The following is an 87,498-nucleotide window of genomic DNA, read 5'->3' on the forward strand; positions in this document are numbered from 1 at the left end:
AATACGTATCAACTTATCGCTTGTAAATGTTTTAGGCTGGGACTTTACCGGAACATAGTTTTCAAGAAGCTCCTGTGCAATCTGCTTTGGAGAGCCAAGTGAAGAAGAAATATCAATATCGGTTTTCCCATCCTCTCGTGCATTAGAGAAATACTCTCGAATATCCGATACTATTTCGTTACGCTCGTCAGCTGTCATTTGATGTAATGCAAGTTCCAATTCCTTAATAAATTGTTGCTCATTCATTTTTTACACCCTCTTCGATTAGATTATTCACACCATCCGTAAAGCTTTTCCATTCCTTTAATTGCTCGTGAAGATATGTTCTACCGAGATCCGTCAGCTTATAATATTTACGTGGGGGACCTTCCGTTGATTCCTGTAAATAAGTTGTGAAGTAGCCTTCCTTTGTTAATCGTCTAAGGAGTGGATAAACTGAGCCCTCAGAAATCGAGATTTGATCTGATATTTTTTGTACAAGTTCGTAGCCATATCGATCCTGCTTATCCAATAAGACAAGCACGCACAGATTTAGTACACCCTTTTTAAATTGTATGTTCATTTTTCTTCACTCCCTTCGCTACTATTTAATAAACAGTACCGTTGGAAGTAATATACCATATACTATTATACAATGCAAGGTACTGGATAAAATAATGTGTGGTAGGGTACATTTTTTGATTTATGGGCGATTCTGAGACCGTAATGGGACACTTTCTATAAGCTTATGGGCGATTCTGGCCGGTTAATGGGTCACTTTCACCAAGGTAATGGGCGAATACGCTAGGAGAAGGGGCGAATTAACGATTTATGGATGTATATATAGATTTACTGGCAAATTTGGCGGATTAATAGATCACTCTCTCCATGGTAGTTAATAGGCGCGGATGCACTACAAGTAGGGTAGCTTCTATAATTTAGTAATGCTACCCAGCAGTACGGTATAATAGAAGAATAATATTTTATAGCTTAGGAAGGGCAGTGGAAAGAATGTTTAAATGGCAAGGGGCGGCTGGTATTTGTTTCAATGAGCGAAATGAAGTGTTAATGGTTTTACAGGCAGCACCGGGAGAGGATAAGCTGTGGACAGTTCCTTCAGGGACGGTGGAGGAAGGGGAAACCTTTGAAGAATGCTGTGTCCGAGAATTTTGGGAGGAGACAGGCTTAACTGTTCGTCCAATTGAAATGATACATAAAAAAAGTGGAGTATTAAGTGATTATGGTATCTCGTATTATGTAGAGTACTTTATAGTAGAATTTATAAGTGGAGAATTAACGATTCATGATCCAGATGAATTTATCCATGAGATTGCTTGGAAGTCATTTGACGAAATGAAGAACTTGCCACTAGCTTATCCGGATGATATCCACATAATAGAAAAACTTTTAAAAAACTAGAAGGCTAGCCTTCTAGTTTTTAGTATATTCTACAATAGCATCACGTAAAAATTGCGCCGCACCTGGTTGCACCTTATCGTAATAAGCTTTAAAGCGTTCGTCTGCTACATACATTTCAGCTAGGCCTGCATGCGCTTCCGTTGAATATTTTGGCCAATGAAAACTTATCCACTGTTTATGCAGTTCTGCTGTCTTTTGCCCGGGTTTACTTGTTGGGTCACCAGCAGCAATCGCTTCTTTTAAGCTATCTAATACCTCTTGCTCTAATTTTACAACCTCCTCATATTGTTCTTTGGTCATGTTTTTTAGCCTAGCATAGGATTGGTCTACAGCATCATTCCCATAATTGTTTCGAATTTCCTCACCATACATATCCTCATTGTTGTCCACAAGCTCTTGTTTAAATCCTTCAAATTTTTCTTTGTCTGTCATTTTAATACCCCTTTCATATTCTTGAATCGATTTATCCACATTATTTATTAACAAATCTAGCTGAGCTCTTTTTTGAATTAGTTTTTCCTTATGCTCCTTTAAAGCAACAGTACTGTCGAATCCTGGTGAAATGAGGATTTCTTTTATTTGTCCCAAGCTTATCCCCAACTCTCGGTAAAACAATATTTGTTGAAGGCGATTTACCTCCGCTGATCCGTACATTCTATAACCTGCTTCGCTTAGGCTTGCTGGTTTTAATAAATCAATTTCATCGTAGTAGCGAATAGTTCGAGTACTAATTCCAGCAAGTTCTCCAAGCTTCTGAATTGTATATATCATTACTTCACCTCCTGATATATGTAGTGTAAAGGTTTACGTAGCGTGAAGGTCAAGACTTAATAAGAACTTTTTTTCATAAACCTTCTTGACCGCACTTTACGAAAAGTATTTTCTATCTTATCTTTGAACAAAGGGGGGTTATTATAAATGACTACAATAGCGTTTATTAGACACGGTGTGACAGCTTGGAATAAAGAAGGACGAGCGCAGGGTAAAACGGATGTGCCGTTAGATGAAGAAGGAATTTTAATGGCAGAGCGAGTTGCCGAGCGGATGGGAAAAGAGCAGTGGGATGTAATGTATACTAGTCCACTAATTAGAGCAAAGCGTACAGCTGAGATTATAGCAAAAAAGCAACCTGAGACAAATGTTAATATAGATATCCGTTTAGGAGAAATTGGAGGAGGTCTTGTAGAGGGAACTACTGAGCAAGAACGAGTAGATAAGTGGGGTCTAAATTGGAGAGAGCAGGATATGGGCTTCGAGAAGGAAGAAGTCATTATCGCTAGAGGGATGTCCTTTATCGAGGATATACAAAAGGCGCATCCAGGTAAGAAAATCATAGTTGTTAGTCATGGGGGCTTTCTTGCTAGAGTTTTAAATGCACTTATACCATGTGGAGATTTCTCAAATGATATTGGAAATACCTCAGTTACCATCGTTGAGTTAAAAGACGAGAAAAACCATTGCCACCTATTTAACTGCATGAAGCATTTAGAAATGAGGGAGGTATGATGGAAAAGGACGCTTCCTATTATATTGAGCATTTAGGCTTAGAGCCACATGCAGAGGGTGGATACTTTCATTCAACCTTTTCCTCTGACAATACAATAAGTGCAAATGGATCAGATAGAAAGCTATACACAAGTATATACTTTTTACTTGGGGAAAAAGATATCTCTCATTTACATCGTTTGAAATCAGATGAACTTTGGTATTTTCATGGGGGCGATCCTTTAACCGTCCATGTAATTGATCAAGAAGGAAGTTACCATGAATACAAGCTTGGATTAGATATAGTGAATGGTGAAGTCCCACAATTAATTGTGCCTGGAAAATCCATCTTTGGTTCATCGGTTTCAGAAGGGGGAGCATTTTCTTTAGTTGGGTGTATGGTTGCACCGGGCTTTGAATATGAAGACTTTGAACTATTCACACAGGATGAGCTGCTAAAGAAATATCCTGAGCATGCTTCAGTCATTTATAAGCTTGCATACAAAAGTATTCCAAATACGTATTAGTTATGAAACGTAATGAACTATTAGAGAAATGAAATATAAAACAAGCTTAAACCGTATTTTTAAGCTTGTTTTATCTTCAAAACGTTGCACCTACTGTCACCATAGAGAGTTTTTGCTTATTGACGCACAATGGGCATGGAACAACATCTGAATGACCCGCCTGACTTAATAATTTCGGAAAAGTCTACCTCCAACACTTCGTATCCGTGTTTTCTCATTTGGTCGTTCACGCCACGGTTTACAGGTAAACTCAGTACTCGATTTTGACCAATCGACAATACATTGGTCCCCATAGAGAACTGTTCCTGTTCGCTCACTTCTATCAAATGATACATGCTTGATAAATGCTCCACCGTTTCCTGATCGAGCGCATCTGGAAATATTAATGCATCTTTTGAGGAAAGAATATTGAATACACAATCTAAGTGCAAATACTTTGGGTTAAAAGGGATGGGGATAATTTCAAAATCAGGTAATTCACTTTGGAGATTTTGAATAGCATTCTGACTTGTGCGATGACTAATCCCTATAAATACACGTTTTCCGTCAACAATTACATCGCCACCTTCAATCGAATGATTGGAGAGTTTCTTATATGTTATATCATGTTCCTTCATCCACTCGGCAAGCACCTTCTCTTCACCTTGACGAATGGGATTCGCCATTTCAGAAATAAAGAGATGATTGCCCAAAGTAAAACCAATATCTCTAGTGAAGACTTGTTCAGGATGGTCTTTACTTGGTTTTAGTTTAATTACCTCGATTCCTGCATCCCTTAAAGTTTGTTCAAATTGCTTATGCTGGGACAGGGCAAGAGATCGGTCAATATTATCATTTATATATTGTTTTTGAACATCATTAATCACTTCTTTAATTTCCATATATTGAGGTTCACATAAGAATACCTTTTTTAGTGAGCCATATTCACTTTGACAATTTATTTGTGTTATATCTTCTATCATCTTCACTATAATTCATCCTCCAGTTTATTCATTCACCCTTTATATTCCCCAAATCAGTATTTTATAACCTATTGGTAAAATTTATTTGTTGTTTCAGGAAATCGAGTAAGGGGTAAAGACCCATAAAGATTTGTGCGAACAAGATAGTGGAGGAGATTATATGATTACGAAGGAACAAGCGTTATTAACAAAGGAAGACTTTAAAACTAGAACAGACTTGCCGAGTTGGCTGTATAAGGAATACGAAACATTTCACAATACGGTAACTGATAAAACATTCCCGTGTTTTTTTGGAATGAGTGGCGAACTGAAAGGCGAGCTCCGCTATGCTTATATTAGTCAAGATGACTGGAGTAACTTACCTTATGCAGTAGCAGATTTTCTGGACTTATTTAAATTACCAAACTATAAGAGACATGGTCTTTTTGTATTTGTTGAGCCTTTTGAACAAGAAGGTTCTATTGATGATTACCGAAAGCAATTTTGGGATATCCTTCAGTATTTACATGAGGTCGATGAGGTGGAATGGCCGGAAGATAGTCCTCGTGACCCGGACCACTATTTATGGGATTTTCGATTTAATGGAGAGCCAATATTCGTATTCGGAAATGCACCTGCCTATAAGAAGCGCAAGACACGACACTTAGGAAACGCAATGGTGCTAGGATTCCAACCACGGAAAATATTCGAGGGGTTAGAAGGAACGGAAAAAGGTGGAATTATGTCACGTGAGAAAGTTCGTAAACGTGTAGAAGCATGGGACCAGCTCCCTAAGCATCCAGATATCGGTCACTTCGGTGATCCAACTCATAATGAATGGAAACAATCCTTTATAGGTGATGACATTGAGCCGATTCAAGGTAAATGTCCATTTCACCATAAATCGCAAGCTTAAGTCCCCTTTTTAGGGGATTTTTTTGTTGTTTAGGAAATTAAAAAGTTCTGAACCTGTGGGTAAATTGATGTCTAGCTTCATCGCCTTGCCCCTCGGGGTCAAATGGATAAAAGCTACTCCTGCGCAAGCTCGTCGCAAACAAGAGCGTTTGCGGTGGCTGAGGAACTGCCTCCTCGCTTTTCTCCATTTGCCTGTCGGGGCAGACATAGGCGCTTGCGCTTTTCTTGATTAATGAAGGACGGTAAAGGAGATATGCATATCTTCCCCTAAATATTTATAAATAATAACGAGAAAAAAGGTATAGTGCCTATACTAATTGAAATACAATAAGGTAGACGAGTGTTCGGAGGCCTTAAATATGACAAAAAAAATTGCGGTAATCTTAGTGGTAATATTTTTCTTTACTATAATAGAAGCAGTTTTAACAACGAATAAAGAGGAAGAGCCGAAAGAGTTTATAAAGAAAGAGGAAACAGCAACCGGAGGGCAGGCAGTTGTCTCTCTCGTTTTTGAGTTAGCAGAAAAAAGGCAGGTTATAAATGTTCCGTTTATCGTTGGCGAGACCGATACGGAACAATTGTACGAGCTATGGGGAGTACCTGATGAAAGCAGTAACCTCTCCAATGATATTTATGATACTTATCTAACTCGTTACGCAACGATTGGACATCATTCGGGAACAGTTTTTGACGTTAGAACTAATTCCTCATATATACAGGAAGTTCAGTTAAAGGACATCCATTCAGTTGCAGGTGAGCCAGACATGATACGAAGCTACCAGGATGAGGGGAAAGAAGAAACTATCCTAGTTTATGAAGTAGCTCCAAATATACAATTAAAGTGGATTTTACCGAAGCCAACAGAAAGTGTTCCTAATCCCAATGTTCATCATATTTCAGTATACACAGATTTAAAAGAGGCAAGCTCCCCAGTGAAAACTTCTTCAGTAGACCGAATGACCTTAGAAGAAAAAATTGGTCAAATGATTTTTGGAGGAATTGATGGAGTGGAATTATCGGAGGAAGGTAGGAGAATGGTTAGGGAGGATAAGGTTGGTGGTGTTATCCTTTTTAAAGATAACTTAGTGAATGCAAACCAAATCGTAACCTTACTGAATTCCTTAAAGGCTGAGAATCAGGAAGAAGACCCTCCACTTTTTTTAGGGGTAGATCAAGAGGGAGGACGAGTGACTAGGATTCCGGAACTTAATGATTTACCAACGAACAAACAAATTGGTCAAAAAAATAATTTAGATTTAGCAAAACAATTAGGGGTTATATTAGGTAGGCAACTAAATGCATATGGATTTAATCTAGACTTTGCTCCTGTAATGGACATAGATAGTAACCCTGACAATCCCATTATTGGCGATCGTTCTTTTGGAAGTAATCCTAAAGTGGTAAGTGAGTTTGGAATTTCAACTATGAAGGGTTTACAAAGTCAAAATGTTATCTCGGTTATTAAGCATTTCCCTGGTCATGGTGATACAGAAGTTGATTCGCATGTTGAGCTACCAATAGTAAATAAGGATTTAAAGGAACTTGAAGAGTTAGAGTTAATTCCCTTTGAAAATGCTATTAAAAGCGGAGCTGATGTTGTAATGATTGGTCATATTCTTTTGCCTAAGATAGATGAGAATATGCCTTCTTCTATCTCTAAAAAGATTATTACAGATATACTGCGTGATCATTTACAGTATGAAGGAGTCATCATGACGGATGATATGACAATGAAGGCTATTTTAAATCATCATGAAATAGGAGAGGCAGCAGTAGAAGCTATAAAGGCTGGCAATGATATTGTATTAATCGCTCATGACTATGAAAAGGTAGATAGAGCAATTGAAGCTATTCTAGAAGCAGTAGAAGATGGAGAGATAAAAGAGGAGCAGATCAATAAAAGTGTGGAACGCATTCTTTTATTAAAAGAAAGGTATGAACTGAGCAACAATCAACTTTCTTCTATTAATATAGAAGAATTAAATACGTTAACGAAAGAATTCACAAACAATATTCTGAAATAATAAAGCTACCTATTTAATAGGAAGAAAAATTTTAGAACGAATTAAAATAATAAATTATAAAACGAGAAATCAGCAATTTGATTTCTCGTTTTTCAATTTAAAGCTAGCTGATATCCTGTAAGAAATTTCTCCATTCTAGCTGTTTGAAAGAGGAGGCTGCGACACCTGGCAATCAGTTCGATCTGTACCCAGGAAGGGGAAATAGAAGCCATTCTCTAGGAAAGTACCTGCTTTAAAGCAAGCAATTGCATGTATTTGAAATGGAGCTCGAAAACTTTAGCTAGGTCGTAAAATTCGAGGGATAGTTTTGCCGAAGCTTAGAAACCGACTCGTGCATATTTCATTTACAAACCGTTATCTTTTAGGTTAATGGAAAGGGAACCATTTGTTTGTATTTGTGCAAAGTATACCTCTTTAATCGAATGAATACCTTGCTTACGAAGTTTTTTCATTACCCATTCCTCGTCCAAATTCAATTCCTTGAGATTTTTACGTACAAGTTTACCGTCTGATATAATTTCGGATGGGATATAGGTTGGTGCGGTGAGATCTGCTTTAACATCTTGTTTGGTTGCCCCTTGTTCAGCAACTTTTTTTAGAACACTTAGTTCTCCATTTGTCTCTAATACAGCATACTCAACATCATCGATAGAAAAGATGGATTGCTCTCTTAATAACATCATGACATCATCCATATTCATCCGAGATGATTTCAGAGATTTCACTGAAATATTCCCATCTTTAATAATAATAGTCGGTTCATCATCTAATAGTAGTCGTACTTTAGGGGAAAGCTGTGAAATATAAGTCATAAGTATTGTAAGTATTGCCCACCAGACTAGGGAGATGATTCCGTCCACAAAGGGGGTTTCTTTTTGAGAAGCGATTTCAGCAGCGATAGAGCCAATTGTTATTCCTGTAACATAATGAAAGAAAGTTAGTTGGCTAATCTGTTTTTTTCCCATTATTCGGGCTAAAAAAAGTAAAACAGCAAATGAGACGGTAGTTCTCCAAATCATTTCCCAAAAGCTAATGTCACCCATTGTGATCGATACTCCTTTAAATAAATATAATACTAAGTATTGTGCACCACTTCCTTCAATGTATTCTCTAAAAGATAATTTTATAAAATCTAAGGTTTTAAGATATAATAATGAAACTAACTCTGTTGATAGGGAAGTGTGCAAAATTGTCTCAAATTGCAACTCAGGATAAACAGGGAAATCCTATTTATCCAATTATGGTAGCCATGGGAATATGTCATTTATTTAATGACACGCTACAATCTATAGTTCCAGCTATGTTCCCCATTTTAAAAGATGAAGTAGGATTAACCTTTACACAGCTAGGCTTCATTTCGTTTGCGCTTAATATGGTTGCTTCTTTACTACAGCCAGTTGTAGGCTTTATAAGCGACAAAAAGCCAATGCCTTATGCACTTCCTCTAGGAATGGTAAGTTCCTTTATTGGTGTGGTCGGACTGGCTTTTGCAACGGATTATTGGATTATAATCATTGCTGTATTGTTTTTGGGTTTAGGCTCGGCGGTCTTTCATCCTGAGGGGTCGAGAGTTTCTTATATGGCAGCGGGTAATAAAAGAGGGCTTTCTCAGTCTATTTATCAGGTGGGAGGAAACTCCGGACAAGCATTGGCCCCTCTTATCAGTGCATTTATCCTAATTCCACTAGGGCAAAGGGGAGCTGCATTGTTTTTAATCGTGGCGGCGATCGGAATCTTCATGTTAAGCAAAATTTCAAGTTGGTACAAGGCACAGCTGAATGAGGTCAATTTGGCAGCTAAGAAAAAAGCATTTATATCTTCGTTGCCTGCTTTAACTAAGAAACAAGTAGGCATTGCTCTTGGACTTTTAATGGTCATTATTTTTGTGCGTTCTTTTTATGTAACGAATATTACTAGCTTTTATATATTTCATCTGACCGAGAATTACAATTTTGTTACGCAGAAAGGCCAACTTATCGTTTTCCTATTTCTTGCTGTAGGAGCAGTGGGAACATTTTTTGGAGGTCCTATGGCTGACAAAATGGGTAGAAAAAAAGTAATAGTCATCTCAACTGTTGTCCCAATTCCTTTATGTCTTATTTTACCTTATGTACCTGTTTGGGCTATTTTGTTATTGTTAGCTGCTATTGGATTTTTAATAATGCTCAGTTTTTCTGTGACAGTTGTTTATGCCCAGGAACTAGTACCCAACAAGATTGGGACAATGGCGGGTCTCACAGTAGGACTGGCCTTTGGAATGGGAGCCTTGGGATCCGTTCTTATAGGTATTTTAATGGATTACATAGGGATCTATTCCACAATGGTCGTGGTGTCGCTGCTACCCTTACTAGGAATAGTAGCATTTGCCTTGCCAAGGGATGGCAGGTCTTAAAATGTGGTAAAGTTAAAATCCTCAAAACAAAGAGACTGTAAGCCAACTTCAAAATTTTCTTCTGAGGTGGTTTACAGTCTCTTAAACAGTTCAATATATAATATGTTATCTTGCTTTTAGTGTACAATCATCTGGTACTTGAGAAGGATCTGTAACTAAATTATCTTGAATATGAACTTGCTGCATTTTGTTATTATGCATAAATTTGAAAATCCCGTTATCAAAATCTGTTCCTATTTCCTTGAAGAATATTCCTTCTTGGCACATATTTTTTGCGCATGTAAAGGAAACCTTGTAAGTTTCTCCGTCATTGACTAAATATGCTCTTACACCTTTTTCAAAGACGCCTTCTTCTTCATCTTTAATAGCACGTTCAACTGATACCACATGGAAATCAACAAAAGGGATTTCTTTTAACAAGACATTCATAAACGATCCTTTAGTAATTTCTTCCCATCTACTTTGGGCAGTTTGTCCAATGATTATTTGTGTAATATTCAGGTTATGAGCAACTTCTTTAATTACCTTAGGAGAAGGACGTTTTTCATTATCCCGAATGATAAATTCTTCTACGTCTAGTTCTTCTGCTAATGCTTTCCATTGATCTACGTAACCTGACTTTTCTGCATCGAAAGCATCGTATGGAAGTGGATCCACTGTTAATATATAAAGAGGGCAGTCCATAATACTAGCCATTTTGTGTCCTCTTCTAATAAGTCGTTCACCGTTTGGTCCATAGTATACGCAGACAAGTATACTTTCATCCATCCTACCTTTTGTGCGTTTCACGGTTGTCTACACCCCATTTATCTTAGTCTCATCTATTCTAGTGACATGTACAAAATAATGCAAATTATAAGCTATAGTAAACACTATAAGTGCAGAGAAGTGTGGTTTAGTGTATAATTTACTTAGGAAAAACAAGAATATACCTAATTTAATATCGTTAAGGAGTGAAAAAAAATCATTTTCTCCTTAATACTGCATAAAGAGATTGTAAGGCCTAGTCTCTTGTGTGCTGGCTTTACCCTCTATGATCAGGCTACCGAATATAAAATAGTTATTCTAGCTTAGCCATTTATATTAACGTAAAATCATGCCGAGAAAGTGGCTATGATTTATACCTCTTATTCTACTGACATTCATATGAGAACCCCATATGGAATCCTATTATGCAACTAGTTACCCTAATAGTCAAGTCTCTCTTTCAAATGAAATAAATCTTTCTATATAGAATTTTCATACATATATGGAAATAGGAGGTTAACAATTGTTTTCAATTAACTTTGCTATTATATTCCCATTTATAGTAGCTGCAACTATACCCATTTTTTATAGATACTTGAAAAAAATACATATAGGCTGGCTTGTCTTGTTAGTACCAACCATTTTGTTTGTAATGCTTGCAAGTTTTATTCCCTCGATTGCAAGTGGAAAAACATACTATCACACATACAATTGGATCCCCTCGTTGGATATTAATTTCACCACTTATTTAGATGGTCTAAGTATCATATTAGGTTTGCTTATTACTGGTGTAGGTAGTTTAGTTATCATTTATTCTATTTTTTATCTTTCTAGTAAGGAATCTCTCCATAATTTTTATTGTTACTTACTACTCTTTATGGGCGCAATGCTCGGAGTCGTGTTCTCTGATAATTTAATGGTTTTATATGTATTCTGGGAACTAACAAGTGTATCCTCTTTCCTTTTAATAGCATTTTGGAGCCACCGCAATGCATCTAGACAAGGTGCTCAAAAGGCAATGCTTATCACGGTGAGCGGTGGTATTGCAATGCTGGTAGGGTTCATTATGATTTATACGATGACTGGCACATTCAGTATTCGCGAAATTATTCCGATTGCCTTGGAGTTAACTAATCATGATTTATTTGTACTAGCATTAATTTTGGTCCTATTAGGTGCCTTTACAAAATCTGCACAGTTTCCTTTCCATATTTGGTTACCGGATGCGATGGAAGCACCGACCCCGGTCAGCGCGTATCTACATTCCGCAACAATGGTTAAGGCAGGAATATACTTGGTAGCTCGCTTTACACCGATTTTCGGCATGGATCAAACATGGTTTTGGACAGTAAGTACGGTTGGGATGATCACTATGTTCTGGGGATCATTCAATGCAGTAAAGCAAACCGATTTAAAGGCACTACTCGCCTTTTCTACAGTAAGTCAGCTCGGCTTAATTATGAGTCTGTTAGGTCTTGGTTCAATTGCTTTACAATACGGCTATTCTGAGGAGTCTGTCATCTATACGCAGGCCACGTTTGCAGCACTATTTCATATGATTAACCATTCTACTTTTAAAGGTGCGCTCTTCATGGTAGTTGGTATACTAGACCATGAGCTCGGAACACGTGATATCCGTCGATTAGGCGGACTAATGACCTTTATGCCAATTACCTTTACAGTTGGTACAATCGGAAGCCTATCAATGGCAGGACTGCCACCCTTTAACGGCTTTTTAAGTAAAGAAATGTTCTTTACAGCTACCATTTCTATAATGGAAGCGGATGTTTTTTCCTTGCAGTCATGGGGAGTGATTTTTCCTGTAATTGCATGGGTAGGTAGTGTGCTGACTTTCGTATATTGTATGGTTTTCATCTTTAAAACTTTCTTAGGTAAGGCACAGCCTGAAAAATTGGATAAACCAATCCATGAGGCACCGATTGGTATGCTTATTTCACCAATCATCCTTACTATTTTAGTGGTCGGTATATTTTTCTTTCCCAATATAGTTGGAAATTATTTATTGAAACCAGCAATGGCCAGTATTTATCCAACCTTTGGAGATCCTGAGAAGCTAACGCCTTCCATCTATGCTTGGCATGGTTTTAATACTGAGTTAAAGATGACATTAGCAGTTATAGTAGTAGGTTTTCTTCTTTTTAAAGTTTTAAGATATTGGAGACCAATTTATAGCATACTACCACAGAAATACTCCTTTAATGCTCTGTATATGAATTTTTTAAGCTTCTCAGAGAAGCAGTCTACAATAGCGACTAAAAGTTATATGACTGGCTATTTAAGAGATTACCTATCATATATTTATATATTCTTTATCGCAACAGTTGGTGGGTACTTAATTATGTCGGGTGCTTTTTCATTTGATACAACACCAAGTGCAAAGTTTAGAACATACGAGATTATTTTAGTATTAATTATGGTAATTGCTAGCTTAGCCATGTTATTTGCTAAATCTAGAATTACTGCAACTTTATTAAATGGAGTTTTAGGCTATACCGTAGCTATTTTCTTTGTAATATTTAGAGCTCCAGATCTAGCATTAACACAATTGGTAGTAGAATCGGTTACTACTGCACTTTTCCTTTTGGCATTTTCACATTTACCGGATTGGCAAAAAGAAAAAGTATCATCAAAAACTAAAAATATGAATGCCATTGTATCAATTGGAGTAGGACTAGTAGTAGTTTTAGTGGGATTGTCAGTGTTGAACTATGACAAGTTTGAACGGATTTCTTATCTATTTGAAGATGCGTATAACTTAGCGGGAGGAACTAATATTGTAAATGCGATATTAGGGGATTTCCGTGGATTCGATACGATGCTAGAGGTAGTTGTTCTTTTTATAGCAGGCTTAGGTATATATACCATGATTAAGCTTAGGGCGAAAAAGGAGGACACTGACAGTGAAAATCAATGATGTTATTCTTCGTAACGTTGCTAAAATAGGTGTTTTTATTATTTTAACCTTTGGAGTTTATTTATTTCTTTCGGGTCACAATACACCAGGGGGAGGCTTCATCGGAGGACTGGTTTTAGCTTCTGCCTTCGTCCTTCTTTACTTATCAAATGGTATAGAAAAGGTTCATAAAAGTCTTCCCTTAGACTTTAAATTGGTAGCTGCTGTAGGGGTGTTATTAGCTACTGGGACAGGTTTAGGTTCCTTGTTATTTGGTGTTCCATTTATGTCCCAAACATTTGCTTATTTTGACTTGCCGATCTTCGGTAAGACGGAGCTAACAACTGTCACGATTTTTGAAGCAGGAGTTGCCTTAACAGTAGTTGGGGTGCTCGTTACGATAATTTTAAGCATAAGTGAGGATGATAGCTAATGGAAACAATTATGGTTATATTAATCGGTATTTTAGTTGCCGTTGCTACTTATCTAATCCTATCTCGTAATATAATTCGAGTAATTTTAGGGACTGCAGTATTATCTCATGCAGCCCATTTACTTATATTGACTATGGGTGATTTAAAAAGAGGGAGCGTGCCCTTGTTAAAGGAGGCAAATGCACCTTATGCGGATGCGTTGCCACAAGCCTTAATATTAACTGCTATTGTAATCAGCTTTGCAGTAACAGCTTTTATACTTGTTCTTGCATACCGAGCGTATCAGGATATTGGCACAGATGACCTGGATGCATTGAGAGGAACAAATGATGAATAATATTATTGTCTTACCTTTAATCATTCCTATTATGATAGGAGTTTTACTAGTATTTTTTAACAGTCAAGTTAAACTGCAACGTGTCATTACTTTATTGACATTATTTTTGATTACCGGATTCAGCATATATATTTTAAATGCCATACAAAAAGAAGGAATTCTTCGACTGGACTTTGGCGGCTGGGAACCTCCTTTTGGAATTCTTTTTGTAGCGGATTCCTTTTCCATGTTGCTAGTTTTGACAGCGAGTATTGTAACTACGCTTTGTGTGATGTATGCTTTTTCCTCTATTGGAGAAAGACACGAGAAGATGTACTTTTATCCGTTTGTGTTGTTTCTGTTGGCTGGAGTAAACGGCTCATTTTTAACAGGAGATATGTTCAACCTATTTGTCTGTTTTGAAGTCACCCTATTGGCATCCTATGTATTAATAACCTTAGGGGGCACAAAACGCCAGCTAAGAGAATCTATTAAATACGTAGTGATTAATGTGGTTGCTTCCTGGTTCTTTTTATTGGCACTTGCTTATTTATATGGCTCTCTTGGTACGCTTAATATGGCCCATCTATCAGAGAGGGTAGCTGAAGCAGGACAAGATCCCCTTTTAACCACTATAGGTATACTGTTTTTAGTTGTTTTTAGTGTAAAAGCGGGTCTACTACTATTCTTCTGGTTACCAGGTTCGTATAGTGCACCACCTATGGCTATAGCTGCTTTATTTGGAGCTCTTCTAACAAAAGTTGGTATCTATGCCTTGTTCCGTACTTTTACGATCATTTTCTATCATGATCCTTTTATAACGCACACGCTGCTCGGTATTATGGCGGGTATTACGCTGATTGTAGGGTGTATGGGAGCAATCGCCTATAAAGATATGCGATTAATAGCCTCTTATAACGTTGTAATTGCTGTTGGATTTATGCTTGTTGGTTTAGCAATAGGAACTACTGTGGCTATTGAAGGTTCTATATATTATATCGTGCATGACATGATTGCTAAGGCAATGCTATTTTTATTAGTAGGTACAATGATTTCTCTAACAGGTAAAACAAGGATTAATGAAATAAGCGGTTTGATTAAAAACTATCCATTACTCGGTTGGATGTTCTTCATTGTGACTTGTTCCCTAGCAGGAATTCCGCCACTTAGCGGTTTTGTAGGGAAAATATTAGTAGGTCAAGGGGCAATTGAGTCAGGGGCATATATATTATTAGCCTTGGCATTTCTCTCGAGCATAGTAGTTCTGTATTCGTTGCTTCGCATATTTTTAAATTCCATATTTGGTGAAACTATTATCAGTCTAGAAGATGAAACACCCTTGAAGTTTGGTATGATTTTTCCAATATTCTTACTAGGTGTTGGAACGCTTGCACTCGGTCTGGGAGCAGAGGTGGTATCGGTGTATGTTAGTGATGCAGCAAATACGCTGACGAATCCTTCCATATATATTGATGCTATTCTAGGCAAGGAAGAGTAATGGGAGGGGTGATGTATAATGCCAGCACAGTTTCTACTTAATTTATTTATAGCATTTTTGTGGACCTTACTGATGGACACAGAGGAATTACAATTACAAACCTTTGTTAGCGGATTTTTCGTTGGTATTGGGATTGTGTTTCTCATGCATCGATTTTTTGGAACACAGTTTTATCTGAAGCGTCTATTTTCTATTATTAAATTGGTTTTTATCTTTAATAGGGAATTGGCTACTTCTAGTATAGTAATTAGTAAACAGATACTAAGTCCTAAGCTGAAGATTAAACCAGGAATCTTTACGTATAAGACTAAGCTATCGAGTGAATGGGAAATTACGACGCTTGCACTATTACTTACTTTAACTCCGGGGTCGGTCGTAATGGAGGTAAATCCAGAAGGAGATACTTTTTATATTCATGCGATGGATATGGAAACCTCAAAAGCAGACGTTTTACGATCATTAAAGAAATTTGAAAAAGCAATTATGGAGGTGACCCGTTAAATGGTAGAGAAAATACTAGTATTATCACTTTCGTTATTTGCAGTTTCCATAGGAATAGCACTTTTTCGAATTATAAAGGGTCCTTCCATGCCAGATAGAGCCGTAGCTTTAGACATGATTGGGGTAAACTTGATATCTATAATTGCTATAGTATCGATTGTACTTAAGACAAAGGCCTTTCTAGAGGCAATTCTTATATTAGGAATATTAGCATTTATAAGTACGATTGCGATTTCTCGATATATTGAGAGGGGTGTTATCATTGAGCGTAAGTCAGACAGTTGAGTTGCTTGCAGCACTGATCGTCCTTTTAGGAAGTATAATGAGTGTTATTAGTGCGATAGGAATTATTAGGCTTCCAGATGTTTACACCCGCTCACATGCTGCTACAAAAAGCTCTACAGTTGCAGTATTACTAACTCTTTCGGGGGCGTTTGTATATTTTTGGGTTCATGATGGCTTTGTGAGTATTAGATTAATATTAGGTATTTTATTTGTATTTTTAACTGCACCTGTTGCAGGGCACCTATTGACGAGGGCTGCATATAGAACAAATGTAGAATTGGCTGAAAACTCTTCTGATAATTCTTTAACAGAAATTTTATTTGAAGAAGAAGATGAAAACGCTAAAAATAGTTAGCTGATGAAGTTATTTTATTGGCTAACTATTTTTTGTTTAAATTAAACAATTATTCTATAAGTTTTTATAATATATTGCATTCTGCATAAATACATAGTATTATCATGATTATTATTAACATTTAAGTGATGATGAAAGATCATTTAACACATTTTTTCCTTACAATATGACAATATAGAAGAAATGAGTATTTCTTAAATCACAGGAGGCAATTCATTTGGACAATAAATTATCCTTTTCAAGTTATTTAGTTATTGGAATAATGTTATTTGCTTTATTTTTTGGAGCAGGTAATTTAATATTCCCGGCGAGCCTTGGACAAAATGCTGGGACAAGCTTATGGGTTGCTATAATAGGATTTTTAATAACTGGTATTGGACTCCCATTTTTAGGGACATTAGCAATGGGCTTCTCTGGAAGTAAGAATTTACAGGAACTGTCTAGTAGAGTACACCCTATTTTTGCTATTATTTTTACATCTTTACTTTATTTAACAATCGGTCCATTTTTCGCATTGCCTAGAACTGGTGCTGTTTCATATGAAATTGGAATCATGCCCTTTATAAATTCTGAATATACACAAATCGGGTTGTTCGTGTTTACAGTTATTTTCTTTGGTCTTACATTGTGGCTTTCCTTGAATCCATCGAAGATTGTAGATAATGTGGGGAAATACCTTTCTCCAGGAATACTAATAGGTCTCCTGATCTTATTGGTTCTTGTTATATTCAAGCCTATGGGAGATTTTAGTGCACCGCAGGGAAGCTACGTTGATAATGCCTTTATGACAGGTTTTACAGAAGGGTATAATACAATGGATGCTTTGGCTTCCTTAGTCTTCGGTATTATAGTCATTAATGCAGTGCGTGCAATGGGTGTAACCTCTAAAAAAGGTATCCTAGCTGCAACTGCTAAGTCTGGTGCCATTGCAATTTTCTTCTTAGGAGTAATTTATGCTGGTATTGGATATCTTGGAGCTACGTCTGTTGATATGTTTGGGATAATGGATACTGGAGGTCCTGTTTTAAGTGCAGCTTCCGAGCATTATTTTGGTTCCTTTGGAGCTATTCTATTAGCCATTGTAATAATCTTAGCTTGTTTAACAACGAGCATTGGCTTAACGACTGCTTGTGCCGAGTATTTCAATACATTGATACCTGCTGTAAGTTATAAAGTATTTGTAATTGTTTTTAGTGTATTTACATGTGTTATCGCTAACTTTGGATTAGCGAATATTATTACATACTCTGTACCAGTGCTAATGCTTTTATATCCATTGGCTATTGTTTTAATATTGCTAGCTTTTTTATCCCCATTGTTCTATCATTCAAGGCTAGTATACGTAGTAGTGATGTTCTTTACTTTCCTAATCAGTATTGTAGATGGATTGAAAGCGCTATGTGAATCTTTAGAAATAGAGTATTTTGGATGGTTACAATCCATTCTAAACTTGTATGACAATATATTACCATTTTACGGTGTAGGACTTGGCTGGGTCATTCCTTTCATTGTTATCACTGTTATAACATCTCTTATTGCTAGGGTAATTAGATAACATTAAATTTGAGAGGCTGGGACATAACTAGTCCATAAATTAAAAGACGCGAAATCAGTAATTTGATTTCACGTCTTTATTTTTTTTGTCTATGTTAAAGGTTAGGGTTGATTTAGGATGCTTTCTAAATCGGATAGTAGTATTGATTTCTGCGCCAGCCGGACGCTTTTTCGTGGGGTGAGCGTTAAGCCATCACCCGTCGCTTACGCGCGCGGTTGTGATGTCTTAACTGTCTCACTCATCCCACAGGAGTCGCTGTCTGGCGCTCCAATCAATAAATGGAGTAGGGCTGTATTTCAATAAATCCTATTTATAAATTACTCGCATAAATAATACCGGAAAACTGACTCCAACCACACGCTATAATCTAATTTTGTTCTAACTAGCCATTTAAATTGTACAGTCAGTATAAAAACGCAATGTCTATCCAAAATAAACCAATAACTTTAACAAAGCTATTTTTTTAAGGTAATTAAAATTCTTCAATCGTATAAATCCAGTTAGCGCGCATTACTTCTGTAAGCTTTGAAACTTCCTTGTCTTTAAATAACTGAATTAATTCTTGATGTTGTTTAATTGATTGCTCTCTTAAATTAATTTTTTCGTAATAATAAAGTCTTCTTACATGAGCCTGGAGCATTTCTACCATAGAGAATATGTATGGATTATTCGCACGATCCACAATCAGCTGATGGAATTCTTCATCAATTTTTAGTGCTTTTGTAAATTCTTTAGCTTGCAGCGCCGTTGCGAATTCTTTATTTTTTTCTTCGAGCATATTTAAAATTTCTTCGTCCATATTAGGAGTTGCAAGTTCAGCTGCGAGCGCTTGTAATGCTGCTAAAGGAGGGAGTAAATTATAAATGTCCTCCGGTTCCACAGGAGTAACCTGTGTTGCTCTTCCTGGTTGCATGGATACAAAGCCCTGGGATTCCAATAGCTGAAGTGATTCTCTTATTGGTGTACGACTAACACCTAAAGCTTGTGCTAGCTCTATATCGTTTAGCTTCTCATCTGGTTGAAGAGTACCATCGATAATCCATTGTTGTAGCTGATTGAACGCATGTAGCTTAGCGGTAGTACGTACTGGTTTGGTATGGTCAATTGGTATAGGCATAAAACAACCTCCTTCAAAAAGTATTAGTTGTTTCATATTATACACTATATTATGCAATATATCGCAGGTTTTATTGAAAAATTTTCCTTATTCTACTAAAATTTTTAACGTAATATTTTTAACGTCTATGACAGATTCCTCAGCAATAATATCCTGGAGCATGACTTCCTTAAAATAGGTAACACTTTCTTTAAGTGGTAAGTGTAATATCTTTCTTAATGCAGTCTCATACATCTTGATAAATTCTGGGTCAGTATTGCCGTGCTGTAGCTCTGTAAAAGCTTCATAAACCTGATCCATTTTATCTGCTAGCTCTAGCAAACGACCTTCAATTGTTTCGTCCTTACCCTCTTTCATTCGATCAAAAAATACAGGTTGGAATTCTTCAGGTATTTCATTTAGTATAAATTTTTCCATCATTTTCTCTTCCACGTGTGAAAGCATTTGTTTTAACTCAGGAGAAGCATGTTTTACTGGTGTTTTAATATCACCTATAAAAATCTCTGCAAAGTCATGGTTAATAGTTTTCTCATACAAAGATTTCCAGTTAATTGTCGCTCCATGATTTTCCTCTATAGTTCCAAAGAACATTGCATATTGAGCGACCTTCCAAGAATGGGCTGCTACATTATGCTCTTCATATTTGAACCTTCCTGGTGCTCGTATAATTCTCTCCAACTCATTCATGCTCATAAAAAAACGGTGAATTCCCATTTACAATCACTCCTTTTCTATATATTACTAACATATCCGTATTTTATGTAAGAGAAACTCTAGCGAATCGATTTAGTTTTATTTTCCCGACTTTCGGGTAATCCTATACTAACCTAAGGAGGAATTGACATGGCCAAATATGAAAAACTAAAAGAGGAATTACTTAACCGATTTAAAGAATTAGAGGAAAGTTTAAATAGCGATGAAGAATTTGAAACAACGGAGTTATCCCAATACGATAATCATCCTGCAGATAATGCAACGGATTTAACTGACCAGCATACGAGATTAGCCATACGAAAGCATAATGAAGAGGAAATAGAAGATATAAAGGCTGCGCTTCAGGCTATGGATGAGGGAACTTACGGAAAATGTATGGTATGTAACAAGCAAATCCCTATTGAACGGTTAGAAGCTAAGCCAACAGCATTAACCTGTATTGAGGACGCCCAACAGGAGATAGAAGACTTCCGTCCAGTCGAAGAAGATATATTAAAACCTGATACAGACCGTCCAGTAGAACAGGAAGAAAAAGAACTTAGAGACTACAGTAATAGCTTCGAGGATGTAGAATCCTATGGCTCATCAGATACTCCGCAAGACAAATAAACTAATTAAAAGATGCCATTTCCAAAGTTATTGGGCATCTTTTTTTTCTATTTTATGCGCTCTATTCTCTCCGTCAAAAGTATTAAGAGAATTTAGCCCCTGTCATTTAACAGTCCAAATTCTTTCTGATACACTAGAAGCAAGGGGGAAGATTAAATGGCAGCTATCGTTATGTTTGATGGAGAATGTAATTTTTGTGATTCCAGTGTTCAATTTATAATAAAACGAGACACACGTGGTTATTTTAAGTTTGCTGCACTTCAAAGTGATGCGGGAGTGAAATTGAAAGAAAAATATGGTATCTCGAATCACATCGATAGTTTCATCTTGATAGAAGATGAAAAAGTCTACAAATTTTCCGATGGAGCGTTAAGAGTGTGTAGAAATTTAAGTGGTTTATGGAGGTATCTTTATATTTTTATACTTGTTCCTAAACCAATTAGAAACAGTGTTTACAAATTCATCGCAAAAAATCGTTATCGTTGGTTTGGTAAAAAGGAGAGCTGTATGATACCCTCTCCAGAAGTACGAAGCCGTTTCTTATAAAGTAAATAATAGATTAATGAGGTGATTGTTCAACATGAAACATGAAGTGTATGACGTAACAATTATAGGGGGAGGTCCAACTGGATTGTTTGCATCCTTTTATGCGGGGCTCCGTGATTTAAAGGTGAAAATAATTGATAGCCTTCCAGAGCTAGGTGGACAGCTAATGGAGCTTTACCCAGATAAGTATATATATGATATTGGTGGCTTGCCCAAAATATTGGCAAAGGATTTGGTGGCAAATTTAGTTGAACAGGCTTCCTATAGTGATCCAACCATATGTTTAGAGGAAACCGCAAACGAGCTAGAAAAACACGATGAATATTTTATATTGAAAACTGACAAAGATACACATTACTCCAAAACAATCCTTTTGACATCTGGTGTAGGTTCATTTCAACCACGTAAATTAACTGTTCCGGGAGCTAAGGAATATGAGGGTAAAAATTTATATTATAAAGTAAAGGACTTAAATGACTTTCAAAATTCTAATGTATTAGTACTAGGCGGCGGAGATTCTGCCCTAGACTGGTCGTTAATGTTAGAGAATATTGCTTCAAAAGTAACCCTCTGCCATCGTCGTGAGCAATTCACGGCTCATGAAAAATCCGTACAACAGCTTCAAGATTCAAAAGTACATGTTAAAACTTCCTATGCGGTCAAAGAACTAGTTGGTGATGGAGAACATATCCAAGAAGTTGTTGTAGTGAGCAAGGATAAAGTAGAGGAAAGAATTCCTGTAGACCATGTGCTAGTCAACTATGGCAACGTAGCATCTCTTGGACCGCTTAAAAGCTGGGGTCTAGAAATGGAAAAGAATTCGGTAATAGTGAATGAAAAAATGGAAACAAGTATAGAAGGCATATATGCTGCTGGTGATGTGTGTACACACGCAGGTAAAGTAAAGCTAATTGCAGTTGGATTTGGTGAAGTTCCCAATGCAATTAGCCATATTAAGGCATCATTAGATCCAAAGGCAAGAGTACAGCCAAAGCACAGTACGAGTATTTTTGAAGAAACAAAATAAAAAATCCCATGCCTCGTTTAGGAGGCATGAGATATCTTACTTATAAAATACTTTATCGATATTATATTTAGCTTTTAAGGTATTAATTGCATATGTTTCATATATTTCACGATCCATAGCCTCTTCAACTATACACACGCTAATTTTGTATACTTCGTCGCGATGTTTAATCATCGGGGAAACATTATCTTCAAAATGTTTTTTAATACGTTGACGAATTTTACGCGCTTTTCCTACGAATAATAGCTCATCATTTTTGTTATAAAACATAAAGATGCCGCCTTTATCACGAGGGATTTGGTGGAAGTCGATAAATCCATAAATAGATGGGATTTCAACTTCCCCTTCTTTAAGGGCTTGCGTGCGTTGTGTAATAGTAACGGTTGGTTTTGGTAATTCAATTTTAATCATTTCTCTCACGTCCTCTTATTGTCTGTCCTTTAGTTTATCACATTTTAGCAGTAATATCTATTCGCAAGAGACGGGATTAAATTTAAAGTAAGATAAAGTGAATATAATCGATAGGAACAAGTATAGTAATTATAAGGATAATAAGGTAGAGGCCGGCTAGAATAGAAGGAGAGTTGTTTCTCCGGAACAGAATAAGAATATATTCGCCGTAGACAGTGCGGGTGTGTTAGGAGGATATAAAAAATGGGAAGCATACCTGATTGGTTTTTTGCTGTGGCAATTGCGGTTGTCATTTGTTTTATAATAGTAGCAGAGTGGTGGACACGAAGAGGATAGAATTTATGCTATAATAATAAACTAAAGATAAGAAAAGAAAGAGGAATCATATGCTAACATTTGAAGAGAAAGAAGCAATTATTCAAGAGTTTCCCGAACTAACACGTAAAGAAGTATCGATGAAGCGAGTTAACTACCATTATGAAGAAAGCTTATATGATAAAACAACTGTAATCTACCATCTACATCCTAATGGCAATGGCTTTGTGTATGTTGGAGATCTTCCACAATATGAAGCAAAAGAAAAAGGATTAGTTAATATTAGAGAAGTATCAGCGGATGAGCTACGCCAAATGATTAAAGATTCTATTGCCTATTTAGCGACTGAGGAAGAAGAATTGATTGACGAAGAAGTAGAGGAGGAGTGGACAAACAAAGAAAGCTCTAAGCTAACTCTTTTACAAGAGGATACTCTTTGGAATGTCTACCATGGTTATAACCTAGAGGAGAGCTTTGGCACCTACAATGAAGCAAAAGCATATCTTTTAGAAGAAGGCTTCCGTCTTACTGCAAAAAGATAAGGAGGTTTTTGTATGAAAGGTAAAACAACGGTAGTAATTATTATTGGGATTTTACTCATCGCAATTGGAACGACCTTTTACTTCATCATGAACTTCTTTGAGAATAATCCTACTCAAGCACAGCCAATTGGCTATATCACTGGGATTATTATAGACACGAAGGATAGTGGTATTCTTGTTGTAGAAGATTTAAGTGAAGATGAAGCGCGCACTTTATCGGTAGAAGAAGCACTAGAAGCTGGGAAAAGTGCTACTTGGTTTAATATTTCGATGGCTCAGCGCAATGAGTTAGAATTGTATGATCTAGTCAAAGTCGGATATGAATCCCTGAAGGAATCTCATCCAGCATCAGGTGAAGCTAAAACGATTGAAAAAGTAGAAGAATAATCTAAAGTTCTCCATAGCGCCAATTGCTATGGGGAATTTTTTTTATTAGTTTGTTAAAGTTATTGGTTGATTTTGACTAACAATTCTTTTTTTATAGTGACTGTAAACCATAAACCGCTTTATCAATACATTAAATATATTTCTACTTATTGCTCACCCCGAGGAAAGCGTCCGGCTGGTGCGAAAAATCAATTCTACTCTCTAATCTAAGATTTCCTTACATTATAAATCAACCCTACCCTTTTTATTTAAAAAATGAAGTGAGGTATGCAAGAGCGTTAAGGATTTTAGTAGTAAACTTTAGACAATTAAAACAAGAGGGAGGGACTAGCTAATCCATAAAACACAATAGTGGGATGTGGTCATTAAGATAGTGACGACCACGCCCTTTTATATGGAGATGATATTGAATAAGTCTGCTCAAAGCCTATAGGAAACGAGTTGACTCCTCTAGGGGAGAATGAACCTATGCCTGAATTGGAATGTGCTTGTAGGCAACTACATCAAAAAGCCCGGTATCAGTTAATTTTAGTTCAGGTATAACTGGTAAGCTTACAAATGACAAAGTTAATAATAAGTGGAAATCTAAGTTCGGATGAATGGAGATTAATGATTCATGTAAAATTTTTAACTCTTTAGCAGTTTGCGTTGCAGGTTTATCGGACATTAAACCTGCTATAGGTAAGGAGAGGGAAGCTAATACCTTTCCATCATTTATGATTACAACCCCACCCTGTATACTCTCTAAATGTTTACAGGCTGCAAGCATATCCTCATCATTTGTCCCAAGTACAACCATGTTATGTGAATCATGAGCGATAGTAGTTGCTATTGCACCCATCTTAATACCAAACCCGTGCACAATTCCAAGACCAATGTTCCCTGAGGCCTGGTGTCTCTCAATTACTGCTAGCTTAAGTAAATCATGTTCTGTACAAGGAGTGAAGAAACCTTCTATTACAGGAACCTTTAGCACTTTTTTACGAGTTGTAATTTGATTGGGCATTATTTCAATAACATTTGCGGTTCCATCATTGGTTAAGGGGATGGAAAAGTCAGCTACTGAAAGCGTTGGTAATGAAACAGTATTTGCAATATGCTGTGGTAAGTAATCTTCGGAAGCATTTACTTTTAGCATTTTGTTATCTTCAGCAATCTTTAGTCCATTCTTCCAAACGAAAATGGCACGAAAGGATTCCAGGCTATCAATCATAAAAAAGTCTGCAATGAAACCTGGAGCTATGGCACCTTTGTTATACAATTTGTAGCATTCAGCGGCATTTAATGTTGCTAATTGAATTGCTTGTAATGGCTCCATTCCTTCCTTGATAGCTAGACGTATGGCATGGTCGATGCTTCCTTCCTCTATCAATTCATCCAAATGCTTATCGTCCGTACAAAACATAAATCTACGTGCATTTTGTGTATTTACAGCGGGCAGTACATCTCTTAAATTTTTGGCTGCAGATCCTTCCCGAACTAAAACATACATACCTTGTGCTACTCGATCTAATGCTTCTTCTGCCGTTATACATTCATGATCAGTATGGATACCTGCCACTCGGTAGCCTGTAATTTGATTTGGCTTAAGTCCAGCACCGTGACCATCTATAGGAACATTAGCTTCAAGGGCCATTGCAATCTTGTCTAACATATCAGAATCTCCCGAAAGGACAGCAGGGAAGTCCATTACTTCAGCCAACCCAAGGACCTTCTCCTTAGTTAAGAAAGGTTGTAGCTCCTTAGCTTTTAGGACGGCTCCGGCATGTTCAAAAGGTGTGGCTGGGACGCTAGAGGGTAGCATAATATGAATATCCATCTCACTTTTTAAAGAATCATCTATCATAAATTGAATCCCGTCAGCTCCGGAGACATTGGCTATCTCGTGAGGATCTGTAATAACTGTTGTGACACCATGTGGAAGGAGGATTCGACTAAATGCTAATGGGGTTACCATTGAAGATTCAATATGTATATGAGCGTCAATTAGACCGGGGACGACATACTTACCTTCAGCGTCTTGCTCAGCCTTTGCTATAAATGCTCCAGTTGTATCCACTGCAACGATGTGACCGTTTGTCACAACAATGTCTGCTAATTTCCATTCTAATGAAAATACATCTGCTATCTTCGCATTGCGAAGAATGAAATCAGCTTGTTCTTTCCCTTGAGAGGCTAAAATTCTTTCTTTTAGTTGTTCTACACGAATGTTCACAAATTTGTGCTCCTTTTTTGAATATTTTATTAATTATAGTAGTGCTGGGATTATAAGGAAAGTTATAATTAAAATATAATCGTACAGGGGGGATTGAAATGGTTTATCGAAAAACACAGACTGCGAATATAGCCTTAGCTTTTTTGCTGCTAGTACTTCTTTCTAATTTTCTAGTGTATCGACCACAAGTGCAGGATTTCTTTTCACTTCAGCTTAATAGTGGAGTTGCTATTGGGTCTCTTATAGATTTAGCAATTGTTGCACCTTTACTCGTTTATGCAATCTTTAAGATTTCCTTCAAACAAGTAATAGGTCTTATGGTTGGAGGATTAGTTATTGCTAGATTTTTTATACCTTCTGAATTGTTTTCCCCGTTTAAAGGAATTCTATATCTGGGAATTGTTTTTGAAGCACTTTTGATTTTGGCAGAGTTAAGTTTAATAGTTTTAGTCATTTATAAAACCCCAAAAATTAAAGCTTCCATGACGGATATGAAAACTTCGCCATTGTTTAGCCTCATACCTTCTATTAAACAGGTAGTTACAAAAAATATTCTTATACGTATTATCGTTTCTGAATTTTTAATGTTTTATTATGCAATTTTTACATGGAAAAAGAAGGCCCCTAGTCATCCGAATATAATTACCTTACATAAAAAAACAAGCTACATTGCTTTTAATGTAATGATTATACATGCAATTATTATAGAAACAATTGGGCTTCATTGGTGGCTACACGACAAATCGATTCTGCTGTCATTCGTGTTATTGGTCTTTAATATTTATAGTGTTTTCTATTTCCTAGCTGATATCCAAGTAACACGTTTACACCCCGCAGAGATAAAAAACGGTAACCTGTATGTGACACAAGGACTTAGTGCTCGAATTGTTGTCCCGCTACATCTGATTAAGAATGTAGAATGGGATGTAGCTGTTCCGGATAAGCACACACTTCAATTTATGTATCGTGATTTTGAACCATTAGAACCTCAAGTCTTAATCCACTTGCATGAACCCATAGAGGCGACAATGTTCATGGGGAAGGAAAAAGTAGTTACGCAGTTTGCCATCCGAGTAGATGAACCACAAAGGCTGAGGGAAATATTAGAAACAACGTGAAGCGCATCATTTGACGAGAAAATATATGTTGGCTATAATTATCTCAAATTCGAGATAAAAGAGGAGCTTTTAATGATGAAGCATTTATATTTTCAAGGGGAGGATTCTTCGAGACCGACCTTATTGTTATTGCATGGTACAGGTGGTAATGAGCATGACTTAGTTGGACTAGGGAAAGAGATAGACAGCTCAGCTAATATTCTGAGTGTGCGAGGGAATGTGTTAGAAAACGGAATGCCTCGGTTTTTTAAACGTCTTGCGGAAGGGGTTTTTGATCTCGAGGACCTGCAGGCTCGTACAGAGGAATTAAAAAGCTTCCTAGATGAAGCAGCTCAAACCTATAAATTTGATCGTGATCAAGTAGTAGCGATTGGTTATTCTAATGGAGCTAACATTGCAGGGAACCTTTTATTTGAATATAAGGATGTCGTAAAAGGTGCGATTCTCCATCATCCGATGGTGCCGAGGCGTGGAGTAGAGATACCAGTCATGTCAGGTACTCCTGTATTCATTGGGGCAGGAAAGAATGACTTTATGTGCCCGGCAGCTGAATCTGAAGAACTGAAGGACTTATTGCAGAATGCAGGCGCTAGTGTGGAGATGCACTGGCATGAATACGGTCATCAGTTAACACAAAGCGAAGTACAAGCTGCAAAGGAATGGTATAAAGCAAATTTCTAGAGGAACTGACCTGTGAACTAACTATTTTATAAAATACAAAGAGGCTGGGACATAACTAGTCTCTCAATAAAAAACGTGAAACCGGAAAACTCGATTTCACGTTTTTACTTTATTATTAGGCCGATCCGTTTCCTGTATGAAAAACTTTCTACTTTAGTTGTTTGAAGAGGAAGCGGCGACTCCTGGGGGAACAGCGCGAGCTGAAAGCCCCGCAGGAGCAAAGCGACGAGGAGATTGAAGCCGTGCCCCCGGAAAGCGTCGCTGTAACGGAAAACAACTACTGATAATTCGAATAGATGGCCCCTTGTAAAATTTTTGAGGCTGTTAATTTGGAGTAGAGTTTTGTCCCGGTCTCTTTGTTGTGTTTAAGTTTTGACTTTCAATTTTAATGGAAGTTTTTCGCTTTGTAAGGTCCCTTTCTAAAAGGTAGCCACCAGTTCCATTTACCAAAAAGTTTCATCAAGCTTGGAACTAATAGTAAGCGGATAATTGAAGCATCGATAGCCACGGCTATAGCTATTCCGATACCAATTTGCTTGACTGGCATAACCTCTGTGAAGGCAAATGCACCGGTGATAACAATCATAATTAATGCTGCAGAGGTAATTATTTTACTAGTGGAGGTTAATCCATCTACAGTTGCTTTCGTATTATTGTGATGTTTCATATACTCCTCTTGAATACGGGAGATGAGGAATACCTCATAGTCCATACTTAGCCCAAAGACTAAACTGAAAACAATGACTGGAATTATTAAGGCAATGGTCGTTTCCTCTAAACCAAAATGGCCATACTGAAATATATAAACAAGTATGCCAAACGTGGAGGCTAAACCAATTACATTCATAATAATTGCTTTTAAAGGTATAAGCACGGAACGGAAGGCGATGGTTAAAATGATAAAGGTAGAGCCCAATATTATTCCTAGCAATATCCCGACCTTATCAAAAATTTCATCAAATATTTCTTGATTAAACTTAGGTTGACCACCTAATAAAATATCTGTGCCAACGTCTTTATCAGCCCATTCTCTTGCCCAATCCTGTGCTTCATCAGATGAGCCATTAAGTCCTAATGTAACTGGAATCATTAATTTGTCACCTTGGACAAAGGTATCCAATAGTGGGGTGAGCTGACCTGAAACCTCTGGAATCAACATGCTTTGCTCCCACTGTTCGACGGTAGGTATTTCACTAGCCGAAAAGACAGTATCTACTGATTTAACATCAGGATCCTTCAAAAGCTGCTCTTCTAAATTTTTCATAGTGTTTAGGCCATCTGTATTTTCCCAGCCACCTGGTCGATCAGCCACCACGTAAATCGTAGACTGGTCCCCCATATTAAACTCATCCTCCATCACTTCATAAGCTTGACGGGAATCATAGTCCTTAGGTAGAGATTCTACTGATGGGATGGTTAATGTCATTTCTTTTACCGGGATTATACCTATCCCGAGTAACACTAAAGCTACAATGATCAAGGTAACAGGTCGCTTCATTACAAAGGAGGCAAAGTTTCTCCACTTGGTAGAGGCACCAGGCTTCACACGCAAGATAGTCCATTTATTAATACGATCACCTAATACCATCAGTAAGGCTGGTAATAGGGTAATGGACCCCAATACTGCCATAGCGACAACAAGCATACCGCCAAGAGCAATATTTTGAAAAATCTCTACTTCTAATACAAACATTGCTCCAAGCCCAATAAATACACAAAGTGCAGAGAAAATAATAGAGCGACCAGCTGTTTTTATAGAGATTTGGACAGCCTCTAAAACGGACTTTTCGGCAAGCTCTTCTTTATAACGATTAATTAGTAATAAAGCAAAATCAATACTTAGCGCAAGCCCTAGCATTGGAACTATGTTGAGGACGAAAATAGATAAATCCATGGCTTCGCCAAAGAATGTCATGACTCCAAGTGCTGAAACTACTGTGACAATACCCACAGCAATTGGTACCAAAGCGGCAACTACACTTCCAAATGCAAGGAGCAGAACGACCAATGCTATTGGAAGACCGATTGCTTCTGCACTAGCCAAGTCTTTTTGGCTTGCCGTGTTAATATCTTTATTGATGGCGGCAGCCCCAGTTAAAGTGACACCCTTTTCGTTTCCGATAGATTGACGAATGTCATCAACTACCTCTGACATGTTCTCGGTATCCGTGTTAAAGTGCAACATTGCGTATGATACATTTTCCTTATAGAGAGTAGAATCCTCCAAGGGTGATTGGATATCTTTCACTATTTTTAAGTTTTCAATATCATCTAACGTATCTTGTATTGTTTGATCGGATGTTTGATCGAATACGATGAAGAGTGTCTCGGCTGGTAAATCAAAGGTTTCAGTTAGCTCATCCATTACTTGCTGGTGTTCTCCGTCCATTTTAAAGCCGTCACCCTCCAATAAAGATGGAAGACGTAATGCAAAAAAAGCAAGAGCCACAAACAGGATGATCCAAACTCCCAAAGTGACTTTATAATGGCGTGTCACCAGGTTAGCTAAAAATTTCATATATTTCCTCCTTAGATAAAGCCAAGTAGTAATATAGCTCTTATGTTAAACCTACCCGTTTCAGTGGTAGAGTTTCCTTTTTATTGTAATGGAAAGCAAGTTTAACTGCTAATATAATGCTATGATAAAAGAAAGTTTTTGAAGGAGGAATATAAGTGAAAATTACATCTCCAAAACTCAATGAGAACCCAGAACAAATTAATTTAAACGAAGCTTTACAAGAGGATTATTATATTTCCAACTCCACTGTTTGTTCGCTTGAAGGTATTGAGGAATCAGAAGGAAAGATAATCTTTGATCAAGTACTTTTCAAACAAGCTTCCTTTGTGGATTTACATTTATACCAAGTGGAATTTATAGATTGTATTTTTGAAAAATGTGATCTTTCTAATGTAGTAATGGAACAGGCAGTATTTCATCGAGTGGAATTCTTAGCGTGTAAGCTCTTTGGAGCAAATTTTGCGGATGCGAGGCTAACTGATGTGAGAGTTTGTGAAAACCATGCGAACTACCTGAATCTAAGTTTTTCTAAGTTGAAAAAGGTATCCTTTAATAACTGTACATTAAATCATGCAGACTTTATTGATGCCACCTTACAGCATATTGAATTCGAAACATGTGAAATAGATGAGGCTAACTTTACGGATACATCTTTAGATGGGGTTGACTTGAGCAGCACTACATATGAAAACCTATTAGTATCCCTTGAGGATTTAAAAGGCTGCACAGTTTCCATGGAACAAGCTATAGGATTTGCCAAATCGTTAGGAGTGATTATAAAAGAGTAAAAGAAAAAACCTCGTATTTAATTACGAGGTTTTAATTAATTAAAAGAGTAAATTTAAGACTTGGAAGATGATAGCTGCTACTATGGCAGATATCGGTAGAGTAATAATCCAAGTTAATACAATTTTTTTAGCGACTCCCCATTTTACACCCTTCACACGCTGAGCTGCTCCAACCCCCATAATAGCGGAAGAAATAACGTGTGTTGTAGAAACTGGTAAATGAATGGTTGTAGCACCAAAAATAATCATAGCAGACGATAAGTCAGCCGCTGCCCCATTAATAGGGCGGATTTTCATGATCTTACCACCAACAGTTTTAATGATTTTATAGCCACCGATAGATGTACCAAGACCCATCGCAGTTGCTGCTGCAATACGAACCCAAAGCTGGATGTCGTCTGTAGCTTGCCATTGTGCAGCAATAAGGGCCATCGTTATAATCCCCATTGCTTTTTGGGCATCATTTGTACCATGGGTAAACGATTGAAGTGCTGCTGTTCCTATTTGGAAGATACGAAATCTTTTGTTTGTCCCATAAAGGCTTCCTCGTTTAAAAATCACCTTAAATAGTGACATCATTAAAAATCCAACTGCTAAAGCAAGAAATGGTGATACGACTAAAGCTATTAAGATATTAGTGAACCCATCATAATTTAAAACTCCAAACCCTGCCGCAGAGATAGCTGCCCCTGCAATAGAACCAATTAGGGTATGAGATGAGCTAGATGGAATTCCGTAATACCAGGTAACTAAGTTCCAAATAATCGCTGAAAGTAAAGCTGCCAAAATAATTAATGATCCGTTTTGAAGTGTAAAAGGATCGACAATATCCTTCGTAATTGTTTTAGCAACCCCTGTAAAAGTTAGAGCACCTACAAAGTTCATAATAGCGGCCATGTAAACTGCAACTTTTGGTTTTAAAGCTCTTGTTGAAACAGAAGTGGCAATTGCGTTTGCGGTATCATGGAAACCATTGATAAAGTCAAAGGCAAGGGCAAAAAACACAACTAGGATCGTTAATATAAAAATAGTATCCATAATGAAAGCTCCTACGCGTTACGCATAATAATTGTTTCAAGCGTATTTGCTACGTTTTGACAATAATCTGCGATATCTTCTAATTGCTCGTAAATATCCTTAAATTGAATAATACGAATCGGATCTTTTTCGTTTAAGAAAAGCTGCTTAATGGAAGTACGAAGCACCTCATCACATTTACGTTCATAATCCTTGATTAGAATGGAATGTTCATGCATCTTAAGCAATTTCTTCTGAGCTAATAGCTCCATCGCTTTTACAATCTCGTCCGTACTTTTAACAATATAGCCTAGGAATGTACGCATTGACTCATCAATTTCAACTAATGTGAACATTTCAAGATGTGCCGTAAAATTGTCAATTCCGTCTAGAATGTCATCCATTCGGATAGCTAGTTCCAGAATATCCTCACGTTCAATTGGAGTCATAAATGATTTGTTTAACATAACAATCAACTCATGGATTAATGTATCCCCAGCTGTTTCGTAATTCTTAAGGTGTAAGCTAATTTCTTTTAAATCTGAAGCGTTATTAATACGGAAATCATCTGCATAATGAGTGGCTTCACGTACGTTTTCAGCTATCTTTAAAAGGGATAGGAAAAAAGGATCTTGTTTTTTTGAGCTAATCATAAAAGCCTCCTAGACTTTAAAATGGTGTAGTTAGTATGAATTTTCCTCAAATAGCATACCAAAAAACTTACAAAATCAACACACTTTTTACTTTAAAATCGATAAATTTACAATCCTGTAACAATTCAAGCGTCTAAAAAAGATTAAAATTTGACAATAAAAGCTACTTTATATAGAAAAAAATGATAGTGTACTAATTATTAAAAATGTTGAAACCTTCTGAATTTAGATACGTATAACTACTAAAGAAGTTATTAAATGGAAAAGTGGTGAGAAAAATAGAACAAATTTTCTTGTATGGTTTAATTGTAATTGGTCTTATTACTATTCTTTATGTGTTATTTGCAGATGCAATAGACGGCATGGAAGCAGGGATTTTTAATCCGACTACAATTCTCTCCTTTCTATTATTCATTTGTGCAGCGGGTTTTATTCTCCTTAAAGTTACTAATTGGAGTGAAACCGTTATAATTACCGTGGCTGTAGGGATATCCATCTTTTTAACCTTTTTACTGTACTTCTTTGTACTTTTACCTCTCTCCTCAGCCGAAGTCTCTACAGCCTACACAAACGAGTCATTACTAGGGCAAGTCGGAAAGGTTATTGTTCCTATACCCTCAAACGGGTATGGTGAAATCACAATTGAGACAGTAAATGGACTCATCGCTAAAAGAGCTACTGGTTTAGACAATGAAGAGATTGAATATGAAAAACAGGTCTTAATAATTGAAGTGAAAGACGGCACTTTTTTAGTAAAAGAATATGTGCCTTTTATAAAATAAAAAGGGGGATTTTAAATGGGCTTGGAAATGTTAGTTGTAATAGGGGTTGTTGTATTCGTAGTTTTAATCATGCTGGCTGTCTATATAACCAAATATAAAACGGTTGGTCCTGATGAAGCCTTAATCGTTACAGGGAGCTACTTAGGCTCTAAAAATGTTCATACAGATGACTCGGGCAATCGCATTAAGATTATTAGAGGTGGCGGTACATTCGTATTTCCTGTATTCCAGCAAAGTGAACCTCTTAGTCTATTATCAAGTAAACTAGAAGTTACAACACCTGAAGTGTATACCGAGCAGGGTGTTCCAGTTATGGCGGATGGGACCGCTATTATTAAAATCGGAGGTTCCATTTCAGAAATTGCAACTGCAGCTGAGCAGTTTTTAGGGAAATCTAAACAGGACAGAGAAAATGAAGCAAAAGAAGTATTAGAAGGTCATCTTCGCTCCATTTTAGGGTCAATGACAGTTGAGGAAATATATAAAAATAGAGATAAGTTCTCGCAAGAGGTACAACGTGTTGCGTCGCAGGATTTAGCAAAAATGGGTCTTATTATAGTTTCTTTTACAATCAAAGATGTTCGAGATAAAAATGGTTATTTAGATTCTCTAGGTAAGCCAAGAATCGCACAAGTTAAGCGTGATGCGGATATAGCTACAGCAGAAGCAGAAAAGGAAACACGTATTAAACGTGCAATGGCTTCGAAGGAAGCTCAAAAAGCTGAAATTGAACGAGCAACGGAAATCGCAGAAGCAGAAAAAGACAATCTGTTAAAGGTTGCAGAATACCGACGAGAGCAAGACATTGCTAAGGCACGTGCCGACCAAGCCTATGAGTTGGAGACGGCAAGGTCTAAGCAAGAAGTAACAGAGCAGGAAATGCAAATTCAAATTATTGAACGTCAAAAGCAAATTGAGCTTGAAGAGAAAGAGATATTGCGTCGTGAAAAGCAATATGATTCAGAGGTAAAGAAAAAGGCAGATGCAGACCGTTATGCTATTGAACAAAATGCTGCTGCATCCAAGTCTCGTGAAATGGCAGAGGCAGATGCAGAAAAATATCGCATTGAGGCAAAAGCGAAAGCAGATGCAGAAAAAGTACGTTTAGACGGTTTAGCAAAAGCTGACTCGCAACGTGCGCAAGGTGAATCAGAAGCAGATATAATTCGACTGAAGGGACTTGCAGAAGCTGAAGCTAAACAAAAAATTGCTGAAGCGTTTGATCTGTATGGGCAAGCTGCAGTTCTAGATATGGTTGTTAAAATGCTACCAGAATATGCTAAACAAATTGCTAGTCCACTTTCAAATATCGATAAGATAACTGTAGTAGATACTGGTGGAGGAGAAGGCGGAGGTGCCAATAAGGTTACCTCATACGCTACAAATCTTATGTCTACCCTACAAGAAACTCTAAAGGCTTCCTCAGGAATTGATGTGAAGAATATGCTAGAAAACTATGCTGGAAAGGGTAATATAAGACCGAGCATTGAGCAATTGACACAGGAAGTGAAAAAAGCGAACGAAGAAACAAAAGTACGCGAGGTACAAGAGGTATAACATTTAAAAAAACGGACTTTCCTAAGTTGGAAGTCCGTTTTTTATATTTCCTTTCATAAAGAACCCTATCATGATTAAACACGAACGTTATTTCTTTTATAAATTGGTAGTGACCGGCTGACACTCAAAAGTGATCTCTTACACAAATAGTTATTTCATACATACTCCATAGAGATAGGGAAGACCTATCATAAGACCCGGTAGGCAATTAATTGGAAAACTCATTTCTAATCATTTTTTAATAAAAGCATATAAATGCCTTTATTATTTTTTTGATTGTTCGTGTTTCATAAAAACTTCAGAATTATGAAATTGATTCTACTATTAACTAAATGTATAATTAAGGTTAGATTGTCGAATGTTGTAGAATTGTGGAGGGACAATGATACTTACAAAAGAACAAATTCACGATATTAGAGAAAAGCAGAGTCTACCTAGGGTAGTTACTGATAAAACAATTACAACTTATATTGGAAGCTCAGACGATATTTCTTATGCGCTTTATACACTCACCCCTGCAAGCACTACCTGGATTTATTCTAACCCATGTAATGAAAGCAATTACGTAGAAAAATATTATATTTTAGCTGGCAGTTTAAAAATAGTGTACTGGAACCAACATAAAATACTTCGGCCAGGTGATCTACTAGATTTAGTCATGCTAAATACGCTAATTACTTGTCAGGCAAAGGAAGAAGTGCACATTTTAATAGAAATGACTAAAAAATATTTTACCCAAAACTTCCTTGAGAGAGGTATTATTCATCGGGATGCTCTCCGTATTCAAGAAGTGGATGGTTATACTTATCATCATTGTGCGCGGATTAGAGACTATTCAATTGAACTTTGGAAAAGGTTGAATCCAAACAAAGTAGGAGTCCGTAGATTGTTCCTGGGCTCTTATTTCCATGATATAGGGAAACTAGCTATCCCTATTGAAATTCTTAATAAGCCAGGGAAGCTAACAGAGGATGAATGGAAAATTGTGAAAATGCATACAACGTTAGGCGCTGAAATGATGAGGAATCATGAAATTTCCTGCATCAGGGAAGCTGCTTTTATTGTCGAACAGCATCATGAAAGGTATGATGGAAAAGGATATCCTTTTGGACTTATGGGAGAGGAAATTTCCTTAGAAGCTTCTATTGTCTCTGTGGTGGATGCATTTGATGCAATGACTACTAATCGGGTTTACCGTGGGGCTATGACCTTTGAAGAAGCTATACTCGAAATAAAGAGAGGCAGAGGAACTCAATTTAATCCAAAGGTTCTAGATGAATTTCTCGAAATGTTGCAAGAAAAAAATAATCAGTGGTAAATGAAAAGGAGAGAAAAAAATGTCTTATCGTATTGAACGTGATTCTATGGGAGAAATTAAAGTTCCACAAGATAGTCTTTGGGGAGCTCAAACACAAAGATCTAAAGAAAACTTTAAAATTGGTACAGAAAAAATGCCTATTGGAGTAGTACATGGATTAGCTCTATTAAAGAAATCAGCGGCAATCGTTAGTCATTCTCTTGGTAATCTATCAGAAGTAAAAAAAGATGCTATCGCAGCTGCAGCTGATGAAATACTAGCAGGAAGGCTAGACCATCATTTTCCATTAGTTGTATGGCAAACTGGTAGTGGTACGCAGTCTAATATGAATGTTAACGAAGTCATTGCCAATAGAGGTAATCAACTATTAGAGGAAAAAGGTAGTGAAGAGAGACTTCACCCAAATGATGATGTAAACAAATCCCAAAGCTCTAACGATACTTTCCCCACTGCACTTCATATTGCTGGAGTACTCGCAGTCGAAAAAGAGTTATTGCCTGCAATTGACGTTTTAAAAGAGACGTTGGGTAAAAAATCTGAACAGTTTATGGATATCATTAAAATTGGACGTACGCATCTACAAGATGCAACGCCACTGTCTCTTGGCCAAGAATTCAGTGGGTGGCATAGAATGCTTGAAAAGTCTTCTAAAATGATTAATACAGCAGTGGAAGATATGAAAGAGCTTGCAGTTGGAGGTACAGCTGTAGGTACCGGTTTGAATGCTCCAAAAGGTTTTGGAGATTTAGTAGCAGCAGAAATTTCTAAAGAGCTAGGAATAGAATTTACTTCAGCTAAGAACAAATTCCATGCTTTGACAAGCTATGATGACGTTGTTTATGTACACGGTGCTGTGAAGGCACTTGCAGCTGATTTAATGAAGATTGCTAATGATGTACGTTTACTTGCAAGTGGTCCTCGTTCTGGTATCGGAGAGATCTCTATTCCGGAAAATGAACCAGGAAGCTCTATTATGCCTGGTAAAGTAAATCCTACTCAAAGTGAAGCAATGACGATGGTAGTAGCCCAAGTGATGGGGAATGATACTTCAATCAGTTTTGCAGCGAGTCAAGGGAACTATCAATTAAATGTCTTCAAGCCTGTAATTATTCATAACTTCTTACAATCCGTTCGCTTATTAAGTGATGCAATTATTAGCTTCAATAATAACTGTGCAGTAGGGATTGAACCAAACTTAGAAACAATTAAACATCATGTTAATAATTCTCTAATGCTTGTAACTGCTTTGAATCCATACATTGGCTATGAGAATGCTGCAAAAATTGCTAAGCATGCACACAAAAATGGTACAACTTTAAAAGAAGCAGCTATCGAATTAGAGCTGTTAACTGCTGACAAGTTTGATGAAATTGTTAGACCAGAAAAAATGATTTAAATGAGGTATATATGAAAAAAATTCTATTTTTATTATTTTGTTTAATGTTGGTGCTTGCTGCCTGTGGTCAAAAAGAAGAAAGTCACAAGACTGCAGAAGAAGTGGATCATCAGGAACATAATCACGACCATACGACTCATTTAGCTAATGGGGATATTCAGGAAACTACTTCTTCAACTGATGTGCTTCCGAAGTTTCTAGAAAAACAACCTGAAAATATGCAGCTGATTTATCAAGCTGCAGCAAAAGCTAATGAGGTACTCAAGTGGATGCCTTGTTACTGTGGTTGCGGCGATAGTGCGGGCCATAGAAGTAACTTCAACTGTTTTGTACAGGAAATTAAAGAAAATGGTGAAGTAGTATGGGATGACCATGGTACTCGCTGTGCAGCGTGCTTAGAAACTGCCGTTGCCTCTATTAACATGGTTCAAGAAGGTAAGTCACTTATAGAAATTCGCCAGGCCATAGACGAGGCTTATCAAGAAGGCTACTCTAAACCAACTGACACACCAATGCCCTCTTAAAATATAACTGCTCCTTCTCGCTTATAAGTGAGGGGAGCAGTTTTTTTATTGTTTAGGAAATTATAGAATTCTGAACCTGTGGGTAATTTGATGTCTAGCTTCATCGCCTTGCCCCTCGGGGTCAAATGGATAAAAGCTCCGGTGGCTGAGGAACTGCCTCCTAGCTTTTCTCCATTTGCCTGTCGGGGCAGACATAGGCGCTTGCGCTTTTCTTGTGCACCAAATTCATGAATTTAGTTGTCTTTCTTAAGAATTTCTTCATTTTTATCCTTCCTGAATGTTAAGAAACGTTAACTATAATGAATAGAAGGTAACAAGGAAGGGGTATTGCATGATACATGTAAAGAATGTCAATCATACATTTTTAATTGGAAAGAAAGGAAAAGAGAAGAAGGTGCCTGTACTAAAGAATCTCTCCTTTGACGTACAACAAGGAGAAATTGTGGCGGTAGTTGGGAAAAGTGGTTCGGGTAAGTCTACTTTATTGAACACGCTTGCAGGCTTTATGAGTCCAGAACAAGGGTCTATTCTTATAAATGGTCAAGAGACTGTTAAGTTAAATGAAACCGAAAGAGCAGCCTTTCGCTTAAATAATTTCGGCTTTATCTTTCAAAACTTTCAGCTGATGCCTGGTTTAACTGCTTTTGAAAATGTGGAGCTGCCATTAAAGCTGAAAGGAATTTCTGCTAAAAAACGTAAAGTAACCGTCCTTCAAATTATGAAAAAGGTAGGTCTAGATTCTGTGTCCGATCATTATCCAAATGAATTGTCTGGTGGGCAGCAACAGCGGGTTAGTATAGCTCGTGCATTAATCACGAGTCCCCCTATTTTATTAGCAGATGAGCCAACCGGTAGCCTAGACTCAGAGACAGAGCAGGACATTCTACTTCTCATTCAAGAACTCAATCAGACTATGGGGATCACGTTTGTTATTATCACTCATGATGAAGAGGTAGCTAGTATCGCACACCGCAAGTTAAAGATGCACGACGGAGAACTTAGGAAGGAGGATATGTCTCATGTTATTTAAGGATCAGCTAGAATTTGTATCCCAGCATATTAAGAAAAATAAACTCCGAGTATTTATGACAGTGCTTGCCGCAACAATGGGTTGTGCATTTTTAATCGTTCTAGCTTCTATAGGGTTTGGTGTACAAGATATGATGCGTTCTGAAATTTTAGAGGACCAAGCTATTACAGAGGTAGAAGTGTATGGTAACGAAGGCGTAATCGATTATGAGGAAATAAAAAATATAGATTCGGTCGGAGCAGTTGTTCAACGTGCTAGCATAGACGTCGAAACTGTTTTCAAATTAGAGGATAGAACAATTTTTGGAAACTCCAAGCTAACGAATTTTAAAGAAGAAACAAATTCAAACCTTTCATTATCCGAGGGTAGAATGCCTAAAGATGGTAATGAAATTATTGTTGGCTATCACTTCGCAGAAAACTTGTGGACAGAACAAGAGCGTACAACTTGGGAAGATGGAGCAGCAGAGGATGGAGAAATACCGAAAGGGTATGAAGAATCCATAATAGGTAAAGAGGTTACTCTAGCCATGAAGCCATATGGTCAAGAGGATACTTTTCCAGAACAATGGACGTTTACAATTGTAGGGGTTACTAAGCAACCAGCAAAAGACTGGATAGTCGATAAAATTGTCCTAATGGATGAATCTTGGACGGAAACATTAATGGCGTCCTATACAGCGAATGTAGCGGAGGTACCAGAAGAGGTTCTATACACAGAAACGAAAGTTTTTACTGCTAGTCTAGAGGACGTCAAGGCTGCAACAGATGAACTTAAAGAGATGGGTTACAGTGTTTACTCTGTTTCCGAGCAATTGGAGCAGTTAGATGTATTTTTTATGGCGTTTAAAATAGGACTTATATTTGTAGGCACGATTGCAGTTTTAATTTCATCTATAGGTATCTTTAATACAATGACAATGGCGGTTACAGAGAGAACAAGAGAAATTGGAGTGATGAAAGCAATTGGGGCTAGCCCAAAATTGATCAGACGACTGTTTCTCATGGAAAGTGCATGGATCGGTATTATTGGAACTGTGCTTGCAGTAATTATTTCTTATGTAGTGAGTTATTTAGCTAATCTAGTCTTGCCAATTGTTGTGGGCATGGCATTAGAGGAGGAGAGTATTGCGGGAATGAATTTAACGTTTTCGTTAATCCCTTGGCAACTTGTAGCTATTGCGTCTTGCATAAGTATTGGAGTAGCTATGATCTCTGGATGGAGACCAGCTAAGAAAGCAACTAAAATAGATGTAATTCAGGCTTTGCGACAAGAGCTATAACATAAAAGAGTGAACGGATGCGTTTAAGCATCGGTTCACTCTTTTTATGCAAAAGCTTTATTAAAGAAAAAGTTGATGCATAGCGAAATGGTATGGTGACAAGACCCTATATCTGATGGTAGCAGAACTTGCGTTAACGAATTAAAAGTGGAGATTAAGCGTTTACCATTAAATCAATTTAATGACAACATAATAGTGGGATAAGATGTGATACAATCATACATGTTCTTCAAACAAAGATATTGAAATGTCATAAAGACACTTGTTAAATAAATAACATACCATGAAAAGAGGGAATAAATTGTCTATTTTAAACGGATTACTTGGAAATGCTTCCGAAACAAATGTAGATACAGTAGAAAAAGAGTTAAGTGAAATCCTGATTCAAGGTGAAAAGGTAGAACATGCTTATAAATTAGTGCGTGATCTAATTGTATTTACATCCAAAAGACTGCTTTTGGTAGATAAGCAAGGGATGTCAGGAAAAAAAGTAGAATATCATTCTATACCTTATTCATCCATTTTACATTTTAGTGTGGAAACAGCAGGCAGTATGATGGATTTAGATGCGGAGTTAAAAATCTTTATCTCCGGAAGTGCTGAGCCTATCCAAAAACGTTTTAATAAGAGTCTAAACATCTTTAAAGTGCAGCAAGTATTAGCTACTTATACGTTAAAATAATTTCAGTATAAAGACCAAAAAACTTGAAGGGATCGAACCCTTCAAGTTTTTTTGCTATCCAAAATATTAATTCGGGGCAGAGATAGGCGATGAAGCTTTTCTTGGTGTCTAGCTTCATCGCCTTGCCCCTCGGGTCAAATGGTAAAAAGCTCCGGTGGCTGAAGAGCTGCCTCCTCGCATTTTCCCATTTGCCTGTCGGGGCAGGGCAGGCGATGAAGCTTTTCTTCTAAGATGGGTCAATTGTAAAGTATGCGATAAATAGTATAAAGACTACCACCAGGTTTAGTAAGTTATATTTCATCCTTGAGATTGTCTGTTCAAATTTCCCTGACTTTTTTACAACAGTAATGCCTACATAAATTATTAATATAGCGATGAGTATAGAGAAAATAGGTTGCAGGGGATATACTCTTACATTTAAAAAATGAACAATTATCACTGCAATAGCCATTACTATGCCATATACCACTTTTTGATAAGTTGGATCTTTCATATGTTCTCTCCTTGGATTGTCATGATTAGTCTATATTCAAGTATTCCTTAAGTTCATTTTCTAGAAACGGTTGAGCTTTTAGCATCTGTTTAAATTGTTTATAAGCTTCTATTTGCTCGTTGGTTGGTTTACCATCTGTTTTATAGGCACGGATTAAAATATTTTTGGGTGTATTTTCCATATCTATAAACTCCACTAATTGAGCCTCGTAGCCTACCATATTCAATATTTCAGCGCGAATTGAATCTGTAGCAAGTGCTGAAAAGCGTTCTTTTATTAGTCCATGCTTGAGCATAATGTTTAACTCAGGGGCATCAAGCTGTCTATTTAACTCGTGCTGACAGCAAGGTACACTTAAAATGACGTTAGCATTCCACTTAACCGCTCGGGCAAGTGCCATATCAGTTGCAACATCACAAGCATGTAAGGTAACAACCATGTCTACGGCAGTTTCATCGTTATAATCGTTAATATCTCCTACCAAAAATTCCAAATGGTCATAATCTAGATCTTTAGCTATTTGTGAACATTCTTCAATTACTTCCTTTTTTAAGTCAAGGCCGGTAACACGAATGTCTAATCCCTTTTCAATTTTTAAATAGTGATAAAGGGCAAACGTTAAATAGGATTTACCAGAGCCAAAATCTAGAATACGAACGGTTTTATCCTTTGGTAAATAAGCCAAAGTATCATCTATAAATTCAATAAAACGATTAATTTGTTTAAATTTATCGTACTTTTGTTTTTTTACTTTTCCTTCAGAGGTTTGAACTCCTAATCGGATTAAAAAAGGATAAGCTGTATGCTCGTCTAACAAGTAGTTTTTTTTACGATTATGAGATAAATCCACTTGTTTCAATGATGTGTTTTTTTCAGTTTTATACATCACTTTATTTTTCTTAGAAAGTTGTATTTGAATTTTTTCCTCAAGAAAATCACCGTGAATTTGGCGGAAATCCTCCAGTAACTTTTCCCATGTTGAAGAGAATTCTTCTATTCGAATATTTTCGTGCTTTAAAATACGTTCGTATTGGTATTCTAATTGGATGTGGTACATATTTTTTATTTCAATAGGCTTTAGTTTGATGCGCTTTATTTCATTAGATTTAGCCCTTGGTTGGCTTATTGTTGCTTGAATCAGCTGTTTAGATAAGATTTGCTTTAATACGTTGTCTTTCATTTCGTTGAATTCCATATAATCGCCTTCTTTTTCGTAAGATACTTGAAATTAGTGTATCACAACGACATATTTCATAGATAGATTAGCTATCGTATAAGAAGAGTTAAAACGTCTATATACCTTTTATAATATCAGAATTTTATGATAATATTAGTGGTGAGTAGTCAATCGAAAGGGGAGATTGGGTTGTTAAATGAAAAAACAATTGGGGAGATAGTAAAGGAAGCCGCAAGTAAGTTTCCTGACAAAGAGGCTTATGTGTACCCTAAGCATGGGATTCGTAAAACTTATAAAGAGTTTGATATGGAAACTGACGAGCTTGCTAAAGCATTTATTGGCATGGGTGTTCAAAAAGGAGAACATATTGCCATTTGGTCAGACAATAAAAGAGAATGGCTATTAAGCCAATTTGCAACTGGAAAAATGGGAGCAGTTTTAGTAACGGTTAATACAAACTATCAGGAAAAAGAACTGGAATATCTATTACAGCAATCAGATGCTACTACTCTTATTTTATGTGAATCCTTTAAAACTACTTCTTATCTCGACATTATTCGTGCAATTTGCCCTCAAATAAATACAGCAGAAAAAGGGAATATTCAATCTGAAAAACTTCCCTATTTAAAACGAGTGATTGTAATGAGTGAAAATGACTACCCAGGAATTTATAAATGGTCGGAGTTCGTTGAATTTGCAAAGCAAGTATCGAATGAGACTTTAGAGGATGCAATGAGAGCGACTCATAATGATGAAGTCATTAATATTCAATATACTTCTGGAACGACTGGATTTCCAAAGGGAGTAATGCTTTCCCATAAAAATATAGTTAACAATGGTCAGCTTGTAGGAGACTACATTCATCTAACGGAACATGACCGTCTTTGTATACCTGTACCCTTCTTTCATTGCTTCGGTTGTGTCATGGGAACAATTGCTTCAGTAACACATGGGACTACAATGGTAATCATTGAACAATTTGATGCAGGGAAAGTGTTGAAAATAGTGCAGGATGAGAAATGTACTGCTTTACACGGAGTACCAACCATGTTCATCGCTGAATTAAATCATCCAGATTTTAAGCAATTTGATTTAACTACCTTACGTACTGGAATAATGGCTGGTTCTATATGTCCGATAGAAGTTATGAAGAAGGTGATGGAAGACATGGGTGCAACTGAAATTACCATTGCCTATGGACAAACTGAATCCTCGCCAGTTATTACGCAAACTAAAACAGATGATTCAATTGAAAAAAGAGTGTCCTCAGTTGGAAAAGCTCATCCTGGAGTAGAAGTGAAAATAATAGATCCAGCAACAGGAGAGGATACCCCTGCAGGAGTACCTGGGGAACTATGTACAAGAGGATATTTAGTGATGAAAGGTTACTATAAAAATGAAGAAGCAACAAAATCGACAATTGATGACAACGGTTGGCTCCACACTGGCGATATTGCCGTAATGGATGACGAAGGTTATATCGACATAACCGGGAGAATCAAGGATATGGTAATTCGAGGTGGTGAGAATATTTATCCGAAAGAAGTAGAAGAATTTCTTTATCAGCATCCAGCTATTCAAGACGTACAGGTTGTGGGTGTACCAGACCCGAAATATGGAGAAGAGCTAATGGCTTGGGTAATTCTAAAAACAGGAAAAAGCTTGACGTCAGATGATTTGAAGGAATACTGTAAAGGGAAAATATCTTATCATAAAATACCAAGATATATTGAATTCATCGATGCATACCCAATGACAGCATCAGGGAAGATCCAGAAATTCTTACTGAGAGAAATGTCAAAAGAGAAAATAGAAGCATAGCCACCAAGAAAAGCGAAACCGCCTATGTCTGCCCCGACAGGCAAATGGGGGAAAGTGAGGAGGCAGTTCCTCAGCCACCGGAGCTTTTACCCATTTGACCCCGAGGGGCAAGGCGGTGCAGCTAGCCACCAAGAAAAGCGAAACCGCCTATGTCTGCCCCGACAGGCAAATGGGAAAAAGCGAGGAGGCAGTTCCTCGCAGTTCATGTTCCCTAGAATTAGTATTAGTGTGATCTGAGCTTACACTTAGGATTTAAGCACCGAGGTTATAATCGGTGCTTTTTTCAGTTTTCCTGTATACTTAATTTAATAAAAGGATAATTTTGAGATAAGAGGTGAATGTATGTTTTTAGACCATATTGTTCATTTTGTAAATAAAAAACCTACAGAAGTGGCCGAAGATTGGCAACAGCAAGGAGTTCATGCCGTGGTTGGTGGACAGCATTTAAACTGGGGGACGTATAATGCGCTTCTTTATACGAAAAATAGTTATGTAGAATGGTTAGCGATGGAAGAGGAACAGGTAGCTAGGCGTGTAGTACACCCTTTAGTAGAATTAATGCTCCATGATTTAAAAGAAGGTTCAGGTTTTGGAACGATTTGCATTAGGGCAAACGATTTGGAAGTACTTAGAAAAGACTTAGAAAATAAAGGTATAGAAACAACAGGAGTATTGTATGCTGAAAGAAAGACAGCTGCTGGATCTTTACGTAAATGGAAAATGCTATTTATTAAAGAAGAAGTTAGTGACAGCTTACCTGCGCCATTTTTTATAGAGTGGGAAGAAACGGATGATGAAAGATATGAGTTGCTTCAGAAGGAGGGAACAGTGAACAATAGTAATCTCCAACTTACCATTGAGAGCTGTGAGTTTCATGTAGCAAATCCAAGGGAAGTAATAGAGAAATGGACTAGCTATCTGAATGTTACTTACGATCACCAAACGTTATTCTTACCAAATACAAATTTAATATTTAAACAGCTGAAACAAGGGACTAAAGAAAGGCTTGTTAGTGTGCAAATTAAAGGCCTCCCTAACCAAGAAGCTATAATTTACGAACAAGGAGTATATCGTTTCGATTAAGAGGAGGATTTTATAATGGAACAGTTAGATGAAAGAGCAATTGTAGTTGCAGTTAAGCTACAAAAAGATGAGCATTTCGAATACGAATTAGAGGAGCTTATTAATTTAGCTGCAGCTTTAGATGTGGAGGTTGTTGGTGAAATCACTCAAAATTTAGAGCGAGTGACATCTTCTCATTATGTAGGAACAGGTAAAGTAGAGGAGATAAAAAATCTCTTCGATGCTACAGATGCAAATCTCGTTATATTTAACGATGAACTTTCTCCATCCCAAATAAGGAATCTAGAGCGGGATTTAGAATGCAAGGTAATAGATCGTACTATGCTAATTTTAGACATTTTTGCAAGACGTGCAAAATCTAATGAGGCACAAATGCAAGTGGAACTAGCACAACTTCAATATATGCTACCGAGACTTGTCGGTCTGCGAGCCTCCCTTGGTCGTCAGGGTGGTAGTACGGGCGGAGGAGTTAGTAACCGTGGTGCTGGGGAAACAAAGCTAGAGCTGGATCGTCGTAAAATCGAAGACCAAATAGCAAAGCTGAAGAGAGAGCTAGAACTAGTTAAGGATCAAAGGGAAACGCAAAGAAAGCAACGTAAAAAAAATAATATACCTGTTGTTTCTCTAGTTGGCTATACCAACGCCGGAAAGTCTACGATTATGAACCAACTGCTTCAAAAGATTGGACAAGAACAATCGAAGCAGGTATTTGAGAAAGACATGCTATTTGCTACATTGGAAACTTCCGTCCGTCAGATTAAACTACCAGACCAAAAGGAATTCCTATTAACTGATACAGTAGGATTTGTCAGTAAACTACCCCATCATCTAGTGAAGGCATTCCGATCAACACTCGAGGAGGCAAGGGACGCTAATCTACTATTACACGTGGTCGATGTTTCTAATGATGAACACCGATATATGATGGATGTGACGAATGAAACGCTACTTGAAGTAGGAGTAAAGGACGTTCCAACAATTTTTGTTTACAATAAATCCGATTTAGCAGACATGATGTACCCACACGTTGCAGGAAGTAATATTTGGATATCTGCAAAAGATGGGAAAGGTTTAGATGAACTACTAGATATTATAAAAAAATATATATTCTCTGACTATGTTCAGTGCGATCTGCTAATTCCATTTGATCGAGGAGATATCGTTTCATATCTGAATGAGAAAGCCACGGTTAAGTCGACCTCATATGAGGAAGAAGGAACGCTAGTACACGTGGAATTAAAAAAATCAGATTATGATCGTTTAGAGGAATTTGTGTATCAACCATAAAAAGAAGAAGCTCCGAATAAATTTCGGAGCTTCTTCTTTTTTTATGCTGTTTTTTCAAATTAGCTCAGTATATTATAGTTTAAACTTGTTGAAACTGTATGTTATGAAGTCTTGCAAAAATACCTTCTTTAGCCACAAGCTCGTTATATGATCCATCTTCAGCAATTCCATCCTCAGTTACTACAATTACCCGGTCCGCGTCTCTAATTGTTGCTAAGCGGTGGGCAATTATAAGAGTTGTACGATCCTCTGCCAACTCCATTAGTGATTGCTGGATAATTTTTTCTGTTTCTGTATCGAGAGCAGAAGTTGCCTCATCCAAAATGAGAATAGGCGGATTCTTTAAAAACATTCGAGCTATTGCCAGTCTTTGTTTTTGTCCACCTGACAATTTTAGTCCACGCTCTCCTATTTGTGTATCATACCCAGCTGGTAAGGAAGCGATTAAGCTTTCTAAATGTGCTTTCTTAGCTGCGCTACGAATTTCCTCTTCCGTAGCATCCTTTTTTCCATAAGCAATATTTTCTCGAATGGTGCCGGTAAACAAAAATACATCCTGTTGGACTATTCCGATTTGTGAGCGGAGTGATTGAAGCGATAAATCTTGTATATTGATCCCATCAACAGAAATTGCCCCGTCACTAACATCGTAAAAACGAGGTATTAAGGAACAAATGGTTGTTTTCCCTGCCCCGGAAGGGCCAACAAACGCTACTGTTTCACCAGCACGTATGGAAAGGTTAATATCCTTTAACACAGTTTTGTGCTCATCGTATTGGAAGCTAACATTACTAAAGGAAATATTACCGTTTAAATGATTTACTTGAATTGCATTCGGTTTATCTTCGATTTCAGGCTCTTGCTCCACTAATTCTAAGAAGCGCTTAAATCCAGCCATTCCTTTTGGATATAATTCCAATAAAGCGGTAATTTTATCCACTGGCTTAATTAGTACATTTACATATAAAATAAAACTTACTAGCTCTCCATAAGTTATGTAGTTTTGAAATGAGAACCATGCTCCTACTACCAGGACAACTAAAGTTACTAGCCTTGTCATCATATAGATGGTAGAATGAGTACCTGCCATGACTTTGTAAGCTTTTAGTTTCGCTATTCGGAATTGTGAATTATCTTCCTTGAATCTTGAAATTTCAAAATTTTCATTTGTAAAGGATTGAACAACTCGTACTCCGGAAACGCTGTCTTCTACTCTTGCATTGACGTCAGCGATTTTCCCGTACATATTTTTCCAAGCTTTATTCATCATGATATTCCCATAGGTTGCTACAATAGATAAAAATGGAACCATTATAATAGCAATAATAGCCAACTCGGGATTAATGTTGAACATAATAGTGAAGGTGCCTATAATAGTCATTATGGCAATAAATAGGTCCTCGGGTCCATGGTGTGCTAGTTCTCCGATATCAAACAGGTCATTTGTGATTCTACTCATAATGTGGCCCGTTTTCGTGTTATCAAAAAAACGGAATGATTGTCGTTGGACATGGTTGAATAGTTTTTGTCTCATATCCGTCTCAATGTTAATACCTAACTTGTGCCCCAAGTAGCTCACGATATATTGGAGTACAGTACTAATAATATAGACGAATAAGAGAACTATACCTACACGCACAATTGTCTCCCAATTTCCTGAGGGCAGAAGGTCATCGATAAACCATTGCACAGCTACTGGAAATGCTAGTTCTAAAATTGCAACAAAAACGGCACTGCTAAAATCAATAATAAATAATCGTTTATGTGGTTTGTAAAATGAAAAAAATTTCTTGAGCATTTCGTATCCCCTTTTCATTATCATAACGACTATTATAACGAATAATTTCAGTTGTCGAAATATTATAATGTTTCTTTTTTGAAAGAATAGGAAATATTTTAATTATTATTTTGTAGAAATGAGGCGTAATTAGATGTTATCGAAAGAAGAAATAGTAAAATCCGTACCGCAAACAGGATTTTTTGGACAGCCGAAAGGTCTTCTATCCTTGTTCTTTACGGAGTTTTGGGAGCGTTTTTCATACTACGGTATGCGCGCAATTTTAATCTATTATATGTATTACGAAGTGACTCAAGGCGGTTTAGGGCTAGAACGATCAACAGCTAACTCTATTATGGCTGTTTATGGCTCCTTAGTTTATATGTCTGGGATTATTGGTGGTTGGATAGCCGATAGACTATTCGGTACTACTAGAACAGTGTTCTATGGCGGAGTATTAATTATGATCGGTCATATTGTACTGGCATTCCCAGGTGGTTTAACTACCTTATTCATATCCATGGCATTTATCATTATTGGTACTGGTTTATTAAAGTCTAATATTTCTACTATTGTCGGTGATTTATATTCCGCTGAGGATGCTCGTAGAGATTCAGGTTTCAGTATTTTCTATATGGGTATCAATATGGGAGCTTTCATTGCACCATTAATTGTTGGGACAATCGGCTTAGAGTATAACTTCCATTTAGGGTTTGGTTTGGCAGCTGTAGGTATGGCAATCGGTTTAGTAGTCTTTTTACTAACTAAGAAAAAATATTTAGGCTTGGCAGGATCTTATGTACCAAATCCGCTTACTAAAGAAGGAAAGAAAAAATTCTTTACTAGATTAGCAATAGCTGTAGTAATTATTGCAGCACTTGGTTTTTATCTGATTCAAGCTGGTATTATGACGATTGACGTTTTCACTATGACTATCTCCATACTTGGTATTTTAATCCCAACTCTATACTTCATCATTATGTATAGAAGTGATAAGTCAACGGAAGATGAAAAGTCTCGTTTACTTGCTTACATTCCACTTTTCGTAGCAGCTATGATGTTCTGGGCAATTCAAGAGCAAGGTTCTAACATTTTAGCTCAATATGCAGATGAGCGTGTAGATCTAACTCTTGGGTCATTTGAAATTTCACCTGCATGGTTCCAATCGTTGAATCCATTATTTATCATCGCCCTTGCTCCAGTCTTTGCGTGGCTATGGGTGAAACTTGGGAATAGACAACCGTCAACCCCTCGTAAATTTGCATATGGGTTATTCTTTGCGGGTCTGTCCTTTGTAGTAATGATTTTCCCTGCTTACTTTAATGGTACTGATACGTTAGCTAATCCTATGTGGCTTGTTCTAAGCTTTTTCTTAGTAGTACTTGGTGAGTTGCTTCTTTCACCAGTTGGTTTGTCTGCAACTACAAAGCTAGCTCCAGCTGCTTTTGCTGCACAAACGATGAGTTTATGGTTTATGACAAATGCCTCTGCACAAGCAATTAATGCGCAGGTTGTAAAATTGTACAAGCCAGAAACAGAAATTATGTACTTTGGAGTAATAGGTGCAATTGCAATAGGGTTAGGGGTAATTCTTTATCTAATGACACCGGTCATCCAAAAATACATGCGTGGTATTCGTTAATTTGTAAAAAAAGTGAAACCTTTCAATAATTTGTTCGTATGTTAAGTGTGAAACAAAGAAGGGATGGGACTAACATGAAGAAATGGAAAATGCTATTAGCGGCTACTACGATGACTTTTGCATTAGCTGCTTGTAACGACACTGCTACACCGGCTAATAAGGAAGTAAAAGAAACTACTGATATGACTTTGGAAGAAGTATATAACAAGTCAATGGAAGTATCTGAGGAACTGAAAAGTGTTTCTGCTAAAGTGAATTTGCACCAAAAAATGAATATACCAAGTGAAGAAGCAAACGTAGAGCTTAAGGCTGACATGGATATGGATGTAGTTATTGAACCAATGCAAATGTACCAAAAAGGAACAACTTCTATGAAAACAGAAGACGGATCAATGGACGAGTCGATGGAAACAGAGATGTACTTCAATGGAACTGAGTTCTATATGTATGAGGGAACAGGGAAGCAGTGGATGAAGCTACCAACAGATGCACTGGGTGACGTCATGGCACAAACAAATTCAGCTAACCCTGCTAGCTCGCTTGCTGAACTTGAAGACTATATTAAAGACTTTAAGTTTGAACAAGATGACAAAAATTATATTTTGACGCTTGATGCATCAGGGGACAAATTTAATGAATTAGTACAAGCTCAAATAGATGAAACGCTTCAAAGCATGGCACAGGCTGGAGAAGACGTACAACTAGATGTGAAAATTAATTCAATCAGTTACTTAATTCATATTGATAAAGAGAGCTTCCAAACTACTAAGGTTGATGTTACTGTAGATATGGATATGGAGGCAGAAGGCGAATCTATTAATATGAATCAAGATATGAAGACAGATTTCTCTAACTTTAATGGAGTAGAAAAAATTGAAATTCCTCAAGAAGTTATTGATAGTGCGATAACTATATAAAAATGAGTAAAGCCTGGCTATAATTGTTGGATAATTCAACATTTATAGGCAGGCTTTTTCTATTTCCTTCAAGCCCTTAGTTTTTTAAAGTTTTCTTAATAAAGTAATGTTAGGAAACATTAAATTTAGGGAACACTAAAAGGGGAAAATTATTTATTAAAAGGAAGGTTAGCATGCTAACCTCTTTGACATGGCATATGTAAGGAGGCAATATCAATGTATGACTGTATTATTATTGGAGGCGGCCCCGCAGGCCTGGGTGCTAGTTTAACTTTAGGAAGAGCACGAAGAAAAATTGCCTTATTCGACGATGGGACAAATCGTAATAGAGTAACTCATGAATCACATGGATTTATAACAAGAGATGGCATAAAACCACATGAATTCAAAGGGATTGGGCTAAGCGAATTAAAAAATTACCCGAATGTAAGTTACTTTAATAAGACCATTATTGAAGTAAGGAGAGAGAAAGAGGAAGGTAATTTTATCGTTAAAACAAGAGACAATAATGAATATGTTTCCGAAAAATTATTGCTCGCAACAGGTATTCAGGAAGTATTTCCGATTGAAAGTATTCGGAAGTTCTATGGAAAAAGCCTCTTTAGTTGTCCTTATTGTGATGGGTGGGAGTTACGGGATAAGCCACTTCTAATTCTAGCTGAAAAGGAAGAACACATCCTTCATATGGTTAAACTCATTTATAATTGGTCAAATGACCTGTTGGTGCTAACTAATGGAAATGACTTATCACAGGAAGGTATGCGTGAGCTTGCCAAGCATAATATTGAAATAAAAAATGATCGAATAGAGGAACTTGTAGGTGAAGAGGGTTATCTCAAAGAGGTAAGGTTAGCGTCCGGTGAGATTATTAATAGAACTCTTGGATTTGTTGCTCCCACGTATTATCGCCCAAACTATTTTGCTGAGAAATTAGGTTGTGAAATAGACGAGAAAGGAAGGGTGATGACTGATCCACGTTGTCGCACAACACAAAAAAATGTATATGTCGCTGGAGAATCTAGGAAGCCTATACCTTCATCTCTTATGATTGCAGCTGCAGATGGAAACAAGGCGGCCGTCTCCATTAACACAGATTTGACGGAGGAACGATTCTAGTATTTTTATAATTGCATCTTTGACTCATTAAAATCTGTCTATTCTCCTAATCGATTACCCTTGAAAGCAGAGGTTGCTTAGAACCTCTGTCCCCTCTCTAAAATTAGCTTATGAATCTATATCATTCGCTAATTCTTTGTACTTGTAAGCTATCTGGCTTATAATTCTTATAATAAATAGGAGGGATTCTGTGAAAAAATGGTTTTATCCACTAGGATTTGTTACATTACTAGGGTTTACAATGCTGTTTTTGAATATAGCTAAAGATGAAGTAGTGTCGTTAGATCAAAAAATGGGCAACCTTCTTGAAGGTAATTCATTTATCACAGCATTTCACTATTTTGGTGATACCAAATTTATTTTACTTATCGCGTTATTAATTATTTTATTATTATGGATACGTTCTCATAATTATCGAGGCATGCTATTTGTTTTATTTACGGTTGGAGTAGGGAATGCCTTGAACCAGCTGCTTAAAAGAGTAATCCAACGAGAGCGTCCCGACGTCCCTTCCCAATTAGAAACTTATAGTTTCCCCTCTGGTCATGCGATGGTTGGCCTGCTCTATTTGTTTACAATTGCTTATTTAGCTACTGAGCATCAGACTAATAGAAAAATTACCGTAACCATTTGGTTGGGGGCCATATTCATGTCCGTCATGATAGGACTTTCTCGAATAGCAGAGTCTCGACACTATGCATCCGATGTGTTTGCTGGGTGGATGGTAGGGTATACATGGTTTGTACTGGTGGCTCTTTGGTACGAATATAGAAAGCGTAAGAGAAAAAATAAAAAGAATAGATTATAAATCCTTTCCGATTCGTGGAGAGGATTTTTTGTAAGGAGGGAAAAAAGTGTTTGAGATACCGAACCATTTAATGGATATATGCATAAAAAGAATAGAGGGATCACCGGTTGAAGGTTTTGTAAAAGGTAAAGGACCGAGAAAGCCTACTCTTATGCTCGTGGGAGAAGCACCTGGAGAGAACGAGGCTATACAAGGTCTCCCTTTTGTAGGGAGAGCAGGGGAGGAACTAAAAAAATCGTTAGCTAGTATAGGACTAACAAGAGAAGATGTATATATGACAAGTGCTGTAAGAAGCCGTCCATTCATATGGAAAGATAAAAAAGAAAGAAACGGTGAGTCTGTAAAAAAGAAGTATAATCGCCCACCCACTCAAAGTGAGATCATTGCTCATGCTCCAATATTAGATTTTGAACTATTAAATATTTCTCCATTACTAATCGTTACGTTAGGTAATGTGGGATTACAACGCTTACTTGGAAAAAGTGCGACAGTTTCTAAATTACACGGTCAATTATTGCAAAGACCGGTTCAAATTTTAGAGTCTTTAAACTCCACCCAATATACTTGGTCTAGTGAAACTTATACAATTATTCCAACCTATCATCCTGCTTCTGTATTCTATCGCCCTTCCAACAGAGAATTTCTAGAAGATGATTGGAAAACGATAGGGGATTACATTAAAACGCAAAAATTTTGACACTTTCTTAGGTTGAAGAAAGTTGCTTAAAGGAAACTTTTTAAGTATAATAAGCTTAAATTAGAGAGAAAGAAGATGGGTCAATGGATGGAAATGTAGTTTTTGCATTATTACTTACTTTATTTGCTGGCCTAGCTACTGGAATAGGGAGCTTATTGTCTTTACTTACTACTAGAACAAACAAAAAGTTCCTATCTGTAGCACTTGGGTTTTCAGCTGGCGTGATGATTTATGTTTCCCTCGTAGAGATATTTGTTAAGGCCAAAGATTCATTAGTAGAAGAGCTAGGTTCTACTAATGGCTATTGGGTTACTTTAGCTGGTTTCTTCGGCGGGATGTTTTTCATCGCTTTAATAGATAGGTTGATTCCTTCACATGAAAATCCGCATGAAGTAAAAGGTGTTGAGGATATGAAACTCAAACCAGCGAATGCAGAAGATGCTCGTTTAATGAAAATGGGTATGTTTACTGCACTTGCTATTGGTATTCATAATTTCCCAGAGGGGATTGCAACCTTTGCTTCAGCATTACAGGATCCTAACCTTGGTATAGCAATAGCTATTGCAGTAGCTATTCATAATATTCCAGAGGGGATTGCCGTAGCGGTTCCTATATTTTATGCTACGGGTAGTCGAATGAAAGCATTTAAACTTTCATTCCTATCCGGGCTGGCAGAACCAGTAGGTGCTTTAGTTGCCTTTCTAATATTGATGCCATTTTTAAATGGTGTAATGTTCGGGATAATTTTTGCGGCAGTTGCCGGTATTATGGTATTTATTTCGTTAGATGAGCTATTGCCTGCTGCGAAGAAGTATGATGAAACTCATTCTTCAATGTATGGGGTTGTAGCTGGGATGCTTGTGATGGCTTTAAGTTTAGTATTAATGGCATAAAAAAGGCAGTGAAGTTCTCCTCGTGATGAGAGACTTTCACTGCTTTTTATATGAACAGAGCGGAGATTCCTATTTAAATAGAGGAAAGCTGAGGTGGCCGTTTTGATACCGCTTTGCTTGGTTTTTGCTTTAAAGAAACAATTCCTGTTTTATTGATAGAGGTTGGTACAAATTCAAAGCTAGGAAAAGAGTCTTTCATTTGAGAGATAAACTCCATTTCCTTTCCTTTTTGTACAAGAGACAACAGGGTAGGACCAGCACCACTAATGCAAGTACCGAAAGCACCAGCTTTTTTTGCTGCAATTTTTAGAGCTCTACTATGTGGGATTAGGTCTAATCGATAAGGCTCATGAAACAAATCCTCTTCCATGTATATACCTGCCTGCTCAAAGGACTGAGAGAGGAAAGCAGCTACCAATAAATTTGCAGAAGCACTAGCCTGTGTCGCGATTGGTCGTGTGTAATGCTCAGGTAAGACATTTCTAGCTAGTTCTGTTTTAAGCTCAAATGAAGGAATAGCTAATACAAAACTAGCATTTATATGGTATGAATGAAAAACGTGAATTTCTCCATAATCAGTACTAGAAGATATAGTAAAGCCTCCAAAAATCGAGGCAGCCGCATTATCAGGATGGCCTTCTATCATTGTAGCTATTTTTAGCTTGTCATGGGCAGTCAGCTGAAGCTCTAGCAATTGATTGGCTACCTCAATTCCAGCAACTACTGCAGACGCACTACTTCCCATACCGCGGGCTAGAGGGATTTCGCTTTTTAATCGTAATGCACAAGCAGGTAGTTCCAGTCCATGCATAGCTGCTGTTTTAGAAGCAGCCTGGACAATCAGATGATCGGCTGGGTCGGAGACGACTGGTAGATTCTCAGTCAAATTTTCGATAGAAGGCTGGGGAGCAAGTTCTACCTCAACTTCTAAATACTTGTCTAATGCAATACCTATTGAGTCAAAACCAGGACCTAAGTTTGCTGTGCTTGCTGGTATTGAAATAGTCCATGTCATTATGCGAGCACCCCCTCTATAAATGCACTTAGTGCAGTTGCGTTACTTTCAATTTTATGTGGTGGTTCCACTTTTACATCAATTGCAGTTTGCGGATCCTTTAACCCGTTTCCAGTTAGAATGGCAACGACCTTGCTGCCAGGTTTTATCTTACCTTCCTTGACAGATCTTAAAACTCCAGCGATGGATGCACAGGATGCAGGTTCTGCAAAGATACCCTCTCTACTAGCAATTAGCTTATATGCCGCAATCATCTCATCATCAGATACAGCCTCGATAAGTCCTCCTGATTCATCCCTTGCAGCAACGGCATATTCCCAGCTTGCTGGATTACCGATCCGAATGGCTGTGGCAATTGTCTCAGGAAATTCTATAGGTTTGCCTTGAACTATAGCGGCAGCACCCTCTGCTTCAAAACCAAATATTTTGGGTAGTCCAGTTTGCTTTTTGTCGTTATATTCTTTAAACCCCTTCCAATAGGCTGTAATATTCCCGGCATTGCCAACTGGTATTGCTAAATAATTTGGAGCAGCTCCAAGTACATCGCAAATCTCGAAAGATGCAGTTTTTTGTCCTTCTATTCTATAAGGATTTACAGAGTTTACTAGAGTAATCGGGGAAGATTCACTAATAGTACGAACCATATCTAATGCCACGTCAAAGTTACCTTCTATTTGAATAACTTCAGCTCCATACATATAAGCCTGAGCTAGTTTCCCAGCAGCGACCTTCCCCTCAGGTATGACAATTACTGCACGCATTCCGGCTCTTGCTGCATAGGCAGCTGCAGCAGCTGAAGTGTTACCAGTAGATGCACAAATAACTGCTTTGCTACCTTCCTCTTTCGCCTTAGCTACTGCAAATACCATTCCTCTATCTTTGAAGGATCCTGTTGGATTTGCTCCTTCTATTTTTGCGAATAGCTCAATTCCTAATTCTTCTGATAAATTTTCTAATTTAATAAGAGGGGTATTCCCCTCTAATAATGTAAGTTTAGGTGTATTTTCTGTAACAGGTAAGAATTCTTTATATTGTTCAATAAGTCCTTGCCAAGCCATGTAAATTTCCGCCCTTCTGTTCTTCTTGAGTAAACATTTGTATTTGTATAAAGGACATTTTACTCTAAATATTTCAAAAAAACAAGAAAAAATTTATATTGTAAGTTACCTAAACAATGAGTATACTAATCATGTAAACTAAAAACATTACAGGTGTAAAGACAGGGGAAGAGAATGACTACAATTAATGAAAAAAAAGTTAGTAAACAAAAGCCATTATCTAAAAATAAATTGCTTGGTATAGCAGGGCTAGCATGGATGTTCGATGCAATGGACGTCGGGATTTTATCTTTCGTTATCGCAGCCTTAGCTACTGAGTGGGCACTAACCCCAAATGAAATGGGCTGGATTGGAAGTGTTAACTCCATTGGTATGGCAGTAGGTGCTCTAGTATTTGGAGTATTGGCCGATAAGGTTGGCAGAAAGAAAATATTTATGATAACGCTCATCTTGTTTTCCGTAGCAAGTGGTCTATCTGCTTTAACTACCACGTTAATTGCATTTTTAGCTCTACGCTTTCTTGTAGGTATGGGGCTAGGGGGAGAGCTACCTGTTGCGTCTACTTTAGTGTCAGAAAGTGTGGAGGCAAAGGAAAGAGGACGAGTAGTTGTCTTACTAGAAAGCTTCTGGGCAGCTGGTTGGATTATTTCCGCATTGATTGCTTACTTTATAATTCCTGACTATGGTTGGAGAGTTGCACTATTGATCACTGCGTTACCTGCGTTTTATGCGATCTATTTACGTTTAAAGCTACCTGACTCTCCAAAATATACTGAAAAAAATACTGAAACTAGATCTATCATCCAAAATATGAAGGGTGTATGGGCAAAGAAGTATGCAAAAGCGACACTCATGTTATGGATTGTCTGGTTTACTGTCGTGTTTTCTTATTACGGGATGTTTTTATGGCTACCGAGTGTGATGGTTATGAAAGGTTTCTCTCTTATCCAAAGCTTTGAGTATGTTCTCATTATGACCTTAGCCCAATTACCTGGTTATTTTTCTGCTGCTTGGCTAATTGAGAAAGCAGGACGTAAATTTGTTCTTGTTACCTATTTGTTAGGGACTGCGGCAAGTGCTTTTGTATTTGGGTCTGCAGAAACAACAGCGGTCTTGATCGTATCTGGTATGCTGCTGTCCTTCTTTAACTTGGGAGCGTGGGGAGCATTGTATGCATACTCACCAGAGCAGTATCCAACTGTTATTCGTGCAACAGGATCAGGTATGGCTGCATCTGTCGGACGTATTGGTGGAATACTTGGCCCATTATTAGTAGGTTCTCTAGTGACTGCTGGGTATGAAATTGGATGGATTTTTGGTATCTTCTGTATTGCCATTATCATAGGTGTAATAGCAATTATATTTTTAGGAACGGAAACTAAACAAGTGGAACTAGAATAAGAAGTTAAAAAGCTGCTTCCTATGAGGCAGTTTTTTTATTGTTTAGGAAATTCTTCCTCGCTTTTTCCCATTTACCTGTCGAGGCAGAGATAGGCGCTTGCGCTTTTCTTGATGTCTAGCTCCATCGCCTTGCCCCTCGGGGTCAAATGGATAAAAGCTCCGGTGGCTGGGGAGCTGCCTCCTCGCTTTTCCCCATTTGCCTGTCGGGTCAGAACAGGCGCCTGCGCTTTTCTTGATGTCTAGCTCCATCGCTTTGCCCCTCGGGTCAAATGGTTAAAAGCTCCGGTGGCTGAGGAGCTGCCTCCTCGCTTTTCCCCATTTGCCTGTCGGGTCAGAACAGGCGCTTGCGCTTTTCTTGATGTCTAGCTCCATCGCCTTGCCCCTCGGGGTCAAATGGATGAAAGCTCCGGTGGCTGGGGAGCTGCCTCCTCGCTTTTCCCCATTTGCCTGTCGGGTCAGAACAGGCGCCTGCGCTTTTCTTGATGTCTAGCTCCATCGCCTTGCCCCTCGGGTCAAATGGTTAAAAGCTCCGGTGGCTGAGGAGCTGCCTCCTCGCTTTTCCCCATTTGCCTGTCGGGTCAGAACAGGCGCTTGCGCTTTTCTTGTTTGTCTCTTGGTTAAAAAATAGTACAATGAAGTTATCTCATATAAAGGGGGATATTAAAAATGCCAGGCTCAAAACACAAAAAGATACTAATAATTGGTTCTAGTGGAGCGGGTAAATCTACTTTTTCAAAGCAGCTCGCTAAAAAGTGGGATTTGCCATTGGTTCATTTAGATTCCCTCTATTGGAACGAGGGGTGGGTCCCGGTTTCCAAAGATGAGTTCATAGAAAAGGTAAAAAAGAAGCTTGAAGAGGATCAATGGATTATAGATGGAAACTTCAACTCAACACTTGAGTGGAGAGTGAAGTATGCTGATTTAATCATATTTTTGGATTTTCGACGAACACTCTGTACATATAGAGTATTAAAACGGGTTTGGACACACCATGGGAAGACTAGAGATGACATGGCTTCCGGCTGTAATGAGAAATTAGATTGGGATTTTCTAAAGTTCGTCTGGGGCTTTCCAAGTAAAGTCAGGCCAACCATACTCAAGGTACTGTCTGAAGCTGGTAAGAGCAGGGACATATGCATATTAAGAAATCCTAAGGAACTAAAGACATTTTTAAATACTGTTTCACCAGTAAAATGAAATATATTAGGGGTGTAAAAAATGAAAGAAAAAATATTGAGTGACAGGCAAATAATCGAGTTAATACCTCCGAATGCAGATATCATTCTGCCTTTAACAAATGGAGAACCACATAAGCTTTTAGATATATTAGAAGAAAATGCTCATGACTTAACGAATGTAAAGGTGCATCAGCTGTTGGCATTAAAGCATCGTCCTTATATGGAAGGTGCCTATCCTGGAAAGTTAAAGCATGTTTCTTACTTTCTAAGTGGAGCAACACGAAAGGCATTCCATCAAGGTCTTGTCGACTTAGTGCCAAATCACTTTCATGAGATGCCTAGAATTCTAAGGTCATCCACGAATCTTTCGATGGTTATGGCAGTTGCATCTCCTATGGATGAATTTGGGTACTTTTCCTTGGGGACACAGGCAGATATAGTGAGTGAGTTTATTGGAACAGTGCCATTCATATTAGAAGTGAATGAGCATATGCCAAGAACATTTGGTCAAAATCAAGTTCATATTAGTCAAATACTTGGTTATGTAGAAAATAATCGTCCTTTATTAGAAGATGTGGCGCCCCCGATCGGAGACAAGGACCTGAAAATTGCAGAGTATGTTACTGATATGATTGATAACGGAGATACGTTACAAATTGGAATAGGTTCTATTCCAAATGCAGTTGTAAGCCTACTAAAAAATCATAAGCATTTAGGAATCCACACGGAAATGTTTGTAGATGGAATTGTCGACTTAGTGGAGGCGGGTGCTATTGATGGTACACAAAAATTTACGAACAGAGGAAAAATAGTAGCTACTTTTGCGCATGGATCCAAGAAGTTGTATGACTTTCTAAACAATAATCCATCAGTAGAGTTTTTACCGGTTAGTGTTGTAAATGACCCGCGTGAAATTGCAAAGGAAGAACGAATTGTATCTATTAATGCGACTACTGAGGTAGATCTGTATGGACAATGTGCTTCTGAGACAGTTGCAGGTAAATATTATTCATCTTCAGGTGGACAAGCTGATTTTGCAAGGGGAGTAAGATTTTCTGAAAAAGGAAAAGGCTTTGTATGTATGACATCAACAGCAAAAAATGATGAGATTTCTCGCATTAAGCTTTCGTTAACACCTGGGTCTATAGTGACTACATCTAAAAATGACATTGATATGATTGTCACCGAATACGGCGTAGCTAGTATGTTCGGCAAGCCGATTTCCAAGCGGGCTGAGCAGCTGATTTCAATCGCTCATCCTAAGTTCCGAGAAGAGCTCACATTTGAAGCGAAAAAGATGGGGCTAATTTTATAATGAAACCAATCGAGCCTACTTTTTTTCATCAACCAACATTAGAGCTTGCAAGGGATTTAATAGGGAAGTACATAATCCATGAGCATGCTAGTGGTCTGTTAATTGGGAAAATTGTTGAGACGGAAGCCTATATGGGGGCAGAAGACCGAGCAGCTCATAGCTTTGGTAATCGAAGAACGAAGCGAACAGAAGTAATGTTCGGGGAGCCAGGACTAATTTATACGTATCAAATGCACACGCATACATTGATTAATGTAGTTGCAGCTCCAACGGGCATTCCACAAGCTATTTTAATACGTGCTGTAGAGCCAATAGAAGGTTTGGAACAGATGAAAGTGAATAGACGCGAGCTTCCCATGAAGCAATGGACAAACGGTCCAGGAAAGCTGACGAAGGCAATGGCTATTACAATGGATTACTATGGGCATCATTGGAGTGAAAAGCCTTTATATATGTCAGAGGGAGAGGTAGCTCCATCCATCTCTACTGGACCGCGCATTGGGATACAAAACAGTGGAGAAGCCGTTCATTATCCTTATCGTTTCTGGGAAACTGACAATCCATATGTATCGAAAATGCGATAGAACAACTAAAGTGCTGATTGATGGGTACAAAAGTCCTCAAGGAATCTTAAGCTAATTTTAACGAAGAAATAATGTAAAAAGAAAGAAGGCAATTCTGGTCTAAATCGAACAGAAGTGCCTTCTTTTTTTGAACATGAAAACATTTTAAATATCGTAAGTTTTTTGTGCCTTCTTACAGCTAGTTAGATGCATGAAATACCGTTTATATAGATATCTTTCAATTCTCTGACTCGATGACTCGGCCCATATAGTATTCATCTACGTATTGACCATTAATGAGCAAGGAGTTTTTTCTTAGCCCTTCGTTTTCGAAGCCAGCTTTTTGGTAAAGTCTGTATGCCACCATATTCTCTTTTACAACGGTGAGCTCTAGCTTAGTGACCCCATTTTGTTTTGCCCAGAGAAATGCTCGGTTAATAAGTGAAGAGGCAACACCTTTTCTAGAGAATTGCTTTTTTACTCCTATTACTAAAGAGGAGCGATGTCTTGCTCTAGGAGCAGAATGACCTTGAAGTAATATAAAGCCGGCAAACTGTCCATTCATAATGGCTAGGAAAAGGACCGAGTTAGGCGAGCTTTTCCAAACAGTCATCTGCTTTCTTATATGCTGAACGGTCATTTGAAAGTCAGACTCCCCATACAGCATAAAGTCGGTTTCTGAAAAAATAGTCTCCTGCAAAGTAATGAAGGGACGAGCATCGTCTAGCTCTGCTTCGCGGATAACTAATATATCTTGATCTATGTCGTTTTCCTCATCCTCTACTTCATTCATTGCCTGAAAGATTACCGTCTCTCCTAAAACTACATCCTTTACTGAATACCCATAATTTATCCACGCAAAGTAGTGTAAGGCAGGTGGTTTTGTTTTTTTCCACCAGCTGCTGCTTAAGTAGGCTGCGTTTGGTAGTGCTTGCCCTATGATTGCCTCAATTTCTTCATATGTAAGGATAAATTCTTTTTTAATGCACTTTTTAAAGTAGTTAGATAGGGGAATATACTTACTCTCAAATTGTTTAACCATTATGAATTTATCACTCATTTCTATCTTTAAAATGAAATATAGGCTAATTATAGCATTTCCTTTTAACTAATCATATATCTAAAAGCATATTAATTGGTAAAAAAATACCTAAAAAGGATGCTGCCCATTAAAAGACAGCATCCTAGCTTATAGATTTATTAAATTTCAGTTAAATTTAAATTCAGTGCAGGTCCGAAGAATTCATAGTGGATATGATTTTTTGCAAATCCAAGCTCTAACAAATGATTGATCATCGTTTCCATAAAGCTTACAGGACCACATACATATACATCTCCATCTTTGTGAGAGTACTCTTTAATAATCTCTTTAGTTATATATCCATCTCCTTCTTCGGAATATAGAGATTTATATACGCCATTTTCCAAGGAATCTATTAAAGAGCGAATATCTTGTTCAAAGGGATGTAAATTCTTCTTACGTGTACTACATATAAAGGAAACAGAACGTTCAGGCTGATTGTTTGCTACTGTTTCAAGCATACTCATCATAGGTGTGATTCCTACTCCGCCGCTAATAAAAGTTACTGGAGCAGTTTCTTCCTTATTGAGCGTAAACTCCCCAGCAGGAGCGCTTATCTCCACTTTATCACCTATATTCATTTGTTTATGAAGATGTACGGATACTTTTCCTTCAGGATTGCTTTCGTCTTCTTTCTTTACGGAGATTCGGAATGCGTCTAAATTAGAAGCTTTAGATAGACTATATTGTCTGTTCATCAAATATTGTTCTCCTGGAATATTTACTCGTACAGTAATATATTGACCTGGTTCATAGGAAGGTAAGGCACCTCCGTCTGCAGGCTTAAAGTAAAAGGAGGTGATATTATCGCTTTCCTTCACCTTATCAGTAATGATAAAGTCTTTAAAAAATCTCCAGCCTCCTTCTTGATTTTCGGCTGCTACGTACATATCCTCTTCAATTCCTATAAAAGCATCTGCGATCACTCCATATGCTTCAGCCCATGCATTAATTATTTCGTCTGTTGCCGCATCGCCTAATACTTCTTTTATAGCTCCTAATAGATGTTGACCGACAATCGGATAATGTTCAGGCTTAATCCCTAAACTTACATGCTTTTGCCCAATTTGTTTTACGGCAGGAATAATAGCAGCTAAGTTATCAATATGAACAGCTGCAGCATAGACCGTATTAGCTAAAGCATTTTGCTGGCGACCTTTCTCTTGGTTAGCATGATTGAAAATATTTAATAGCTCTGGATGAGCCTCAAAAAGATTTCGGTAAAATGTAGTTGTAATTGCCACTCCGTGTACTTCTAAGACAGGAACAGTGGATTTTACTATATCAATTGTGTGTTGGGATAACATAAGCATCTGCACATCCTTTTCATTTTTAGCGCTATCCGTATGTGCTGCATGACATTTTCACAAGAGCATAAATAATAGCGCTTTGTTTATAAGTTCAACATACCCCTCATCAAAATTAAAAGCAATATTTAAAATACATCTTTTAATCTTTGTAAATAAACAGTCACATTTCTTTCACGAGTTTGTCATAGTAGGTATAATGGAATGAATGGCGGTGTTAGTATGAGAATGACAATGTATACAGACTTTTCGCTTCGAGTATTGATCTATCTAGGGGCAAAAAACAAAGGCGACCTATCAACTATTAAAGACATTTCAGAAGCATATGGTATTTCTAAAAATCATTTAATGAAGGTGACCTATGATTTAGGGAAACTTGGGTATATTGAAACGATTCGCGGCAGAGGTGGCGGTATTCGTTTGGCTATGGAACCAGGGGAGATTAACATAGGACAAGTTGTACGGAAGACAGAGGATGATTTCCATTTAGTAGAATGCTTTGATTGTCAGGCAAATCGATGTGTCATAACTCCAGCTTGCGGGTTAAGGAGAGTTTTAAATAGAGCACTAAAAGCCTATTTAACGGTGCTAGACGAATATACACTTGCAGACTTTCTTAATAACAAGGATGTATTAGCAAATTTACTTTTCAATGATAGACAAGATATATGATAAAATAAGGTCGGAAAAAGATTTTTAGGAGGATTATTCATGGAAAAGGTACTAGTTTTTGGACATCAAAACCCTGATACAGATACAATTACTTCCGCTATTGTATATGCATATTTAAAAAATGCAATTGGCGTAGAGGCTGAGGCAGTTCGTTTAGGCGAATTAAACAATGAGACTAAATATGCACTTGAGAAATTTGGGTTTGAAGCTCCGCGATTGATAAAAAATGTAGAAACCGAAGCGACAAAAGTAATTCTAGTTGATCACAATGAAAAACAACAAAGTGCAATTGGAATAGAAGAAGTACAAATTACAGAGGTTATTGACCATCATCGTATCGCTAACTTTGAAACAGCAGATCCCTTGTATTATCGCGCAGAGCCAGTAGGTTGTACTGCTACGATCATTAATAAAATATTTAAAGAAAAAGGTATCGAAATACCATCTAACATTGCCGGCTTGATGCTATCCGCTATTGTTTCAGATACGTTATTATTTAAATCCCCAACATGCACGGAAGAAGATATTACGGCTGCGCGTGAATTAGAAAAACTAGCAGGTGTAAATGTGGAAGAGTATGGCCTAGCTATGCTAAAAGCAGGAGCTGATCTTAGCGATAAGAGCCTAGAGGACCTACTTTCGTTAGATGCGAAAGAGTTCACTATGGGTGAACATAAGGTAATCATTGCGCAAGTCAATGCTGTTGATGTAAATGATGTGATGGGACGTCAAGAGCAATTAGAAGAATTGATTAACATGGAAATTCAAGAAAAAGAATTAGATCTATTCTTTTTTGTTGTAACAGATATCTTGAATAATGACTCCGTTGCTTTGGCGTTAGGAAAAATGGCATTAAAAGCGGAGGCAGCATTTAATGTGGCATTCGTTAATAACGTTGCATTGTTAAAAGGAGTCGTTTCTCGTAAGAAGCAAGTAGTACCGGCATTAACAGAGGCATTAGCTGAATAAATATAAAAATTTCTACTGTAGTTTATAGAAAGTAACATTGGAAAAATACCCTAAGAGTAAAATCTCTTGTGGTATTTTTTTATAGTAGAAAACTCAAGAAAAAGAGTTATCTCCGTCGTTGGATAGGTTGCAAAAATAGTTTTATTAATAACTAAGAACTAGTAAAAACAAATCTTTATCAGGAAAAAATAAAAAAATTTACGTTATGTTGTTATTTGTAGGACAAATAGGGTATATAGCAAAGAGTATAAAATTAGGAGGGAACATAATATGGGGTGGCTTGAGACCTTTGTTGATGGGTTCAATAATATTTTATGGACTTATATATTGATTGCCTTGCTCGTTGGAGCAGGCTTGTATTTTACGTTTAGCACAAGATTTGTTCAGTTTCGTTTGTTTGGAGAGATGTTTCGTTTAATTACAGAGAAAAAACAAGAAAAAGGGGGAGTATCTCCCTTTCAGGCTTTTACGATAAGTACTGCTTCTAGAGTAGGTACCGGTAATATTACAGGTGTAGCATTAGCTGTAGGAATAGGGGGACCTGGAGCAGTTTTTTGGATGTGGATTATAGCTGTAATTGGGATGGCAACTGCATTTGTAGAAAGTACTCTTGCACAAGTATATAAGGTAAGGGATGGAAAAAATTTTCGTGGCGGTCCAGCATACTACATGGAGAAAGCCTTAGGAAATCGTAAACTAGGAATAGTTTTTAGTATTCTGCTTATTTTATGTTTTGGATTTATATTTAACGCAGTTCAGTCGAATACAATTGCTGCTTCCGTTGGAGATGTATTTAGCATACCTCCTTATGTAATTGGAATTGTTTTAGTTATTTTAACTGCTATTATAATTTTTGGTGGTGTTCGAAGAATCGTTAGTGTTACCCAGATAGTTGTTCCAGTTATGGCTTTATTCTATCTAGCTATTACTATTTTTGTTGTACTAACGAATATTTCTGAAGTGCCGGCCGTTTTCAAGTTAATAATTACGCAGGCTTTTGGTTTAGAGGAAGCAGTTGGGGGAACCATTGGTGCGGCTATTATGCAAGGTGTTAGACGTGGATTATTTTCAAATGAAGCAGGAATGGGGAGTGTACCAAATGCTGCAGCTACAGCTAGCGTATCCCACCCAGCAAAACAGGGGTTAGTGCAAAGTCTAGGTGTGTTTTTTGATACCATTATTATTTGTTCAGCAACTGCATTTATAATTATATTAGCAGGTCTTTATAGAACAGGAGAGGATGATGGAGTCATCCTCACACAAAATTCCTTAGCGGTTCATGTTGGTGAATGGGCACCTTACTTTGTAGCAATAGCAATTCTTTTCTTTGCGTTTAGTTCTATAATGGGGAACTATTATTATGGCGAAACCAATATAGAATTTATGAATGCAGGTAAGGGATGGTTAACTGCGTATCGTTTTGTTGTATTAGGGATGGTAATGTTTGGTTCAATAGCACATGTTCAGCTCGTTTGGAACCTTGCAGATTTGTTTATGGGACTAATGGCAACAGTAAATATTGCTGTCATCATAATTTTAGGTAGAGTAGCCTTTAAGGTATTAGACGATTTTACAAGACAACGAAAAAAAGGGGAAGATCCAGTCTTTTATGCTAAATCAATACCAGGACTGAAAAATACAGAGTGCTGGGATGAAGAGGATAGATAATCAGTAAAGAAGCTATACCAAATATTTTATAAAAAGCTGCGAAAATTTTACGAGTCAGTAAAATTTCGCAGCTTTATTTTTATCTAATAATAATTATTTTGCCAAGAAGTCTTTGTATAAGGTGTTCTAGCCGTACCAACCTATTATAAAAACTAGTTGTATTTTACCTAATGCGTTTTGTAATAATATGGGACGGGTATCAAAGGATTAAGAGAGTTACTATCCATCAATTTACGTTCTGTGCAGCAACTTCATAAATAGAGTTTCTTTTTAAATGCAGAATTATAATCAATCGACAAGCTTTAGCCCTACTCAAGCCCTATGGAAAAGCATCCCCAAGATCTAAAATCCATTCTACTCTCTTCTTAAAAACAAATAAATTTTATTATTCTCTTTGAATTGTTCGTGTTTATCCTTAAAAAAGGAATTTAGAAATGGATTCTGTTGAATAAACTTTCATGAATAGATAGACACTAGTATAAATAAAGGAGGAAACAAAATGACAGAAAAGATATTACCGGGAAACTTAGAGTCTTATTGGTTAGCTAATAATGAACTCCCATTGTTTCCTAAGTTAAATGAAAATATAGAGGTAGACGTATTAGTAGTTGGAGCAGGTTTAACAGGGATAACTGCGGCATATTTACTAAGTAATAGCGGAAAATCAGTGGCAGTTATAGAGGGAAGTAAAATTTTAAGCGGAACAACTGGTTTTACAACAGCAAAGGTAACCGCCCAGCATGGACATGTCTACCAGCAGCTGATTAATACCTTTGACGAAGAAAAAGCAAAGTTATACTATGAAGCACAGGTGGACGCTCTTAACTTCGTGGGACGTACTGTCTCAGATTTAGGTATTAAATGTGATTTTGAAAAAGTACCTGCCTACATATATGCAGATACGGAAGAGGGAGTAGATACTGTTACAAAAGAAATGGACGCCTATCAGAAATTAGGTATTGGACCTGCTACTCTAACGGAAGAAACAGAGCTTCCATATCAGGTGAAAAAAGCACTTAGGTTAGACAACCAAGGACAGTTTCATCCTGTAAAATATGCCAAAGCTTTAGTTGATCACTCAGTACAAAATGGCGTACATTTCTTTGAAGAGACTAGAGCTAAAGATCTTCTATCAGACAATATTGTTAAAACAGTAGAAGGTCATAAGATAAAAGCAAAGAAAATTCTCGTTTGCAGTCATTATCCTTTTAATGATGAAAATGGTTTATATTTTACACGGTTAGAACCACACCGGTCTTATGTCATAGCCGCACCTGCAGAAAAAAGCTCTCCGAAGGGTATGTACATTAATGTAGAGCAACCCACAAGGTCAATTCGTTCAGCCTTAGGATCAGATGGGAAAAGATATATTCTGTTGGGCGGAGAAGGTCATGTGACAGGAAGGCAGGAGGGAGATACTACTGCAAAGTATGAAACTTTAGCTGCCTACGGTCGAGAAAAGTTTAACTTTCAATCGTATAACTATCGATGGTCTGCACAAGATTTAGAAACATTAGATAAAGTCCCTTATATTGGTGTAATGACTTCTGACAAACCAGATGTATTAGTGGCAACTGGATACCGAAAATGGGGGATGACTAACAGTGTAGTTGCTGCTCAAATTATGGTAGACAATGTATTAGGAAAAGAAAATCGATTTGCAGAATTCTTTGCACCTACAAGATCAAAAATGAAAAAAGAAGATATTACTAAATTCACAAAAGCTAACGCGAGTGTTGCTAAGGAATTCGTTAAAGGTAAGACCGAAAAAGTAGACCTCCAACTAGAGGATTTAAAAGTAGGTACAGGTGATATTGTAAAAGTAGAAGGAAAAAAGGTAGGCGCATACAAGGACGAGAATGGAAAAGTGTATTTAGTTAAACCAGTATGCACCCATATGGGGTGCGATGTTGCGTTTAATAATGCAGAAAGCTCTTGGGATTGTCCATGTCATGGTTCACGCTTTAACTATAAAGGTGAGGTGCTGGAGGGACCAGCGTTCGAACCATTAAAAAGATTAAACTAAGAAGGCTAATGTTATTAGCCGTTATATAAGGGCCAAGAAAGTTATTTATACCTTCTTGGCCCTTTTTGTGTTGTTTTCCTTATTCCCAATATCAGATATCATTAGTATTGTCTTTCTAAAGTATATCGATTAAAATTATCGATATACATAAAGGAAGTGATCGATATAAAAAGGAGAAGAGGGTTTGTTCAGCTAGCGATACTACATTTGTTGGAGGAAGGTCCAAAGCATGGTTATCAGCTGATGAAGGAATTAGAAAGGCGAGCTGGGGGATTTTATTCAGCCAGTGCTGGGACCGTGTATCCAGCTTTGCAGGAATTGCTGGAGCAGGAAATGATTGAGTTGTTACTTGAATCAGAGAAGAAAATTTACTCTCTGGGTGACAAGGGGAAGTCTCGACTTAAAGAATACTCTAAACAAAAAACAGAAGATTTTTGGGACAATTGGCAAGCGAGATGGGAATGGCAAAATTCTTCGGAGGCCATTCAGCTTAAAGAGACACTCGATCTATGGGAGGATGAGCTAAGGAAAGCAGTTAAAGCCTCTAGAAAAGATAAGGAAAATACAATTCGGTTAACAGCTTTCATGCAATCTATTACAAAGCAATTGCAAAAAGAAAATCTATAGAAGGGGGAGATAATATATGAAATCCCTACAAAAGCTGCTTCGTTATTTAAAACCATATACGGTTTTTGCTATATTAGCTCCTTTACTCATGTGTTTAGAGGTGGCAATGGATTTACTCCAGCCAACGATTATGCAGCATATTATCGATAATGGTATTGCGGAAAATGATAATGCCTATGTTATCCAGATGAGTATATTAATGCTCGTCACTGCATTTATCGGTTTAATAGGAGGAGCAGGTTGTACGGTTTATAGTTCCAAGGCTGCAGTCAATTTTGCTGCTGACATTCGGAGAGATGTCTTTCAAAAGACACAGCAATTTTCTAGTGGTAACACAGATACCTATGGAACGGGAAAACTTATCACGATTGTGACAAATGATGTCACTTCAGTACAGCAGGCATTAATGATGACATTACGTATTTTCGTACGAGGACCATTGTTGTTTATAGGCTCAGTTATTATCGTATGGGTCACTGCAAGAGAGTTATTTCCAGTATTATTAGTGACTATACCCATTTTAATGGCATTTATTTATTTCTTCTCATCAAGAACAGGCAAGCTTTTCGTCAAGGTACAGAAGGCAATGGATAAAGTAAATACGAAGTTACAAGAGACATTTTCTGGTATTCGAGTTATAAAAGCATTTAATCGAAAGCATCATGAAATAGAATCTTTTAAAAATGTGAATGACACTTTGACTAAAAGGAATATGGCTGCAGAACAAGTCATCTTATCGCTAATGCCTGTCATGTTATTTATCGTAAACGTAGGTGTTGTTTTTGGGATGTGGATGGGTGCCATCAAAGTAGATGAAGGGACTATGCAGGTTGGAGTTATTCTAGCTTTTATTAATTATCTTAATATTATTATGAATGGTCTTATCTCAAGTAGTCATGTATTAATGCAAATTACTCGTTCCTTTACCTCAGCAAACCGTATTCAGCAAGTTTTAGATACGAATATTGAAATACAAGAGCCAGTAAATCCGATACATCAAACTTATGTAACTGGAGAAGTAGAATTTAACCAAGTTAACTTTAGCTATAGTAAAAACGGTGAATATGTCTTAAAGGACATCTCATTTCAAGCGAATCCTGGTGATACAATTGGCATAATTGGATCAACAGGAAGCGGTAAGTCTACCCTAGTAAAGTTAATCTCTCGGTTATATGACCCAGACACGGGAATGATTCGAATAGGTGGTAAAGATATTAAGGAATATCCTTTAAGAGAGTTACGAAGCCTAATCGGATTTGTCCCTCAAAAGGCTACCTTGTTCTCTGGTACCATCGAGGAAAACTTACGCTATGGAAATGAAAATGCAGATATAAGACAGATGGAAAATGCAGCTCGCTCCGCAGTAGCCTACGAGTTTATCGAGAAACTGGAGCAAGAATTTGAACATGAGCTGATGCAGGGTGCAACCAATTTATCCGGAGGGCAGAAGCAACGCTTATCTATGGCGCGGGCCTTTATTCGCCAGCCTAAGATTCTAGTTTTTGATGATTCTACATCTGCCGTAGATGCGTTGTCTGAAGCAGCAATACAAAAGACTTTAAAAGAACAGTACGGAGAAGCAACAGTGTTTATCATTTCTTCTAAAGTATCTTCTATCATTAATGCTGATCAAATATTAGTCATTGACGATGGTCGTATAGAAGCTACTGGGTCACATGATGAGCTTCTGCAGACTAGTAAGGTATATAGAGAGATTTATGAAACGCAAAGTGGGAAGGGGGTCCTTTCAGATGAATAAAGCATCCACTCAACCACCCAATGCCATGGGAAGGGCTCGAGGTCCAAGAGGGTTCGGAGGCCCTGTGGTCAAGGCAAAGGATAGTAAAGGCACCATTAAAAGAATATGGGGTTACTTAGAGAAACAAAAAATAGCTCTCATTGCAGCAAGCGGCTTTGTTATTGTGTCCACCTTGCTAAATTTACTTGCACCATACCTTATCGGAGTCATAATTGATGACTATATTATTCCTAAGGATTTAAATGGAACTCTTCGTTTCTTAATATTTTTAGCATTAGTATATACAGCATCTTCGATATTCACTTGGCTACAAACATTTTTAATGGTGCGAGTGTCGCTAAAAACCATCCAAACACTGCGCCAGGAATTGTTTATTAAATTCCAAACCTTATCATTACGATTTTTTGATAAACGGACCCATGGAGATCTTATGAGTCGTGTGACGAATGATAGAGAGCTTAAATAATGCATTGAGTCAAAGCGTTATCCAAATATTTTCTTCCATTCTGATGGTAAGTGGAGTGGCTATCGCAATGTTTGCATTAAACTGGATATTAGCGATCGTATCACTGCTAATCATTCCGCTTATCATTTTTACTACGAAAAAAATTATCAAATATAGCAGCAGTAACTTTATAAAAAGACAGCGAGATTTAGGAGAGTTAAATGGTTTTATAGAGGAAGCAATCTCAGGTAATGAGGTTATTACTCTTTTTGGTCAAGAAGAGAATACGTTTAATAAATTTTCAAGTGTAAATGAAAGGCTGCGAGGCTCTGCCATGGCTGCTGATACAGTATCCGGATTTTTAGGCCCAATCAATAACTTCATCAATAATCTTGGACTTGCGCTAATTATCGGAGTAGGGGCAGTGATGACAGTACAAGAGATGGCGACAGTTGGAATTATTGCTGCTTTTGTTACCTATTCTCGTCAATTCTTCCGTCCGATTAACCAACTATCTAACCTGCTTAACACTTTTCAATCTGCGATAGCAGGGGCTGAAAGGGTATTTGAGATTATGGATGAATCACCAGACATGCAAGATAAGGATAATGCTTTAGATATAAAATCCTTCAAGGGGGATGTACAATTTTCTCATGTAAACTTCTCATATGAAAAGGAAGCCTCTATCCTAAAGGACATAACCTTTCAAGTAAAGGCAGGAGAGAAGGTTGCATTAGTTGGTCCCACTGGATCCGGCAAAACGACGATTATAAATCTACTTATGCGCTTTTATGATATTGATTCTGGAAATATTCAAATAGATGGAGTTAACATTCAAAACTATAAAATTAGCCAGCTTCGAGAAAAAATTGGAATCGTGCTTCAAGATACGTTCTTGTTTTCTGGAACAATTATGGAGAATATTCGCTATGGACGTTTAAATGCTTCAGATGAGGAAGTTGTAGCTGCAGCCAAAATGGCATCTGCTCATAGTTTCATCAAGCACTTACCAGATCAGTATGAGACCATCATCACCTCCGGCGGCTCAAGTCTTAGTCAGGGTCAGAGACAGCTCCTAGCGATTGCTAGAGTAATATTGGCGGATTCGGACATTCTCATATTAGATGAAGCTACTTCTAGTATAGATACGAAGACAGAAATAGAGATTCAGCGAGGATTAAATAGGCTATCAGAAGGAAGAACAAGCTTTGTGATTGCACATCGACTAAAAACGATAGAAAACGCTGATCGAATATTGGTTATCCATCATGGGACACTAATTGAATCTGGAACACATCAGGAGTTGCTACAGAAAAAAGGGTTCTATTCTGACCTATATGAAAGTCAATTTAATATTTAAAATAGAAACTTTGTGGGGCTTGTCAATGGCCTCACAGAGTTTTTTAAAATTAAAAGTATTTTAGAACTAATAACTTTAGGAGGCTAAAGTGAAATATAAGTCGAATTATACAACAAAAGATATAAACCTTAGTATGAAAGTAGCTAATTTTTTTTGCGTTTTAGAGCTATTTTCAATAGAGACTTTCACAACTTAAAGAAGTAGCTTTTAGTACAAGAATGTTCAATAATTAAGATAAGAAAAAAAAGGAATTGAGGTGAAAAGAATGGAGAGAACGTTTTCGGTCAAACTATTATTTGAACATATTTCCTCGCCTGAATCTATGCCTAATAAAACATTTGAAGAAACCATCAACATCGTTCGAGCACCTAGATTTGAAGATGTAGATCGTTTAGTAAAGGAACATTTTAAAGACGTCACTTATACCAATGCCTTTGGAGAAAAGACAATAATAAAATTAGTGATGATTCTTGATGTTTTCGAAATGGTTGACAAAATTGAAGAATCATTAGAATTTGCAGAAGTCTACAGCCACCATATAATCCTCGATGAAGCAGCTCACCTAGATAGAACTTATTGAATGTGCTTCAGTTTTAATAGTAGGTCACTTAGATCTCCAAATAGATAAAGGCGAGTAACTGGGACGGACATGTTCGGGTACTCGCTTTTTTTATAATGTTGATTTCCATTGTGGCGGACGCTTTTCGCGGGCACGGCTCCAGCCTTCTCCCTCGCTTTGCTCAGTCCGGGTGCTTCCGCTCGTGCTGTTCCCGCAGAAGTCGCCGCCTCCATTTCAATCAACTTTTCCCCCTAAAAGTAGAAAACAGTAACCAAAACCTCAAGTTCATTAATGACCTTTTTAGTAACTTCAAGCACAATTGACTTAACATTTCACATCCCGACAACTCAAGTATAAAATAATAGGAAGTTGCTTAGGAAAATCAATACAAATAGAACCAATAAAAAGACCCTCAGTTTTGAACTGAGGGTCTTTTTACCTTAACTATTAAAGAAATTTAGATTCAGGCTTGATTGAAGTGATTGAAGGTTTGTCTTCAATTGCTAATGTAATTCCGCCTGTTGTTGCTACCAATAAAGCAGCTACGCAAAATAATCCCACTAAAAACTTTTTCATAGTAATTCCTCCCAGTTAGATACTTTTAATTGTTTTATATGATAATTAAAACCTTGTTCATAATAAATTGTTGACTGCTTATACTGTTTATCACTAGATAGCTTTTTAGCTAAAACATTTGAATAAATAGAGCAATGTTTATACTCCTGTTTACTTTCAAAATAATCCAATGCTTCTTTGAAGGTAGCTATTAGATCTTTCTCTTCAAATAATATAGCTTTAAAAATGCTTAAGTGGTGTGTATACAACAATTTATTGTTTTCATTTAATGAATCTAGTAATTCTAATCCTTTATTTAACCAAACTTTGGCATTAACAAAATCACTAATTTTATAATAGGATTTTATTATAGAAAAGATAGTGATTATGCTATCGTTTGGACTGGATTTTACACTTAAGCTATTTTGAAAATGATTTAATGCTTGCTTTTGGTTTTTGAGCAGTGAATGACAGGCACCTAAATTATGCTCAATCATGCCAATGAATTTTGATGATTCTATTTTTGAACTAATCTCCATCGCTTTTTCATACGTAGCTACTGCATCTTTTAAAACACCTGTATTTTTTTGTGCTATTCCTAAAATAACTAAGCATTCTATGGACCGTTCAATCAGAATCTCTTGATTGAAGTAGGATAGCGCCACTTTAACGTAGTCGATAGCAAGGATATACCTTGACTCTGAAAGAAGAGATAAGCTGGATATATAGTAAAGTTCTGCCATTTCCCAATCTTCCATGCGATAGCTTTTAATTAAAGAAAAGACTTGCATAAAAATTTCAGTTGCTTGCCTAAATTCATTGTTTTGATAAGCTATAATGCCTTGTATGGTAGAGAGATAAAATAGCTGCTCAGTAGTCATTTCTTTCTTGAATTCTTCCAAGATTGCTAAATTTGTTTGTACTTCACTTGTATAATTTGGAAGCATAAGAGTAAGTCTTGTCTCCATTACTAGAAGTGTTAGCCGATTAGGCTCGAAAGGATGCTCTTCTATGTAGACGTGGAGGTCTTGATATAGACTTTTTGCTTTCAATTTATCTCGAGAATTAATAACGCTTTTAAATTGGCTTTTAAACTGTGATAATTTTACTTCATTGCCATTGCTGTTCAATGCATCGACCGGGATATTTAACCTTTTTACTAGATGTTGTTGTATATCCTCACTAGGGATAACTAACCCATTTTCTATTCTACTTAGATAAGAAGGAACGCAAATACCTGAAGCTAAATATTCCTGCTTCATGTTTTGTCTTTGCCGTTCTAATTTGATTAGCTGCCCTATATTCACCTAATTCAACCCCCCTCGAGTAGGATCTAAATAGGAAACAAAATCAGATACTATAATAAAGATAGCATAAAAAAACTGAAAAAAGTATAGAATTGGATTATTATGAAAGTGAATGTTAAAAACTATAGAAAAAATGGTGTTTTTGTATATCACTTTCCTAAAATGGTTATGAATATTTTAAAAGTTGTAATTTAATGGTACCGATATGAATTTATTTTACTATGAAAATAAAGTGATAAAATAGTCTTTTGGGAACCTTAAAGTTAAAATTTTACATTCAAAACCTGTTGAATAAGCAAAAAACTACGCTTGGCGTTTACACTTTCTTAGGTGAATTTAGAGGGTTAAAGTTATCTTATTCTACATTAGAAAGAAATATGACAGATAGATTCTAAGATAATCCTTGTCCTTGTGTAAACTCTTTATATAATTCATGACTACTTAGTAATTCTTCATGTGTACCGGTGCCTGTAATTTCTCCCTGCTCTATAAAGAAGATTTGGTCTGCATGCATGATGGTTGCCAATCGATGGGCGATGATTAAGGTAGTACGACCATTCATTAATCGTTCTAGTGCTTCTTGAACAAAAGATTCTGATCCACTATCTAAGTTTGAGGTAGCTTCATCTAATAACAATATTTTAGGGTCATGTAAGAGTGCTCTTGCGATTGCTATTCGTTGTCTTTGCCCGCCAGACAGCTTCATTCCTCGTTCGCCCACAAGCGTATCGTATTTGTCAGGAAGCTCTTCTATAAAGGACGAGGCATTTGCAGCTTTTGCAGCCTCTATAATTTTTTCCATCGAAGGGATTTTTGTCATACCATAAGTCATATTAGATAAGATAGTACCGCTCATCAAAGGGCTTTCCTGTGATACATACCCCATTTTAGAACGCCAATCCCTTAACGGTAGTTCGTGAATAGGAGATCCGTTAAAACAAATTGCACCATGGTCAGGCTCATAAAACCTCTCGAGTAACGAAAATATAGTAGTTTTACCCCCACCACTTGGTCCCACAAAAGCGGTGACTGTACCAGGCTTTGCTTCAAACGTAATTCCATTTATAATTTTTTTGTTTTCTCCATAAGAAAAATGAACGTCTTTAAAAGTTATTATCCCATCCTCCAACGCTGTTGATGATTGGTCCTCAACAGGTTCACTGTCCATTGCAAATATTTCTTGAATTCGTTCCGTTGCTCCAACAGCCTTTTGGAAGGAGGTAAAGAACGTTGCCATTTGAGCAAAGGGAAAAATTATTTGAACTAAATAGAAGATAATTGCCACAAGGTCTCCAGCAGAGAGTGTGCCATTAGAAACCTGTAATCCTCCATAACCTAAAATGACAACTAGGATAGCCATCATAATAAGGGTCATAAAAGGGGATATGAATGATTGAATCTTGGCTTCCTTCAGTCCATACCGATAAAGTCTTTGGATTGCCTCTCCGCCACTAACGGTTTCATTTTCTTCTGCCCGGTAAGATTTTACTAGTCTTATCTCAGATAGAACTCTACCTAGCAATCCAGAAAATGAGGCCATTTCTTTTTGGGTTGCCTTCGCGACCTTATGCATCATAGAACCTAAAGGCATCATAATAGCCATACTTAGTGGAACGCTTATAAGCATGATTAATGTCATTTTCCAGTCTATAAAAAATAGAATGATAACTGAACCAATGATCGTTATGATACCTGATACAAAATTAACTAAGTGGTCAGTGATTAATGATTTTAATGTAGAAGTATCTTGAGTGATACGACTCATTGTTTCGCCGCTTTCATGTCGGTCATAGTAGGGAATCGGTAAATGAAGAACCTTGCTCCATAGCTTGTTTCTCAAATCAGCAACGACAAATTCTCCTATGTAGGACAAAAGGTAGTAGGAAAAACCACCGAACACGGCCTGCAATATAAATACAGCCAATAACAATAGGATAAGTGTCCAATTGAAGCTAGCTGAGGTCAATGAGTCAACTAGTGTTTTAGTTACTAAAGGTACTACTAAACTAATGACCGTGCTTAATAAGGAAAGGACAATAGCTAAAACTGCTATTTTAACTGGCCACCTTAAGCTTTTCAGTAATTGGAAAAAATTTTTAGTAGAAGAGGACATGCTAAATACTCCTTTCTCCATTTCTTATACCAAAAAAATCGTGCAAACTAAAGCTGCACGATTATTATAAAGCCTGAGTCTCCGCCTTAGGTCTTTTTTGCAACTCTACGACTAGGGGGTCTGCAGACATTTCTAAAAGACTAGCTTGCTTGTTTTGCAAATCTAATCGCATTTTTTCTGTTTCTAATAGGAAATTGTCGTATTTAAGCCGTTCTAGTTCAATTTCATCCTTTATTACCTTAGATTTCATAGACTGCATTTTGCGTAAATGGGTTGTCCAAATAGCCGTTAACGGAATTGAAAAGACCATTACTATAGCAACAAGGCCAATAAAAAGTCCAATAATATCTTCCATTTAAATACCTCCTCTTCTTTTTTCCCTAGTATATACGAAAAATACAGAAAATAGTTTCCAATTGAGTTAAATTTTAAAAAAAGACGTATATCTTAACGCTTTTCTTTAATGGCAGGCGACTTAAGAGGGGAGTAAATAGATAATTTTTAGAAAATGAAAAAGCTAATCTAAGGAATGTATTATCCTTTGGATTAGCTTTTCAAAAATCATGTTATTTATTTAAGTAGGCCCAAGCGTATTGAGCATAAAGCTCTGCTCCTGTTACAAGTGAATCTTCATCAATATTAAAGTTACCATGGTGATGCGCCCACTCTGTATCCTTTTCGGAGTTTCCGCATCCTACTAGTGCAAAGCTTCCAGGGGCTTTTGTTAAAAATGCTGAGAAATCTTCTCCACCCATAGTAGGCTTTTCATCATATACAGAGTCAGAACCAAATGCTTCGCTTGCTACCTGTTGAACAAGCTTTGCGCTTTCTTCCTCATTATCTACTGCATCTGTTCCACGAGTATAAACTACTTCTGCTGTTGCTCCGTAAATTGCTGCCACGTTTTCCGCATAGTCTTTAATACTCTGTTCCATATGATCACGAGTTTCGGGGTGGAACGTACGAACTGTTCCTTCAATTTCTGCATTTTCAGCAATAACATTGAACCTAGTACCAACAATCATTTTTCCGATTGTTAGTACTGCTGGACTTTGTGGATCGATAGTGCGAGAAACGACCGTTTGAACGTTCATCACAAAGGAAGAGGCTACAAGGGCAGCGTCAATACATGCCTCAGGAATAGCGCCATGCCCACCGCGACCTTTGAACTTTACAGTGAAAAGATCGGCTGCAGCAAATGAAGGTCCAGGGGTGCAGGATACTTTACTTGTCGGCATTTGTGACCAAATATGTATACCGAATACATTGTCCACACCTTCCATAGCACCTTGTTCAACCATAGCTTTAGCACCTTGAGCAATTTCCTCTGCCGGCTGGAAAAGCAAGCGAACCTTTCCAGGCAGCTGGTCCTTCACTTCAGATAATGCCTTAGCAGCAATTAGTAGCATAGACGTATGAGCATCGTGTCCACAAGCATGCATTTTTCCTTCTATTTTAGATGCGTACGGCACATTATTTAGCTGCTGTACCGATAGAGCATCCATGTCGCCGCGTAATGCCACAGTTTTTCCATCAGTTTTGCCATAGATTTCTGCGATAACTCCTGTAGGCTCTGTTTTACGATAAGAAATACCTAGCTTGTCTAAATAGTTACAAATAAATTCTGTAGTTTTAAATTCTTCAAAAGATAATTCTGGCTCACTATGCAATTTCCTACGTAATTCAGTTAGCTCCTCACTGTTGTTTTTTATGGATTCCTTAATTTGAGTGTTAATCATGATGTTCCCTCCGTTAGTCGTAATACTGTTTCATATAAAATAGTTGCTCCCTTAGCAAGGTCCTTAGTATCCGACCACTCTTCCGGGCAATGACTTAGACCATCCCTGCTAGGGATAAAGATCATCCCACATGCAGTATAATCAGAGAAAATCATGGCATCGTGACCTGCTCCACTACTAATCTGGCAATAGGAAATGTCTAGTTTCTCGCATGCCTCTGTTAAAAGAGAGTGAACTTCTTTGTCCATAACCTTTGGCGTCGTGTGAAGCAGCTGCTCAGCGACGCTTTGCACGTTCGAATTATTTTTAGATTCAATTAGTGCCATTATCTTATTAATTGCTTGCTGAACTTTTTCCTCTTCTCCTGAACGTATATCTACTGAAAAGATTACTTTGCTTGGAATTACATTAGAGCCGTTAGGGAAAACTTCTAATTGTCCTGTAGTAATAACGGTCCCATGTCCTACTTCTTCAGCAAGCTTTGGAAATGCGGAAATGATTTGTGCAGCTGTGACTAATGCGTCGGCTCTTTTATCCATAGGTGTCGTACCTGCATGACCGGCTCTGCCTTGAATAGTAACCTCTAGCTGAGTTAGACCAACAATAGCATCCACAACACCTATAGATATGTTTTTTTCTTCTAAAATAGGACCTTGTTCAATATGTAACTCCAAAAAAGCTTTAATCGTTTTCGGGTCACGGTATTTTTCCTTAGTAAAATCTAAACCAATATTAGTCATGGCTTCTTTTACTGAAACTCCGTTTTTGTCTTTGATGGATTGAAAATCATCTTCAGACAATAGCCCCATCATTCCCCTAGAGCCCATTAGCCCACCGCCAAAGCGAGAACCTTCCTCCTCGACCATTGCAATGACCTCCAGCGAGTTAACTGGATGGATTTGCTGTTCCTGAAATAAAGCGGCAACTTCTAAACCGACTACAACGCCAGCCGCTCCATCGTATGCTCCTCCGTTTGGTACAGAGTCAAAATGAGAGCCTACTATAACCGATGGTGCACTTGGGTCGCGACCTTCGAGTTTTCCAAAATATTCCCAAGACCATCCTCTGAAACAGTTAAGTTATAATTTCTCATCGTGTCTTTTATATAGTTTCTAGCTTCCAAATCTTCTTTTGAATAAGTTAATCTTGTTACCCCTGCTTCTGGGGTAGCTGTATATTGACTTAAAAGGTTGATATGCTGCTCTATTCTTAGTTGATTGGCTATCATTCTATCACTCCTTATAAGAATCCTACGAAGATACCAGCGAGTACAACAGATACAATTGTTACACTAATGAATCCCCCAACTAGCATTGGTGGGAGCATGTGGCTAGTTAAAACTTCTCGTTCCTTCTCATCCTCGGTTAAGGCCTTGATCACTTCGTTTGTAATAATGTAGTCTGCAGGGAAACCGTATAGTGCGGTTAAGGAAACAGCAAACGCCATGTTTTTACTTACCTTTAATATCTTACCGATGATGAATGAGAATATGTACATACCAATTACTCCTAAGATGATCGTACCGACTAACGGATATAGGATTTCCATAATCATAGAAGGAGTTGCATTTTTTAAAGCATCGAAAACAAAAAGCATTAAAACTAGAATACAAATACCGAAGCTGTTTGCCTTTTGAAGTACATTGCGTTCTAAGAACCCGATGCTTCCTGAGATAATACCGAATAATAAGCAAAGAACAAAGGGACTAATTTCAATAATAGGGTTCAAAAGTGTAGAAACCCCATACGCTAGGAACCCGACAAAGGCTAGTCTAAATAGCTTGAAATAATCTGTATTGTATTTGGCAGGTAGGTTTTTAAACATTTTTAGTTCTTCTTTAATATTCTCTGTTGAATTTTCCGCTTGTCCGTCAAAAGTCAATTCTCCCTGACGGAATTTGTTCAAAAGATATTTACCTTCTTTCTTAAGAACAAATGATGTAAGGGGATATCCTGCAAATCCTTGCATGACGTATATAACAATTGCAAACACAGATAAGGTGGTAAGCCCTGCATTTGCTGCACCTTCTGACATGATTAAGGCAGAAACAACGCCACCAACTAATGGCGGGATCGCCACAACAATGGTTTCAAAATCGAACAATAGAATACCAATTGTGAATAGTATGACAATTATACCTAAAATTCCAGCTAAAGATATTAAAATAGTTTTCCATTGTTCCTTTAACTGTTTAATAGAAAGAAGTGTTCCCATATTTGTAATTAGCAAATAGATCATCATAGTTGCAACTACAGGTGGTACACCGGCTATAGAGACAATTTCCTTTGGGAAAAAGGTCCAATATCCAATGATAAAAAGGACGGCTGATACGAAAACAGAAGGAATCCAAGCCTTTGTCCGAGTGGAGACCAATTCTCCAATAAATAAAATAGCAATAACGAGAACCAAAGCAATCATTTGTGGCATAATTTTCCGTCCTTTCAGATAATAAAGAATAATCAATATATTAACATAAAACTTTACTAGAATAAAGTATATAATATATTTCAGAATAATTAATTTTTTAAGTGGAAATGTAAGTGTTTTCATATAGTAATAGGAAAAGGGCATTCCATTTTTATTGGAATGCCCTTTAATATTAAAAGTTATTCAGCAGGATTTAGCTCTAACTCTACTGAAATTTTGATATCTTCGCCGACTAACACGCCGCCTGTTTCAAGTGCCTGGTTCCAAACTAAGCCAAATTCTTTTCGGTTTACCTTAGTCTCTGCTGAGAAAGCAACTACTTCCTGTCCCCAAGGATTTTTACCTTTACCACCGTATTCCACTTCAAAAGTCACAGGCTTAGTTACATCTTTAATAGTTAAGTTACCAGTTACATCGTATTCGCCTATGTCAGTGTTTTGAATTTCAGTAGCCTCAAATGTTATAGATGGGTATTTCTCTGCATCAAAGAAATCCTCGCCACGTAAGTGATTATCACGATCCTCGTGGTTCGTATTGATTGAATTAACATCAATATTAAAAGTGATAGATGCGCCAGTTAAATCCTCGGCCGTACCCTCTAAATCAGCAGAAAAGTGAGTAAAGCTACCTTTTACTTTAGATACCATCATGTGTTTTACAGAAAAATCGATACTAGAATGTGCAGCGTCCAAATTAAATTTTGTCATTTTCATTTCCTCCTACATTTCTGTTTTTAATAGCAAATTCAAACGTAATAGTTTGAGAGTAACTTTTGGTTACTTTATGTAAGTAACTATAAATTAATAATATAATTACGTCAAGTAATTTAATTACTTTGGTTTTACAAAAAATATGAACAGGCGTATAATACTTAGTGATAGAGGTGATTAATATGAAGGAATTATCATTATGTCCGCGACTTTCCAAGGCAATGGAATTGTTAGGTAAAAGATGGACAACTTTAATTATTTATCAATTATTAGACGGTTCTAAGAGGTTTAATGAGATAGAGTCTTCTCTTCCTATAAGTGGACGTTTGTTGTCCGAGCGATTAAAAGAATTGGAAAGAGAAGGGATTGTGCAAAGAACACTTTTTTCTGAGGTTCCAGTTCGAGTAGAGTATAATTTAACGGATAAAGGTATGGCTCTTAAGGAAGTCATAACTGGGATTGAAACCTGGTCCAAGGATTGGTTATAATAAGACACTTGAAAGTTTATATAGGTAAACGCATAGTATGTAAGGTGATAGGTTAAAGAAGAAAGGATTGTCTTTTTTGAACAAACAAGTATGGTACAAAGAATTAATTACAAAGCTAGATCCAAGTAATGTGAAAATAGACGAAGCTCTTCATGTACACACGATGACTCGCATGGGTGGCATGGCTGACTTATTTGTTACACCTGAAAACGAGCAAGAAGCAGCTTTTATAGTTGACTATACTCATAAAAACAATATCCCACTGTTATTGCTAGGTAATGGTTCTAATATGGTTGTCAGAGACGGTGGAGTACGTGGCGTTGTTCTTTGCTTAGAGAAGCTAGATAAAATTGTTATTGAAGGTAATCATGTATATGCTGAAAGTGGAGCTGCTATTATAGATGTCTCCAAAGCCGCTGCAAAGGAATCGTTGACAGGTTTGGAATTTGCTTGTGGAATTCCTGGAACAGTTGGTGGAGCAATGGCAATGAATGCAGGAGCTTATGGCGGAGAAATCAAGGATGTAATTTTGCAGTGTACTGTTCTTACTCCTGAAGGTGAAAAACTGGTACTTTCAAAGGAAGAGCTGGAGTTAGAGTATCGTAAAAGCATAATTACAAAAGAAGGTTACTATGTCTTATCGGCTGAATTTGAGCTGAAGCCTGGAAACCCAGAAGAAGTAAATGCTAAAATTGCTGATTTAACCTTCCAACGAGAGTCTAAGCAGCCATTAGAGTATCCTTCTGCTGGAAGTGTGTTTAAACGACCGCCTGGATACTTTGCTGGTAAGCTAATTCAGGATAGTGGTTTACAAGGGAAGGGCTTTGGTGGAGCAGAGGTATCTACTAAACATGCAGGTTTTATCGTCAATAAGAATAATGCAACTGCTACAGATTATATAAATACAATTGAAATGGTGAAAAAAGCAGTGCATGATAACTTCGGGGTTGAGTTAGAACTAGAAGTTAAAATAGTTGGGGAAAATAGTAAATAATATAAATCTAGTCCTATGAATATACATTATTCATGGGGCTTTTTTTATCTTCAAGTATCAGGCTCTATTCCAAGAAATTTAAAATGATGGGCAGGGGTTTACCTGATTTTGTCGAATTATGACATAGAAATACAAAGGGGGTAATTATTTGAAGAGAGGCAGGAAGGTACTTCTTTGGATATTAGGAATACTAGTGGCTATTGTAATTGTGGTTGTAGTCGGCTTAAATGTTTTTTTGTCTAACACTAAGCCTATTATTCGAGGAGAACTGGCAGTAAAAGTATTGAATGAAGACGTTCAGGTTGTACGGGATCAGGATGGGGTTCCTCATATTAAAGCTCAGAGTGATGAAGATCTTTATCGTGCTCAAGGATTTGTGCAAGCGCAGGATCGCTTATTTCAGATGGATTTAGCTAGGAGGCAGGCGAGTGGCCAGCTAGCAGAGGTAGTTGGTAAAGGGGCATTAGATACAGATAAATTCTTTTTAACCTTTAGCCTTCGAGATGCAGCTGAGAAATCCTACGCCGGCTATAGTGACGAAGCAAAGCAGGTTTTGAAGTGGTATACAGAAGGGGTAAATGAATTCATTGATTATGCTATAGAAGAGGGAAAGCTCAGTTATGAATTTAAACTATTAGGCTATGAACCAAGAGAATGGTCTCCAATTGACTCTTTGGCTGTCGGTAAATTTATGGCATATGATTTAGGTGGAAATTGGTCAAGCCTAGCACTTCGACATTGGGCAATTAATGAGTTTGAGCAAGAAAAGGCGGAAGAACTATTTATCACTTATCCAGAGGATGCACCTTCTATTATTGAGGCGAATTTAAATAATCCAGTTGCTGTTAGTGGTAGATTCGATGCAGCTATTCTACCTAATGAATTTAATGGAAGTAATAACTGGGTTGTTAGTGGAGAAAAGACTGCTAGTGGAATGCCGCTTCTGGCAGATGATCCACATTTGGGTTTAAGCACCCCATCGATTTGGTATCAAATGCATTTAGAGTCACCGAGTCAAAATGTAAGTGGTGTAATATTCGCTGGAATACCTGGTATTATTTTAGGACATAACGAAGAAGTGGCATGGGGAGTAACAAATGTTGGGCCCGATGTACAGGACTTATATATTGAAACGCCAAACCCAGATGATCGCACGAAATTTATGTATGAGGGTAAATGGGAACAGGCAGCTATTCGTAAAACGAATATCAAAGTAAAGGGAGAAGAGGACGTGCCATTTGAGGTGTTGGTGACACGCCATGGACCAATTATTTCTGATGTGCTTTTCAAGGAAGAGAATCCTTCTGCATTATTTTCTATGCAGTGGACAGCGTTAGAGCCTACATTAGAGTTACAGGCTATATTAAAAATGAATAAGTCCTCTAATTGGGAGGAGTTTGAGAGTGCTTTAGAGGACTTTCATGCTCCAGCACAAAACTTTGTATTTGCCGCAAAGGATGGGACAATCGCTTATAAAGCTAATGGTAGGATACCGGTCCGTAAAACAGGTGATGGACAGCTTCCGGTTCCGGGCGATTCTAACGAATTTGGCTGGACTGGATATGTACCTTATACAGAACTGCCTAAGGTTGTTAATCCTGAAGAAGGTTTTATTGCAACAGCGAATAATGAGGTTGTCGATGAATCCTATTTATACCATATAACTGATTTTTGGGCGCAATCTTATCGTTACGAAAGAATTGCTGAAGTGTTGGCAAGTAAAAGTGAGTTAACTAAGGAAGATATGATGACACTACAGATGGATCAAAAAAATTTATATGCGCGTGAATTTTTAGCTTCCATGGTAGGGTCGGTAGAAAAGCAAGATAGCGAAGGGAAATATAATGATGTTCTAAAAGTGTTAAAGAAATGGGATCATGTTGATGATAAAGATCAGTCAGCACCATTAGTTTTTCATAAATGGATGAAGCAGCTTCCAAAAACAATGTTTAAGGAGCAAATGCCTGAGGACGTTTATGCCATGTTACCTGGAAAGGGCAATATTTCAGATCAATTATTACGGAAAGGGTATAAAAGCGAAGCGAGTGCTTGGTTAGAGGAGTACGGTGGAGTAGATAAGTGGGTCTACGATTCTTTTACAATTGCAATAAATGAAATTGAAGAGGATTTTGGGAAAAACGAAGCCAAATGGAAATGGGGAGACTATCATCAATTAACGTTTGATCATCCAATTTCAGGTGCCTCTCCTATACTTGGTTACTTTTTAAACCCTAAACCAGTACCAATAGGTGGATCTAACATTACGGTTCAAGCAGCAGGTTATAAAGAAGACGGAAGCGTAAATCACGGTGCATCCTGGAGATTTGTAGCTGATTTAGCTGATCTCTCAACGGCCTATCACATTGTAGGGCCAGGGCAAAGTGGACACATTAAATCAGAGTGGTACCATAGCCAGGTAAGAGATTGGGCGAATGGTAATTATCACACTACGGTGATTAACGGCGACATAAAGGATGGCTTTGAATTAATATTAAAGGCAGATTAAAGAGATGAATTAAGAGCATCGTTAAATGAAATCTAGGAATTTTATTATGGGTTTGGAAACTCGAACGTATGTGGTTATCCAGACAATTAGAAGGCACTTCTGTTCAATTTGAACAAAAGTGCCTTTTTAGTTTGGGAAACTATAAAGTTCTAAACCTGTGGATAAATTGATGTCTAGCTCCACCGCCTTGCCCCTCGGGGTCAAATGGATAAAAGCTTTGGTGGCTGAGGAACCGCCTCCTCGCTTTTCTCCATTTGCCTGTCGGGGCAGGGATAGGCGGTTGCGCTTTTCTGGATGTCTAGCTTCACCGCCTTGCCCCTCGGGGTCAAATGGATAAAAGCTCCGGTGGCTGAGGAACCGCCTCCTCGCTTTTCTCCATTTGCCTGTCGGGGCAGGGATAGGCGGTTGCGCTTTTCTGGATGTCTAGCT

General features: G+C 37.4%; 81 protein-coding genes and 2 pseudogenes (1 of these 83 cut by a window edge). 54 read left to right on the forward strand and 29 right to left on the reverse strand.

Annotation, left to right across the window (positions count from 1 at the left end; translation table 11 throughout):
- Both HF876_RS02350 and HF876_RS02355 read right to left on the reverse strand, forming a co-directional pair.
- Positions 1 to 246, reverse strand: the 5' end (the start) of a protein-coding gene (locus HF876_RS02350) for a DUF4097 family beta strand repeat-containing protein (RefSeq protein ID WP_169358442.1). Its footprint begins 810 nt before the window's first position; the window shows 246 of its 1,056 coding nt (coding positions 1–246); its start codon is at positions 244 to 246; its stop codon lies beyond the left edge, outside the window.
- Complete coding sequence (locus HF876_RS02355) at positions 239 to 562, reverse strand: PadR family transcriptional regulator (RefSeq protein WP_169358443.1); 324 nt, start codon at positions 560 to 562, stop codon at positions 239 to 241. Before HF876_RS02355 ends, HF876_RS02350 begins: the two co-directional genes overlap by 8 nt.
- A 428-nt stretch (positions 563 to 990) precedes the next feature.
- Between HF876_RS02355 and HF876_RS02360 the strand changes: the two genes are divergently transcribed.
- Entirely contained in the window at positions 991 to 1,398 is a 408-nt protein-coding gene (locus HF876_RS02360; protein WP_169358444.1) for an NUDIX hydrolase, read from the forward strand.
- 12 nt (positions 1,399 to 1,410) lie between these two features.
- Here the strand turns inward: HF876_RS02360 and HF876_RS02365 are convergent, their stop codons facing one another.
- Entirely contained in the window at positions 1,411 to 2,169 is a 759-nt protein-coding gene (locus HF876_RS02365) for a MerR family transcriptional regulator (protein ID WP_169358445.1), read from the reverse strand.
- A 147-nt stretch (positions 2,170 to 2,316) separates the two neighbouring features.
- On the opposite strand from HF876_RS02365, the gene HF876_RS02370 reads away from it, so the two are divergent.
- Both HF876_RS02370 and HF876_RS02375 read left to right on the forward strand, forming a co-directional pair.
- Positions 2,317 to 2,904, forward strand: coding sequence for a histidine phosphatase family protein (locus HF876_RS02370; protein ID WP_169358446.1), 588 nt, complete (start codon positions 2,317 to 2,319; stop codon positions 2,902 to 2,904).
- Positions 2,901 to 3,410: a cupin domain-containing protein gene (locus HF876_RS02375; protein WP_240949588.1), complete on the forward strand. Its 510-nt coding sequence runs from the start codon at positions 2,901 to 2,903 to the stop codon at positions 3,408 to 3,410. The genes HF876_RS02370 and HF876_RS02375 overlap by 4 nt, the downstream gene beginning before the upstream one ends.
- A 116-nt stretch (positions 3,411 to 3,526) precedes the next feature.
- Here the strand turns inward: HF876_RS02375 and HF876_RS02380 are convergent, their stop codons facing one another.
- A complete protein-coding gene (locus HF876_RS02380) occupies positions 3,527 to 4,372 on the reverse strand; it encodes a dimethylarginine dimethylaminohydrolase family protein (protein ID WP_205963979.1) in 846 nt (281 codons plus the stop codon).
- A gap of 160 nt (positions 4,373 to 4,532) precedes the next feature.
- On the opposite strand from HF876_RS02380, the gene HF876_RS02385 reads away from it, so the two are divergent.
- Both HF876_RS02385 and nagZ read left to right on the forward strand, forming a co-directional pair.
- Positions 4,533 to 5,267, forward strand: coding sequence for a YqcI/YcgG family protein (locus HF876_RS02385; protein ID WP_169358447.1), 735 nt, complete (start codon positions 4,533 to 4,535; stop codon positions 5,265 to 5,267).
- A gap of 358 nt (positions 5,268 to 5,625) precedes the next feature.
- Positions 5,626 to 7,290 carry a beta-N-acetylhexosaminidase gene (nagZ, locus tag HF876_RS02390; RefSeq protein ID WP_169358448.1) on the forward strand — a complete coding sequence of 555 codons (1,665 nt, stop codon included), beginning with the start codon at positions 5,626 to 5,628 and terminating at the stop codon, positions 7,288 to 7,290.
- A gap of 344 nt (positions 7,291 to 7,634) precedes the next feature.
- Here the strand turns inward: nagZ and HF876_RS02395 are convergent, their stop codons facing one another.
- Positions 7,635 to 8,333 carry a YetF domain-containing protein gene (locus HF876_RS02395; protein ID WP_240949590.1) on the reverse strand — a complete coding sequence of 233 codons (699 nt, stop codon included), beginning with the start codon at positions 8,331 to 8,333 and terminating at the stop codon, positions 7,635 to 7,637.
- 197 nt (positions 8,334 to 8,530) lie between these two features.
- On the opposite strand from HF876_RS02395, the gene HF876_RS02400 reads away from it, so the two are divergent.
- Positions 8,531 to 9,682, forward strand: a complete 1,152-nt coding sequence (locus HF876_RS02400) for an MFS transporter (protein WP_240949598.1) — start codon at positions 8,531 to 8,533, stop codon at positions 9,680 to 9,682.
- 105 nt (positions 9,683 to 9,787) lie between these two features.
- On the opposite strand, the gene HF876_RS02405 is transcribed toward HF876_RS02400, so the two are convergent.
- Entirely contained in the window at positions 9,788 to 10,471 is a 684-nt protein-coding gene (locus tag HF876_RS02405; RefSeq protein WP_169358450.1) for an adenine nucleotide alpha hydrolase family protein, read from the reverse strand.
- Between the two features lie 481 nt (positions 10,472 to 10,952).
- Between HF876_RS02405 and HF876_RS02410 the strand changes: the two genes are divergently transcribed.
- The 8 genes from HF876_RS02410 (at position 10,953) to brnQ (ending at position 18,287) form a co-directional block, all read left to right on the forward strand.
- The gene (locus HF876_RS02410) at positions 10,953 to 13,364 is read left to right on the forward strand and encodes a Na+/H+ antiporter subunit A (RefSeq protein ID WP_169358451.1); all 2,412 of its coding nucleotides are present in this window, start codon (positions 10,953 to 10,955) and stop codon (positions 13,362 to 13,364) included.
- On the forward strand, positions 13,351 to 13,776 hold the full coding sequence (locus HF876_RS02415) for a Na(+)/H(+) antiporter subunit B (RefSeq protein ID WP_169358452.1): 426 nt from the start codon (positions 13,351 to 13,353) through the stop codon (positions 13,774 to 13,776). Before HF876_RS02410 ends, HF876_RS02415 begins: the two co-directional genes overlap by 14 nt.
- Positions 13,776 to 14,114: a Na(+)/H(+) antiporter subunit C gene (locus HF876_RS02420; RefSeq protein WP_169358453.1), complete on the forward strand. Its 339-nt coding sequence runs from the start codon at positions 13,776 to 13,778 to the stop codon at positions 14,112 to 14,114. The genes HF876_RS02415 and HF876_RS02420 overlap by 1 nt, the downstream gene beginning before the upstream one ends.
- The gene (locus tag HF876_RS02425) at positions 14,107 to 15,591 is read left to right on the forward strand and encodes a Na+/H+ antiporter subunit D (RefSeq protein WP_169358524.1); all 1,485 of its coding nucleotides are present in this window, start codon (positions 14,107 to 14,109) and stop codon (positions 15,589 to 15,591) included. The genes HF876_RS02420 and HF876_RS02425 overlap by 8 nt, the downstream gene beginning before the upstream one ends.
- 18 nt (positions 15,592 to 15,609) lie before the next feature.
- Entirely contained in the window at positions 15,610 to 16,092 is a 483-nt protein-coding gene (locus tag HF876_RS02430) for a Na+/H+ antiporter subunit E (protein ID WP_169358454.1), read from the forward strand.
- Positions 16,093 to 16,377, forward strand: a complete 285-nt coding sequence (locus HF876_RS02435) for a Na(+)/H(+) antiporter subunit F1 (protein ID WP_169358455.1) — start codon at positions 16,093 to 16,095, stop codon at positions 16,375 to 16,377. It abuts the gene before it with no gap.
- The gene (locus HF876_RS02440) at positions 16,355 to 16,732 is read left to right on the forward strand and encodes a Na+/H+ antiporter subunit G (RefSeq protein WP_169358456.1); all 378 of its coding nucleotides are present in this window, start codon (positions 16,355 to 16,357) and stop codon (positions 16,730 to 16,732) included. The genes HF876_RS02435 and HF876_RS02440 overlap by 23 nt, the downstream gene beginning before the upstream one ends.
- 217 nt (positions 16,733 to 16,949) lie before the next feature.
- Positions 16,950 to 18,287, forward strand: a complete 1,338-nt coding sequence (gene brnQ, locus HF876_RS02445) for a branched-chain amino acid transport system II carrier protein (protein WP_169358457.1) — start codon at positions 16,950 to 16,952, stop codon at positions 18,285 to 18,287.
- A 472-nt stretch (positions 18,288 to 18,759) separates the two neighbouring features.
- On the opposite strand, the gene HF876_RS02450 is transcribed toward brnQ, so the two are convergent.
- Together HF876_RS02450 and HF876_RS02455 are read right to left on the reverse strand one after the other, a co-directional pair.
- The gene (locus tag HF876_RS02450; protein ID WP_169358458.1) at positions 18,760 to 19,404 is read right to left on the reverse strand and encodes a GntR family transcriptional regulator; all 645 of its coding nucleotides are present in this window, start codon (positions 19,402 to 19,404) and stop codon (positions 18,760 to 18,762) included.
- A gap of 87 nt (positions 19,405 to 19,491) precedes the next feature.
- Entirely contained in the window at positions 19,492 to 20,118 is a 627-nt protein-coding gene (locus HF876_RS02455) for a YfbR-like 5'-deoxynucleotidase (protein ID WP_169358459.1), read from the reverse strand.
- Between the two features lie 129 nt (positions 20,119 to 20,247).
- On the opposite strand from HF876_RS02455, the gene HF876_RS02460 reads away from it, so the two are divergent.
- The 3 genes from HF876_RS02460 (at position 20,248) to HF876_RS02470 (ending at position 22,300) form a co-directional block, all read left to right on the forward strand.
- Positions 20,248 to 20,727 (forward strand): TraR/DksA C4-type zinc finger protein, encoded by a 480-nt coding sequence (locus tag HF876_RS02460; protein WP_169358460.1) that lies wholly within the window; start codon positions 20,248 to 20,250, stop codon positions 20,725 to 20,727.
- A gap of 156 nt (positions 20,728 to 20,883) precedes the next feature.
- Positions 20,884 to 21,273, forward strand: a complete 390-nt coding sequence (locus tag HF876_RS02465; RefSeq protein ID WP_169358461.1) for a thiol-disulfide oxidoreductase DCC family protein — start codon at positions 20,884 to 20,886, stop codon at positions 21,271 to 21,273.
- 34 nt (positions 21,274 to 21,307) lie between these two features.
- Positions 21,308 to 22,300: an NAD(P)/FAD-dependent oxidoreductase gene (locus HF876_RS02470; protein WP_169358462.1), complete on the forward strand. Its 993-nt coding sequence runs from the start codon at positions 21,308 to 21,310 to the stop codon at positions 22,298 to 22,300.
- Positions 22,301 to 22,336: 36 nt separating this feature from the next.
- Here the strand turns inward: HF876_RS02470 and HF876_RS02475 are convergent, their stop codons facing one another.
- Positions 22,337 to 22,711 carry a nucleotide excision repair endonuclease gene (locus tag HF876_RS02475; RefSeq protein ID WP_169358463.1) on the reverse strand — a complete coding sequence of 125 codons (375 nt, stop codon included), beginning with the start codon at positions 22,709 to 22,711 and terminating at the stop codon, positions 22,337 to 22,339.
- Between the two features lie 386 nt (positions 22,712 to 23,097).
- Between HF876_RS02475 and HF876_RS02480 the strand changes: the two genes are divergently transcribed.
- Both HF876_RS02480 and HF876_RS02485 read left to right on the forward strand, forming a co-directional pair.
- Positions 23,098 to 23,568, forward strand: a complete 471-nt coding sequence (locus HF876_RS02480) for a hypothetical protein (protein ID WP_169358464.1) — start codon at positions 23,098 to 23,100, stop codon at positions 23,566 to 23,568.
- 12 nt (positions 23,569 to 23,580) lie between these two features.
- Positions 23,581 to 23,955: a DUF3221 domain-containing protein gene (locus tag HF876_RS02485; RefSeq protein WP_169358465.1), complete on the forward strand. Its 375-nt coding sequence runs from the start codon at positions 23,581 to 23,583 to the stop codon at positions 23,953 to 23,955.
- 466 nt (positions 23,956 to 24,421) lie between these two features.
- Here HF876_RS02485 and ade read toward each other — a convergent pair whose 3' ends face one another.
- Entirely contained in the window at positions 24,422 to 26,170 is a 1,749-nt protein-coding gene (gene ade, locus HF876_RS02490; RefSeq protein ID WP_169358466.1) for an adenine deaminase, read from the reverse strand.
- 98 nt (positions 26,171 to 26,268) lie between these two features.
- Here ade and HF876_RS02495 point away from each other — a divergent pair, with 98 nt between their 5' ends.
- Both HF876_RS02495 and HF876_RS02500 read left to right on the forward strand, forming a co-directional pair.
- The gene (locus HF876_RS02495) at positions 26,269 to 27,288 is read left to right on the forward strand and encodes a beta-carotene 15,15'-monooxygenase (protein WP_169358467.1); all 1,020 of its coding nucleotides are present in this window, start codon (positions 26,269 to 26,271) and stop codon (positions 27,286 to 27,288) included.
- A 72-nt stretch (positions 27,289 to 27,360) separates the two neighbouring features.
- On the forward strand, positions 27,361 to 27,969 hold the full coding sequence (locus HF876_RS02500; protein WP_205963972.1) for an alpha/beta hydrolase: 609 nt from the start codon (positions 27,361 to 27,363) through the stop codon (positions 27,967 to 27,969).
- 385 nt (positions 27,970 to 28,354) lie between these two features.
- Here the strand turns inward: HF876_RS02500 and HF876_RS02505 are convergent, their stop codons facing one another.
- A complete protein-coding gene (locus HF876_RS02505; protein WP_169358468.1) occupies positions 28,355 to 30,487 on the reverse strand; it encodes an MMPL family transporter in 2,133 nt (710 codons plus the stop codon).
- 155 nt (positions 30,488 to 30,642) lie between these two features.
- On the opposite strand from HF876_RS02505, the gene HF876_RS02510 reads away from it, so the two are divergent.
- Positions 30,643 to 31,275: a pentapeptide repeat-containing protein gene (locus HF876_RS02510; protein ID WP_169358469.1), complete on the forward strand. Its 633-nt coding sequence runs from the start codon at positions 30,643 to 30,645 to the stop codon at positions 31,273 to 31,275.
- Positions 31,276 to 31,314: 39 nt separating this feature from the next.
- Here the strand turns inward: HF876_RS02510 and HF876_RS02515 are convergent, their stop codons facing one another.
- Together HF876_RS02515 and HF876_RS02520 are read right to left on the reverse strand one after the other, a co-directional pair.
- Positions 31,315 to 32,313 carry an inorganic phosphate transporter gene (locus tag HF876_RS02515; protein ID WP_169358470.1) on the reverse strand — a complete coding sequence of 333 codons (999 nt, stop codon included), beginning with the start codon at positions 32,311 to 32,313 and terminating at the stop codon, positions 31,315 to 31,317.
- A gap of 11 nt (positions 32,314 to 32,324) precedes the next feature.
- Complete coding sequence (locus HF876_RS02520; protein ID WP_169358471.1) at positions 32,325 to 32,945, reverse strand: DUF47 domain-containing protein; 621 nt, start codon at positions 32,943 to 32,945, stop codon at positions 32,325 to 32,327.
- 269 nt (positions 32,946 to 33,214) lie between these two features.
- On the opposite strand from HF876_RS02520, the gene HF876_RS02525 reads away from it, so the two are divergent.
- From HF876_RS02525 to HF876_RS02560, 8 genes are all read left to right on the forward strand, one after another.
- Complete coding sequence (locus HF876_RS02525; RefSeq protein ID WP_251553297.1) at positions 33,215 to 33,727, forward strand: NfeD family membrane protein; 513 nt, start codon at positions 33,215 to 33,217, stop codon at positions 33,725 to 33,727.
- A gap of 15 nt (positions 33,728 to 33,742) precedes the next feature.
- Positions 33,743 to 35,284, forward strand: coding sequence for a flotillin family protein (locus HF876_RS02530; RefSeq protein ID WP_169358473.1), 1,542 nt, complete (start codon positions 33,743 to 33,745; stop codon positions 35,282 to 35,284).
- 382 nt (positions 35,285 to 35,666) lie between these two features.
- Positions 35,667 to 36,602 (forward strand): HD-GYP domain-containing protein, encoded by a 936-nt coding sequence (locus HF876_RS02535; protein ID WP_169358474.1) that lies wholly within the window; start codon positions 35,667 to 35,669, stop codon positions 36,600 to 36,602.
- Positions 36,603 to 36,621: 19 nt separating this feature from the next.
- Positions 36,622 to 37,998, forward strand: a complete 1,377-nt coding sequence (fumC, locus tag HF876_RS02540; protein WP_169358475.1) for a class II fumarate hydratase — start codon at positions 36,622 to 36,624, stop codon at positions 37,996 to 37,998.
- A gap of 11 nt (positions 37,999 to 38,009) precedes the next feature.
- Entirely contained in the window at positions 38,010 to 38,522 is a 513-nt protein-coding gene (locus tag HF876_RS02545) for a PCYCGC motif-containing (lipo)protein (RefSeq protein ID WP_169358476.1), read from the forward strand.
- Positions 38,523 to 38,853: 331 nt separating this feature from the next.
- On the forward strand, positions 38,854 to 39,552 hold the full coding sequence (locus HF876_RS02550) for an ABC transporter ATP-binding protein (RefSeq protein WP_169358477.1): 699 nt from the start codon (positions 38,854 to 38,856) through the stop codon (positions 39,550 to 39,552).
- Positions 39,542 to 40,834, forward strand: coding sequence for an ABC transporter permease (locus HF876_RS02555; RefSeq protein WP_169358478.1), 1,293 nt, complete (start codon positions 39,542 to 39,544; stop codon positions 40,832 to 40,834). The genes HF876_RS02550 and HF876_RS02555 overlap by 11 nt, the downstream gene beginning before the upstream one ends.
- Positions 40,835 to 41,135: 301 nt before the next feature.
- On the forward strand, positions 41,136 to 41,516 hold the full coding sequence (locus HF876_RS02560) for a PH domain-containing protein (RefSeq protein WP_169358479.1): 381 nt from the start codon (positions 41,136 to 41,138) through the stop codon (positions 41,514 to 41,516).
- On the opposite strand, the gene HF876_RS02565 is transcribed toward HF876_RS02560, so the two are convergent.
- The 3 genes from HF876_RS02565 to HF876_RS02575 form a co-directional block, all read right to left on the reverse strand.
- Positions 41,497 to 41,634, reverse strand: a complete 138-nt coding sequence (locus tag HF876_RS02565; RefSeq protein WP_169358480.1) for a hypothetical protein — start codon at positions 41,632 to 41,634, stop codon at positions 41,497 to 41,499. The genes HF876_RS02560 and HF876_RS02565 overlap by 20 nt on opposite strands.
- A 108-nt stretch (positions 41,635 to 41,742) precedes the next feature.
- Entirely contained in the window at positions 41,743 to 42,009 is a 267-nt protein-coding gene (locus HF876_RS02570) for a hypothetical protein (protein WP_169358481.1), read from the reverse strand.
- A gap of 25 nt (positions 42,010 to 42,034) precedes the next feature.
- The gene (locus HF876_RS02575) at positions 42,035 to 43,204 is read right to left on the reverse strand and encodes a class I SAM-dependent methyltransferase (protein ID WP_169358482.1); all 1,170 of its coding nucleotides are present in this window, start codon (positions 43,202 to 43,204) and stop codon (positions 42,035 to 42,037) included.
- A 126-nt stretch (positions 43,205 to 43,330) separates the two neighbouring features.
- Here HF876_RS02575 and HF876_RS02580 point away from each other — a divergent pair, with 126 nt between their 5' ends.
- From HF876_RS02580 to hflX, 3 genes are all read left to right on the forward strand, one after another.
- Positions 43,331 to 45,007, forward strand: a complete 1,677-nt coding sequence (locus HF876_RS02580; RefSeq protein WP_205963973.1) for an AMP-binding protein — start codon at positions 43,331 to 43,333, stop codon at positions 45,005 to 45,007.
- Positions 45,008 to 45,349: 342 nt separating this feature from the next.
- On the forward strand, positions 45,350 to 46,090 hold the full coding sequence (locus HF876_RS02585; RefSeq protein ID WP_169358483.1) for a VOC family protein: 741 nt from the start codon (positions 45,350 to 45,352) through the stop codon (positions 46,088 to 46,090).
- Positions 46,091 to 46,105: 15 nt separating this feature from the next.
- On the forward strand, positions 46,106 to 47,377 hold the full coding sequence (gene hflX, locus HF876_RS02590) for a GTPase HflX (protein ID WP_169358484.1): 1,272 nt from the start codon (positions 46,106 to 46,108) through the stop codon (positions 47,375 to 47,377).
- A 79-nt stretch (positions 47,378 to 47,456) separates the two neighbouring features.
- Here the strand turns inward: hflX and HF876_RS02595 are convergent, their stop codons facing one another.
- Positions 47,457 to 49,175 (reverse strand): ABC transporter ATP-binding protein, encoded by a 1,719-nt coding sequence (locus tag HF876_RS02595; RefSeq protein WP_169358485.1) that lies wholly within the window; start codon positions 49,173 to 49,175, stop codon positions 47,457 to 47,459.
- A 133-nt stretch (positions 49,176 to 49,308) separates the two neighbouring features.
- Between HF876_RS02595 and HF876_RS02600 the strand changes: the two genes are divergently transcribed.
- The 6 genes from HF876_RS02600 (at position 49,309) to zupT (ending at position 55,227) form a co-directional block, all read left to right on the forward strand.
- Complete coding sequence (locus tag HF876_RS02600; RefSeq protein WP_169358486.1) at positions 49,309 to 50,796, forward strand: peptide MFS transporter; 1,488 nt, start codon at positions 49,309 to 49,311, stop codon at positions 50,794 to 50,796.
- Between the two features lie 74 nt (positions 50,797 to 50,870).
- Positions 50,871 to 51,713 carry a DUF6612 family protein gene (locus HF876_RS02605; protein WP_169358487.1) on the forward strand — a complete coding sequence of 281 codons (843 nt, stop codon included), beginning with the start codon at positions 50,871 to 50,873 and terminating at the stop codon, positions 51,711 to 51,713.
- A gap of 210 nt (positions 51,714 to 51,923) precedes the next feature.
- Positions 51,924 to 52,829, forward strand: a complete 906-nt coding sequence (locus HF876_RS02610) for an FAD-dependent oxidoreductase (RefSeq protein ID WP_169358527.1) — start codon at positions 51,924 to 51,926, stop codon at positions 52,827 to 52,829.
- A gap of 190 nt (positions 52,830 to 53,019) precedes the next feature.
- Positions 53,020 to 53,637 carry a phosphatase PAP2 family protein gene (locus HF876_RS02615; RefSeq protein WP_169358488.1) on the forward strand — a complete coding sequence of 206 codons (618 nt, stop codon included), beginning with the start codon at positions 53,020 to 53,022 and terminating at the stop codon, positions 53,635 to 53,637.
- A gap of 70 nt (positions 53,638 to 53,707) precedes the next feature.
- Entirely contained in the window at positions 53,708 to 54,334 is a 627-nt protein-coding gene (locus tag HF876_RS02620; protein ID WP_169358528.1) for a uracil-DNA glycosylase, read from the forward strand.
- 83 nt (positions 54,335 to 54,417) lie between these two features.
- Complete coding sequence (zupT, locus tag HF876_RS02625) at positions 54,418 to 55,227, forward strand: zinc transporter ZupT (RefSeq protein WP_169358489.1); 810 nt, start codon at positions 54,418 to 54,420, stop codon at positions 55,225 to 55,227.
- A gap of 73 nt (positions 55,228 to 55,300) precedes the next feature.
- Here the strand turns inward: zupT and thrB are convergent, their stop codons facing one another.
- The gene (gene thrB, locus HF876_RS02630) at positions 55,301 to 56,242 is read right to left on the reverse strand and encodes a homoserine kinase (RefSeq protein ID WP_169358490.1); all 942 of its coding nucleotides are present in this window, start codon (positions 56,240 to 56,242) and stop codon (positions 55,301 to 55,303) included.
- Positions 56,242 to 57,300: a threonine synthase gene (thrC, locus tag HF876_RS02635; protein WP_169358491.1), complete on the reverse strand. Its 1,059-nt coding sequence runs from the start codon at positions 57,298 to 57,300 to the stop codon at positions 56,242 to 56,244. Before thrC ends, thrB begins: the two co-directional genes overlap by 1 nt.
- Before the next feature lie 174 nt (positions 57,301 to 57,474).
- Between thrC and HF876_RS02640 the strand changes: the two genes are divergently transcribed.
- From HF876_RS02640 to HF876_RS02655, 4 genes are all read left to right on the forward strand, one after another.
- Positions 57,475 to 58,701, forward strand: coding sequence for an MFS transporter (locus HF876_RS02640; protein WP_169358492.1), 1,227 nt, complete (start codon positions 57,475 to 57,477; stop codon positions 58,699 to 58,701).
- A gap of 666 nt (positions 58,702 to 59,367) precedes the next feature.
- Positions 59,368 to 59,898: a DNA topology modulation protein gene (locus HF876_RS02645; RefSeq protein WP_169358493.1), complete on the forward strand. Its 531-nt coding sequence runs from the start codon at positions 59,368 to 59,370 to the stop codon at positions 59,896 to 59,898.
- Between the two features lie 21 nt (positions 59,899 to 59,919).
- Positions 59,920 to 61,194, forward strand: a complete 1,275-nt coding sequence (locus HF876_RS02650; protein WP_169358494.1) for an acetyl-CoA hydrolase/transferase family protein — start codon at positions 59,920 to 59,922, stop codon at positions 61,192 to 61,194.
- Positions 61,191 to 61,778: a DNA-3-methyladenine glycosylase gene (locus tag HF876_RS02655; protein WP_481900274.1), complete on the forward strand. Its 588-nt coding sequence runs from the start codon at positions 61,191 to 61,193 to the stop codon at positions 61,776 to 61,778. The genes HF876_RS02650 and HF876_RS02655 overlap by 4 nt, the downstream gene beginning before the upstream one ends.
- A gap of 217 nt (positions 61,779 to 61,995) precedes the next feature.
- Here the strand turns inward: HF876_RS02655 and HF876_RS02660 are convergent, their stop codons facing one another.
- Positions 61,996 to 62,799 carry a GNAT family N-acetyltransferase gene (locus HF876_RS02660; RefSeq protein WP_169358496.1) on the reverse strand — a complete coding sequence of 268 codons (804 nt, stop codon included), beginning with the start codon at positions 62,797 to 62,799 and terminating at the stop codon, positions 61,996 to 61,998.
- A gap of 158 nt (positions 62,800 to 62,957) precedes the next feature.
- Complete coding sequence (gene hmpA / locus HF876_RS02665) at positions 62,958 to 64,145, reverse strand: NO-inducible flavohemoprotein (protein ID WP_169358497.1); 1,188 nt, start codon at positions 64,143 to 64,145, stop codon at positions 62,958 to 62,960.
- Positions 64,146 to 64,367: 222 nt separating this feature from the next.
- Between hmpA and HF876_RS02670 the strand changes: the two genes are divergently transcribed.
- From HF876_RS02670 to HF876_RS02705, 8 genes and pseudogenes are all read left to right on the forward strand, one after another.
- Entirely contained in the window at positions 64,368 to 64,817 is a 450-nt protein-coding gene (locus tag HF876_RS02670) for an RrF2 family transcriptional regulator (RefSeq protein WP_169358498.1), read from the forward strand.
- 39 nt (positions 64,818 to 64,856) lie between these two features.
- A complete protein-coding gene (locus HF876_RS02675; protein WP_169358499.1) occupies positions 64,857 to 65,786 on the forward strand; it encodes a manganese-dependent inorganic pyrophosphatase in 930 nt (309 codons plus the stop codon).
- Between the two features lie 270 nt (positions 65,787 to 66,056).
- Positions 66,057 to 67,454, forward strand: coding sequence for an alanine/glycine:cation symporter family protein (locus HF876_RS02680; protein ID WP_169358500.1), 1,398 nt, complete (start codon positions 66,057 to 66,059; stop codon positions 67,452 to 67,454).
- A 499-nt stretch (positions 67,455 to 67,953) separates the two neighbouring features.
- Positions 67,954 to 69,480 (forward strand): FAD-dependent oxidoreductase, encoded by a 1,527-nt coding sequence (locus HF876_RS02685; RefSeq protein WP_169358501.1) that lies wholly within the window; start codon positions 67,954 to 67,956, stop codon positions 69,478 to 69,480.
- Between the two features lie 156 nt (positions 69,481 to 69,636).
- On the forward strand, positions 69,637 to 70,107 hold the full coding sequence (locus HF876_RS02690; protein ID WP_169358502.1) for a helix-turn-helix transcriptional regulator: 471 nt from the start codon (positions 69,637 to 69,639) through the stop codon (positions 70,105 to 70,107).
- A 16-nt stretch (positions 70,108 to 70,123) separates the two neighbouring features.
- Positions 70,124 to 71,866, forward strand: a complete 1,743-nt coding sequence (locus HF876_RS02695) for an ABC transporter ATP-binding protein (RefSeq protein WP_169358503.1) — start codon at positions 70,124 to 70,126, stop codon at positions 71,864 to 71,866.
- 25 nt (positions 71,867 to 71,891) lie between these two features.
- Positions 71,892 to 73,671: pseudogene (locus tag HF876_RS02700) on the forward strand (ABC transporter ATP-binding protein).
- A 265-nt stretch (positions 73,672 to 73,936) separates the two neighbouring features.
- Complete coding sequence (locus tag HF876_RS02705; RefSeq protein WP_169358504.1) at positions 73,937 to 74,251, forward strand: DUF4288 domain-containing protein; 315 nt, start codon at positions 73,937 to 73,939, stop codon at positions 74,249 to 74,251.
- A 426-nt stretch (positions 74,252 to 74,677) separates the two neighbouring features.
- Here HF876_RS02705 and HF876_RS19090 read toward each other — a convergent pair whose 3' ends face one another.
- The 8 genes and pseudogenes from HF876_RS19090 to HF876_RS02740 form a co-directional block, all read right to left on the reverse strand.
- Positions 74,678 to 74,806, reverse strand: coding sequence for a hypothetical protein (locus HF876_RS19090; protein ID WP_277347066.1), 129 nt, complete (start codon positions 74,804 to 74,806; stop codon positions 74,678 to 74,680).
- The gene (locus HF876_RS02710; protein WP_169358505.1) at positions 74,803 to 76,092 is read right to left on the reverse strand and encodes a helix-turn-helix domain-containing protein; all 1,290 of its coding nucleotides are present in this window, start codon (positions 76,090 to 76,092) and stop codon (positions 74,803 to 74,805) included. The genes HF876_RS19090 and HF876_RS02710 overlap by 4 nt, the downstream gene beginning before the upstream one ends.
- 391 nt (positions 76,093 to 76,483) lie before the next feature.
- A complete protein-coding gene (locus HF876_RS02715; protein ID WP_240949594.1) occupies positions 76,484 to 78,205 on the reverse strand; it encodes an ABC transporter ATP-binding protein in 1,722 nt (573 codons plus the stop codon).
- Positions 78,206 to 78,269: 64 nt separating this feature from the next.
- Positions 78,270 to 78,560: a hypothetical protein gene (locus HF876_RS02720; protein ID WP_169358507.1), complete on the reverse strand. Its 291-nt coding sequence runs from the start codon at positions 78,558 to 78,560 to the stop codon at positions 78,270 to 78,272.
- A 211-nt stretch (positions 78,561 to 78,771) separates the two neighbouring features.
- Positions 78,772 to 79,944, reverse strand: a complete 1,173-nt coding sequence (locus tag HF876_RS02725; protein WP_169358508.1) for an amidohydrolase — start codon at positions 79,942 to 79,944, stop codon at positions 78,772 to 78,774.
- Positions 79,941 to 81,172, reverse strand: a pseudogene (locus HF876_RS02730) (allantoate amidohydrolase). The gene HF876_RS02725 and the pseudogene HF876_RS02730 overlap by 4 nt, the downstream one beginning before the upstream one ends.
- 11 nt (positions 81,173 to 81,183) lie before the next feature.
- Positions 81,184 to 82,371: a hypothetical protein gene (locus tag HF876_RS02735; RefSeq protein WP_169358509.1), complete on the reverse strand. Its 1,188-nt coding sequence runs from the start codon at positions 82,369 to 82,371 to the stop codon at positions 81,184 to 81,186.
- 179 nt (positions 82,372 to 82,550) lie between these two features.
- Entirely contained in the window at positions 82,551 to 83,078 is a 528-nt protein-coding gene (locus tag HF876_RS02740) for a YceI family protein (protein WP_169358510.1), read from the reverse strand.
- A 185-nt stretch (positions 83,079 to 83,263) separates the two neighbouring features.
- On the opposite strand from HF876_RS02740, the gene HF876_RS02745 reads away from it, so the two are divergent.
- The 3 genes from HF876_RS02745 to HF876_RS02755 all read left to right on the forward strand — a co-directional run bounded on the left by HF876_RS02745 (position 83,264) and on the right by HF876_RS02755 (position 87,069).
- Positions 83,264 to 83,569 carry a winged helix-turn-helix transcriptional regulator gene (locus HF876_RS02745; RefSeq protein ID WP_169358511.1) on the forward strand — a complete coding sequence of 102 codons (306 nt, stop codon included), beginning with the start codon at positions 83,264 to 83,266 and terminating at the stop codon, positions 83,567 to 83,569.
- 76 nt (positions 83,570 to 83,645) lie between these two features.
- Complete coding sequence (gene murB, locus HF876_RS02750) at positions 83,646 to 84,563, forward strand: UDP-N-acetylmuramate dehydrogenase (RefSeq protein ID WP_169358512.1); 918 nt, start codon at positions 83,646 to 83,648, stop codon at positions 84,561 to 84,563.
- Positions 84,564 to 84,711: 148 nt separating this feature from the next.
- Complete coding sequence (locus HF876_RS02755) at positions 84,712 to 87,069, forward strand: penicillin acylase family protein (RefSeq protein WP_169358513.1); 2,358 nt, start codon at positions 84,712 to 84,714, stop codon at positions 87,067 to 87,069.
- The last annotated feature ends 429 nt before the right edge of the window (positions 87,070 to 87,498 follow it).

The sequence above is a fragment of the Psychrobacillus sp. BL-248-WT-3 genome (genome assembly GCF_012843435.1).
In the GTDB taxonomy this organism is placed as follows: domain Bacteria; phylum Bacillota; class Bacilli; order Bacillales_A; family Planococcaceae; genus Psychrobacillus.

Bases quoted from the DNA above. Each gene is read 5' to 3' on its own strand.
- HF876_RS02355 (WP_169358443.1), bottom strand. From the start codon at position 562: ATGAACATACAATTTAAAAAGGGTGTACTAAATCTGTGCGTGCTTGTC.
- HF876_RS02360 (WP_169358444.1), top strand. From the start codon at position 991: ATGTTTAAATGGCAAGGGGCGGCTGGTATTTGTTTCAATGAGCGAAAT.
- HF876_RS02365 (WP_169358445.1), bottom strand. From the start codon at position 2,169: ATGATATATACAATTCAGAAGCTTGGAGAACTTGCTGGAATTAGTACT.
- HF876_RS02370 (WP_169358446.1), top strand. From the start codon at position 2,317: ATGACTACAATAGCGTTTATTAGACACGGTGTGACAGCTTGGAATAAA.
- HF876_RS02375 (WP_240949588.1), top strand. From the start codon at position 2,901: ATGATGGAAAAGGACGCTTCCTATTATATTGAGCATTTAGGCTTAGAG.
- HF876_RS02380 (WP_205963979.1), bottom strand. From the start codon at position 4,372: ATGATAGAAGATATAACACAAATAAATTGTCAAAGTGAATATGGCTCA.
- HF876_RS02385 (WP_169358447.1), top strand. From the start codon at position 4,533: ATGATTACGAAGGAACAAGCGTTATTAACAAAGGAAGACTTTAAAACT.
- nagZ (WP_169358448.1), top strand. From the start codon at position 5,626: ATGACAAAAAAAATTGCGGTAATCTTAGTGGTAATATTTTTCTTTACT.
- HF876_RS02395 (WP_240949590.1), bottom strand. From the start codon at position 8,333: ATGGGTGACATTAGCTTTTGGGAAATGATTTGGAGAACTACCGTCTCA.
- HF876_RS02400 (WP_240949598.1), top strand. From the start codon at position 8,531: ATGGTAGCCATGGGAATATGTCATTTATTTAATGACACGCTACAATCT.
- HF876_RS02420 (WP_169358453.1), top strand. From the start codon at position 13,776: ATGGAAACAATTATGGTTATATTAATCGGTATTTTAGTTGCCGTTGCT.
- HF876_RS02425 (WP_169358524.1), top strand. From the start codon at position 14,107: ATGAATAATATTATTGTCTTACCTTTAATCATTCCTATTATGATAGGA.
- HF876_RS02430 (WP_169358454.1), top strand. From the start codon at position 15,610: ATGCCAGCACAGTTTCTACTTAATTTATTTATAGCATTTTTGTGGACC.
- HF876_RS02435 (WP_169358455.1), top strand. From the start codon at position 16,093: ATGGTAGAGAAAATACTAGTATTATCACTTTCGTTATTTGCAGTTTCC.
- HF876_RS02450 (WP_169358458.1), bottom strand. From the start codon at position 19,404: ATGCCTATACCAATTGACCATACCAAACCAGTACGTACTACCGCTAAG.
- HF876_RS02455 (WP_169358459.1), bottom strand. From the start codon at position 20,118: ATGGGAATTCACCGTTTTTTTATGAGCATGAATGAGTTGGAGAGAATT.
- HF876_RS02460 (WP_169358460.1), top strand. From the start codon at position 20,248: ATGGCCAAATATGAAAAACTAAAAGAGGAATTACTTAACCGATTTAAA.
- HF876_RS02465 (WP_169358461.1), top strand. From the start codon at position 20,884: ATGGCAGCTATCGTTATGTTTGATGGAGAATGTAATTTTTGTGATTCC.
- HF876_RS02470 (WP_169358462.1), top strand. From the start codon at position 21,308: ATGAAACATGAAGTGTATGACGTAACAATTATAGGGGGAGGTCCAACT.
- HF876_RS02475 (WP_169358463.1), bottom strand. From the start codon at position 22,711: ATGATTAAAATTGAATTACCAAAACCAACCGTTACTATTACACAACGC.
- HF876_RS02480 (WP_169358464.1), top strand. From the start codon at position 23,098: ATGCTAACATTTGAAGAGAAAGAAGCAATTATTCAAGAGTTTCCCGAA.
- HF876_RS02485 (WP_169358465.1), top strand. From the start codon at position 23,581: ATGAAAGGTAAAACAACGGTAGTAATTATTATTGGGATTTTACTCATC.
- HF876_RS02495 (WP_169358467.1), top strand. From the start codon at position 26,269: ATGGTTTATCGAAAAACACAGACTGCGAATATAGCCTTAGCTTTTTTG.
- HF876_RS02500 (WP_205963972.1), top strand. From the start codon at position 27,361: ATGATGAAGCATTTATATTTTCAAGGGGAGGATTCTTCGAGACCGACC.
- HF876_RS02505 (WP_169358468.1), bottom strand. From the start codon at position 30,487: ATGAAATTTTTAGCTAACCTGGTGACACGCCATTATAAAGTCACTTTG.
- HF876_RS02515 (WP_169358470.1), bottom strand. From the start codon at position 32,313: ATGGATACTATTTTTATATTAACGATCCTAGTTGTGTTTTTTGCCCTT.
- HF876_RS02520 (WP_169358471.1), bottom strand. From the start codon at position 32,945: ATGATTAGCTCAAAAAAACAAGATCCTTTTTTCCTATCCCTTTTAAAG.
- HF876_RS02530 (WP_169358473.1), top strand. From the start codon at position 33,743: ATGGGCTTGGAAATGTTAGTTGTAATAGGGGTTGTTGTATTCGTAGTT.
- HF876_RS02535 (WP_169358474.1), top strand. From the start codon at position 35,667: ATGATACTTACAAAAGAACAAATTCACGATATTAGAGAAAAGCAGAGT.
- fumC (WP_169358475.1), top strand. From the start codon at position 36,622: ATGTCTTATCGTATTGAACGTGATTCTATGGGAGAAATTAAAGTTCCA.
- HF876_RS02545 (WP_169358476.1), top strand. From the start codon at position 38,010: ATGAAAAAAATTCTATTTTTATTATTTTGTTTAATGTTGGTGCTTGCT.
- HF876_RS02550 (WP_169358477.1), top strand. From the start codon at position 38,854: ATGATACATGTAAAGAATGTCAATCATACATTTTTAATTGGAAAGAAA.
- HF876_RS02555 (WP_169358478.1), top strand. From the start codon at position 39,542: ATGTTATTTAAGGATCAGCTAGAATTTGTATCCCAGCATATTAAGAAA.
- HF876_RS02565 (WP_169358480.1), bottom strand. From the start codon at position 41,634: ATGAAGCTAGACACCAAGAAAAGCTTCATCGCCTATCTCTGCCCCGAA.
- HF876_RS02570 (WP_169358481.1), bottom strand. From the start codon at position 42,009: ATGAAAGATCCAACTTATCAAAAAGTGGTATATGGCATAGTAATGGCT.
- HF876_RS02575 (WP_169358482.1), bottom strand. From the start codon at position 43,204: ATGGAATTCAACGAAATGAAAGACAACGTATTAAAGCAAATCTTATCT.
- HF876_RS02580 (WP_205963973.1), top strand. From the start codon at position 43,331: ATGATAATATTAGTGGTGAGTAGTCAATCGAAAGGGGAGATTGGGTTG.
- HF876_RS02585 (WP_169358483.1), top strand. From the start codon at position 45,350: ATGTTTTTAGACCATATTGTTCATTTTGTAAATAAAAAACCTACAGAA.
- hflX (WP_169358484.1), top strand. From the start codon at position 46,106: ATGGAACAGTTAGATGAAAGAGCAATTGTAGTTGCAGTTAAGCTACAA.
- HF876_RS02595 (WP_169358485.1), bottom strand. From the start codon at position 49,175: ATGCTCAAGAAATTTTTTTCATTTTACAAACCACATAAACGATTATTT.
- HF876_RS02600 (WP_169358486.1), top strand. From the start codon at position 49,309: ATGTTATCGAAAGAAGAAATAGTAAAATCCGTACCGCAAACAGGATTT.
- HF876_RS02605 (WP_169358487.1), top strand. From the start codon at position 50,871: ATGAAGAAATGGAAAATGCTATTAGCGGCTACTACGATGACTTTTGCA.
- HF876_RS02620 (WP_169358528.1), top strand. From the start codon at position 53,708: ATGGATATATGCATAAAAAGAATAGAGGGATCACCGGTTGAAGGTTTT.
- zupT (WP_169358489.1), top strand. From the start codon at position 54,418: ATGGATGGAAATGTAGTTTTTGCATTATTACTTACTTTATTTGCTGGC.
- thrB (WP_169358490.1), bottom strand. From the start codon at position 56,242: ATGACATGGACTATTTCAATACCAGCAAGCACAGCAAACTTAGGTCCT.
- thrC (WP_169358491.1), bottom strand. From the start codon at position 57,300: ATGGCTTGGCAAGGACTTATTGAACAATATAAAGAATTCTTACCTGTT.
- HF876_RS02640 (WP_169358492.1), top strand. From the start codon at position 57,475: ATGACTACAATTAATGAAAAAAAAGTTAGTAAACAAAAGCCATTATCT.
- HF876_RS02645 (WP_169358493.1), top strand. From the start codon at position 59,368: ATGCCAGGCTCAAAACACAAAAAGATACTAATAATTGGTTCTAGTGGA.
- HF876_RS02650 (WP_169358494.1), top strand. From the start codon at position 59,920: ATGAAAGAAAAAATATTGAGTGACAGGCAAATAATCGAGTTAATACCT.
- HF876_RS02660 (WP_169358496.1), bottom strand. From the start codon at position 62,799: ATGGTTAAACAATTTGAGAGTAAGTATATTCCCCTATCTAACTACTTT.
- hmpA (WP_169358497.1), bottom strand. From the start codon at position 64,145: ATGTTATCCCAACACACAATTGATATAGTAAAATCCACTGTTCCTGTC.
- HF876_RS02670 (WP_169358498.1), top strand. From the start codon at position 64,368: ATGAGAATGACAATGTATACAGACTTTTCGCTTCGAGTATTGATCTAT.
- HF876_RS02675 (WP_169358499.1), top strand. From the start codon at position 64,857: ATGGAAAAGGTACTAGTTTTTGGACATCAAAACCCTGATACAGATACA.
- HF876_RS02680 (WP_169358500.1), top strand. From the start codon at position 66,057: ATGGGGTGGCTTGAGACCTTTGTTGATGGGTTCAATAATATTTTATGG.
- HF876_RS02685 (WP_169358501.1), top strand. From the start codon at position 67,954: ATGACAGAAAAGATATTACCGGGAAACTTAGAGTCTTATTGGTTAGCT.
- HF876_RS02695 (WP_169358503.1), top strand. From the start codon at position 70,124: ATGAAATCCCTACAAAAGCTGCTTCGTTATTTAAAACCATATACGGTT.
- HF876_RS02705 (WP_169358504.1), top strand. From the start codon at position 73,937: ATGGAGAGAACGTTTTCGGTCAAACTATTATTTGAACATATTTCCTCG.
- HF876_RS19090 (WP_277347066.1), bottom strand. From the start codon at position 74,806: ATGAAAAAGTTTTTAGTGGGATTATTTTGCGTAGCTGCTTTATTGGTA.
- HF876_RS02715 (WP_240949594.1), bottom strand. From the start codon at position 78,205: ATGTCCTCTTCTACTAAAAATTTTTTCCAATTACTGAAAAGCTTAAGG.
- HF876_RS02720 (WP_169358507.1), bottom strand. From the start codon at position 78,560: ATGGAAGATATTATTGGACTTTTTATTGGCCTTGTTGCTATAGTAATG.
- HF876_RS02725 (WP_169358508.1), bottom strand. From the start codon at position 79,944: ATGATTAACACTCAAATTAAGGAATCCATAAAAAACAACAGTGAGGAG.
- HF876_RS02735 (WP_169358509.1), bottom strand. From the start codon at position 82,371: ATGCCACAAATGATTGCTTTGGTTCTCGTTATTGCTATTTTATTTATT.
- HF876_RS02740 (WP_169358510.1), bottom strand. From the start codon at position 83,078: ATGACAAAATTTAATTTGGACGCTGCACATTCTAGTATCGATTTTTCT.
- HF876_RS02745 (WP_169358511.1), top strand. From the start codon at position 83,264: ATGAAGGAATTATCATTATGTCCGCGACTTTCCAAGGCAATGGAATTG.